We start from the raw sequence: 106,485 nt of genomic DNA, 5'->3' as shown, positions 1-106,485 counted from the left end.
TTCGCGGCGCTGATCGTGCTGCGCCTGACCGGCTTCGAGGAAGCGCTTCGAACCGCCCTGCGAACGGGCCTGGAAGCCCATGGCGACTACGCGAGCCGGCGTGAATTCCAGGCGCCCCTGGCGGCGGCCTGCGCGATCCTGGCGGCGGCGCTCGCCGTGGTGCTGTGGCGTGGACACCCGACGGGGCGCGGCCGTCGCCCCCAGCGGCTGGAGCGCTGGGCACTCTACGGGATGATCGCGATGGTGGAATTGATCTTCCTGCGCATGGTGTCCTTCCACGCGACGGACATGCTGCTCTATCGCGGCCCGCATCTGAACTGGGCCATCGACCTTGGCGCCTCCTTCGTGGTCGGGACGGCAGCCTGGCAACATGCCCGGCTGCTGTCCTCGATCCCTGGCGGCGCCGCGCGGCGGCGGCGCAAAACCTGAGCTATTTTCCAAGGCCCAGCACTTTGCGATAGGCCTCGACAAGCGGGGCCACCTGATGCGACCAACTGAGATCGCTCTCGACCCGCCGGCGCCCGTACCCGCCCATCTCGGCGCGGCGCTGGGGCGCATCCACCAGTTCGAGGATCTTGTCCGCCATGTCGACAGGGTCGTTGGCCCTGGCGTAGAGCGAGGCATCCTGCGCGGAGAAGCGCCCTTCGACGACGTCGAACTGCACGATCGGCTTCTCGAACGCCATGTATTCCATGATCTTGTTCATGGTCGACTTGTCGTTCATCGTGTTGACGCGGTCGGGGTTGACGCCCAGGTCCATCGTCGAGAGCACCTCGAACAGGTCCTGGTCGGGCGCGCGCCCGGTGAACTGGATGAAATCCGCCAGGCCGCGCCGGGCCACTTCCTCCTGGAGGCCGGAAAGGCTGGGGCCGCCGCCGACCAGGCAGAACTGGATGTCGTCGCGGCCCTTGAGGCGCACGATATGGTCGACCGTGTCGATCAGCAGGTCGATGCCTTCCTGCTCGCCCATCACGCCGACGTAGCCGACCAGATAAGGCCGCCCGTTCTTCCATTTCGGATTGGGCGCGACCCGCTTGACGCGGCTGAGGTCGGGCGCGGAACGCACCACGAAGACCTTGTCCGGGTCCATCCCGCCGCGCTCGATGGCGATCTTGCGGTAGCTGTTGTTGGTGGCGATCGAGACGTCGGCGACCTTGAAGGTCAGCTTCTCGAAGAACACCATCAGCTTCCAGAAGAAGCCGCGCTTGTCGAACTTCGCTTCGTAGAGTTCGGGATTGATGTCGTGGTGGTCGAAGATGTACTTCACGCCCAGCAGCTTGAAGGGCAGTGCGACCAGGAAGATGAGATCCGGCGGATTGCACCCCTGGATCACGTCGATCCCGCGCTTGTACCAGATCTTCCACGCAAGCACCGTTTCCCAGAACAGCGCCGCGCCGTATTCGAGGAGGAAGCCCAGCGCTCCGCTCGCTTCGATAGGGAGCGGGTGGCGATAGATTTCGACGCCGTCGATCATCTCGTAGCGCTTTTCGTATCCCTTGCCGGTCGGGCAGATGACCGCGACTTGCGCGCCGGCCGCAACGAGTGCGCGCGATTCCTGCCACACGCGCCGGTCGAAGGGCAGGGGCAGGTTCTCCACGACGATGAGGACCTTCCTGCCTTCCAGCGGACGATCCGCCGCGTCGGGCGCCCGCGCCCAATCGGCCTGAGACACTTCGGCCGTCATGCGATCGCACTCACGTCGATGACGCGCGTGTCGCCCAGGTCCAGGTCGCGCGCCAGGCGATTGGTCGCGATGGCGAGGTCGTATCCGCCGCTTTCCGCTCCGGCCTTGTCGACGAGCAGGGTCTCGATCGAGGGGAGATAGGCGTAGGCGTAACCCAGGTTCTGCCCGACGAGATTCTCGGGCTTGAGCGCGGGGTCGTAGACCTTGAGGGCGTAGCCGGCCTCGAGCAGCTTGCGTGCCATGTCGACCGCCGGGCTTTCGCGCAGGTCGTCGGTGTCGGCCTTGAACGAGAGCCCGATCAGCAGGACGCTGGCGCCGGGCCTGAGGTCGCGGGTGACGCGCAGGAACTGGTGATGCTTGTGGGCCTCGTTGGTCCGCAGCAGCGAGTCGAAGAGGTGCGTGCTCGCCCCGGTGTCGGCCGCGATGTACTGCAGCGCGCGCACGTCCTTGGGCAGGCAGGACCCGCCGAAGGGGCCGCCCGGGCGCGTGTAGTAGGGGGAGATGTTCAGCTTGGTGTCGGAGACGAAGATCTGGTGCACCTGCCGGGCGGAGATGTTCAGGTTCTCGCAGACCCGGCCGACCTCGTTGGCGAAGGCGACCTTCACCGCGTGCCAGGTATTGTCCACGAACTTGGTGATCTCCGCCTCGCGGAATCCGACGTGGAAGATCGGCGCCTCGATACCGGCATGGAGGCCTTCCATGTTGGCCGAAGGCGATCCGTCTTTGGTGCCGATCACGATCTTGGGCGGGTGGAAATAGTCCTCGATCGCAGTGGCCTCGCGCAGGAACTCGGGATTGTAGACCAGTTCCACCAGGGCATCGGCCGATTCGCCGAGCCGGGCCTCGAAGATCGGGCGGATCATCAGGTCGATCGTGCCGGGGCGCATGGTCGAGCGATAGGCGACGGTCAGCGGGCGGGTGCGGCCCGGCTTGATGGCCGCCGCGATCGAGCGCGTCACCTGGACGATGTAGCTCATGTTGTGGGCGCCATCGACGCCGCTGGGCGTTCCCACGCAGACGATGGCGATGTCGGCGTCGTCGAGCTGATCGCCGATTTCCGTGGTGGCGGTGAGCAGGCCGTCTTCATGGGCCTTGGCGACCAGATCGCCCAGTCCAGGTTCCTGGATCGGGCAGCGACCTTCGTTGAGTGCAGCCACTTTCGAAGAACTGACATCCACACCGACGACGACATGTCCCTGGCTGGAAATGCAACCTGCGGCCGTGCAACCGACGTAGCCAAGCCCAAAGATAGCTATTTTCAAGGTCTTTTAGCCCCTAATTCAATTTTCGATAGTAACATGAAGATTAGCAAGAACTGGTTGCAATCGTTGTCGAGAAGGTCTGTTACAAAGTTAGTAAACAGCCAAACTCAATATTAAATCTGCAAATGTCTTTTGTCGGTGTGACGCCAAATACGGTTGCTCTGGCAATATCCGCATGAACACGTAACAGAAATTTGCTGCGATGCAATATGTTCAACCCGGGGGATGTGGAACGCCCGTCGATCACCGGGCCGCTGCGGGTACGGGATTGCTCGGCGCGGTCTGGGCAGTGCCTGCAGGTTTCAGGGGCGGACAGGCTTGAGTATTGGTATCGCTCGCAAATTCCCGCAGATGGACCGCGCGAACTTTCATGCTGCGGTGCGTCGGGGCCTTGAGAAAATGCAGCCAGTCGCGTTCGTGCAGACGGGTGAAGACGCGCGCGCCCCGCGCGATGTCGTACCCGGCGCAGCGGGCCAGCTTCGCACCCAGGATATCGGCGCTGTCCTCGGCCGCCCGGCGCGCGCGCAGCGACATTCCGCTCCCGTCCCGGTTGATGATGTGGCCGAGTTCGTGACCAAGGATGATCGCCAGTTCGTCGTCATTCTGCGCGAATTCCACCAGCGCGAGCGTGATCGCCACATTGTCGGCATCGCTGTAGGCGTCGATGCCGCCGGCGGTCTTGAGCAGGAAGCGGGCGGCGCATCGCGAATCGCGCGGTATGGAAAACTGCAGTGGCTTGCCCTGGCGCAACACGTCCAGAACCACGGGGCGGCCGGCCGGAACCCCGGCGGTGAGTTCCTGGAGATGGTCCGCCAGCAGAGCCGGCGCCGGCGAGCGCTCGGCAAGGGTCCGCCAGTCGACCTGGTCGACCGCGACGATCTCGTCGCCCGGCCGGAGCCCTGCCCGCTCGGCGGGCCCGCCTGCGATGATCGAGGCAACCTGCGGCCGCTCGCCCAGACCCAACATGTCGCTCACCCGGGAGCGCTCCCGGGCCGGGTAGGCGCCGATGTAGTCGAATTCCGCACCGATCGGCGCGGACTGCCTGGGGCACAGGTTCGCGGCCGCGCCGTCGAGGCGCCAGCCGACCTGGGCGATCCGGTCCATCGCAACCTGCAACGGCAAGGCGGTGGGCGTCTGCGCCTGGGCGACCGGGGCAGCGAGCGAGGCGAGGCCTGCGAACCCGGCCCACGCGCCGGCAAGGACGCCGCGGCCTGATCGGCCACCCGAGCGGCTCGATCGCGGGTCGGAACGTCGGGTCAAACGGGGTCCCTTCCAGTGGAGCCCGAATGGGCGAGACGGCATCGCTTACACAGGGCAGCGATGCAGGCAAGGGATCACATGCGTCTGGGTTGGCGCTTCAGGTCGCCGTAACGGGCCCAAAGGCAGGCGAGGGATCGCCGGGACGACGTTTTTTCAGGCCCTGAAGTGATCGAGTATCCGCCTGTCCAGCGGCTCGCGGAAGCAGACGCTGACCTGGCGCGCGTCGTCGCGCCTGGCCTGCGCGGCGAAGGGGCCGACCGCGCCGATCCACAAGAGGACGTCGTCACCCAGCGCGAGCGGCGCCGCGATCGGTTCCAGGTCGCAACCGCCGTCGCCCAGGCCTGAAATGCGCACCGCGGCAGAGCCGTAGGCTCCGACGCACTCGCCGTAGAGAATTGCCGTCATTGTCTTTCAGCCGTCCGGTTTCCCGGCGTCCTCTTGTTGTCTTTTGGTCGGCTGTGCTCGGCAATGCCTCGCCCGGCCGGCGAGGCTGCGCCCCGCACCCACTCCGATAATCGTCGTAAGGGTCAGAACGGTTGCAGGCGAGCAGCAAAATAATGACGAGTGTTGTCAGGAGGGCGATAATCGGGGGGGTGAAAAAGGGATCCGCGCTCAGGCGACCTGCTCGCGCGACAGGGCGCCGTCCTTGTCCTTCGTCCTGTCCTTGCCGATCAGTGCCTGCACGAACTGTTCGCGCCAGTGGATCACGTCCTCCTCCCGCACCGAGGCGAGGAGCTTGGCATGGCGGCGCTTGCGTTCGGGCAGCGGCATGTCGAGCGCGCGCTTGATCGTCTCGGCGACGTGCTCGACCGAGTGCGGGTTGACCAGCAGCGCGTCCTTGAGCTGTAGCGCCGCGCCCGCGAACTGCGAGAGGATCAGCACGCCGGGGTCCTCGGGATCCTGCGCGGCGACATATTCCTTGGCGACGAGGTTCATGCCGTCGCGAAGCGGGGTGACGAGGCCGATGTCGGCGGCGCGGTAGTACCCCGCCAGCATCGCGCGGTCGTAGCCGCGGTTGACGTAGCGGATCGGCACGAAGTTCACGTCGGCGTGGGCGCCGTTGATGTGGCCGGTCTTGCGCTCGAGGTCCTCGCGGATCTGCTGGTAGCTGGCAACGTCGCCCCGGCTCGGCGGGGCGATCTGGAGCAGCACGGCATCCCCGGCCTGCTCGGGATAATCGCTAAGGAACCGCGCGAAGCCCTCGAACCGCTCGCCCAGACCCTTGGAATAGTCGAGCCGATCGACGCCGATCAGGATCTTGCGGCCGCGAACGCTGGACTTCAGTGCCTTGTAGGCATCCTGTGCTTCCTGGCTGGCGGCGGCCTGGGTGAACTCGGCGTAGTCGATGCCGATCGGGAAGGCGCGGGCGACGACCTTGCGGCCCTTGTAGTCGATCGAATTGTCGAGATTGACCTTCAGGCCCATCTCCTTCTGGACGTAGTGCAGGAAGCTCTCCAGCCATTCGACGGTCTGGAAGCCGAGCACGTCGTATTCCAGCATCGAGGCGACCAGCCGCTCATGGAAGGGCAGCGAGGCCAGCAGGCGGGTCGGCGGCCAGGGCGTGTGCAGGAACAGGCCCATGCGGTTCTTCACGCCCTTCCCGCGCAGGATCGAGCCGAGCGGAAGCAGGTGGTAGTCGTGGACCCAGACGAGGTCGTCGGGCTCGATCAGCGGTAGCACCGAATCGGCGAAGCGCTCGTTCACCCGCTCGTAGCCCTCGCCGAAGTTGCGGTCGTATTCGGTGAGGTCGATGCGGTAGTGGAACAGCGGCCAGAGCGTGCGGTTGGCGTAGCCGTTGTAATACTCGTCGATGTCCTGCGGCTCGAGGTCGATCGTCGCGGTGGTGACGTCGTCGTTGCGCTGCATGTCGAGGTGGCCGGTGAACTCGGCGGTTTCCTGGCCCGACCAGCCGAACCAGATGCCCCGGTGCTCGCGCAGCGCGGAGTTGAGCGCCACCGCGAGCCCGCCCTGTGCGCCTGCGGCGCCGGCGGCCTTGGGGACGCTGACGCGGTTGGAGATGACGATCAGACGGCTCATGTTACTTCCTCGGTCGCGCCGCTGCGGCGCATCGTGTTCAGGCGCCGCGATCGGCGCGCTTCTGGGGGGAGGGCCGGCGCGGTCAACGCCAGTCCCGCCACGACCGGGACAGCTGCCCGGCGCAATTGATGATGCCGACCAGCGAGTAGGTCTGCGGGAAGTTGCCCCACAGCTCGCCGGTCTCGAAATCCATGTCCTCCGACAGCAGGCCGGACCTGGTGCGGTGGGCCAGCATCGCCTCGAAGATGCGCCTGGCCTCCTCGTCCTCGCCGCTGCGGTGGAGCGCCTCGATCAGCCAGAAGGTGCAGATGTTGAAGGCGGTCTCGGGCAGGCCGAAGTCGTCCTCGTTGTCGTAGCGCAGCATGTGCTCGCCGCGCCGGAGCGCCTTCTGGACGGCCTTGAGCGTGGCCTTGAACTTGGGGTCGTCGGCCGGGAGATAGCGCAGCTCGACCATCTGCAGCAGGCTGGCGTCGAGCTGGCTGCCGCCGAAGCTGGCGGCGTAGTGCCCGCCCGCCTCGTGGCCCTCGATCGCATGCCAGGCGCCTGCGTCGATGTTGGCGCGCACGGTGTCGGCCCGCTCGCGCCAGAGCACGGCGCGGTCGGTGAGGCCGATGTGTTCGGCGGCGTTGGCGAGGCGGTCGCAGGCGGCCCAGCTCATCACGCTGGAGTAAGTATGGACCGCCGTGCGGGTGCGCAGCTCCCACAGGCCGGCGTCGGGCTGGTCGTGGGTCTTCCACGCCATCTCGCCGACCTGCTCCAGCTCGCGGAAGTCGTGCTCGGTGGCGATGCGCAGCAGGCGCTGGTCCCAGAACGCCTGGATCGAGGGGAGGACGATCTGGCCGTAGCAGTCGTTCTGGACCTGGTAATAGGCAGCATTGCCGATGCGCACCGGGCCGGTGTCGCGGTAGCCGGGAAGGTCGGGGGCCTCCCACTCGATGATCTCCTTGGCCCCGCTCACCGCGTAGAGTGGCTGGATCACGCCTTCCGGCGCGTCGGCGACGATGTTGCGCAGGTACCCGAGGTACTTCTCCAGCACGTCGAGCGCGCCGAGGTGGTTGAGCGCCTGCACGGTGTAGTAGGCATCGCGGATCCAGCAGTAGCGGTAGTCCCAGTTGCGCATCGAGCCCGGCGCCTCGGGGATCGAGGTGGTGAGCGCGGCGACGATCGCACCGGTTTCCTCGTGCTGGCACAGCTTGAGGGTGATGGCGGCGCGGATCACCGCGTCCTGCCAGTCGAGCGGGGTGGCGAGCCCGCGCACCCATGTCCGCCAGTAATCGCCGGTCTGCTGGAGCATCGTCTCGACATCGTGCCCGACATCGCCGGCGAAGGGCTCGTCGGGGCCGAGGAAGAAGTGCAGCGCCTTCTCCAGCCGGAACCATCGCTCGTCGAGCACGTAGCCGACCGGGGCGTCGGTGGTCAGGCGCAGGGTGTTGCGCTCGACGAGGTAGCGGATGTGGTTCGAGCCCTGCGTGATGGGGGCGAGCTTGGCGCCGTAGCCGCTCATCGGCGTGAGGATCGTGCGGATGCGCGGGACGCCCGCCACGGGCCGCACGATGCGCGCGAAGGCGACGGGGCGGTAAGTCCGGCCCGCCCGTTCGAAGCGCGGCGAGAAGTCGAAGATCTCGACCGCGCCGCCGTTCGCGTCCTCCAGCCGGGTGACGAGGATCGGGGTGTTGCGCAAGTAGCGCTGGCTGACGGAGACCTGGTTCTCCAGCTCGAAGCGCCAGGTGCCGGCGTCCTGCCCCTTGTTGCCGCGCAGGAGCGCACAGAAGGTCGGGTCGCCGTCGACGCGCGGGACGCAGCCCCAGACGATCGCGCCCGCCTCGTCGATCAGGCCGCTGACCTGGCAGTTGCCGATCGGCCAGAGCTCGAGCGAGCTGGCATCGGGAGCGGCCCTGGATTCTTGGGGGAGCATGTCGGCGTCGAGTGCGGTCATGGGCGGGTGTTTCCTTCGAGTCCGGCTTTCAGCCATGCATGGACGGCGGCGACGCCGGGCAGGCGCGCCGCCGCGGCGGTGGGCCGCATCGCTCCCACGAGCACGCCCTGTCCGCCGAGGCGGCTGACGGCGTGGAAGGCGTCCTCGTCGGTCACGTCGTCGCCGAGGAACAGCGGGGTGCTGCCGGCGAAGGCGGGCAGGCCCATGAAACGCGCGGCGGCGGTGCCCTTGTCGGAGCCCGGCATCGCCAGTTCGATGACCTGCTTGCCATGCTTCATCGCCAGCCCGGCCGCCGAGGCGAGACCCTGCGCGCAGGTGAGCAGGCCTTCCAGCGCCTCGGGATGGTGGCGGTAGTGGACCGCGACGCTGAACGGCTTGGGCTCCACCAGCAGGCCGCCGTTGGCTGCGGCGAAGTCCTCGAAGGCGGCGACGACTTCATGCGGCAGCGGCTCGGCGAGCGGCTCGATCCCGGCGGCGGCGGCGCGGCGGAACTCGCCCCCGTGCGATCCGGCGACGGCGACTTCGACCGGACCCAGCAGTGCCTCGAGCGCGGCGATGGAGCGGCCGGTGACGATCGCCAGCCGCCCGTCCAGCCGCAGCGACAGCTCGGCCAGCATCGCGGCAAGGTAAGGCGCGACCACGACGTCGCCGGGATGCTCGGCGATTTCGACCAGAGTGCCGTCGAAGTCGAGGAACAGCGCGCTGGCGGCGATGTCGAGCGGCGCGGGCGGGGGCAGGTCGGCGGGCAGGGCGCCGCCCGTTGCCGGCGCGCGCGCGGTCGGGGAAAGCGTGGCTTCAAGATCGGTCATCGTCGTTCGGTCTCGCCCCCGGGAATACGTGAGACTGGCTGGGTGCGCCGCGAAATCACGCGCAAGCATCGACCGGGCGACGCAGTCCGCCGCCCGTCCTGAAAGGACCCAACGACCGGCGCCCCGGGATGTTCCCGCCGACGCTGCCGCGGTGCAACACGCCCGCCATCAAGCGGCGTTATGGAGCAGGGGCACAAGATATTGACCGCAACTTTTTGCATGTGCGAATAAAATCGCAACCATCGTGGAGCCGGACGTCTTTGGCACTTGCCTGATCGTCTGGCACACGCTTTGGATGCAACCGGTGTGCCGCTCGCGGCGCAGGCCGGAACACGCGCGAAAGGCATGGAATGAAGAAAATCGTGGCATTCGACCTCGACGGGACCCTGGCGCTGAGCAAGCAGCCGCTGACCGACGAGATGGCGGACCTCTTCGCGCAGCTCCTGACCGTCGCGCAGGTCGCGGTGATCTCGGGCGGGGACTGGCCGCAGTTCGAAAAGCAGGTCGCCAGCCGCCTGCCGGCGCATGCCGACCTCTCGCGCCTGTGGATGATGCCCACCAGCGGCGCCAAGCTCTACCGGCACGGCGAGGGCGCGTGGCAGCCGATCTACGCCGAACTCTTCACCGAGGCGCAGAAGACCGAAATCCTCGAAGCCTTCGACGCCTCGTTGGCAGCGACCGGCTTCACGCCCGAGGAAGTCTGGGGCGAGCGGATCGAGGATCGCGGCAGCCAGATCACCTTCTCCGCGCTCGGCCAGCAGGCCCCGCTCGAAGCCAAGGAAGTGTGGGACCCCGACTTCGCCAAGCGCAAGGTGATCCAGGCCGACCTCGTCAAGCGCCTGCCCGGCGTCTCGATCAACCTCGGCGGCGCGACTTCGGTCGACGTGACCCAGCCCGGCGTCGACAAGGCCTGGGGCCTGCGCCGCCTGGCCGAGCACAGCGGCGTCGCCGAGGCCGACATCCTGTTCATCGGCGACGCCATCTTCCCCGGCGGCAACGATTATCCGGCGAAAGCCATGGGCCTCGACACCGTCTGCGTGCGCGATCCGGCCGACACCGCCAACGTCATCACCGCCATCGTCGCCTGCCAGAAGGGGTGATTGACGCGGGTGTGCCGAAAGGCCGTCCAGAGGCGGCGCATCTGCCGAAAGACCGTCGTCCCAGCGAAAGCTGGGACCGCTGGCCGGCGTTCGGCGAGCCCTTTCCGACGGCCGCTGCGGCACCGCGCCCCGCCGAAAGCTGGCGCGGCCCGGCCAGCGGTCCCCGGTCGAGCCGGGGACGACGAGGGTTTTACCGCTGATGCCGGCATTCTACCTCACCCTGCTTGCAGTTCTGCTCGCCGGCCTTGGCGCGCGGGACCAAGGCATCGTCGCCGGCCTCGCCTCCCGGCAGGGTCGGCGACCGGCGGTCCTGATCATCGCGATCGCAGCGTCGGTGCTCACCGCGCTCCTCGCCGCCTACGCGGCGCAGTTCATGCTGGAACGCTTGCCGCCGCCGGCGCGGACGATCTTTGCCGCCATCGCGCTGGGACTCGCCGGGCTCGAATCGATGGTGCTGGTCCCGCGCCAGACCCCGCGCGAGCCGACAAATTCGCTCGGGGCGCTGGCGCTGGTGCTGGTGGCCCGGCAGGTCATGGACTCGCCCCGCTTCGTCATCTTCGGCCTCGGCGTGGGCCTTGCCGGGCCGTGGTATGCGGGAGCAGCCGGTGCATTGGGCAGCACGATCCTCGCCGCCTTCGCCTGGGCGCGTCCAGACCTGCTGGCGCTGCCGGCCGCCCGCTGGATCCGCCGCGCCGCCGGGGGAGTGCTCCTGCTGACGGCCACGGCACTGTTCCTTTCGGAATTCGGCATTCTCTGATCGACAATGGCGATCGAACCGGGGCTTCTCTTTCGCGTTTCCGGTTCGTATCACTGTTCACAACACACCGCAGAAGAGGGAATCGACATGACTTCCAAGGACAACTCGAAGGCCGCGCTGATCGACAGCCTCAACGGCCTGCTGGCCGACACCTTCGCGCTCTACGTCAAGACCAAGAACTTCCACTGGCACGTGCGCGGTCCGCAGTTCCACGACCTGCACCTGCTGTTCGACGCGCAGGCGACCGAAGTGTTCGGCCTGACCGACCTCATCGCCGAGCGCGTGCGCAAGCTGGGCGGCACCACGCTGACCTCGATCGGCGCGATCGGCGCCAAGTCGACGATCAAGGACGAGGACGACACCAAGCTCGACGCGATGGCCATGGTCAAGGCCCTGTTCGAGGACAACTCGGCCTATGTCGAGACGCTGAAGGCGACCAAGGAACTGGCCGGCGAAGCGGGCGACAACGCCACCGACGGGATCATCGACGACTGGACCGACCAGGCCGAACAGCGCGCCTGGTTCCTGCGCGAGATCATCGCCTGACGGTTCCGAAACGGGCGGGGGAGTGCTAGGGCCTCCCCCATGCCCGACATAGACCTGATCGAAGGCGCCGACGACGGCGCCATTGCCGCCTGGTTCGCCGCGCGCCTGCGCGCCGCGCTGGCGGTTTCGCCCGAAATCGCCGTGACCGTGCCCGGCGGGTCCACCCCCTTCCCGATCTTCGACCGGCTGGCGCGGGAAGACCTGCCCTGGCCGCGCATCGCGGTGTGGCCGGGCGACGACCGCATCGTTCCCGAGGACCATCCCGCCAGCAACGTCGGCAAGATCCGCGCCCGGCTGGAGCCGGCGGGCGCGCGCATCGTGCCGCTCGCCGAGGACGCGCAGCCGCCGCATTTCGCTGTCGCCTGGCTCGGCATGGGCGGGGACGGGCACGTCGCCTCGCTGTTTCCCAATACCGATCCGCGCACCGATGACCCGCTCGCGGTGCGCCGCCTGACTCCCGATCCGCTCCCGCCCGAAGCGCCGTTCGACCGCCTCAGCCTCACCATCCCGGCGCTGGTCGACAGCGACGAGATCGTCTTCGTGATCCGGGGCGCGGACAAGCGCGCGGTGTTCGACGCGGCAATGCGCGGCGAGCACGACCTGCCCGTCGCCCGCCTGCTGCGCGCGGCGCACCACAAGGTCACCTGCTTCTGCTGAACCCCATCCCGCCGGCGCTGCACCGGGCGCTCTATCGGCTGGCGCACGGGGTGCGGGCGCAGGTCTGGCGGGTGTGGAAGCCCCGGCTCGACGGGGTGCGCGTGCTGGCCATCGACGCCGAGGGGCGCGTGCTGCTGGTGCGCCATTCCTACGGGCCCTCCGCGTGGATGCCGCCCGGTGGCGGCCTGCGCCGCGGGGAGGACCCGCTGCAGGCAGGCCTGCGCGAACTTGCGGAAGAGACCGGGTGCGCCCTGTCGGAGGTCCGGTTGATCGAAACCCGGCCGGAGCCGCTGCACGGGGCGCGCAACCTCGTGCGGATCGTGGCGGGAAGGGCGCAGGGGGAGCCCCGGCCCGACGGGCGCGAAATCGTCGCGGCCTGCTTCTTCGCGCTCGACGCGCTTCCCCCGGACATGCTGCGGGGCCACCGCCGCGCGCTGCCGCTCTGGGTGCGGACCTACCTACTGCTCGGCGATCCGGCCCCGGCAACCCCAGCAGGCGAATAGCGCGGCGACCAGCGAGGCGGGCAGCCCGATTTCCAGCAGGATCGCCCAGACCTTCGGATCGCGAAAGTCGCCGGGCGGATGTCCCTGGATGAACACCCAGAGCGCGATCCCCCACAGGGGCGACGTGGCCGACAGCACGAACACCGCGCGGATGCCGGCCGGGAGCAGGGTATGGACCGCGAAGCGGTTCGCGCCCCCGATCAGGGCGATCCAGACCAGCGGAACCGCCAGAACGATCACGGTTGGAGTGCTCATGCCGGGTGCCATATCATCCGCAGCGGGCCGACGCCACGTCATGCCGGCGCACTAAGTGGGCGCTAAGTGGGCGCTATTGCAGTCACAGCAGCGACAGCTGGCCGTCCTTTGCCGGTCGCCGCGCCTCGTCCTCACCCCGCTCCAGCGCCGAGAGCGTGAGGCCCATCAGGCGGATCGGCTGGGGCAGCGGCAGGTGATCCTCCAGCAGCGCGTGGCCGATGGCCGAGAACTCCGCCTTGTCGGCGACGAAGTGGGGCAGCGACCGGGCGCGGGTAAGTGTTTGAAAATCGGCGTATCTCAGCTTCATCGTCACCGTACGGCCCCGCGTTTGCGCCCGCTCGATCCGCTCCCACACGACATCGACGATGTGGTCCATCGTCTCGCGCAGCGCCTGGGGATCGACGATGTTCTCGAAGAAGGTGCGCTCTCCGCCGACAGACTTGCGCTGCCGGTCCGCCCGCACCTGCCGCAAGTCGACACCCCGAGCGGCACGGAACAGATACTCCGCAAAACTGCCGAAATTGGCGCGCAGAAAGGCGAGATCCTTGGCGGCGAGGTCCGCCCCGGTCTCGATGCCGAGCCGCGCCATCTTCTCGGCGCCACGCGGCCCGACGCCGTGGAAGCGGCGCACCGGCAGCCCCGCCACGAAAGCCGCGCCCTCGCCGGGGCGGATGACGCACAGGCCGTCGGGCTTGTTCTGGTCGCTGGCGAGCTTGGCGATGAACTTGTTGTACGAGACCCCCGCGCTCGCGGTCAGCTGGGTGTCGGCCTTGATGCGGCGGCGGATTTCCTGCGCGATACGGGTGGCCGAGCCGATGCCCTTGAGGTCGGCGGTGACATCGAGGTACGCCTCGTCGAGCGAGAGCGGCTCCACATGCGGGGTGTAGTCGAGAAAGATCGCGCGGATCTGCTGGCTGACCTCGCGGTAGACCTCGAAACGCGGCTTGCGGAATATGAGGTCGGGACACAGCCGCACCGCGCGGGACGAGGGCATCGCCGAGCGTACCCCGAAACGCCGCGCCTCGTAGCTCGCCGCCGCCACCACGCCGCGTCCCGATGAGCCGCCCACTGCCACCGGAAGGCCCCGGATCGAGGGGTCGTCGCGTTGCTCGACGCTTGCATAGAAGGCATCCATGTCGACGTGGATGATCTTGCGCAGGCCCTCGGCCTCGTCCTCTTGCGCGTGGTGTTCATCCTGCGGTGACATGCCGCCGCATATAACGTCTTCTGTCGCGAAAGCGCTATCGTCCGCGCAATTTGGGCTGGCTAACCACGGATAACTGCGGCATGCGCGTGCCCATGCATTCCCCCGATGCCCGTCCGGCCCAGTTCCCCATGAAGGAACTGGAGTTCGTCGCCATGATGGCGTCCCTGCAGGCGTTGCAAGCGCTCGCGATCGACGTCATGCTCCCTGCGCTCGGCGCGATCAGCAAGGATCTGCAGCTGGCCGATCCCAACCAGCGGCAGTTGATCATAGGCGTGTTCCTGATCTGCTCTGGCCTCGGCTCGCTGTTCCCCGGCGCACTGGCGGACCGGTTCGGACGGCGTCCCGTGGTGCTCTGCGCCATCGGCGCCTACGTGCTGCTGTCGCTGCTCTGCGCCATTGCCGGCAGCTTCGAGTTGCTGCTGGCGGCACGCGGGGTGATGGGGCTGGTGACCTCGGCGATGATGGTCATGCCGATGACGATCCTGCGCGACCGTTTCGACGGCGACCGCATGGCGCGCACCCAGTCGCTGATCGCGATGACCTTCATGGTGGTGCCGATGATCGCGCCGATGCTTGGCCAGACGGTACTGCTGTTCGCAGGCTGGCGCTGGATCTTCGGGATCATGGGCGTGCTGGCCACCTGCGTGTTCACCTGGGTTTTCCTACGCCTTCCCGAGACGCTGCATCCCGAATTCCGCCAACCGGTGAAACTCAAGGTCATCGCCGGCAACATGGGCCTCGCCCTGCGCGAACGCGCGGCACTGGGCTACTTCCTCGGCGCGGCGTTCATGCAGGGGGCGATGTTCGGCTACCTCAACAGCGCGCAGCAGCTGGTGGGTGAACATTTCGGTGCCGGCACGCTGTTCCCGGTGCTGTTCGGCGGCATGGCCTTGGTCATGGCCTGCACCAACTTCGCCAACTCGCGCATCGTCGAGCGCTTCGGCGCGCGCCGGGTGTCCCATGCGGCGATGCTGACGTACATCGTCCTCGGTGCGATCCACCTGTTCTTCGCGTTCCGGGGGGAGGGCCTGTGGACTTTCTTGCCGCTGATGACGCTGAGCATGTGCATGATGAGCTTCACCGGCTCGAACTTCCAGGCCATCTCGCTCCAGCCTTTCGCCCGGATTGCAGGGGCGGCGGCGTCGGTCATGTCGTTCGTGCGGGTGGTCTTCGGGGCGATCCTGGGATCGCTGATCGGCCAGGCCTACGACGGCACGGCGCGACCTATTCTGGCAGCGATGGTGTTCTGCGGCCTGAGTGCGCTGATACTGGTGCTCTATTCCGAGCACGGACGGCTGTTCCGCCGGGTCAATCCGCCCGAATATTATCGTAACAAGCCGCCGCTGGTCGAGCCCTGAGCGGCACGCGGCCGCCCAGGGCCTGAAACCTAGACGCCGCGGCGGCCGCGGAACAGCTGCACCAGGCCGACGATGATCGCGAGCACCAGCAGCAGGTGGATCACCGCGCCCGACACCTTGAACACGACCAGCCCCAAAATCCAGAGCACGAAGAGAATGGCGGCGATAGTGAACAGCATGGGGTTTCTCCTGAGGGTTACTCCGAGGCAACGCGCGGAAACGACCAAGGCTCCCACATGTGTTTCTCGAATGTAACGTAAGGGCATCCCCGATCGCGCTTCCCCTTCTGCCGCAACCGGAGGGGCTGCTTCAGATTTTGGGCGGATTCTTTCGCGCCAAAGCTGCGAGTTCGCGGCGGGATAAGGCCGGCTTCGCCGCTTCTTCCGGCTCGTTGCAGGCCTGGGCGAAGGCCTGCGCCACCATCGTCAGCTTCCGGCCCTTGCCGATGACGACGCGGTGGTCCCAGGCGTGGGCGCCGAGGCGCTCGACCTCGCGGGCGATGCCGCCGTAGATGTTGGCGGCGGAGAGCACCGCCCAGCGCTGGCGGAAGGCAAGGCGGGCGGCGCCGATGCGCGCCGAGGCCTCGTACTCCCGCGCCAGCTGGCAGGCGCGGGCGACCTGGGGGACGAGGGCGTGGCGGTAGTGCGGCTTGGTCACTTCGCCGGGCGGGATGTCCGCCTCGGACAGCCATTCGACGGGCAGGTAGCAGCGCCCGTTGGCGTCGTCCTCCCACACGTCGCGCACGATGTTGGCGAGCTGGAAGGCGAGGCCGAGGTCGCAGGCGCGGTCGAGGGTGTTCTCGTCGTCCGCGGCCACGCCCATGACGGCGGCCATCATCACCCCCACAGCTCCGGCCACATGATAGCAGTAGCGCAGCATGTCGGCTTCAGTGCGCGGGCGCCATTCGGCGGCGTCTAGCGCGAAGCCGGCGAGCACGTCCTCGACCATGGCGGGTGTCACCGGGGTCTCGCGCATCAGCTGGCCCAGCGCGTCGAAGGCAAAGGAGCCGGTCGCCTCGCCCGCCATGGCGAGGTCGGTGAGTGCGCGGATGGTGGCGAGGCGCGATTCGGGGTCGAGCCGGGTGCCCGGCGGTCCCGGTTCGGCAGCATGGCCGTGGTCCTGCTCGTCGGCGATGTCGTCGCAGGCGCGGCACCAGGCGTAGAGCAGCCAGACCCGCTCGCGCGTCTCGCGATCGAACAGGCGGCTGGCCGAGGCGAAGCTCTTGGAGCCGAGGCGGATCGATTCGTGCGCGGCGAGGACGAGGGCGGCGCGGCTGCCCGTCATGTCGGCCATGCCGCCATGCCTTCCCTCGTCATTGCGAGCGTAGCGAAGCAATCCAGGGCGGTGCCGCGGCGCCCTGGATTGCCGCGGCCCTGCGGGCCTCGCAATGACGAAAGAGAGAGGTGCGGCAGGGCTTCCGCAATCACAGCGTATTCGGATCCATGTTCACGATCGGCACGATCGGTTGGTGCGCGCGCATGCGGATCAGCAGGGGGTCGAGCTCGGTGTCGTCGAGAATGATGCCCTGGTGCGCGGGGCGCACGAAGCCGACTTCGGCCATGTGGCGGTTGAAGGCGAGCAACCCGTCGTAGAAGCCGAAGGCGTTGAGCACGCCGACTGGCTTGTTGTGGTAGCCGAGCTGCGACCAGCTCACCGCTTCCCACAGCTCGTCCATGGTGCCCACCCCTCCGGGGAGGACGAGGAAGCCGTCGGAGAGGCGAGTGAAGGCGGCCTTGCGCTCGTGCATGTCGGCGACGATGGTGAGTTCGCAGTCGTAGTTGGCGACTTCGCCGCCGCGCCCGTTTCCGCCCACCAGCGCCTCGGGAATGACGCCGAGGACTTCGCCGCCGGCCAGCAGCGCGCCGCCCGCGACGGCGCCCATCAGGCCGAGCCGGCCGCCGCCGTAGACGACGCCGATGCCCTGCTGGGCAAGCGCGGTGCCGACGTCGCGGGCGAGTTCGACGTAGCGGGGGTCGGCGGGGGTGGCGGAACCGCAGTAGACGGCGAGGCGCTTCATTTCAGTCTTCGACTTTCACATTCACGGGCGTGCCGTCCGACAGATCATGAGTCTGGCGGGCGATGTCGCCGGATAGGTAGATGAGATCGACGAGGTCGATCCGGATCAGGTTTTCGTGGGCGTAGTCACCGGCGACCATCGCCTGCGGCCTCAGCGAGTAGACCTCGCCGATGGCGGGCGGGCCGAGCCGGGCGGCGGCGGCATCGACCAGCGCGTCGGCGCGCCAGACGACCTGCACGTCCTCGCGCGCCATGTGGGCGGCGGCGGCGGCCTCGTCCCCCAGCGCCATTACCACGCCGACGTCGGGGTCGAGGTAGTGGAACAGGCCGGCACGGTCGGTGACGAGCATGTGGCCCATGAGGCTATGCGTGATCACCTCGGCGAATTCCACGCCGGTCCAGCCCCAGGCGCTGCGCAGCGCGTGGAGTTCGCGGCTCACCGCAGGTCTTCCAGCATCAGCTTGGCGGTCGCCTTGGCGCTGCCGACGACGCCGGGGATGCCAGCGCCCGGATGGGTGCCCGCGCCGACGAGGTAGAGGTTCTTCAGCTTGTCGTCGCGGTTGTGGCCGCGGAAGAAGGCGCTCTGCGTCAGGATCGGCTCAAGGCTGAAGGCATTGCCCTTGTAGGCGCCGAGGTCCGCCTGGAAATCGGGCGGGGCGTAGTGGAAGCGGGTGACGATGCGGTCCTCGATGTCGGGGATCAGGCGGCGGCCCACTTCGGCGATGACGCGCGCCTCGAGGATCGGCCCGACTTCGTCCCAGTCGATCGGCAGCTTGCCCATGTGGGGGACCGGGACGAGCGCGTAGAACGTGCTCTTGCCGGTCGGCGCCATCGAGGGATCGGTGACGGTCGGGTGGTGGAGGTAGATCGAGAAGTCGCGCGGAAGCACGCCATGCTCGAAGATGTCCTCGAGCAGGCCCTTGTAGCGCGGGCCGAACAGGATGGTGTGGTGCGGGATGCCGGGCCAGGTGCCCTCGAGCCCGAAGTGGACGACGAACAGGCTGGGCGAATAGCGCTTCTTGGCTAGCTTCTTGGCCATCTCCTTGCCGCGCACGGTATCGGCCAGCAGGGTTCCGTAGGTGTGCATGAGATCGCCGTTGGAAGCCACCGCGTCGAAGCGTTCGCGCCAGCCGCTCTCGCACTCGACCTCGGTGACCTGGTCGCCGATGGTGTGGACGCGGGCGACCTTGTCACCGATGCGCAGGGTGCCGCCGAGCCGCTCGAACAGCGCGGCCATGCCCTGCGCCAGCTTGTTGGTGCCGCCCTTGGTCCACCAGACGCCGCCGTCCTTCTCCAGCTTGTGGATCAGGGCGTAGATGGCGCTGGTGGTCATCGGGTTGCCACCGACCAGCAGGGTGTGGAACGAAAGCGCCTGGCGCAGGTGCTCGTCCTTCACGAAGTGCGAGACCATGGAATAGACCGAGCGCCACGCCTGGTAGCGGATCATCGCCGGCGCGGCCTTGATCATGCTGGAGAAGTCGAGGAACGCCTCGTGCCCGAGCTTGACGTAGCCTTCCTGCCAGACCCCGGCGGAATATCTCAGGAAATCCTCGTAGCCGGTGAGGTCGTCGGGGCTGACGCGGGCGATCTCGCGGCGCAGCGCGGCCTCGTCGTTGCCGTAGTCGAAGACGACGCCGTCGGTCCAGTTGAGGCGGTAGAACGGCGAGACCGGCATGAGCGTGACGTCGTCCGCCATGTCGTGCCCCGACAGCGCCCAGAGTTCGCGCAGGCAGTCCGGGTCGGTGACGACGGTGGGGCCGGCGTCGAAGGTGAAGCCATCGCGCTCCCACTGGTAGGCGCGGCCGCCGATCTTGTCGCGCGCCTCGATCAGGGTGGTGGCGATGCCGGCGCTCTGCAGGCGGATGGCGAGCGAGAGGCCGCCGAAGCCGGCGCCGATGACACAGGCGCGTTTCATGCGGTGGTGTTCCCAATGTTGCCGAGGTCGGCGAGCGGCCGGCCATGCCCGGCCAGGCTGGCGATCGCCGCGCCGACCGGCACCGGCGGCTTGCCCGCGAGGATGCGGGCCATGTCGAGCGGGGTCGAACGGCCGGCGTAAAAGCGTTCGATCAGCGCTTCGGGCAGGGTGTAGAAGCGCGCCAGCATGCGCCAGCGGTCAGGCCCGTCCGAGGCGCCGAAAAGCATACGGCTCAACATCCGGTAAAAGCGTCCTTCGCGCCAGTGCTGTGCGGCCCAGTCATGACTGATCGTTCCTAGTCTCTCGCCCGAGAGGTTGTCGAGCGTGGTGAGGTAGAGGGCAAATCTTACCGCATCGGGAATCGAGTAGGATGTTAAAGGATGGCAAAGCGCGGCGCGGGTGCCGGCGCGGGCGAGGTCTCCTCCCAAGGCCCAGAACGCGGGGAAGTTCCCGGTCGCGATGACGGGGAGGACGCCGGTTTCCTCGTAGGCCACGCTCTCGACCTGCCAGCCTGCGCCGGCCGCGTAATCGGCGATGCGCGCGCGCAGGACCGGAAGGTCTAGGGCGGGGGCGTCGGAATAGTAGGTGTCTTCCACGAAGACCTCGGTGTCCGAGAAGGGCAGGCAGTAGACGAAGCGGTAGCCGTCGAGCTGTTCGACGGTGGCATCCATCACAACCGGCTGGGTCAACCCGTGCGGAGCCGCGAGCCGCAGGGTGTGGCCGACGAATTTCTGCCAGCCGCCGGCCATGTGGGGGAGACCGTGTGTACCGCGGGCATCGATCACGCCGCCGGCGGTGAACGTGCGGCCATCGGTGAGGGTGACCCGTGTCGGCGAGGCGCTTGCCACCTCCGCGCCGGTCACGATGCGGTTGGCGGGGAGGGCGGCGCGCACCGCGGCATCAAGGCGCTCGCTGGTGGCGCTGCGGTAGGGGGTGGCGAGACGGCGTTCGGACGCTCCGGGAAAGCGGACGGTATAGCCGTCCCAGCGCGCGGCGATCAGCGGCTCGACGAGGGCCTGTGCCTTGCCGGCCACGTCGCTCGCGAAGAACGACCACACGTGGCGGCCGCCGAGGCGCTCGCCCTGCTCAAACAGCATGACCGAAAGTTCGGGTCGATGCGCGGCCATGGCGAGCGCGATCAACCCGCCGGCGAGCCCGCCGCCGAGGATCGCGAGGTCGCAGGAGACCCGACCGGGAAAGTGGTTTTTCGAGTTATCGCCGGGTGATTGCCGCATGTTCGCCACGCTTAGGGGCTGCGAACGATTGCTGCAACTTGGCAGCTTGTGTGCTTTGTAGCATGCTGGTCATGATGACAGGGGCACTGACCATTTGCGACGCATCGTTGGACGATGCGGCCGCCATCGCCGAGATCTACGCACACTACGTGCTGGAGAGCACTGCGACGTTCGAAACCGTCCCTCCGGACGAGGACGAATCGCGTCGCCGCCTGAGCGAGTTGCTCGACGGCGGCTACCCCTTCCTCGTGACCCGCGACGAGGCGGACCGCGTGCTCGGCTTCGGCTTCGCGCATCGCTATGGGCCGCGCGCCGGGTACCGCTACAGCGTCGAGACGACGATCTACGTGCGCAAGGACAGCGTCGGGCGCGGCATCGGCAGCGCGCTGCTGAGCGAACTCCTGTTCGAATGCGAGAAGCGCGGCTTCCGCCAGGCCTTCGCCGTGATCGCCGCGTCCGAGCCGACCTCGGTCGTGCTCCATGCCCGCGCCGGCTTCTTCCCCGTCGGTACGCTGGCGGCGGCGGGCTGGAAGCACGGGCAGTGGCTGGACGTATTTCTGATGCAGCGCCGCCTCGGCGTGGGGGCCGACACCTTGCCCGAGGACGATTCTGCTGCGATCGCCTGACGCCGTGTATCTTACACCGCTGTGGCCGCATGCCCGCGCTGCGCTCGTCGCAGGGTTGGTGGCGCTGGTGCTGCTCATCGTCGAACTGGCGATGGGCCGTCCCCCGCTCTGCACTTGCGGGATGGTCCGGTTCTGGGCAGGCGAAGTCGCATCGCCGCAGAACAGCCAGCAGGTCGCCGACTGGTACAGCTTCAGCCACGTCATCCACGGACTGCTGTTCTACGCCGCCGCGCATCTGCTGTGGCACCGCCTGGGCCTCGCGCGGCATCTGTCCGTGCGCTGGGCGCTGCCGGTCGCAGTCCTGTTCGAGAGCCTGTGGGAAGTGCTGGAGAACTCCCCGGTCATCATCGACCGTTACCGCGCAGTGACGATAAGCTACGGTTACAGCGGCGATAGCGTGCTGAATTCACTGTCGGACGTGGGCTGGATGACGATCGGCTTCCTGGTCGCCGCGCGCATTCCGGCCTGGGCGAGCGTGGTCATCGCGCTGGCCTTCGAGGCGTTCACGCTCGCGATGATCCGCGACAACCTCGCTCTCAACGTGCTGATGCTGATCTGGCCGCTTGGCGCGGTGCGCGACTGGCAGGGGCTGGGCTGACAATCGAATGCGGGCCTTGTTGCCCGCGCGTGACACTCTTCGCAACCGCACGCGTCTTGGTGCGTTGCGCGCATGATAATATACCAGGGGAATTTCATGAGCCTTCGTTCGACCGCCAAGCTGCTAGCGGCCGCCGCCGCCTTCAACGCCATGCCCGCATTCGCGCAGGAAGCACCCCCGGCACCGGAAGAGAACATCTTCGACGGTAACCACGTCACGCTCGGCGTCGGCGCGGGTTACGTGCCCAGCTATCGCGGTTCGGATGACTACGTGATCAGCCCCGTACCGCTGGTGCGCGGCAAGTACGAGGGCATCGAGTTGAACCCGCGCCTCGGCGGCGTGGCGATCGACGTCATCCCCGATGCCAAGGACGCGAAGCTCGGCTTCACGCTCGGCCCGGTGGGAACGATCTCGTTCAACCGCAAGAACCAGATCAAGGACGACGTGGTCAAGGCGGCCGGCAAGCTCGATACCGCGGTCGAAGTCGGCGTCAGCGGGGGCATCTCGCTGTACCGCCTGCTCAACGACTACGATTCGCTCAACATCACGACCGACGTGAAGTGGGACGTGGCCGGCGCCTATTCGGGCATGACCTATTCGCCGATGGTCAGCTACACTACGCCGCTGAGCCCGGCGGTTCTGACCATTCTCTCGGTCAGCGCCCGCCACGTCGACGACAAGTTCGCGCGCTACTACTACTCGGTCACTCCGGGCCAGAGCGCGTCGAGCGGGCTGCCGACCTACGGCGCCGATGGCGGCTGGGAAAGCGGCAGCCTCACGCTGCTGACCGGCTATTCGCTCGCAGGCGACATGCGCAAGGGCGGCTGGGCGCTGTTCGGCGTCGCCAACTACACGCGCATGTTCAACGACGCCAAGGACAGCCCGTACACGTCGATCCGCGGCGATGCGGACCAGTGGGCCTTCGGCGCGGGCATCGCCTACACTTTCTGACTTCGCTTAGTCCGCCAGGACCTCGCGCACCCGTGCGCGCAGGTCCGGCAGGACTTCGGCTTCGAACCAGGGGTTCCTCGCCATCCACAGTCGGCTGCGCCAGGCGGGATGAGGCAGGGGCAACAGCCCTTCTGGTGCTTCGCGCCACTGCCGCACCGCTTCCGTGAGGTTGGGCGCGAAGGCCTTGGGCAAGTAGCGCTTCTGCGCATGAAGGCCGACCAGCAGCGTCAACTTCCGGCGAGGCAGCTGCGCCAGCACCGGCGGATGCCAGCGCGGCGCGCATTCGGGACGCGGCGGCTTGTCGCCCCCGCTGGCCTTGCCCGGATAGCAGAAACCCGAGGGCATCTGCGCCACTTTCGCGGTGTCGTAGAACGCGGCCTTGTCGAGCCCGAGCCAGCCGCGCAGCCGGTCGCCGCTGTCATCGTCCCAGCCGATCCCGCTCGCATGGACCTTGCTCCCCGGCGCCTGCCCGATGATCAGGAGCCGCGCGCTCGCCTGCGCCGCCACGAACGGCCGCGGTGCGAAACCGAGGTCGTGCTCGCACAGACGGCAAGCGCGGATCTCGCCGAGCAGGGTGTCGAGAGCGGTGGCCATGGCAGAGGCCGAGATGGGTCCGGCGGATGGCAGGCGCAAGGCCGGCTTGTCGTCGTCGCCGTGCAGGCGGGGGCCGCTGGGAATGCTTGAGGAGAGGCTTCCCCGACAGCCAGCCGCAGGATTGCACCGGGCCCAGCCCCCGCGCTGCCTTGCCGGCGGTCCCCAGCCGAGCGAGGGACGACGGCTCACCCCAGGCGCCGCATTTCCATCAGCGAGGACGAGTACGGCACCGCTAGCCCCTTCGCTCGGTCCCACCCGCCGTTTAGCCACAGCGCCCAGGCCGCCGGATCGGGCGGCAGGATCACCGGCATCGTCTCGCGTCCCTCCGCCTTGAGCGCGGCGTTGGCCTCGCAGGCGAGCAGGGCGAAGGAGGGAATCTCGCTGTCTTTCCATACCGCCGCTATCGCGAAGACCGGCTGATCCGCACAGGAGAACCACGACTGGCGGCGCTTGCCATCGGTCGGCGAGGGGCGGCCCCACTCCATGAACATCGTCGCGGGGACGAGGCAGCGGAACTCGCTGTTGCGCAGGTTGCCGATCCAGAACGGGCTGTCGAGGTTGCGCACGCTGAGGATGCCGTGGCGCGGGGCATCGTGGACCGAGGGCGGCGGCGGTACGCCCCAGAGGCGCGGGATCATCCGGCGCGGCGCCCGGCCCTGTGGGCGCGGCCCGGCCATGGCCTCGCGCCCGGCGGTAATGACAGGCGCGAACTGGCCCGGCGCGACGTGACCGCCCGCCCATGGATCGTCGCGCGCCTCGGCCCCGAAAAGGCGGGCCACATCGCGCGCGGCGGCGTCCAGGCGATAGAGCATCGGCATAGATCGCTGCCCCTAGACCGGGGGTCTGCACGCGTCTATCATCGCGGCACCCCGGGGAGCCTAGCAAGGTCCGAATGGACCTTGGGCTGAGAGGTGTGGGTATGCTCCACACGACCCGTCGAACCTGAACCCGTTAATACGGGCGGAGGGAGTGGACGCGGACCGAAGCATATCCAGGGCCCGTAATCCGTCTCTTGTTCCGTCCATGGAAGGAAGAGAGGCATCCATGGCAGATATCAATTCCAAGCTCGAAATCGGCGTCACCACCGGCCCCATTCGCGGATCGAGGAAGATCTACGTCCCCGCCCAGGCCAACCCGCAAGTTCTGGTCGCCATGCGCGAAATATACCTCGAACCCTCGAGCGGCGAGCCACCGGTTCGTGTGTACGACACTTCGGGTCCTTACACCGATGGCAATGCCACGATCGATATTTCCGCCGGCCTCGCTCCCCTGCGCCGCGACTGGCAGCTCGCGCGCGGCGACGTCGAGGAATATGCGCCGCGCGAAGTCAGGCCCGAGGACAACGGCCAGCTTGGCCCCGACCGTTCGGGCGGCGTCCCCCCGTTCCCGACCGCGCTGCGCCGACCGCTGCGCGCCAAGCCAGGCATGAACCTCTCGCAGATGCATTACGCCCGGCGCGGCATCATCACGCCGGAGATGGAATATGTGGCCGAACGCGAAAACCTCGGCCGGGCGCGCCTCAAGGAATACGTGCGTTCGGGCGAGAGCTTCGGCGCCTCGATCCCCGACTACGTGACCGCCGAATTCGTGCGCGACGAAGTGGCGCGCGGGCGGGCGATCATCCCCAGCAACGTCAACCACCCCGAAGCCGAACCGATGGCGATCGGCCGCAACTTCCTGGTCAAGATCAACGCCAACATCGGCAATTCGGCGGTCGCCTCCGACGTGGCGAGCGAGGTCGACAAGATGGTCTGGTCGATCCGCTGGGGCGCCGACACCGTCATGGACCTCTCTACGGGCCGCAACATTCACGACACCCGCGAATGGATCATCCGCAACAGCCCCGTGCCGATCGGCACCGTGCCGATCTACCAAGCACTCGAGAAAGTCGGCGGCATTGCCGAGGACCTGACCTGGGATATCTTCGCCGACACCCTGATCGAACAGGCCGAGCAGGGCGTGGACTACTTCACCATCCACGCCGGCGTGCGCCTGCCCTACGTGCCGCTCGCCGCCAAGCGCATGACCGGGATAGTCAGCCGCGGCGGCTCGATCATGGCCAAGTGGTGCCTTGCCCACCACAAGGAAAGCTTCCTCTACGAGCGCTTCGACGAGATCACCGAGATCATGAAGGCCTACGACGTCGCCTATTCGCTTGGTGACGGCCTGCGCCCCGGCTCGATCTACGACGCCAACGACGAGGCGCAGTTCGCCGAACTCTACACCCTGGGCGAACTCACCAAGCGCGCCTGGGCGCAGGACGTCCAGGTCATGATCGAGGGCCCCGGCCACGTGCCCATGCACAAGATCAAGGAGAACATGGACAAGCAGCTCGAGGCCTGCGGCGAGGCGCCGTTCTACACATTAGGCCCCCTTACCACCGACATAGCGCCGGGTTACGACCACATCACCAGCGGCATAGGCGCCGCCCAGATCGGTTGGTACGGCACTGCGATGCTCTGCTACGTGACCCCCAAGGAGCACCTCGGCCTGCCCGACCGCGACGACGTCAAGGTCGGCGTCGTCACCTACAAGCTGGCCGCCCACGCCGCCGACCTCGCCAAGGGCCACCCGGCGGCGCAGGTCCGCGACGATGCGCTTTCGAAAGCCCGCTTCGAGTTCCGTTGGCGCGACCAGTTCAATCTCAGCCTCGATCCCGACACGGCGGAGAAGTACCACGACCAGACCCTGCCGGCCGAGGGCGCCAAGTCGGCGCACTTCTGCTCGATGTGCGGCCCCAAGTTCTGCTCGATGAAGATCAGCCAGGAAGTGCGCGACTTCGCCGCCAAGCAGAACCAGCCCAGCACGCAGTTCCTTGCCGCCGAGGAGGCGGAAGCGGGGATGCTGGAGATGGCCCAGGTGTTCAAGGACACCGGTAGCGAGCTCTACATGGGGGCAGGAGACCGCGAGCACGATTGAAGCGCACGCCGGCGCGCAGCCTTTCGCGGGCCCGAGGCTTGAACCAACACCGCCGTCGTCCCCCGCGCAGGCGGGGACCCCGCTTCCTTTCTTCTACGCGGCGCGGGAAGAAAAAGCGGGACCGCCGCTTTCGCGGGGGCGACGCGGGGTGTTAGGTTTGGTCAGTAGGCTCTTCGGAGGTTCGATTCATGGCGCGCAGTTCCACCACCGACCTGATGAAGCTGGCCCACGACAGCTACTGGCTCTGGGCCGAATCGATGATGGTCGTGGGCATGCGCACAACCGACATGATGACCGGCCGCGGCAGCGACCGCGAGAACCGGCTGATGGTGTCGGAGAAGCTGCAGGCCGGTGCCGAGCTGGCGACGATGATGGCGACCGGCGGATTGATGACCCCGGAAAAGAGCGCGCAGCGGGCGGTCAGCCACTACCGCAAGCGCGTCACCGCCAACCGTAAACGCCTGTCGAGGAAGACATCGTGAGCGCCAAAGTCCACATCGGCATCGGCGGCTGGAGCTACGAGCCCTGGCAGCAGACCTTCTATCCCAAGGGCCTGCCCCAGGCGCGCCAGCTCGCCTACGTCGGCGAGCACCTGACCGGCACCGAGATCAACGCCACCTTCTACCGCCGCCAAAGCCCCGCCAGCTTCGCCAAGTGGCGCGACGCCGTGCCCGAGCGCTTCCGGTTCGCGCTCAAGGGCTCGCGCTACTGCACCAACCGAAAGGACCTGTCCGAGGCGGGTGAGGGCGTGGAGAACTTCCTCGCGCAGGGCCTCGTCGAGCTGGGCGACAAGCTGGGCCCGATCAACTGGCAGCTCGCCGCCACCAAGAAATTCGAACCCGACGAGATCGGCGCCTTCCTTGCCCTGTTGCCCGCCAGCCACGAGGGTCTGAAACTGCGCCACGCCATCGAGCCGCGCCACGAGAGCTTCGACGATCCCGCCTTCTTCGCCCTCGCCAAGAAAGCGGGCGTGGCCGTGGTCCTCGCCGATTCGCGCAAGTACCCGGCGTTCGAGAAGGCGCTGGACGGCGCTCCGTTCGTCTATGCCCGCCTCCAGAACGCGCAGGCCAAGCTGGAGCAGGGCTACCCCGACGACGAGATCGACCACTGGGCCGGCAGGGTCCGGCAATGGGCAAAGGACGGGAACGAGGTCTTCGCCTTCTTCATCAACGGCGCCAAGGAACGCGCCCCGGCCGCCGCCATGGCCCTCATCGCGAAGCTGGGCGAGGATTGAACATTGGTCGCGCGGGGATTATAACATCCGTATGAACGCGACTCTCAAGATCACCAGGATCGGCAATTCCGCCGGGGTCATCCTCCCCAAGGAGATACTTGCACTGCTTCGCGTCGGGCCTGGCGATACACTGTACCTGACGGAATCGCCCGACGGCGTGCGCCTCACCGCCGGCGATCCGGACTTCGCCGCCAAGATGGAGGCGGCGGAGGCAATCATGCGGGAAGACCGCGACATCCTGCGCGTCCTCGCCAAGTAACGGGCGCGCGGGATGAACGAACGCGCTGAGCCGGTCTGGCTCGAAAGCGCACTGGCGCTCGCCATCCACGACCGGCAACTGGCCGAACACGGCGGCGGCACGGGCATTCGCGATGCCGGCGGCCTGGAAAGCGCGATGGCGCGTCCTCACAATAAGTGGGCGTGCGGCGAGGAAGACCACTGCGTGCTGGCGGCCGCCTATGCCTATGGCATCGCGCGCAATCATCCCTTCAGCGACGGTAATAAGCGCACGGCATGGGTGCTCGCGCGGCTGTTCCTGAAACTCAACGGCTCGGCCGTCGCTTACGCGCCCAAGGAGGCGATCGATATGGTGCTCGCCCTTGCTGCCGGTACTCTATCGGAAGACGAACTGGCGGACTGGTTCCGGGACCATTTGCAGGAGGACTGAACGTCCTCGCAGGCGAGCGGGATGGAACCTGCCGCCGGGCATGCCGTTTCCCATCCCATGAGACAGATCGCTGCGTTCACCGCTCCCGCCCTCATGGCCCTTGCGCTCGCCGCCTGCTCGGGCACGGCGCCTTCCGATGGCGGCTCGACCGCCGCCGTGGAGGAAACCACCGCCGCTTCCGCGTTGGAGGCCGCGCCGAGCGACGCTGCGCCCGTCGCCTCCGCCGCGCCCTCGGCCGAAGTGCTCGGACTTGAGGGTCTGGGCGCCCTGCGCATTGGCCAACCGGTGCCCAAAGGCGGTTCCTGGGCCGAGCGCGGCGCCCAGACCGGCGACGCCTGCCGTACGGTCACCTCGCCGGACTATCCCGGGGTCTACGCCATCGTCGAGAAAGGCGCGGTTCGCCGCATCACTCTCGGCAAGAATTCCAGGGTCAAGCTGGCCGAGGGCATCGGCGTCGGTGCCAGCGAGGCCGAGGTGAAGAAATGGTTCGCCGGCTTCCGCGAGGAGCCGCACAAGTACCAGGACGCCCCCGCCAAGTACCTCACCGCCCCCAACGCAAGGCCCGGCGAATCGGCGCTGCGCTTCGAGATCGACGCGGACGGCAAGGTCGGCCTCATCCATGTTGGAGAAATGCCGACGCTGGCTTACGTCGAAGGCTGCCTCTGAACCTAACGGACTTTCCTACTCGCCCGCATCGCGGCAAGATGCGGGCATGGACCACTACCTTCTCACTTACCACCTCGCGCCCGATTACCTGGAGCGCCGTCCCGTCCACCGCCCCGCGCACCTGGCGCTCGCCTGGGATGCGGCAGCGCGCGGCGAACTCCTGCTCGGCGGCGCGGTCGAGGATCCCGTGGACGCAGCATTGCTGCTGTTCGCAGGGAATGGACCTGACGCGGCCGAGGCCTTTGCGCGCGCCGATCCCTATGTGACCAATGGCCTCGTCGAGCGCTGGAGCGTGCGGCGCTGGAACACCGTCGTCGGCGCCGCCGCGGCCAATCCGGTCCGGCCGTGAGCGCGTCCGCCGAACTTGCCATCCGCGCCCGGCGCGCGGAATTCAACCGCGCCATCGCCGAAGGCGACGCCGGCGCCATCGGATCGCTACTGGCGCGGGACTGCGTGATGGTGACCGGCACCGACAGCGCGGTGATCGCCGGCCGCATGGCGCAAGTGAAGGTCTGGCGGCGGGAGTTCGGTCACCCGCAGCGGCTCGTCTATCTGCGCACCACCGACAGCATCGCGGCGTCCGCGGTCGAGCCCATCGCCATGGAGCAGGGGCGATGGCAGGGCACGGCGGCAGGGGCCGACACGGCGGAGGCCTCGGGCACGTACTTCGCCAAGTGGCGCGATGTCGCGGGCGCGTGGCTGATCGAGGCGGAAGTCTTCGTCACGCTCGCGTGAGGCTCCCGTTTACGTAAAGCTCTTGGGCGGCGCCCCGCGATCGGCTATGGGGCGCCAGCAACCCGGCGCGGGGTCGCGCCGTGGGGCTCTCTTCCCGAGGATTCCCGAGAACGGCCGGTGCCTGCGCACCGCGTGCAATTCCTGCGCGCGGGCAGGGCGCAGGAGCATTTGTCGATGAAGTCCGAGTCAACTGCCACCGACATGTTCTCCGACGCTTCCGGCATTCTCGACGATGCCGGGAAGCTGTGGGTCGAAGCCAATTCGGTGATCGCCCTGCGCACTGCACGCATCGGCCAGGGCGACGCCGGGGCAGGCGACGAGATGGTTCGCATGGTCACCGAAAAGGTCTGGGCTGGCTGGGAGCTGGGCCTTGCGCTGGCGAGCGGCAAGCTCGGCCACGATCCGAGCACCGTCTGCAGCCGCACGCTCCAGCACTACCGCCGCGCCGTGCAGGCCAACATCGAGCGCCTTTCCGCTAACGAACGTTGATCCCGAGTTCTCCCAGCAGCTGACCGGCCTGCGCGGCCGATATCGTCGCGCCGCGCAGCACGCGGGCATCCGCCAGCCTAAGCCCGCCGAGGTCCGCCCCGCGCAGGTCCGCGCCGTCGAAGCGCGCGCCCTCCACGTTGGCCTCGCGCAGGCTGCAATCGGTGAAGCTCGCCTGCCGGAAGTCGCACTTGGCGAGGTCCGCCTGCGAGAAGTCGATCCGCTCCAGCCGCGCCTTGCGGAACGAGTGGCCGACGAGCCGCGCCCCCACCAGCAGCGTCTCGTCGAACACAAGGTCGACCGCGCGGGCCTCGCACAGATCCGCGCCGGTGAGCTTGCCACGGCTGAACCGCGCGTTGTCCAGCGTGGCGCGCCGGAACACCGCATTGTTGAAGTCGCAGGACAGGAACCGCGCCGCCGTCAGGTCGCTCTCCACGAAGTCGGCGAAGGCGCCGCGGCAGGTGTTCCAGGTCGTGTCCTCCAGCCTCGCGCGGCTGAAGTCGGTACGGCGCAGGGCGCAGCGCTCGAAAGTCCAGTTCGACAGGTCGAGGCCCGACAGATCGGCGCCCTCGAGGTCGCAGTCGATCAGGTGGCGCGGGGCCGGGAGCAGGCGCTGAATATCTTCGCGAGCCAGCGCGGCGTTGGCAATGGGGTCGTGCATGGCCGGGGTGGTAGACGTGGCCGGTCGTCGCGGCCAGCGCTAGTGTCCGTTCTGGGCGGCGATGACATCCTGCGCGGCCTCGGCAGCGCTCCTGGCCGCGTCGGCGGCGGCGTCGCCCTGGCGCGAGGCGGGCCGCTCCCGCTCCATCTGCGCGGAAGGGCCGGATTCGTCGGCGTAGCCGTCGAACGCGCGGTAGCCCCGCCGAGGACGGTCGTCGTGGTCCCAGCGGCCGTCTTCGTATCGCCGCGCATCTTCGTCGTCATAGTCGCGATGATCGTAGCCATAGGGCGGCGGGGCCGCTTCCTCGCCTCCCAGGCCGTGCCCGAACGGCCAGGCAGGAGAATCGAGCAGCGAAACGCCCTCGTCCAGCCACGAAGGGGCAGGCGCACGCGCGGCGTAGGGCGCGTTGTCGTCGGCGGCCGGCAGTTCGGCCGTTCGGACCGGCTGGACGGCCACGACCGCTTCACGGTCGCGATAAGGGCGCATCACGCCCGTCGTCATGCCTGCGAACGCCGCACCGGCAAGACCGCCCGCGACAAGCAGCAGGACAAGCTTCCCTGCAGCCATTTCATCTCCGATATCTGACCACCCCGGCGCGGTGCGATAGGCCGGGGCGGCTGTCGGCCCGCTGAACGCAGGCACGGCACGCAAAAAGGGCGCCGTCCCGCACGAGGGGGACGGCGCCCTGTTCGGCGCTGCTTCACCCGGGCATCGGGAGAGAGGAGAGTGCCCGGACGCGCGGCGGCGAGGTCAGTGACCGATTACTGCGCGAGGTTCAGCTTGGCAGCTTCGGTGGTCGTGAACGAGACGTAGCGGCTGTTGTAGGTGCCCGAAACGCGGTCGCCCTTCACGTAGAGGCGGAACGGCACGCCGGAGGAAGTGGCGCCGTCGATCACGGTGACCTTGCCCTTCTGCTGCGTGGTGTAGGCGTAGTTCACGCCTTCGTGCGAGAATTCGCGGGCATCTTCGGCCTGGGCGACGGCCGGAACGGCGAGAAGCGAAAGGGCGGCGGTGGCGAAAACGGTCTTGAACATGGACAAAATCCCTAACTTGGTGAGGCCGGAAAATCGCCTCGTTCATCTGTGGTCTTGTTGCGTTGCAGCAAAACGCCATGTCGTCCTGGGGCGCAATTCCAATTGGGGAACCCGGTGTTGCGAAATCTGCAACAGTCGCGGTTTTTGCCCGTTTTTTGGGCAGCGGGAGAGAACGCCGTGTCCAAAAAAATCCATTCGGGTCGGAGAACGGGCGTCTCGGCGGGGAGAATCGGGAAAATCTTCGTTAACATGCCGGTAGTGATTCGGCCGGTCCGCGGGCTTGTTCGGGTTGCTTCAACTGGAGTAGACGGGGGAATGATCCGCTCGAAACCGTTCCGCTTTGCGATGCCCCTGATCCTGCTCGCTGCTGCAGCATGTCATTCGACGACCGAGCAGATGCCGGGCGACGCCGCAGACCATCACCCATGGAACGGCATCGGCGCGCAGGAGACGGTCCATTTCCTGGGTACGGAGCCGTTCTGGGGCGGCAAGGTCGGCGCCGACCGTCTCACGTACACCACGCCCGAGAACGCCGAGGGCGAAACCGTGGCAGCCACCCGTTTCGCCGGGCGCGGCGGGGTTTCTTACAGCGGCGCCCTGAAGGCAGACGCCGTGACCCTGGCGATCACGCCCGCCGAATGCTCGGACGGCATGTCCGATGCGCGTTATCCCTTCGTCGCCACGCTCCAGATCGGCTCCGAAACCCGTAGCGGCTGCGCGTGGACCGAACGGCGCCCCCGCACCAGGGGCAAGTAGGCGCGCCTAGGAAACCGGGGTCGAACGCGCGTCACTTTCCGTTTCGGCCTGCTGCACCGCCGCGGCGACGTCCTGGGCTGCCGCAGCCTGCTCGTCGGCGGAGGCATCGATGGATGGAGCGGTTTCGGCGGCGGGGTCGTAGCTGACGGCGACCGAGCCGGGATCATACCCCAGGCCGTCATCGTCGTAGGCATAGGGTGCCAGTGGGACAGGCTCGGCGCTCTCCCCGGGGGCGAACGCATCCAGCCACGATGTCGTGGCGAGCGGGGGCGAGAGATCCTGGGGGGCTGGTTCGACGTAGTAGTCCTGCCCATCCATCGTGGGCGGCGCGGCATAGGTATCGCGCCAGTCGGGGGCCGAGGACGATTTCATGTCGGCGGGGATCACGGCGCCCGCCAGCGTTCCCAGGCTGACGGCGCCAAACAGGGCAGCGGCGATCACGGTTCCAGTTGCACGCACGGCGGTTGCTCCGACTGCCCCTCCGCATGCCTGAACACTCCAGCCGTGGCGGCGTTCCCTTCTCAGCGCTTGCGGACGAATTCCGCGCGCAGGACGAGGCCCTTGATGCCGGGGAACTTGCAGTCGATCTCCTGCGGATCGCCGGTGAGGCGGATCGATTTGATCACGGTGCCCTGCTTGAGCGTCTGCCCCGCGCCCTTCACGTCGAGATCCTTGATGAGGGTCACCTGATCTCCGTCGGCTAGGAGGTTGCCCACCGCGTCGCGCACCTCGATGCTGTCGGCGGCGGCGCGGCGCCGGGCGAGTTCGGCGGCGGGCAGCCATTCGCCGCTCTCTTCGTCGTAGACGTAGTCTTCGTCGTCACCGGCCATGGTGGAATCCTCAAAGCAAAAACGGGCGCGGCGAGGGTCGCCGCGCCCATTTGCCTTGGCCGATGCGGCCGATGAAAGCCAGCTTAGCCGGCGAGCGACTTTTCGAGCGTGATCTCGCACTTCAGAAGCTTGGAGATCGGGCAGCCGGCCTTGGCCTCGTCGGCGATGCGGGCGAAGTCCTCGGGCGTGATGCCGGGGATCGAGGCGGTCAGCGTGAGCGCGGACTTTGTTACCGAGAAGCCGTCGCCGTCCTTGTCGAGCGTGACCGTGCACTGGGTGTCGAGCGTGCCCTCGGCATAGCCGGCGGCGGACAGTGCGAAGCTCGTCGCCATCGTGAAGCACGAGGCGTGGGCGGCGGCGATCAGTTCCTCGGGATTGGTGCCGGGCTTGCCTTCGAAGCGGGTGCCGAAGCCATAGGGCTGGTCGCTGAGCACGCCGGACTTCGTGTTGATCGAGCCCTTGCCGTCCTTGCCGAGACCTTCATAGCGGGCGGAGGCGGTGTTGGTGGTCATATTCGGGGCCTTTCTGAATAGGGAATCGCGTGCCGGTCCATCCAACGCGGCCCTCGCGGCAGGGTTCCGATACGACGCCGCAGACCGTTTGCGGGAGACGATTCGGGCCGATTTTCGCCCATCGCCCGCATTTGCGCCTGCAGCATCCGCATAAATCGTCCGGTCCTGCTCCGGCAGCATGACGGGTGCGCATGACGATCGTCTGACGCCGGGCGCAGGCCGCTCGGCCCGCCTTGTCGGCGCTCTTTTGGGGAACGGCGTTTCCAAAACCGCTCCCGATGCTCATCCCGAATGGCCGGACCAGCCGGTACGGCGATCGTTTTGCAGTGCGGAAACCGCAGAAACCCTAAGGTTCCTGAGGATTGTTCGCTTCCGGGAAACCAATGCCGATGATACGAATTGCTTTACCAGATGGCGGGCCCATGTCGGCACCGTCACGGGAGAGGGTGTTTGTCATGAAGCGATTCCTGACAGCATTGCAGGCGGGCCTGGTCCTGTCGGCAATGGCGGTTTCCAGTGCAGGCCACGCTGCCGATACGCATGTCGAAAAGAGCGCCATGACAGGCGCCTACTACATGCGCGACACGCTTGTTCCCCGGACGGACGATCTTGGCCTTATCCAGCGCAAGCCGGCGCTCTACCTTGCCAGTTTCAACGACGGCATGGCGACGGTGGCCTATTCCCTGGAAAACGGCCGGATCGTCTACCGGGTGGTCGAGGGTGAAGTCGGCGAGAACGCCCGTGCCGAAATCGACCGCGCTGTCGCGCGGCTGCAGAAGAAGCTGGCCTGACACGGGGCAAAGCCGGACAGGCGAAGAACAGAACATCGCAGGGAGAATGGCGCGAAGGACCGGCTGGGTCTTTCGCGAGGAGCCAAGGAAGGGGAGAAGCGCAAGGCGCGGCGGAGCCACCACCGCCGCGCCTTCGTTTTTTGCGCGTTGCCGCCGAGGCCCCGCGAATTGCCCGTGTCGGTCCGTGAGCAAGCCTGTATACCGCGTCCAAACGGGAGAGGAATCGCATCCATGGGTCATCCGATCGGGCTCGAACTGCTGACTGTGCTCGGGCTTGGGCCGGTCGAGCATGTGACGCTGGCCGCCGACCTTGGCTGCAAGGCGGTTTCGATGGGGCTGGGACAGCTTCCGGAGCGGTTCAACCCGCACGGCTACCCCGCATGGTCACTGCGCGAGGATGCCGCTCTGCGGCGTGATCTCAAGGCGGCTCTGGCGGACCGGGGCGTGTCGATCTCGATCGCCGAAGGGCTCGGTGTCTCGGCGGACCTCGATGCGGCGGACCGTGCCGCCGACATGGACCTCTTCGCCGAACTCGGCGCGCTGCGCGTGAACGCGGTGGACATGGGCGCCGAACGGGGCCGCGCCCTCGACCAGCTCGCCGTGCTGGCGGGCATGGCGGAGGAACGCGGCATGGAGTTCTCGATCGAATTCTGCCCGATCTTCACCATCCGCTCGCTGCCCGAGGCGCTGGAAGCCGTCCGTCACATCGGCGAGGGCAAGGCGACGGTGCTGATCGATTCGATGCACTTCTTCCGCTCGGGCGGGACGGTGCGGCAGATTGCCGAACTCGACCCGGCGCTGATCGGCCATGTCCAGCTGAGCGATGCCCCGCGCAAGGCGGCGGGCGACTACATGACCGAGGCGATGTCCGGCCGCATGATACCCGGGCAGGGCGAGCTGCCGATGCGCGAATTCGTCGAGGCGCTGCCGAGGGGGCAGGTGCTCGGCCTCGAGGTGCCGCTGATGGCGGCGGCGCAGAGCGGGCGGGCCGCGCGGGACTACGTCGGCGAGATCGTCAAGCGGACGCGGGAACTGCTGGTTTAGGCAAGGCTTGGGGGCATCGCCAGGCCCCGAAGATCCCGCTCCATCCTTATCCGTCGCCCCCGCGAAGGCGGGGGCCCCGCTTCCTTGCGGTGGATTGAGCGGTCGAAGGAACAAGCGGGGTCCCCGCCTACGCGGGGACGACGGGAGTTTGGACGCTATGATTGCTTCCGACTCAGTGGCCTACCGCCTTCCCCGCCGCCAGCACCATCTCGGCACCCTTCTCGGCGATCATCATGGTCGGCGCATTGGTGTTGCCCGAGGTGATCGCCGGCATCACCGAAGCGTCGATGACGCGCAACGCTCCCACGCCGATGACGCGAAGTTCCGCGTCGACCACCGAGCCCATCGCCGCCGTGCCGACGGGGTGGAAGATGGTCGTGCCGATCTCGGCGGCGGCGCGCTGGAGGTCCTCCTCGCTCTGGAAGGCGATGCCGGGGCGTACTTCCTCGGGGTGGTACTTGGCGAGCGCCGGCTCGGCGACGATGCCGCGGGTGATACGGATGGCCTCGGCGGCGACGCGGCGGTCTTCCTCGGCGGAGAGGTAGTTGGGGCGGATCGCGGGCGGCATGGCGGGGTCGGCGGTGGTGATGCGACTGGTGCCCCGGCTCTCGGGCCGCAAATTGCAGACGCTGGCGGTGAAGGCGGGGAAGGGATCCAGCGCCCCGCCGAAAGCCGCGAGGCTCAAGGGCTGGACATGGTATTCCAAGTTGGCGGTGGCGTAGCGGGGGTGGCTGCGGGTGAAGACGCCCAGCTGGCTCGGCGCCATGGCCATCGGCCCGGTGCGGCGCAGCGCGTATTCCATACCGATCAGCGCCTTGCCGAAGAGGTTCGCCGCCCGCGCGTTGAGCGTCGCCACGCCCGAGACGCGCCAGGCGCAGCGCAATTGCAGGTGGTCCTGCAGGTTGCCGCCGACTTCGGGGCGGTCGAGCACGGGCGCGATGCCGAGGCCTGACAGCCGCGCCGCGCTGCCGATGCCGCTGCGCTCGAGGATCGCGGGGGAGCCGATGGCGCCCGCCGACAGGATCACTTCGCCGCCCGCCCGGGCCTCGCGCTTCACGCCGCCAATGGAGTAGGCCACGCCCACCGCGCGGCCCTCCTCGACGATCACCCGGTCGACCAGAGCGCCGGTCTCGACCTTGAGGTTGGCGCGGCTGCGCACGGGCTTCAGGAAGGCGTCGGACGCGCTCCACCGCCAGCCCTTGCGCTGGGTGACCTGGAAGAAGCCCGCGCCCTCGTTGTCGCCGGTGTTGAAGTCGTGGGAGTGCGGGATGCCGTGTTCTCCGCAGGCGTCGCGGAAGGCCTCGAGAATGTCCCAGCGCAGGCGCTGGCGCTCGACCCGGATCTCGCCGCCGCCGCCGTGGAATGCGCTGGCGCCCTCGTAGTGGTCCTCGGCGCGGGTGAAGTAGCGCAGCACCTCGTCCCAGCCCCAGCCGGCATTGCCCGCCTGCCGCCAGCCGTCGTAGTCGGCGGCCTGCCCGCGCATGTAGATCATGCCGTTGATCGACGAGGATCCCCCCAGCACCCGCCCGCGGGGATATTTCAGCGCCCGGCCGCCGAGCCCTTCCTCGGCGTCGGTGGACATGCACCAGTCGGTGCGCGGGTTGCCGATGCAGTAGAGGTAGCCCACCGGCACGCGGATCCAGATGTAGTCGTCCTTGCCGCCCGCCTCGAGCAGCAGGACGCGGCTGCGCGGATCGGCGCTGAGGCGGTTGGCGAGCACGCAGCCGGCGCTGCCTCCGCCGACGATGATGTAGTCGAAGTCTCCCATTCCAAAGGGCTAGGCCGCGCGCCCGGCGCGATCAACTGGACGTTTGGCAGGCGGCGCGCCGGACCGCGTTGGTCGCTGGGGCGATGCCGGGGAGGCCGCGCCGAAAGACCTTGATGGGGCGGGGCGGTGATCGCAGGATCGGCGGCAACAGGGATCGAGGAGAGAGCCATGACCGTGCCCGCCATCGGAAAAGTCGGCCTGTGGTCGCTGGAACTGCGCTTCGGCGACAAGGCCCGGTCGAGCGCGGCGGCAGAGGAACTCGATGCGCTGGGATACGGCGCGCTGTGGATTCCCGGCGGGATCGACGACGGCGCCCCGCCCGAGGTCGAGCGGCTGCTCGGCGCCACATCGCGCATCACCATCGCCACCGGCATCCTCAACATCTGGAAGCACGATCCCGCCGAGCTCGCGGCCTGGTTCGCCAGCCTGCCCGAGGACTGGAAGGCGCGCACGCTGCTGGGCCTGGGCATCAGCCACGGTCCGCTCATCGGCGAGAAGTGGGGCAAGCCGCTCGAAGTGACCTCCGCCTTCCTCGATGGCCTGTTCGCGAACGATATGCCGCGGGACAACCTGTGCCTCGCGGCGCTGGGGCCAAAGATGGTCGCGCTCTCGGGTGAGCGGACCTCGGGCGCGCATCCCTATCTGGTCACACCCGAACACACCGCGCAGGCCCGCGCGATCCTTGGCGCGGGGCCGCTCCTGGCGCCGGAGCAGGGCGTGATTCTCGAGGCTGACGCCACCAGGGCTCGCGAACTGGCGCTCGGAGCGCTGGAGCACTACGCCCGCCTGCCCAACTACCGGAACAACTGGCTGCGTCTCGGCTTCAGCGAAGCCGAAATCGACGCCTGCGACGACCGCCTGCTCGACGCGCTGTTCGCCATCGGCAGCGTGGAGAAGGTGGCCGAGCGGGTGCAGGCGCATCTCGAGGCCGGAGCCGACCACGTCTGCCTGCAGGTGATCGCCGGGCCGCAGGGCGGCGGTTTCGACACGCTGTTGCCACACTGGCGCGATCTGGCCCAGGCCCTGCTGTGAGCGGGGAGCCATCGGCCTATGTGCTGTCCGGCTGCGACGACGTTCCAGGACGGCTGCGGGGTACGTGCATAGGCCACCGGGTCGAAATCGCGGCGCCGCCCGAACTGGTGTGGGACTTCATAGCCGATTTCGAAGGCTGGCAGGGCTGGAACCCGCTCTACATCGAAAGCCGGGGCCGGGCCGAACCGGGCGCTGCGGTGCGCTTCAAGGTCAAGCTGGAAGGCATGAAGCCGCAGGCCGGCACAGCGCGAATTCTCGTGGTGGAGACGAACGAGCGCCTCGAATACGCGATGTCGGGGCTTGGCGGGCTTTTGAAGACCCATCGATTCGTCGAGATCGAGGAACTGTCGCCCACCGCCTGCGCCGTCACCAACGGCGAGATCATGGGCGGCGCGCTGGGCCGGATCGTCTCGCGGGCGCTGGGCGAGAAAGTCGGCAGGGGTCTGGAGGCCATGAACGAGGCGCTGCGCCGCATGGCGGAGCGCAAGTGGCAGGGCCGGGCAGGCTGATCGCGGCCGAAAGCGCGGGAATGTCGCGATTTCTTACATGCTTTTAAGCGGACGAAACAGGCCGGGTTTTCGTGGTTTTCGAGCGCGTTAAGAACTTGGCAATGGTTTGTGGCTAGTTCCTGTCGGCACAGGAGATGGCGACTTTGTCGTCAGATTTGACAGGAGCCGTAGGCAGCGGGATCGGGCCATTCGCCGGGGGGCGAAAGGTACGCAACCGGGTGGGATCGCAGCCGCAAGGGTGCGTTCGGCAACCGCCACGCAAACGGCTCCTGCCAATTTCCTTCCCTGTATTCCCAAACCTTTGAACGGATCAGCTGCCCAGCGCGTGCTGCTCCGCCGTGACGGCCTGACCGCGCGGGGCCTGTTCGTAGAGCGCCCGGGATATCCAGATGGTGGACAACGCCAGGACGGCAAGAATCAGGCTGGCAAGCAGGACATAACGCACGATGTGAGGCGTGCTTCCGCCTCGCGCTTCGTCATCGTGGAGATGAACTTCGTCTCCGACACGTTCCATAACGGCTCTCCCGTCGGCCGGGCGGCGGTCTCGGTGGCCGCACTTTATCCGGGCCGTCTCATACAATGCCAAGGCGCGGAAAAAAGTTCCCGGCCCGGCGAGGCAGGGATTGGGTCTGCGCAGGGCCCAGCAGTTGCAGCGTGCGTTCGTCGCGGCGACCCTGGCAGAAGCCGTCGAGGGCGTGGCTGAACCGTTCTGCCTCGCCGCCGTGCTCCATGGCTGCAAGTTCGAACAGGGTCATCGAACTGCAGAACTTGAGCGCGTCGATCGATCCCAGAATCGCGACGGCGCTGCGCCTGCCGGCCCAGCCGAGCATCAGCTGCGTGCATTCCGCCAGTCTCGGCCCGAGTACCGGATGCGCGAGGTAGCGCCGCGCTTCGCCAAGACCGTCGAGAGCGTAAGCCCGCGCGAGGGGGCTGGTGCCGAGGCCGGCAAGCTGCGGGAAGATGAACCACATCCAGTGGCTCCGCTTGTCGCCGCGCACGAGCTCGGCGCGGACCTGCGGGAAGACCTCGTCCTGCGCCGTAGTGAAACGGGAAAGTTCGGCCATGTCAGGCCCGCTCGAGCTCGGAGGCGCGCTTGAGCACCCGCGATCCGTCGTCCTGCTCGATCAGGTAGGCGGGGTTGTCCGGCGTGCCGTTGCGGACGATGCGCTTGCCCTTGAGCGTACGGCTGACGCGGCGTTCGAAGCGCTCTGCGATCCGGCCGACGGCGGAGCCCTCGCCCCAGTGCCAGCGCACCCTGGCGCCCTTGCCTAAAGTGCCTGGCATCGCCGTCAGTTCTTCTGGCCGGCCTGTTCGGAAACCGCGTTTTCGGTGTCGGTGTGACCACCGGTCTCGGGCGTGGTGAGCGCGCCGGTCATCCAGACCGCGGAGAGCCCGACGATGACCAGCACGAGGCTGATGAGCAGCACATAACGAACCACGCCCGGCGTCTCGCCGCTGCGGGCTTCTTCCTTGTCGAGATGGACTTCCTGGCCTTGCGTTTCCATGGCGTGTCTCCGGTTTCGCGGGCCTTGGACAGACCCTTTGCACCAGACAACACGCCAGGACGGGTAGCGTTCCGCCGCCCGCCCCGCGTGGGACAGCGTCAGTCGCGCAGGAGTTCGTTGATGCCGGTCTTCGAACGGGTCTGCGCGTCGACGGTCTTGACGATCACCGCGCAGTAGAGCGAGGGGCCGGGGGTGCCGTCGGGCAGCGGCTTGCCGGGCAGCGCACCGGGGACGACGACGGCGTAGGGCGGCACGCGGCCGATGTGGACTTCGCCGGTCGCACGGTCGACGATCTTGGTCGAGGCACCGATGAACACGCCCATCGACAGCACCGCGCCTTCACCCACGATCACGCCTTCGGCCACTTCCGAACGCGCGCCGATGAAGGCGCCGTCCTCGATGATGACCGGGCCGGCCTGGAGCGGCTCGAGCACGCCGCCGATGCCGGCGCCGCCCGAAATGTGGACGTTCTTGCCGATCTGGGCGCAGGAGCCGACGGTCGCCCAGGTATCGACCATGGTGCCTTCGCCGATGTGCGCGCCCAGGTTCACGAAGCTGGGCATCAGCACCACGCCCTTGGCGATGTAGGCGCTGCGGCGCACGCAGGCGCCGGGCACCACGCGCGCACCCGCGGCCTTGAAGCGCGCTTCGTCCCAGCCGGCGAACTTGAGCGGAACCTTGTCGAAGGCGGGCGCACCCGCGGCGCCGTAGTCGATCACGGCGTTGTCGGAGAGGCGGAAGCTGAGCAGCACCGCCTTCTTGAGCCACTGGTTGACCTTCCAACCGCCCTGGCCGTCCGGCTCGGCGACGCGGGCCTGACCCGAATCGAGCAGTTCGAGCGCCTCATCGACGATCTTGCGCACATCGTCGCTGGCGGGAGTGACGGTGTCGCGCGCGTCGAAGGCGGCTTCGATCTGGGCTGCGAGGTCGGACATGGGCTTGGTCTCCGAAAGGCTGAAACTGTCGCGGCGCGGCCTAGAGCGAGAAGCTGGCCGGGGCAAGGGTGCGTGGGTCGCCGGACGGGCGCGGTCAGTCTCCCGGCTGCATCAGTTCGCGCACGAAACCGATCAGCCCCGTCTGGCGGGCGCGGCGAAGGCGTTCGGCGGCGAGGATCTTCTTCACCTGCTCGAAGCAGCTTTCGATGTCGTCGTTGACCACCACGTAGTCGTAACCATCCCAGTGGCTGATTTCCGAGCGCGCGCGCTCCATGCGGCCGTGGATGACCTCGGCGCTGTCGGTGCCCCGGCCGGTGAGGCGGCGGCGCAGTTCCTCGATGCTGGGGGGGAGAAGGAACACGCGCACGACGTCGCGTTCGAGCTTCTGGTAGAGTTGCTGGGTGCCCTGCCAGTCGATGTCGAACAGGTAGTCCTGACCATCCTTGAGGCCGGCCTTAACCTGCGCCTTGGGGGTGGCGTAGCTGTACCCGAAGACCGTCGCCCATTCGAGGAAGTCGCCGTCCTCGGCCATGCGGTCGAACTGCTGCTGGGTGACGAAGTGGTAGTCCTTGCCGTCGACCTCGCCGGGGCGGGGCGGGCGCGTGGTGCAGGAGACCGAGTTGCAGATGTGCGGATCGTGCTCCAGCAACATGCGCGAGATGGTCGTCTTCCCCGCGCCCGACGGCGAGGACATGATGAACATCAGGCCGCGCCGGGCCAGCGTGCCGGTCGATTCCGGGGAGGGGTCGATCTGTACCATGGTTCCCGATGCCGAGGGATCGCGCGCAAATCAAGGTGGAGTGGGCCCGGTGCGGGGGAAATCGGGCTGAACAAGGCCATCGAGCCGCGGACGTTCTGAACCGCCACTTACCATCCGTCGTCCCCGCGAAGGCGGGGCCCCCGCTTGTTTTCTTTGTCGCAAGGAAGCGGGGCCCCCGCCTATGCGGGGGCGACGGAGTTAGTGGAGGACAGGATGTTGCTGATCGGGCCGTTGGCAGGCCTGCACCTTCGGCGATCCTGTGTCGTTTCAGGGGAGAAACGGTGTCCGCCTTACTCCGCCGCGCCCTCCACGGCCTGCTCGTGCAGCTCCGCGGCGCCTTCGGCGCGCGCCTGCCGGCTGCGGCTGCGGTCGTAGAGGGTCTTGGCGACGAGCGCGCCGCCGACCACGATGGCCCCCGGGATCGAGCCGAGCGCGACGCGGGCAAGGGCGCCGTGCAGCAGGGTCTCGCTGATGGTGCGGCCCTTAAGGATCGACTTCGCCTTCTTCGGCGAATAGCTGGCGCCCAGCACACCGCGCTCCACCGCGCGGCGGGCGAGGGTGGTACCCGTGCGCAGGACGATGTCGGCAATGACGAGGTTGGTGGCGGGGTTCGGGCTTGGCCCGTGCAGTTCGCCGCCGTTGTCGGCCAGTTTTTTGAGGCCGGCGGGCGCGATCTTGACGGCGCTCGCGGCCTTTTTCGCCTGCTGTTTGAATCTGGTCGCCATCGCCTAGCCCTATCAGCTGCGGGCGAGAGGCCGCCCGATCACTTCTTCTTGCCGAAATCCACCGAGACGACGTTCGAGCCGTCCTCGCTAGGCGTAATGCGCGAGGCGAGATCGCGTTCCGATTCGTCGTTGCCGGCGGAAGCGGAGAGGTCGTCCTCCGCGTCGTCGTCGGCCATGGCCTGGAACTGCAGGCCGAAATCGACGGCGGGATCGACGAAGGCGGTGATCGCCGAGAACGGGATGTCGAGCTTGGTCGGCATCTGGTTGAAGCTGAGGCTCACCGTGAAGCCCTGTTCGCCGACGGCCAGGTCCCAGAACTTGTTCTGGAGCACGATGGTCATCTCGTCCGGGAAGCGCGCGCGCAGGTCTGCGGGAATGCCCACGCCGGGCGCGCCGGTCTTGAAGGTGATGTAGAAGTGGTGGCTACCCGGAAGCACGCCGCCACCGGCTTCGACCTGACCCAGCACGCGGCCGACGACGGCGCGCAGGGCCTCCTGCACGATTTCATCGTAGGGGATCATGCTGTCTGGCGGGGTATCGTTCATCGCGCCCTACGTGCTCATGCTTCTTCGCGTGGTCAACCCGTTACCTTCGTGAAAAATGCCTACTCGCTCCTTTATCCAAGGAAAAGCGCTAAGGAGGGGTGCGTAACATTGGGCCGCGGCCGACCTGCTCGACGATTGATTCTGTCCGCCACGGGTCTATAGGCGCAGCCATGCGCACAGCCTCGATCATCCGCAAGACGCACGAAACCGACATCGAAGTCGAAGTGAACCTCGACGGCACAGGGGCCTACCAGGTCTCGACCGGGATCGGGTTCCTCGACCACATGATCGAGCAGTTCAGCCGCCATTCGCTGATCGACATCACCTGCCGGATCAAGGGCGACCTCCACGTCGACCAGCACCACACGACCGAGGACAGCGCCATCGCGATCGGCCAGGCCATCACTCAGGCCTTGGGCGACAAGGCCGGGATCGGCCGCTACGGCGACGTGAACTCGCCGATGGACGAGGCGCTGAGCCGCGTGTCGCTCGACATTTCGGGCCGCCCCTACCTCGTGTGGAAGGCCGCCTTCACGCAGGAGAAGCTGGGCGAGTTCGACACCGAGATGGTCGAGCACTGGTTCCACTCGATCGCGCAGGCCGTGGGTATCACGCTCCACATCGAACTGCTCTACGGCAGCAACAACCACCACATCTGCGAAGGCATCTTCAAGGGCTTCGCCCGCGCCATGCGGCAGGCGGTGGAACTCGATCCGCGCAAGGGCGGGGCGATCCCGTCGACCAAGGGCATTCTGGGACAGGCGACACTCTGATGGCCAGCTTCATCGTATCCCTCACCTACACCGCTCCCATCGAGAAGGTGGACGCGCTCCTCGACGAACACGTCGCCTGGCTGCGGGCGGGCCATGCGGCCGGACACCTGCTCGGCTGGGGCCGCAAGGTCCCGCGCGAGGGCGGTATCCTGCTCGCCAAGGGCGAGAGCCGCGACGAGATCGCCGCGCTGGCCGCGCAGGACCCCTTCATCACGGGCGGCGTCGCCGAGTTCGAAGTGATCGAATGGGCGGCGGGCTTCCTCGACGACAGCATCGCCGGCCTCAAATGACGCTGGCGCTGATCGACTACGGGGCGGGCAACCTCCACTCGGTCGCCAACGCACTGCGCGCCGCTGGCGCCGAGGACGTGGCGATCACCGCAGATCCCGCGGTCGTGCGCGCCGCCGACCGCATCGTCCTGCCCGGAGTGGGTTCGTTCAAGGCCTGCGCCGCGGGGCTCTGGGGCATTCCCGGCATGGTCGAGGCGATGACCGAGCGCGTTCAGGTCGGCGCCGCGCCGTTCCTCGGCATCTGCGTGGGCATGCAGCTCCTCGCCACGCGCGGGCTCGAGCACGGCGAGACGCCGGGGCTGGACTGGGTCGCCGGGCAGGTTGAGCTGATCGAGCGCACCGATCCGATGATCAAGATCCCACACATGGGCTGGAACGACGTCGCGCTCGGCCGCCACGACCCGGCCAGCGGGCTGATCGAGGCGGGCGAGGCGTATTTCCTGCACTCCTACCACTTCGCGCCCGACGACGGAGCCACGATCGCGGCGATGACCGACCACGGCGGCGGCCTCGTCGCGGCGGTGGCGAAAGACAACGTCGTCGGTGTGCAGTTCCACCCCGAGAAGAGCCAGGGCTTCGGCCTCGCTCTCCTGACCCGATTCCTCGACTGGAAGCCGTGAGCATGATCGTATTCCCCGCCATCGACCTCAAGCAGGGCCAGGTCGTGCGCCTGGCCGAAGGCGACATGGCGCGCGCCACCGTCTACGGGGACGACCCGGCCGCGCAGGCGCTGATGTTCGCCGAGGCCGGCTCGCAGTTCCTCCACGTCGTCGATCTTGACGGTTCGTTCGCAGGGAAGGCCGAGAACCGCGAGGCGGTCGAGGCCATCATCGAGGCGTTCCCGGGCCATGTGCAGCTGGGCGGCGGCATCCGCACCCGCGAGGCGGTGGCCGGCTGGTTCGACCTTGGCGTATCGCGCGTGGTGATGGGTTCGGCGGCGCTCAAGGACCCCGAGTTCGTGCGCGACATGGCAAAGGAATTTCCCGGCGGCATCGTCGTCGCGGTAGACGCGAAGGACGGCATGGTCGCCACCGAAGGCTGGGCCGACGTCTCCGACGTCGCCGTGGTCGATCTGGCGCGCCGCTTCGAGGATGCGGGCGTCGCCAGCCTGCTGTTCACCGACATCGGCCGCGATGGCCTGCTCAAGGGCGTCAACATCGACGCCACGGTCGATCTGGCGCGCCGCGTCGATATCCCGGTGATCGCCAGCGGCGGCGTCAAGGGTCTCGACGATATCCGCCTGCTCGCGCTCCATGCGCGCGACGGGATCGAGGGCGTCATCACCGGCCGCGCGCTCTACGAAGGCCGCCTCGACCTCGCGGCGGCGATCCAGATGGCCGAGCGCGAGGGGTGAACGACAACCGCCTGATCGCGGTGCTGGCGCTCGCCATCTTCGTGCCGGGCGTGCTTTGGGCCGTCCGTGACTACCGCGAGGGCCAGGTCCGCCTGATGCTGTTCAGCCGCCGCCGCTCAACCGTGGCCGTCCGGCGCGAGGACGATCCGCGCAGGTTCCGCCTTTATACCGCGTTCAACTTCGTCCTGTGCGCCGTGGTGGCGGTGTTCGCCGTGCTCTTGTTCTTCAAGCCCGTGGAGTGACCTGAATGACCGTGCGTGTCCGCGTCATCCCCTGCCTCGACGTCCGTGACGGACGGGTGGTGAAGGGCGTCAACTTCGTCGACCTCAAGGACGCCGGCGACCCGGTCGAGCAGGCGCGCGCCTACGACGCTGCCGGGGCGGACGAGCTGTGCTTCCTCGACATTTCCGCCAGCCACGAGGGGCGCGGCACCCTGCTGGACGTGGTGCAACGCACCGCCGAGGTCTGCTTCATGCCACTGACCGTCGGCGGCGGCGTGCGCACGGCCGACGATGCGCGGGCGCTGCTGCTGGCGGGCGCGGACAAAGTGGCGGTCAACTCCGCCGCCGTCTCTCGCCCCGAAGTGGTGGCCGACATCGCCGAGAAGTTCGGCTCGCAGTGCATCGTCGCCTCGGTGGACGCGCGCAAGGTCGCGCCGGGCCGGTGGGAAATCTTCACCCACGGCGGCCGCAAGGCGACCGGGATCGACGCGCTCGACCATGCCGTGAAGCTGGCGGGCTTCGGCGCGGGCGAGTTGCTGGTCACCTCCATGGACGGCGACGGCACCCAGAACGGCTACGACCTCGAGCTGACGCGGATGATCGCGGATGCGGTCTCGGTGCCGGTGATCGCCTCGGGCGGCGTCGGCAACCTGGATCATCTGGTGGCCGGCGTCACGCAGGGCCATGCCAGTGCGGTGCTGGCGGCCTCGATCTTCCACTTCGGCAAGCACTCGATCGGCGAGGCCCACGCGGCCCTTCGCGCGGCGGGACTCCCGGCGCGGGGCTGACTTCGCATCGGCAACCCCTCGTCTCCCAACAGCCCCGTATCGGGACAGCCGCTTAACCGGGCTTGCTGCAATGCAAGAACGCAGCGATCTGCGCCCCCAGTCAGGTTCGACTAGCAGGAATCCCCCCCGTTGAAAATCCTCAGCTACTTGCCAGCGCTCGTGCCGATGTTCGCGGCATCCAGCCCTGCCTACGCGGCGGGCGGCGTTCCGCTTCCCGAACCCAGTAGCATGTTGCTGCTGGGCCTGGGCGTCGCCGGCGTCGCGATCGGCCGCAAGCTCTCGTCCAAGCGCGGCGAGGACTGATCCATCGGGCGCTTGACCGCGCCCGCGCCGCATCGCATTGACCGGCGCATCATGAGCAATCCCGACACTCTCGCCCGCCTCGAGGCGACGATCGCCACGCGTCTCGGCGCCGATCCCGATTCGAGCTATGTTGCCCGCCTCAAGGCCAAGGGGACCGGCAAGATTGCCCAGAAGCTGGGCGAGGAGGCGACCGAGACGGTGATCGCCGCGCTGACCGAAAGCCGCGAGGCGCTGGTCGGAGAGGCGGCGGACCTCGTGTTCCACCTCATGGTCCTGCTGGCCGACCGGGACGTTCCGCTGGCCGACGTCATGGCCGAACTGGACCGCCGCGAAGGCACATCCGGCATCGCCGAGAAGGCCGCGCGCGTAAAAGACTGACCTGCCGACCCACCCGGAGAGACAGATGCCGATCGACCCGAAGCTGCCCTACGACGCCGACAACATCTTCGCGAAGATCCTGCGCGGCGAACTGCCGTGTTCGAAGGTCTACGAGGACGAGCACGCGCTGGCCTTCAACGACATCCGTCCGCAGGCGCCGGTCCACGTCCTCGTGATCCCCAAAGGCGCCTACGTGTCGTGGGACGACTTCACCGCCAAGGCCAGCGACGCCGAGATCGCCGGCTTCATGCGCGCGGTGGGCACTGTCACGCGCCAGCTGGAACTTGACGGGCCGGGCTACCGCCTGATGGTCAACATGGGCACCAACGGCCACCAGGAAGTGCCGCACCTGCACGTGCACATCTTCGGCGGACGCCAGTTCTTCCAGATGATCGGGGACTGAGGGAGGACGCCATAAGGCGCGGGGCTGCATCAACGGACAAACCCCCCGCCTTCGCGGGGGCGACGGATATTTGAAGTCGTGCGCCACCGGCGCGTCAGCGCAAAGGCCCAGAGCCAGTCTGCCCACCAGCGCTTCATTCTTTTTTCACCGCGCAATTCGGCCCGCAAGGCGGCTTCCGCGCCGCTTCGGGGTTGAAGTCGCGACCCCTGCCGTTACACAACCCGCGAGTATGACGGACACCCCCCATTCCTCCCTCACCCCGCAGCCGGGCGTGATCGACGGCAAGGTCCACCGCTATCCGCTACGCGTGTTCTACGAGGACACCGACGCGGGCGGGGTGGTCTACCACGCGAACTATCTGCGCTGGTTCGAGCGCGCGCGCTCGGACCTGCTCGACGTGCTCGGCATCGACCAGCGCGCCGCGCTTGAGGCGGGCACCGGCCTCTACACCGTGGCCGAGGCGAACCTGCGCTACCTTGCGCCCGCGCGGCTGGGCGACGCGGTGGTGATCGAGACCTGGGCCGAGACCGTCGGCCGCGTCTCCGCCACGCTGCGCCAGACCGCCAGATGCGGTTCGGCGCGGCTCTGCGAAGCCACGGTAAAGGTCGGGTTCATCAGTCCTGAAGGACGACCACGCCGACAACCCGAGGCATGGCAGGCCGCCTTCGCCTCGCTCGAACCGATCAAAAACCCCGGCCCAGCCGGACGGGAAGGACAAGAATGACGCTCGACCTGCTCGCCTCCACCATCCACTTCGCCGGAGACACCGGCGGCCTCAACCCGGTCAAGCTGTTCCTCGACGCCGATATCGTCGTGCAGGCGATCATGGTCGGGTTGCTGCTGGCCAGCGTCTGGGTATGGACGATCATCGTCACCTTCACGTTCCGCATGGGCGCGGTCTCGCGCCGCTGCGACGAGTACGAGGAAGGCTTCTGGGAAGCTCAGAACTTCGAGACGTACCAGAAGGAGCGCAAGCGGGGCGACGTGCCGATGGGCAAGGTCGCGGGCGCGGGGCTCGGCGAATTCCGCCGCAACGCCACCGGCAAGGTCGATCCCGAAGGCGCGCGCCAGCGCATCGCTCTCATCATGAACTCGGCCGTGGGCGAGGAGGCGGACACGCTGTCGGACCGCCTGAATTTCCTGGCGACGGTCGGCTCGGTCGCGCCGTTCGTGGGCCTGTTCGGGACCGTCTGGGGCATCATGAAGAGCTTCTTCGACATCGGCGCGCAGCAGAACTCCTCGCTCGCCGTCGTCGCGCCGGGCATTTCGGAGGCGCTGTTCGCCACCGCCATCGGCCTCTTCGCGGCGATTCCGGCGGTCATCGCCTACAACCGCTTCTCGCATAAGGTGAACGGCTTCGAGGCGCGCCTCCAGCGCTTCGCCGACCACCTCCATGCCGCGCTGACCCGCCAGCTGGAGCAGCGCTGATGGCGATGGGAATGTCCGGCGGTGGCGGCAGGCGAGGGCGGCGCCGCGCTCGCGGCCCGATGGCGGAGATCAACGTCACGCCGCTGGTCGATGTGATGCTGGTGCTGCTGATCATCTTCATGGTCACCGCCCCGCTGCTCAAGGCCGCAGTGCCGATCGAACTGCCCGAGACCCGCGCCAAGGCGATGAGCGAGGAGCAGGGCCAGATCGTCATCACCATCAAGAGCGACGGCTCGGTCTACTACGAGGAAACGCAGCTGGCGCCGGGCGAATTGCCCGACCGTCTCGCCGCAACTCCGGCGGGTCCCGACGGCAAGCCGCCGCTCGTCACCCTGCGCGCCGACAAGGCGCTGGACTATGGCCGGGTGATGGAAGTCATGGGTGAACTCAATCGCGCCGGCTTCTCCTCGATCTCACTGGTGACCGATGTCAGCGGCGGTTAAGGCGCGCGGGGTAGAGTTCGCCTGATGGCATCCCGGGGACTGCGAAAAGACGAAGGCATCGGCCTTGGCGTGGCGATCGCGCTGCACGCGGCCGTGCTCTGGGCGATCCTGTATCTCAAGCCCGGCGATCACGACGTGGTCAAGCCGCCGCAGCGCATCGAGGTGACGATCAGCGAGGAGGTAGGCATGACCTCCACCTCGCCGAACCCGAACGCGGCCGCCGCGCCCGACAAGAGCCCCGAACTCGGTGAGCCCGCCCCGGAGGCCGCGCCCGCGCAGCCTGTCGAGCCTGCTCCGGCGCCGCAGCCGGAACCACGGCCTGCGCCCGAGCCGGCGCCGCCTGCCGTAGAGAAGCCACGGCCCGCGCCGCCCAAGCCGCAGCCCAGGCCCCAGCCGCAACCGAAGCCCCAGCCTCCGAGGCCCGCGCCGAAACCGGCCCCGAAGGCGCCGCCGAAGCCGGCCCCGAAGCCGGCTCCCAAGCCCGCGCCAAGGCCGGCCGAGAAGGCGCCGCCGAAGAAGGCGGCCACCCCGCCGGCGCGCCAGTCGAGCCCGATTGACCGCATCGTCAAAACGCCTTCGCAGAGCGCGGGCAAGGCTCCTGCGAAGACCAACGCGCCTCCGGGCAAGACCGCCGGCTCGAGCAAGAGCGCGGCGCCGCCCAAGAAGGCGGGCTCCAGCGCCTTCGACGACGCCTTCAAGCAGGGCACCCCGGGCGCGAAGGCCCCGGCCGGGACCGGCGCGCCCGCCGCCAAGGTGGGGCCGGCGCAGATTTCCGCGCTCAACGCCGCGATCGGCCGGCAGCTGAAACCCCACTGGCGCACGCCTGAGGGGGCGGACGTGGAACTGCTGGTCACCAAGGTCCGCTTCCGCCTGAACCGCGACGGCTCGCTGTCGGGAGAGCCCCAGGTCATCGCCACCACCGGGCAGACCGATGTCAATAAGGCCCAGGTAGCGCGGCATCAGGAGCAGGCTATCCGTGCAGTGAAGCTTGCGGCGCCGTTCAATCTGCCCGAGGACCTCTACGAAGGCTGGAAGGTCGTGACGACCAACTTTGACAGAAGGCTATCGCAATGAAGATAACCCCTATCCTCGCCCTTGGCCTGATGCTTTCGGTGTCGAGCGCCGCATTCGCCCAGACGCCCCCGCCTGCACCCGCGCCCGCCGCCGATGCCGACGCCGGGCTCGAAGTCACCGTGTCGGACGAGAGCGAGTGGCAGGACCTCGGCATCGCGATCACCTCGTTCGCCACCGATGCCGACGTGCCCACCCGCACCAACGCCGGCACCACCGGCGCGCTTGGCCGGGCTCTGTCGCAGGTGGTCGCGGGAGACCTCAAGAACAACGGCCTGTTCAAACCCTCGGGCCCGGACGGACTGCCCCAGCCCGCCTATGCGCAGGTGCAGGCGCCCGACTACGGCACCTGGGCCTCGCGCAGCGCCGACATGCTGGTGCAGGGCTATGTGCGCGCCGGGGCCGACGGCAACCTGACCGTGGGCTGCTACCTTTACGACGTCGCGCTCAAGCAGCAGCTCGTGAAGGGCGGCTGGCAGGTGCCGCCGTCCGACTGGCGCCGCGCCGCGCACAAGTGCGCCGACATGGTCTATTCGCGCCTTTCGGGCGAAAGCCCGTTCTTCGATTCCAAGATCGCCTACATCGCCGAGACCGGCCCCAAGGACCACCGCATGAAGCGGCTGGCGATCATGGATTCGGACGGCGCCAACCACCGCTACCTCACCAGCGGGCAGGCGATGGCGCTGACCCCGCGCTATTCGCCTGACTATTCCAAGATCCTCTACCTGTCGTACCTCAACGGCCAGCCGAGCATCTATGCCTACGACCTCGCCACCGACCGGCAGACGCTCGTCGCGCGCACCGGCGCGCCCACGCTGGCGCCGCGCTGGTCGCCCGACGGCAAGTGGGTGCTCTATTCGATGGCCAAGAGCGGCACGACCGACATCTACCGCATTTCGTCGGCGGGCGGCGGCACGCCGCAGAAGCTGACCAACGGCCCCGGCATCAACATCGGCGGATCCTACTCGCCAGACGGCAGCCAGATCGTGTTCGAGAGCGACCGTTCGGGCAGCCAGCAGGTCTACGTGATGGGCGCCGACGGTTCGAACCAGCGCCGCATCAGCTTCTTCGGCGGCCGCGCCGCGACGCCTGAGTGGAGCCCGCGCGGCGACCAGATCGCCTTCACGCACATCGCCGGGAACCTGCGCGTCGCCGTCATGAGCCCGAGCGGCGGCGGCATGCGCCACCTCACCGACAACTGGCAGGACGAGGCTCCGACATGGTCGCCGAACGGGCGCATCGTGCAGTTCTTCCGCACCGCCAAGACCAGCGGCACCGCCTCGATCTGGCAGGTCGACCTGACCGGCCGCAACGAGCGCAAGCTGCCTACTCCTGTGGGCGCCTCCGACCCCGCTTGGGGTCCCGTGCGCCCCTGACCGACACGCTTCCGGACGACCGCTGCCGATTCGTTGGCGGTCGTTCAGGTTGGCTGTGTTAAATATTGAACGGAACTTCAGAACATGCCGGCCATTCACAAAGGCTGAGCAGCATAGGAGATTGCCCGATGCCTACCTCCCACTCCCTCTCGCGAACCACCCGCGTCGGCGCGACGATGCTCATCGTCGCGGGCGCACTGGCGATCTCGGCCTGCAGCAAGAAGGCCCCCGCGCAGCTTCCGCCCGAGCCCGGCCCGGCCACCAGCACCGATACCGGCGGCGGGATGGGCGTTGCCACCCCGGGCAGCCAGGCGGACTTCGTCGCCAAGATGATGGGTTCGGATACGATCTACTTCGCGCTCGACAAGTACGACGTCGATGCCGAGGACCAGCAGGCGCTGTCCAGGCAGGCGCAGTGGCTGATGCAGTATCCCGCCAAGCGCGCGACGATCGAAGGCCACGCCGACGAGCGCGGAACCCGCGAATACAACCTCGCGCTGGGCGAACGCCGCGCCAACTCGGCCAAGAACTACCTCATCAGCCTCGGCGTCGAACCCGACCGCCTCAGCACGATCAGCTACGGCAAGGAGCGCCCGATCGCGCTCGGCTCCGACGAGCAGTCCTGGGCGCAGAACCGCCGCGCCGTGACCGTGACCATCGACTGAAGACCTTCCTCTCCCAAACGGGGGAGGGGGACTATGCGAAGCATGGTGGAGGGCTGCCTCGGCTTACCGGACTTTAGTAAGCCGAGGTGCCCTGCCGCCACCTGTGGGTGGTTCCTCCATCCATGCCGGCGGGAGGAACCTGCCCGCCAAATCGTACCAATCCGCATCAAGGCTTGCATCGCCTTCGAGTCCCGGCTTATCGCGCTTCGGATGAGCCGCGTACGCCGATCATCCGACTGGGGGTTCCCGCGCTGGCGCGGCTACGGCAGCTCGCGCGAAGCGGCGCAGGTTCGTCTGTGCGACCGGCACGGCTGCACCGACCCGGGCGACTGCCCCGCGCCCAAGAGCCCGAACAACCCCGACCGCTGGTATTTCTGCCAGAAGCACGCCGCCGAATACAATTCGGGATGGGACTACTTCGCCGGCCTCGACGCCGAGGAAGCCGCGATGCGCGAGGCGCAGGAGCGCTCCGACAACGGCGGTTTCAAGGAATCGGCCCACTACGGCTGGGCCGGATCGGGCGACGGCACCCGCAGCGGCGATGAACTGCGCGCGCTGGAGGCACTGGGGCTCGATCCCGACGCCGATTTCGACGCGGTGAAGAAGGCCTGGCGCAGCCGCGCCAAGGAAGTCCACCCCGACGTCCGCCCCGGCGACGAGGAGGCCGCCAAGGCCTTCCAGATCTATCAGGTCGCCTACGAAGTCCTGCGCGCGGCCGAAGATCGCCGCGAGTGGCGCGGCTGACAACGCAGCGCCCGGCTGCCCTGCGCTGTAATCGCGGGGCCGAGTGGCCCGGCAAGTCAGCGCGGGAACAACGAGGCATCACCGCGCCGGACCTGCTGATGATTCCGGAGGGCTGCAATCCCCAAACGACAAAGGGCGCGGCCATCGGCCACGCCCTCGCGTATGCGTCGATTCTGCGATGCGCGCCTTACTTGGGCGAGAGCACCATCAGCATCTGGCGACCTTCCATGCGGGGATAGGCCTCGATCTTGGCGATTTCCTCGCAGTCGGTCTGGACGCGGCGCAGCAGGTCCATGCCCAGCTGCTGATGCGAAAGCTCGCGACCGCGGAAGCGCAGGGTGACCTTCACCTTGTCGCCGTCTTCGATGAAGCGATGGATGTTGCGCATCTTCACGTCATAGTCGTGGTCGTCGATGTTCGGACGCATCTTGATCTCCTTGATCTCCTGCGTCTTCTGGGTCTTGCGCGCGGCATTGGCCTTTTTCTGGGCCTCGTACCGGTACTTGCCCACATCGAGGAACTTGCACACCGGCGGATCGGCGTTCGGCGAGACTTCAACGAGGTCGAGACCGACCTCGGCTGCCTGCTCGATCGCCTGGCGCGTGTACATGACGCCGAGGTTCTCGCCGTCCTGGTCGATGACCCGGACCTTGTCGGACTGGATCATGTTATTGAAACGCGGTCCGCTCTTGACCGGTGGCGTCATCATACGCCGGGGAGGGGGTGCTATAGACGTTCTCCTGAATCGTTACTGTCGCGTGTTCGAATCGGGCGTCATTAATGCGATTCGTACGCCCACGCAAAGCGGGAATCGTAGAACACGGAATGAATGCCCGCAGCGGCCGTTCGGTCGCTTGCGGGATATGGGTATTCAGGCGGCTTTTCGCCAGAGCGGATAGCGGACCATGCGGCCCTGCGCGGGCACCAGCGCCTCGATCGCGTCGGCGGGCTGGAGCGCGGAGAGGATCGCCGGGTCGGCCGCGTTCATGCCCCCGGTCAGCGCCCCGAACGCGGGCAGGATCAGGCGCTTCTCGCTCACCACCGCGCAGGGCCGGGCGATCCGCCGCCCGCGCGCCTGGACCACCAGCCGCGGATGGAAATGGCCCGAGACTTCCGCCTCGCGCGTCCCCGGCAGCGCCTGGTGGCGCAGCGCCAGGCCGCCGAGCATCAGTTCCTCGACGCGGGTGCCGCCCGCCTCGGCGCCGAGGTGGGGGTCGTGGTTGCCGGTGATCCACACCCAGTCGAGCGCGCGGGTGAGCGCGGCGAGCATTCCCGCCGCGTGCGCCTCGAGCCGGCCCGGCCCGGCGCTGTCGTGGAAGTTGTCGCCCAGCGCGAAGACCCGCCGCGCGCCGGTGACGCGCACCGCCACGGCCAGCCGCTCCAGCGTCTCGCGGCTGTCGTAGGGGGGGAGCATCTGCCCAGTGCGCGCGAAGAAGCTCGCCTTCTCGAGGTGCAGGTCGGCGACCAGCAGCGCCTGTTCACGCGGCCAATACAGCGCGGACGCGCGGCCCACGCCGGTGGCCGGGGCGCCGCCATCGACGAGGAGCATCTCGTCGTTTTGGAACGAAAAGGGAACCATGGCTTTCCCTTGCCGCAGCCCCCGCGATTTGGCAAGCGCCCATCATGACCGACTGGACCCCTTTCACCGCCCGCGCCAGCGACTGGTTCCGCTCTTTGCGTGATGCGATCTGCGCCGAATTCGAAGCGATCGAGCGCGAGGCAGGCTCCGACGCGTCGTTCGACTACACCCCCTGGCAGCGCGCGGCGGTCGAAGGCGGCGAAGACGAGACCGGGGGCGGCACCCGCGGGCTCATGAAGGGGCGCGTGTTCGAGAAGGTGGGCGTCAACATCTCCACCGTCTCGGGCGGGCTGGCGAAGGATTTCGCCGCCACCATCAATGGCGCCTCGGCCGAGCAGAACGCCTTTTCCGCGACCGGCATCAGCCTCGTCGCGCACATGGCGAACCCCCACGTCCCCGCCGTCCATATGAACACGCGGTTCCTGACGACCACCAAGGCCTGGTTCGGCGGCGGTGCCGACCTGAACCCGCCGATCCCGTACGACGAGGACACCGCCGAGTTCCACGCGGCCTTCAAGGCTGCCTGCGACGCGCACGGCGAGGGCTACTACGAGCGCTACAAGGCCTGGGCGGACGAGTACTTCTACATCCCCCACCGCAAGGTCCACCGCGGTGTCGGCGGGATCTTCTACGACCATCTGGAATGCGGCGACGAAGCCGCGTGGGAAGCCAACTTCGCCTTCACCCGCGCGGTGGGCGAGGCGTTCCTGGCGGTCTTCCCGCGCCTCGTGCGCCGGCGGCTGGGCATGGCGTTCACGCCTGCCGACAAGGCCGTCCAGCTCGAATGGCGCGGGCGCTATGCCGAGTTCAACCTCGTCTACGACCGGGGCACGCTGTTCGGCCTCAAGACCGGCGGCAACATCGACGCCATCCTCATGAGCCTGCCGCCCGAGGCGACCTGGAGCTGAGCGGGGCGGCCGTGGAATGCCTTTTGCGCCTGGGTTGAATTAACAAGTCCCGTCGTCCCCGCGAAAGCGGGGCCCCGCTTACTTGCGGTTGACGTTGAGGCCGAAGAACAAGCGGGGCCCCCGCCTTCGCGGGGACGACGGGGGCTTTTGCGCGAAGTCGAGGCGGTTGCTCCCGCACCATACCCCAGTTACGCTCCCCCGATGACATCGCCCCAACCGCTCGACCGCCGCTCGCTTGCACTTGCCGCGCTGTCGACGGTGGTGGAATGGTACGACTTCACCCTGTTCCTCTACCTCGCCACGGTGCTGTCGCGGGTGTTCTTCGCCGGCCACGGCGGGGTGCTGACCACCTTGGCGGGCTTCGCGGTCGCTTACCTGATGCGGCCGGTGGGTGCGATGGTGTTCGGCCACTTCGGCGACCGGCGCGGACGGCGCGCGACGCTGCTCGCCTCGATGGCGCTGATGACGGCGGCGATGCTGCTGACCGCGATGCTGCCCACCGCCGCGCAGGTCGGGCCGCTCGCGGGTGTGCTCCTGCTGCTACTGCGCTGCGTGATGGGCTTCGCGGTGGGGGGCGAGTACACCGGCGTCGTCGCCTACCTGCTCGAAGGCGCGCCGGCGCATCGCCGGGGCCTCGTCACCTCGCTGGCGGCGGCGACGAGCGAGATCGGCGGGCTGCTGGCGGCGGGCATCGCGGCGCTGACCGTCAGTCTGATGCCTGCGCCGGAACTGGACAGTTGGGGCTGGCGCCTGCCGTTCCTGTTCGGCGCGGCGCTGGCCGCCAGCATCCTGTTCGCCCGCGCCGCCATGCAGGAATCGCCCGAGTTCGAAACCCACCGTGAGGCCGGGACGCTCGAGCGCCGCCCGCTTGCCCATGCCCTTTCGCGCCACCGCGCCGGCATCCTGCGGGGCTTCGCGATCTCGGCGCTGGGCTCGATCACCTATTACGTCGGGATCACTTATGTGCCGGTCTACCTGACCTCCGCCGGCAGCCTCAGCGAGGCACAGGCGCTGCAACTGGCGACGCTCGCCGCGCTGGCGGTAATCGTGGTCACGCCCTTCGTCGGCCTGCTGTCCGACCGGGTGGGGCGGCGGCCGGTGCTGGTCGGCCTCGCGGTCCTGTGCGCGGCGATGCCATACCTGCTGTTCCGCCTGCTCGCCGGAGCTTCGCCGGGCGCGGCGCTGCTCGGCGCGGTGGTGCTGGCGATGCTCGCCGGCGGGGTGAGCGCGGTGGGCGCCGTGGCAACCGCCGAGCAGGTGCCCGCGCAGGGCCGCCTCAGCGGGCTCGCGCTCGGTGCCACCACCGCGACCGCGCTGTTCGGCGGACTGACGCCGTGGCTCGCCCAGTTCCTGACGACGCGGACCGGTTCTCCCACCGCGCCGGGCGTGATGATCGCCGCAGTGGCGCTGGGGGTGCTGCCGGTGCTGTTGATGCTGCCCGAGACACGGCCCGGCCGGGCGCCGGGCTGATGGGTCTTGAGCGCGGCGCGCGACGGCGGTAAGAAAGGACGCCCGATTATCGAATGGACCAGAACGACGATGTGATTTGACCTGACCGCAATTCAGACCCGTCTTGCTGCCAGGAAACACACGCATGTCCGCCTCGATAACGACGTTCGACCTCGGTTGGTCGACACCGGAAGGCCAGTCGGTCTTCGCTAATCTCAACCTTGCCTTCAACGCCGAGCGCGTCGGCATCGTCGGTCGCAACGGCGTGGGCAAGACGAGCCTGCTCAAGGTGCTATCCGGCGAACTTGAACCCACTTCGGGCAAGGTCGTGGGCAGCGGCAGCATCGCCGTCCTGCGCCAGATCGTGCAGGTCGCGCCGGGGGAGACCATCGCCGACCTGTTCGGCATCGCCGCCGACCTTGCCGTGCTGCGCAAGGCCGAGGCCGGGCTGGCCACCATGGAGGAACTCGCCGAAGTCGACTGGACGCTGGAATCCCGCGCCATGTCGGCGTTCGGGCGGGTGGGCCTCGACGCCGCGCCCGGCACCCTGCTGACGAAACTTTCGGGCGGGCAGCGAACCCGTGCGGCCATGGCCGGCGTCCTGCTCGCCGAGCCGGACTTCCTGATGCTCGACGAGCCCTCGAACAACCTCGACCGCGAGGGGCGGGCGGCGCTGCTCGACCTGCTCGCGTCGTGGCGGGCCGGGGCGATCATCGTCAGCCACGACCGCGAACTGCTGGAGACGATGGATGCCATCGTCGAGATGACCTCGCTGGGCGCGACCCGCTACGGCGGCAACTGGACGCACTACCGCGAACGCAAGGCGATCGAACTGGCGGCGGCGCACCACGACCTCGAAGTGGCCGAGCGGCAGATGACGGAGATCGCGCGCAAGGCGCAGGTCGCGGTGGAGCGCAAGCAGCGGCGCGACGCGGCCGGCAGCCGCAAGGGCGCGCGCGGCGACATGCCGCGGATCGTCGCTGGTGCCCGCAAGCAGCGCGCCGAGAACACCGGGGGAGAGAACGTCCGCCTCGCGCAGCGCCAGCGTGCCGAAGCCTCCGCGGCGGCGATCGCCGCGCGCGAACAGATCGAAATGCTCGAAACGATGGCGGTCGCGCTGGCCCCGACGGGACTGCCCGCAGGCAAGATCGTCCTTGCGCTCCGGAAGGTATCCGGCGGCTACGATCCTTCGGCGCCGCTGCTGCGCGATGTCTCGTTCACCCTGACCGGGCCGGAGCGGTTGGCGCTGGCGGGGCCGAACGGCGCCGGAAAGACCACGCTGCTGGCCCTCGTCACCGGGCGGCTCGCGCCGTTCTCGGGCACGATCCTGCGCGGCTCACGCATGGCGATGCTGGACCAGACCGCCGGCATCCTCGATCCGTCGCTGTCGATCGCCGAGAATTTCCAGGCGCTCAATCCCGGCACGGACGACTTCACCTGTCGCTCGGCACTGGCGAAGTTCCAGTTCCGGGCGGATGCGTCGCTGCAGAAGGTCGCCACGCTCAGCGGCGGGCAGGTGCTCCGGGCCGGCCTCGCCTGCATCCTCGGGAGCCCGACGCCGCCGGAGCTTCTCATCCTCGACGAGCCGACCAACCACCTCGATCTCGATTCGATCGCCGCGATCGAGGCCGGGCTCGCCGCGTTCGACGGCGCCCTCCTGGTCGTCAGCCACGACGAGGCTTTCCTCGATGCGATCGGGGTGTCGCGGCGCATCGCGCTTGGCGGGACGCAGGCCGGGTAGGGGGGCTCAGGCCACCCCGGCGCGGCTTTTCATCAGCGGCTGGATGCGGGTGCCGAAGTTCTCGACGCCTTCCACGAAGTCATCGAACGTCAGCAGCACGCCGCCGGTGCCGGGGACTTCGGCCATCTCGTCGAGCATCTTCGCCACCGTTTCGTAGCTGCCGACGAGAGTGCCCATGTTGATGTTCACGGCGCCCTCCGGGGCGGCGAGCTGGCGGACGTTGGTGTCGGTGTTGACGGTGTCCTTGGCGCCCTGGTCGGCGAGCCAGGCGATCGCCTCGATGTCGACGCCGTCGTTGTAGAGCTGCCACTTGGCCTGCGCCTCGGCGTCGGTCTCGGCGGCGATGATCATGACGAGGACGAAGACCTGCACGTCGCGCCCGGTCTCGGCGGTGAACTTCGCGAGGCGCGCGTTGTTCGAGGCGAAGGCGGTGGGCGTGTTGACGCCGACGCCGAGGCAGAAGGCATAGTCCGCCCACTTGGCCGAGAAGGCCAGTCCCGCATCGGACGAGCCGGCGCAGATGATCTTCATGTCGCCGGTAGGCGTGGGACGCACGAGGCAGTCGTCCATCTGGTAGTGCTCGCCCTTGAAGTCGGAGCGGCCGGTTTCCCACAGCTCGCGCAGGATATGGGCGTATTCGTCGAGCACCTGGTAGCGGTTGCGGAAATGCTCCTCGCCCGGCCAGAGACCCATCTGGGTGTACTCGGGCGGCTGCCAGCCGGTGATGAGGTTGAGCCCGAAGCGGCCGTGGCTGATCGAATCGATGGTGTTGCACATCCGCGCGGCGAAGGCGGGGGGGATGATGAGGGTGGGACAGGTGGCGTAGATCTTGATCTTCTCGGTCACGGCGGCGAGGCCGGACATGAGGGTGAAGCTCTCCAGCCCGTATTCCCAGAACTCCGACTTGCCGCCGAAGCCGCGCAGCTTGATCATCGAGAGCAGGAAATCGAGCCCGTGCTTCTCGGCCCGCAGCGCGATCTCCTTGTTGAGGTCGAACGTGGGCATGTACTGCGGCGAGGTCGTGCTGATCAGCCAGCCGTTGTTGTTGATGGGAACGAAGACGCCGACTTGCATGGACTAGCTCCCGAGAAAGCCGAGGACGAGGCGGTTGAAGCCCTTGGGATCGGTGACGTTGCAGGCGTGGCCGCCCCAGCCGAAGGTGGCGATGTCGGCGCCGGGGATCGGCCCGGCAAGGTCGAGCGAGGCGGCCTGCGGCACCAGGAAATCGTCGCGCGTGGCGATGACGAGGACGTCGCGCAGGCGCGCCAGCCGCTCGGGCGTGGGGGCGAAGGTGGCGACGGCGGCGATGCGCTTTTCCATGGTCTCGGCGCCGGGGAAGGCGGCGAGGTGGTGGGCGAGTTCGGCCTCCAGATCGGCGTCGTGGGCGGCGATCCAGTCGGGCGGGTAGAGGAACAGCGGCTGCGCGCGCAGGAACGGCTCCACCCCGGCGCTGCGCAGGATGGCGAGGCGCGCCTCGAAGCAGCGGTGGGTGTGGGGGGACAGGGTGCGCCAGCCGTTGACGACGACCAGCCGGTCGATCCGGCCCGAGAGCAGCGAGGTCTCGATGCCGATCATGCCGCCGAGCGCGTGGCCGACGAAGTGCGCGGTCTCGATATCGAGCGCGTCCATCAGCGCGACGACGTCCTGCGCCATGGCCTCGATCGAGGTGGCGTCGGGCAGGGCGCGATCGCTGCGGCCGGTGCCGCGCTGGTCGTAGGTGAGGACGCGGTGGTTTTCAGACAGGGCGGCGAGGTTGGGCGCCCAGTACCCGCCAGCGCCGCCGAGGCCGCTCGACAGGATGAGTACAGGCGCGCCCCCGGGCCCGTGGAACTCGTAGTGGAGGCCGGTGGCCTCAGCCAAGATGGGCGACCGAGGCGATCTCGACCAGGCAGTCAGGCTTCACGAGGTCGGTCTTGATGCAGTAGCGCGCCGGTTTGTTGCCGGGAAAGTATTCGGCGTAGACTTGGTTGAACGCGGCGTAGTCGGCCATGTCCTTGAGGAAGATGTGGTTCATCGCGACGTCGGCCATGGTGCCGCCTGCGGCCTCGACGGTGATTTTGATCGATTCCAGCACATGACGGGTCTGCGCTGCCGCATCACCGGGATAGAGCACGAGCCCGCCCTGGCCGAGCGCCAGCATGCCCGAGACATAGAGCGTGTTCCCGGCCTTCGCGCCGGCGGAGTAGGGCGCGATCGGGGCAGGGAACTGCGGCGGGTTGATGGCTTCGAAGGGCATTGTCACTCCTTGGGCGGAAGCTGGCTCACGGCGGTCCGGAAATCGGCGACGGTGCTGACCCAGCCGAAGAACTTCTCCACGTTGTAGACCGTGGCCTCCATGATGAAGTCCGGGCCGAGGTGGTGGGTGGCGTCCTCCAGCAGCACGCCGAAGTATTCGAGGTGGAAGCCGTCGCGCAGGGTGGATTCGACGCAGACGTTGGTGGCGATGCCGGTGAACACCAGCGTGCGGATGCCGCGTGCGCGCAGGACGGAATCGAGCTGCGAGTTGAAGAAGGCGGAATAGCGCGGCTTGTGGACGCGCAGGTCGCCATCCTGCGGTGTCAGCGCGTCGACCAGCTCATAATCCCAGCCGCCGCGCGCCAGGAACCTGCCGGAGAGTTCGGGCCGCGCCCGCATGGTCTTGAGCGCGTTCGACTTGTGCCAGTTGGGCGAGAGCGGTGTTCCCGCCTCGACATAGCCGGAATCCCAGCCGTTCTGCAGGAACACCACGGTCATCCCGGCGGTGCGCGCGGTGCCTAGCACTTCGCCGATCCGGCCGATCACCGCGGCGGCTGGGCCGACATCGAAGCCGGCCTCGTCCACGTAGCCGCCCTTCGTGGCATAGGCGTTCTGCATGTCCACGACGATGACGGCGGTGGTCGCCGGATCGAGCCGGATGGGCTCGGGCCGCGCCGGCAGCACGGCGCAGGGGGCGGAAGCGGCGGGGTTGGGGTCGACCACGGTCTCGTTCACCCCCGCACTATTGTGCAGGGGCGAAACGCGGTCAAGCCGGGTCGCGGGTCAGCAGGGCCGCAGGCCCGACGAGGTGCGCTCTTGATGCGGCTTGACCCCCAGCAGCCGTTCGAGTGCGGCGGCGAAACCCGCGTTGCGGCGGCGGCCCGAGGGCTGCACCTGCGACAGATCGACCCCGCCGGTGAGCTGGATGCCGAACTCGCCGTCACCCACCCAGCGCACTTCCGCCTTCAGGTCTCCCTGTCCTGGCAGCGCCACGTGCAGTGTCTCGCCGCAGTCGGGCAGCAGGGTGCGCGAGGCGATGCACATGCCGCCCGGCGACACATTGCGCACGATCACGTCCTGTCCGGCGCGGCCCTCGCCGCCGATCACGGCGCGGATCAGCGTGCGTACGCGCGGCGAGCGTTCCGGATGCCGGTCCGCCGGCGCGGTATGAGCCGACAGGACCTGCGGCAGGGAAAGCGAAGCCGTCGTCAGCCAATGCGGCTCGTCGCTCGCGAAACTGTCGTGGTCTGCCATGGCGTCTGGGTGCCTCCTCGAATCTCGCGCTCCCGGAAGGGCCGCGTGTTGCGGCTCCATGGAGCTGATAGGTTCGAACCGGAGCCGCGCCGTGGCGGGGGGGAGAGCGGCGGCTACCGCTCCGGTCCGACCACCGTTATGCGTGCGGAGCGTTCCCCTATGGTTAACAAAATACTTCCGTATATTAACTATGAAATCGATTGAATATGGCCGCTTGCCGGTTTTCGGCCAGTCTGCAACACCGATGAATAAGACCGGGCGGAGGCATTCCGGATTGATCCAGGAGGTCGAGTGCTGCGTTGCAAAATATGCACTCCGATGCATCTCCCCTTGTCGCGCTGCAATAAATCCTGACATGACAGGGTGACATGCTCCGCCAGTACGAACTCGTCGAACGCGTCAAGGAATACGCACCGGAGGCCGATGAGGCCCTGCTCAACCGCGCCTATGTCTATACCGTGCAGAAGCACGGCAGCCAGAAGCGCGCCAGCGGCGACCCCTATTTCAGCCACCCGGTCGAAGTCGCCGGCCTGATGACCGAGCTCAAGCTCGACCAGCAGACGATCATGACCGCGCTGCTCCACGACACGGTGGAGGACACGCTGGCGACGATCGAGGAGATCGAGAAGCTGTTCGGCTCCGAGGTCGCGCGGCTGGTCGACGGCGTCACCAAGCTCTCCAAGATCGAGGCGATGACGGAGAGCGAGCGCGCGGCGGAGAACCTGCGCAAGTTCCTCCTGGCGATGAGCGAGGACCTGCGCGTCCTGCTCGTCAAGCTGGCCGACCGGCTGCACAACATGCGCACGCTCCACTTCATCAAGAAGCCGGAGAAACGCCAGCGCATCGCCCGCGAGACCATGGATATCTACGCGCCGCTGGCCGAGCGCGTGGGCATGTACGAATACATGCGCGAGATGCAATTGCTCGCCTTCGAGCAGCTCGAGCCCGAGGCCTACGCCACCATCGCCGGCCGTCTGACGCAGATCCGCAGCCAGGAAGGCGGGCAGGTCGACGCCATCGCGCTGTCGATCAAGCAGGCGCTGGCCGAAGCGGGCCTCAACGTCGAGGTTTCGGGCCGCGAGAAGCATCCCTATTCGATCTGGCGCAAGATGGCCGAGCGCCACGTGACGTTCGAGCAGATCACCGACATCATGGCCTTCCGCGTGCTGACGGACTCGGTGGACGACACCTACAAGGCGCTGGGCGTGCTCCACCAGGCCTGGCAGATGATCCCGGGCCGCTTCAAGGACTACATCTCCACCCCCAAGTCCAACGGCTACCAGTCGCTGCACACCGCGCTGATCTTCGAAGGCTCGATGCGCATGGAAGTGCAGATCCGCACGCAGGACATGCACCGGCTCAACGAATTCGGCCTCGCCGCGCACTGGGCCTACAAGCAGGGCGGCGTCCGGCCCGACGGCCAGGTCGGCTGGCTGCGCGACCTCATCGAGATCGTCGATGCCAGCCACGATGCCGAGGAACTGCTCGAGCATACCAAGCTGGCGATCTACCAGGACCGCATCTTCGCCTTCACTCCCAAGGGTTCGCTGTTCCAGCTGCCCAAGGGGTCGACGGCGGTGGACTTCGCCTACACCGTCCACACCAAGCTGGGCAATGCGGCAGTCGGCGCCAAGATCAACGGCCGCCACGTCCCGCTGCGCACCCAGCTGGTCAACGGCGACGTGGTGGAGATCATCAAGAGCCCGACGTCGGAGCCGCAACTGTCGTGGCTCGGCTTCGTCGTCACCGGCAAGGCGCGCGCCGCCATCCGCCGCGCCGTGCGCGCCAAGGAGCGCGCCGAAGTCGCCGAGATCGGCTCCAAGCTCTACGACGAGATTTCCGGCCGCCTGCCCCAGCGCATCGGCAAGAAGGCGCTCTCGGGCGCGATCAGCCGGCTCGGCCTGCGCGACGAGGAGGACCTGATGTTCTCGATCGGATCGGCGCGCTTCACCGACCGCCAGGTCATGGAGGCACTGGTCCCCGGCAGCACCGCCGAGATGCCCGACGAGCCCCAGTGGACCAATTCGGAGCGCGCGATCTCGATCCGCGGGTTGACGCCGGGCATGGGCTTCGAGCTGGCGCAGTGCTGCCACCCGGTCCCCGGCGACCGCATCGTCGGCCTGCGCCGCCCCGACCACAAGGTCGAGGTCCACACGATCGACTGCATGACGCTGGCCAGCGGCGGCGACGCCGACTGGCTCGACCTCTCGTGGGGCGAGCGCACCACCGGCGCGGTCGGCCGCCTGCGGCTGGTGCTCTACAACCGCCCCGGCACCCTGGCCGAAGTGACCCAGATCTTCGCCAGCAACCGCGCCAACGTCGCCAACCTCCAGATGGTCCAGCGCGACGAGCCTTTCGGCACCTACGAGGTGGACCTCGAGGTCTCGGACCTCGCCCACCTGACGCGCATTTCCGGTGCGCTCAGGGCCAGCGAGGCGGTGGCGGACGCGGAGCGGATCTGAGGGGGGCGTTTCCCAGCCCCCTTCCATCGAACCCGAACCCGTCGTCCCCGCGTGGGCGGGGACAGAGTGTTCGAAGACCGGCGGCCTCGATTACACGCCCGTCATCAGTATTCCAGCGAGACCTCGACCTCGTCGCCTTCGCCGATCCCCTCGGCCTTCCGTACCAAGGCCTTGACCGGCAGGATCCAGCCTCCATCCGCCTTGCTTGGAAACACCGAGGTAGCGAACCTCGTCGCGCCGATCCGCGCCGCAACCTTGAGAGAGCCGAAGCCGCGCGAATGACCTTCCAGCCGCCGCATCAGCGCAGTGCCGGAAAGCGCCTCGCCCGCCTCGCCGCCGATGGTCAGGAAATGCCAGGTCCCGTTGTTGGCGCCGCCGGTCCAGCGCCAGAGCGTGCCGACGTAGGTGAGATGCTCGCTCATCACGCCGGTTATTTCTTCACCTCGCGGATCGGCACCGGCACGTTGCACACATCCACCCCGCCGGCGGGGGTGATGTAGAACTCGTCCTTCCGGTTCGCCCGCTTGTCGGCATAGGCCGCGAAGCTGGCGCTTTCGGTGGAAAGGTATTCGTAGGCCGGCAGGTCCGGCACTTCGTTCCCCATCCGCACCGAGACGATCGGCGTGCGCTCCTCAGGCGTTTCGTAGAACCCCAGCGGCCCCGTCCCGCGCGGCAGCGAAGACAGGTGCTCCATCCCGGCAATGATCCGCCCGACCAGCGCGATATTGCGGTCGAGCTGGCGCGGCGCCTGCCCGATGACGGTGTAAAGCTCCGTCCCGGTGCCGGTGTCAGGCGACAGATCGCGGCCGACGCCGACCATGCCGTAGCAGTGGACGGGCCACGCCCGATTGCCGTCGGCGGCCATCGGCCACCCCGCCTCGAAGCCGTTCACGAGAGAATAAGGATCGCGGCCCCGCAGCTTGGCGGGGTCGACGGTATTCGCATTGTTCATTTGTGCGAGCAAACCCGCGACGGTCTGTAAATCGGTCAACTGGCTCTGGAAACTGGCAGCGCGCAGCGAACGAACTGGCGCGGTGTAGTCTACCTCGCCCATGCTCGAGAGACCCTTGGGCAGCGCCTTGGCCTTCCCCGGCGTCTCGCCCTCAGGATCGCCCCACTGCACGACGTAGTTGTCCTGGACCCGCACCACCGCGATCCCGTCGAACCAGCGCGCGGCGACCAGCTTGCGGATGTTCCCGGTCCATCCTTGCGAGAACGGCGCCGGGACCAGCTGGATGACCACCCGCCGCGCCCGCCCCTTCGCGTCCGGCGCCAGGTCCATCACGGCAAGGTCGGAAGCCGCGATCCGAGTCCAGTCGGCGGCCGGTGCAGCCTCGACGACGTCGTTCGGCGTCCTGCCCGCCGGGGCATCGGCCGCGGCCAGAGGCGAGGCGGAAAGGGCGGTAACGGCGAGGGCGTTCAGAAATCTGCGCATGAGGGCTTCATGCCACCACTGCGGCGCTTGCGAAACCCCGTGGCCCGCGCTAGGGGCCAGCGCCTATCCAGTGCATGCGGAGCGGTGGCCGAGTGGTCGAAGGCGCTCGCCTGGAAAGTGAGTATACGCCAAAAGCGTATCGAGGGTTCGAATCCCTCCCGCTCCGCCATTTCCCGATCATTGTAGTGCTCCCGGCCTTTGGGGCGCATGGGATGGCTGCGCGCGGGTTCGATGCGCTCGACGATGAGCGTGTTTCATCGCTGCATGCAATCTCCGTGGCCTGACCAACGCGCGGTGGACGGCCCATCTCGCGGGTGCAACATTCGCGGCGCAGTGCGGCCGTGGCACGATCGATGGAGACGAACATGGAAAAGCGTAAACTCGGCGCAGGCGGCCTCGAGGTTTCGGCGATCGGGCTCGGGTGCATGGGGCTCAGCTTCGGGTACGGGCCCGCCGTATCCGACGACGACGGGGTAGCACTCATCCGCGCCGCCTACGACCAGGGCGTGACCTTCTTCGACACCGCAGAGGCTTATGGCCCCGGCGCGAACGAGGAACTGGTGGGCAAGGCGCTGGCGCCGATCCGCGACGAAGTGGTCATCGCCACCAAGTTCGGTTTCGCCAACGGTCGCCCGGGCGACGGCGTCGACAGCCGTCCAGAGCGCATTCGGCAGGTCGCCGAGGAATCGCTCCGGCGCCTCGGCACAGACCGCATCGACCTGTTCTACCAGCACCGGGTCGACCCGGCCGTGCCGATCGAGGACGTGGCGGGCACGGTCCGCGACCTCGTCGCCGAAGGTAAGGTGAAGCACTTCGGCATGTCCGAGGCCGGCGTCGATTCGCTGCGCCGCGCCCATGCGGTGCTGCCGGTGGCGGCGCTGCAGAGCGAGTATTCGCTGTGGTGGCGCGAGCCTGAGGCGCAAATCCTGCCGGCGTGCGAGGAACTGGGCATCGGCTTCGTGCCGTTCAGCCCGCTCGGCAAGGGCTTCCTGACCGGCGCGATCACCACCGACACCCGGTTCACGGATGGTGATTTCCGCAACATCGTGCCGCGTTTCGAAGAGGAGAACCGCAAGCTCAACGAAGCGCTCGTCGAGAAACTCAAGGCACTCGCGGCCTCCCACGACGCCACGCCGGCGCAGATCGCCATCGCCTGGCTGCTGGCGCAGAAGCCGTGGATCGTCCCTATCCCGGGCACTACCAAGCTGCACCGCCTGACCGAGAACCTGGCCGTCGCCGCGATCGACCTTGGCGCGTCCGAACTGGCCGAGATCGGCGCCGCGCTCGCCGCGATTGAAGTGCAGGGCACTCGTTATCCAGCTGCCATGGCGGCCCTCGCCGGCCGCTGAACGCCTTTTTCGATACCTCAAGCCAAGGACAATTCATGCAAGTCAAAGCTTACGGCGTCCAGACCGCCGACCGCCCGCTCGAGCCCATGCAGATCGAGCGCCGGCAGCCGGGTCCGCGCGACGTCGAGATCGAGATCGCCTACTGCGGCGTCTGCCATTCCGACCTTCACACCGCCCGCGCCGAGTGGGGCGGCACGCTCTACCCCTGCGTCCCGGGGCACGAGATCATCGGCACGGTCCGCAGCGTCGGTGCAGACGTGAGCCGCTTCCAGGTCGGCCAGACGGTCGGCGTCGGTTGCCTCGTCGACAGCTGCGGGCACTGCGGTTCGTGCAAGGAAGATCTCGAGAACTACTGCGAGAACGGCTGGACCGGCACGTACAATGCCCCGAGTGCCGACGCACCCGGCCATACTCTGGGCGGCTACTCGCAGGCGATCGTGGTCGACCAGCACTTCGTCCTGGAGATCCGGCATCCGCAGGAGCAGCTTGCCGCCGTCGCGCCGCTGCTCTGCGCCGGCATCACGACCTACTCGCCGCTGCGCCACTGGAACGCCGGGCCGGGCAAGAAGGTCGGCGTGGTCGGCATCGGCGGGCTTGGCCACATGGCGATCAAGATCGCGCATGCCATGGGCGCGCATGTCGTCGCCTTCACCTCGACCCCGGCGAAGCGCGCAGACGCTCTGGCGCTCGGTGCCGACGAGGCGGTGGTGTCGCGCGAGCCCGAGGAAGTCTCGGCCCATGCCGGCAGCTTCGACCTCATCATCGATACCGTGGCCGCCAGCCACGATCTCGACACTTACGTCAACCTGCTGCACCGCGACGGCACGCTGGTGCTGCTCGGCGTTCCTGACCAGCCGCATCCGACCCCCAACGTCGCCGGGCTGATCTTCGGCCGCAAGACGATTGCCGGTTCGCTGATCGGCGGCATCGCCGAGACGCAGGAGATGCTCGACTTCTGCGCCGAGCACGGGATCGTCTCGGACATCGAGATGATCGAGATGCAGCAGATCGACGAGGCCTACGACCGCATGGTGCGCAGCGACGTGCGCTACCGGTTCGTGATCGACAATGCCTCGATCGGCAAGGCCGGCTGAGCTAGTCGATGAAATGCCCCCGCGCGGCGCCTTCCGTGAAGGGCCGCGCGGGTGTGCCGGAACGATGATGGAAAGCACCGGCGCCCAGGCAGCAGCGACCGGTCAGGTGAGAATGCGGTCTGTCGTCGCCGCTTGACCACTCCCCCGTCGCTCTCGCGCAGGCGGGGATGACGGGTGTGGTGCCAAGATGGTTTGGGAGCCATCGGATTTAGGCTACAATCGGCGCCATTGCAGCCGTTTTGCGCCCTCGCAGGCTCAGCAGGAACGCCGTGCCCGACAGCGCGAGCACGCCGTCCACCGTCCACGCGGCCAGGTCCGGCCCGTCGGCTACCAGCGCATGGACCGCTGCGGTGAGGAGCAGCAGCACGCCGGTCAGCCCGCGTCCCGCCCTGGCGATGGACCTCACCGGCAACCGCACCGCGCTTGCCAGCACGACGAGCGTGGCCGCGCCCCAGACCGCCAGCGGCGGCGCCGTTCCCCCGGCAGGGGCGAGCACGGCGGCCAGCGCCGCCCCCGTCAGCGCCACTGGTTGGCCCCACAGCGTTGCCGCCCAGAGCCGCTCGAGGCCCGGCGCGGGTCTGCGCTTGTCGCGCCGTCGCGCGAGCCAGATCGTCACGCCGCCAGCTGCGAGATAGGTGAGCCCAAGCCCCAGCAGGGCATAGGCGATCTTCACCGGGCCGCCGCCGAACCAACCGAAATGGAGCTTGCCAATCGAACCGAGGATGCTTTCCCCGAGGTTGTTCCCGGCCGCGCGCTTGGAATGGTACAGCCGTCCGCTGCGTTCGAAGGCGAAGGAATCGGTGTCGGCGAGCTTGCGGCTGCCGCGCTCGACGTTGAACAGCGCGGCGCCGCCCCTCTCGGTTGGGTGTTCGAGCACGACGAGGCTGACGCGGCCGCCGGGCGCGAGGCGCTTCACTTGCGCGAACATCGGCGCGAGGTCGATGACAGGGGCGGGCCGGGGGTCCTCCTTCGGCTCGGCGGCGATGAACAGCGCGTAGACCTTGGCGGTGTCGCCCTGGAACAGCGCCATGCCCAGCACGCCGACGATCAGCGTCGTCAGCCCGAGCACCGCGCCGGTCAGCGAAAGCAGGATATGGAAGGGCAGGCCCCACACGCCGATGCGGTTGTGCAGGTCCGCCTCCTGCAGTCGCCGCGAGCCGCCGAGCCGCAGGTGGAACGCATCGCGCAGGATGCGCGGGTGCGCCAGGACGCCCGAGATGACCGAAGACAGCAGCGCCACGCCGGTCAGGCCGACGATGAACAGGCCCCAGGCCTGCGGCAGGTGCAGGTTGATGTGCAGGCGGGTGAGGAACTCGGTCCAGGGCGCCTTGCCGCTGGCGACGAGGCGGCCTTCGCGGTCCGCGAGCCACGAAGCCTTGCCCCCCTCGCTTTCGACGAAGACGGTCGCCAGCGGCAGGTCGGCGGCGGGCGGGGTGATGTAGACGTGCTCCACCCCGGCGCCGCCCCGGACGACGGCTTCTCCGAGCGCGCGCTGGACCGCCTCGGGCGAGAGCGTGTCGACGCGGGGGCCGCGCCCCAGTTCCCAGCGCTGGAATTCATGCGCGAAGACCGCGAGGCTGCCGGTCAGGCAGACGAGGTAGATGGCGGCGGCGAACGCGAGGCCCAGCGCGCTGTGGCCCTTGAGCACGGCGCGCACGAAGTCCGCGGGCACGCGCGCCAGCAGGGCCTTTCGGGGCGCCTTCTTCGGTGCGGTCATGCAAAGCCCCTGAGGATGGAGATGCCGAAACCGGCCAGCGCGGTGCCCGTCAGCACCGCCGCCGCGCGCAGGATGCGGGCGTCGGCGAGCGTCCAGGCCATCGCGCCGCCCCATACGGCGGGCACGATCAGCGCGCCGATGATGAGCCGGGTCTGGGGCTCCCCCGGCACCCAGACCGCATAGCAGATGCCCACGGCCATCGCCGCGATCATGCCGATCGGGCCAGCCAGCAGCCAGCGCAGCGTGGTGCGCCAGCGCGTCGTCGGCCGTTCGACCGGTTCTGGCGCGAGGCTGTCCCCGCCGCCGCGTCCGGCCCTGGCCGCGCGCACGCGGGCGCCGGTCGCGACGACCACGAGCGCGGCGAGCGAAAGTAGCGTGACGGCGGCGAACGGACCGCGCACCGGGCCCATGACCCATGCGGGCCACACCAGCGTGGCGCCGATCGCCGTCCAGCCCAGCGCCCGCCAGCGCGGCTTGTCGGCGGCCTTGGCCTGCCACGCGCGGCGCAGCGCCCAGCTTCCGGCTAGGCCGCCCGCGAAGATGAGGGACATGGTGAGCAGGTCGGTCATGGCGCTCAGGGACGCAGGCCCGGCACGCGGGCAACGAGAATGGTCAAGCGCATGGTGTTCCCCCAGTCGGCATCGGCCTATGCAAGAGACTATTGCGAGTCAATATCAACATTCTGATCGATGCGCTTGAGCTCCGCGCCCGCAGGACGCATATGAGGACAACCAATAAGAGCCTCGGTGCGTTTGCTGCTAGCCAGCCCCTGCCACCTCCACGGGAATGCCAGCCTCCATGACCAGCCGCAATGCCGCACAGGACCTGCCGATCGCGATCGTCGGCGGGGGTTTCAGCGGGACGCTCCTGGCCATCAACCTGCTGCGCTACGGCGTGAAGGTGGCGCTGATCGAGAAAAGCTCGGCGCAGCTCGCCAAGGGCGTGGCCTTCGGCACCCGGCGGCCCGAGCACCTGCTCAACGTGCGCGCCTCCAACATGAGCGCCTTTCCCGACGATGCCGGGCATTTCCTGCGCTGGATGAACTTTTCCGCAACCGACGAGGCCAATCGCTTCGTGCCGCGCCTGACTTACGGCGTGTACTTGCGCGACGTGCTGGTGGAGGCGCTCGGCAAGGCGGGCGGCAACGCGCAGGTCATCAACGGCGAGGCGATCTCGGTGGACTTCGCCGAGGACTCCGCGCGCCTGCACCTGGCCGGCGGGGACGTGCTGGAATGCCGTTCGGTGGCGCTGGCACTCGGCAATTTTCCGCCGGCTCCGCATCCGGTGCTGGAGGCGCTGCCGCACGCGCTCTACCGCCCGGACCCGTGGGACGCGGCGGCGGTCGAAGGCCTGGCAGGGCTCGACCATGTGCTTGTCGTCGGCAGCGGCCTGACGGCGGCGGACGTGGTGCTCTCACTGGAAAGCGCGGGCTTCGCGGGCAGGCTGACGGTACTGTCGCGCCGGGGCCTGAGGCCGCTCAGCCATGCGCCGAGCGGGCCGGCCGTGACGCCGATCTCGGACCCCGACAAGCGCGGCTCGGCGCTGGTGCGCGAAGTGCGCAGGGCGGCAGACGAGGTCGGCTGGCGCGCGGCGGTGGATGCGCTGCGACCGCATACGCAGAACATCTGGCGCCGCCATTCGGTGACCGCGCAGGCCAGCTTCCTGCGCCACCTTCGGCCCTACTGGGACATCCACCGCCACCGCCTCGCGCCGTCGGTCGCCGAGCGGCTGGAGGCGCTGGAGGCGAGTGGACGGCTGCGCTACGTGGCGGGCAGGCTGGGCCGCGCCGAAGTGCTCGAGGGCCGGGCGCTGGTGTCTTATCGGCCACGCGGCGAAGACGGCATGGCGCTGCTCGAGGTCGACCGGGTCTACAACTGTGCCGGGCCGGACTGCGATCTCACCCGCGTCGATGCGCCGATCGTGCAGGACCTCTTGGCGCAGGGCCTCATCCGCAGCGATGCCCATGCGCTCGGGCTGGACGTCGACCACCTCGGCCGGGTGCGCGATGCGGCGGGCGCAGTGCAGGACCGCCTGCTCGCGGTTGGCCCGATCACCAAGGGCGAGGCATGGGAAACCGTCGCGGTGCCCGATATCCGCCGCCAGGTCTGGGGCCTCGCCCGCTTCCTCGCCGACGCCCACTGGGTCGGCGGCGAGGGGTTGTGAGGGGCTGAACGAAGCTTGTGAGAAATACGACGACCTAGACTGCGGCGCCAGCCACCTTGCGCACCGGCTGCGGCAGCACGGCGAGGATCGCTCCGCTCTCGGTGCGCGCCAGCCAGTCCGGGCTGACGTCGAGGAAGCGGACCCGCGCATCCTCGTCCAGCACCAGAACGGCGGGCTTGTCGATCTCGTAGCTGTCGGTGCCGAGGGTCGCGCCGATCCAGCTCTGGCCGGGGGCGACCTCGGGCCGGTCCTCGGGGAGGAAAGTGATGCCGAGCGCGCGCGCCAGCGCGTAGCCGGGATCGCCCGCCACCGTGAAGCCGAGGTTGTGCCGCGCGACCAGTTCGCGGTCCACCGGCACTTGCGCGCTCACCGCGACCAGCCGCACGCCGCGCTGGGTGAGGGCAGGCAGCAGCGTCTCGTTGTAATAGGGCAGCGCGATGTTGCAGGCCGGGCATCCGCCAAAGCGGAAGAACACCAGCACTGCCGGGCCGTCCGCGAGTATCGCGTCGCGCGTGAGCTCGCGTCCGTCCTCATCGACGAGCGTGAACGGCGCCACCGTGTCGCCGATGCGGGGAAGGGCGGCCGCGTCCTGCCGTTCGACGAGCAAGCGGCGCTGGGCGGCGTTGCGCTCCAGCTGATCGGGGCTCCAGGTGCGCTCGCGCTCGGCCTGCAGGGCGGCGAAACGGTCGGTCAGGGTCTGGGTCATCTCTCGGTCCTCGTCCATGCGTATGATGGTCGAGGCTATGGGGCGGCCGGACTGGCGACCAACGAGAAGCCCTCGAAAAGCCTTGAGATTATCGAATAAGTGCGGTCAGCCGGGCAGTCCCGCGACCACCTCGCGGGCGAGCGCGGCGAGCTGGCTGGTCGGACCGTCGAGGCCCGGCGCGGTATGGAGGATGCACGAGACGTGCGGCAGGTCGGGCAGAAGGCCACTCTCGATCGGCTCGTCGCGCAGGAACAGGCCGGTGCGGCAGGTCAGGCCCAGCCCGGCATCGACCGCCGCGCGCAGCGTCGTCAGGTTGGGCGTCTCGACGGTGATGCGGTAGGACCGCCCGGCGTCCTCCAGAGCGCGGATCGCGGCCTCGCGGAAGCGGCAGGGGGTTTCAAGCACCGCCAGCGGCACGGTGTCGAGCCGGGCGAGGTCCTCCTTGCCGAACCACGCCATCGGCGCGGTCGCCACCGCCGCGCGGTCGTTGGCGGCGGCGAAGCCGAGCACGATGTCGAGCTGGCGGCGCTCGAGCAGGTCCATCAGCTCCGCGGTGCCGGCGACGCGCGAATAAAGTTCGGCCTCGGGGTGAAGTTCGGCGAACTGGGACAGCAGCCCGGTGAGCAGCAGTTCCGCGAAGTCCTGCACCATGCCGATCCGCGCGGGCCCGGCGAACTGGCCGTTGGTCACCGCCGCCACCGCCTCGTCGTGAAGGTCGAGCACCTTGCGTGCGTATTCCAGCATGAGGTCGCCGTGCGCGGTCAGCGCGAGGCGCCGCCCCTCGCGGTGGAACAGCGACTGCTGGAGCAGCTCCTCCAGCCGCTTGATCTGCAGGCTCAGCGCCGACTGGCTGACGAAGACCCGCTCGGAGGCATGGAGCATCGAGCCGGTATCGACGATCGCCACGAAGCTGCGCAGGAGGTTCGTCGGAAGATTTACGGGCATCAGGGGACTTTCACCGGAGGAACTGCGTCGGCACGTGCCATGAACCATGAGATATTCTCAATCAAAATAGTAGACATTTGAGGCCGACAAGCAATTCTGTTGCGGTGCGAGAACGACTTGCGCGGGTCGGCAACCGCCCCATTTCCGGCACCTACTGGCGTCACATGAGCGGGGGGCATGGTCAGTATAAGCATCGCGAATAGCCCGTCCAAACCTTCTCAATTGAATTAGTAGAGATTCGAGCGCCAGTTTCCGGTCATCGGCAAACGAGGTTCCCGAATGTCCCGACTGAAGCACCCGACCAAACCCTTGAAGGACGCCCGCTGGCTGTCGCCGCTGCTGCTGCTGGCGGTTCTGGAAGCGGGTTCGCGCAGCGGGCTGATCCCCGAACGCACGCTCGCCGCGCCGTCCAGGGTGCTGGCGACGCTCTACGGCATGGTCGTCTCGGGTGAGCTGGCGGACAACCTGTGGGTCTCGTTCCTGCGCATCGCGGCGGGGTTGGCGATCGGCGTGACCACCGGTGTGGTGCTGGCGCTTGTCGCCGGGCTGTCGCGTCGGGGCGAGGTCACTGTCGACCCGCTCATGCAGATCAAGCGCACGATCCCGACCCTGGCGCTGACCCCGCTGTTCATCGTCTGGTTCGGCATCGGCGAGACCCCCAAGATTGCGCTGATCGCCTTCGCCTCGATCTTCCCGGTCTACCTCAACCTCTACAGTGGTATCCGGGGCACCGACCTGCGCCTGCTCGAAAGCGCGCGCAGCCTCGGCCTCAGCCGGGCCGAGCAGGTCTGGCACGTCATCCTGCCGGGCGCGCTGCCCTCGCTGCTGGTGGGCCTTCGCTATTCATTGTCGATCTCGGTTTTGGTGCTGGTCGTGGCCGAGCAGATCAATGCCTCGGCAGGGCTGGGCTACCTCATCAACAACGCCCGCGACTTCATGCGCACGGACATCATCCTGGTGTGCCTCATGATCTACGCCGCGCTCGGCCTCGCCGCCGATGGGCTGGTGCGCGCGATCGAACGCCGCGCGCTGGTCTGGCGCCCCGAGATCGTGACAGCCTGAGCCCATGTCCCACCGCCCCGATCCCGTTTTCGAATTCATTGAAACGTCAACAGAAGGACGCGACCCCATGGACGCCCGACTGACCCAGTTTACCACCATCCCCTCGGCCCCCGCCAAACCTCAAGCCGTCGTGCGGCTGCGCGATTTCACCCGCACGTTCGGCGCCAACACCATCATCGCCGGCCTCGACCTCGAGATCGCCGCCGGTGAGTTCGTGGTGCTGCTCGGCCGCTCGGGCTCGGGCAAGACGACGCTGCTGCGCACGCTCGCCGGGCTGGACGAGGTGAAGGGGCAGGACGTGACGGTGCCGCAGTCGCGCGCCGTGGTGTTCCAGGACGCGCGGCTGCTGCCGTGGAAGAAGGTCTGGCGCAACGTCGCGCTCGGCCTGAAGAAGCGCGAGGCCCGCGCGGCGGCCGAGGACGCACTGCAGGAAGTCGGGCTGGGCCACCGTCTGGAAGCGTGGCCGCTGACACTTTCGGGCGGCGAGGCGCAGCGCGTGGCGCTCGCCCGCGCGCTGGTGCGCGAGCCCCAGCTACTTCTGCTCGACGAGCCTTTCGCCGCGCTCGACGCGCTGACCCGCCTCAGGATGCACGAACTGGTGCTGTCGCTGTGGCGCCGACACCGCCCGGCGGTGATGATGGTGACCCACGATGTCGACGAGGCGATCGCGCTGGCCGACCGGGTGATCCTGCTCGACCACGGCCGCATCGTCGCGCAGGAGCGCATCACGGCCGCGCGTGGGTCCGAGCGCGCCGGGGTGGCCGCCGGCCTGCGCCAGCGCCTGCTGGATGCGCTGGGCGGGACGCTGGCAGAGGACCACGCAGCGCACGTTGTCGCGCTCCACGCCGGGGCGCGCCCATGAACGCCCCGACGATTTTTCCCGGCACGGCCAGCGTGGTCGACACCGCGCCCCTGCGCCGCTTCGTCGGTGAGTTCGCCGCCCTGCTGGACCAGACCGGCGACCTCGATGTGATCCTCGAACGCGGCGGCGCGCTGCTCGCGCGGCTGGTCGCGCGCGACACTTGGCTGCCCGAGGAATACGCCCAGCCGCACCCCGAGCGCTATCAGCAGTACCTCCTCCACTGCGACAGCGCCGAGCGCTTCAGCGTGGTCTCCTTCGTCTGGGGACCGGGGCAGGCGACGCCGGTCCACGACCACCGCGTCTGGGGCCTCGTCGGCGTCCTGCGCGGCGCCGAGAAGGTGCAGAGCTTCGGTTTCCGGGACTACGACGGCGCCCTCGTCCAGCAGGGCGCCACGCGCGACCTGCTCGAAACCGAGGTCGAGGCGATCGACCCGCGCGAGGGCGACATCCACCGCGTCGAGAACGCGCATTCTGACCGCATCTCGATCTCCATCCACGTCTACGGCGCCAACATCGGCGCGGTCGAGCGCGCCACCTACCGCCCCAGCGGCGAGGAGCGGCCCTTCGTCTCGGGCTACGCCAACACCACCGTGCCCAACATCTGGGACGCATCGAGGAACGCATGAGCATCACCCCCCAACATGTCCGCAGCGCGTTGCTGGCCCGCCGCGAAATCGCGCTTATCGACGTGCGCGACGAGGCCGCCTTCGCCGGTGGCCACCCGCTGTTCGCCGCCCAGATCCCGCTTCCCCGCATCGCCGCCGAGGCCGCCTGGCGCATCCCCCGCAAGGACGTCGAGGTCGTGGTCTACGACGACGGCGAAGGCCTGGCCGCCTTCGCGGTGGAGGAGCTGCGCGGGCTCGGATTCAGCCATGTCGATGTGCTGCAAGGTGGCCTTAAGGGCTGGTTAGCAGCCGGTTACGAGCTGTTCGAGGACGTCAACAGCTACTCCAAGGCGTTCGGCGAACTGGTCGAGCACCGGCGCGGCACGCCCTCGCTGCCCGCGCCCGACGTGCAGGCGCTGATCGACGAGAAGGCCGACATCGCCATCCTCGACGCCCGCCGTTTCGAGGAATACGCGACGATGAGCATCCCCACCGGCCGCAGCGTGCCGGGCGCGGAACTCGTCCTGCGCGCGCCCGCCGCCGCGCCCGACCCCGACACCACGATCATCGTCAACTGCGCGGGCCGCACCCGCTCGATCATCGGCGCGCAGTCGCTTATCAACGCCGGGCTGCCCAACCGCGTCTTCGCGCTGCGCAACGGCACGATCGGCTGGACGCTTGCCGGACAGACGCTCGAACAGGGCCGGCAGGAAAGCGTCGAGCTTCCCGGCGACGCCGACGAAGCGCGCATTCGCGCCCGCGATGTGGCCTACCGCGCCGGCGTGCGCCGCATCGACGCCGCCGCGCTCGCCGTCCTCGCGGCCGAGACCCAGCGCACCCTTTACCGCTTCGACGTGCGCCAGCCCGAAGCCTACGCAGCGGGCCACCTGCCGGGCTTCCGCAGCGCGCCGGGCGGCCAGCTGGTGCAGGAAACCGACCACTTCGCGCCCGTGCGCGGCGCCCGCATCGTGCTCGCCGACGACCTCGGCCCGCGCGCCGACATGACCGCTTCGTGGCTCGCGCAGCTGGGCTGGGAAGTGCTGGTGCTCGAAGGCTTCGACGGTCCGACCGAAACCGGCCCCGACGGCGCCCCGCCGCCGCGCGGGCCCGATGGCCGCTACAAGCGCCCCTACGAGGGCACCGACAATCCGCAGGCCGCGATGCAGGCCTACCTCGACTGGGAATACGGCCTCGTCGCGCAGCTCGCGCGCGACGGCACCCACGGCTTCTTCGTCATCTGATCCCCCTCCCACGGAGTATCCCGCAATGACCGTCAAGTTCATCGGCTACATCGGCTTCAACGACACCTCGGAAATCCACAACGCCGCCCGCTCACGCGCGCTCGACCGCGCCTATGTCGATGCCGCCGCGATCGCGCAGGAACAGGGCGGGTTCGACCGCGTGCTGATCCCGTTCGGCTCGGCCTCGCCTGAAAGCCAGATCGTCGCGGCCCATGCGGCGGCGATCACCAGCAAGCTCGGTTTCCTCGTCGCGCACCGCCCCGGCTTCACCCAGCCCACGCTGGCGGCGCGGCAGCTGGCGACGCTCGACCAGCTTTCTGGCGGGCGCGTGGCGGTCCACATCATCACCGGCGGCGCGGACGAGGAAATGGCGCGCGACGGCGACGTCCACACGCTCAAGGCCGAACGCTACCTGCGCTCCGACGAGTACATCGAAGTCCTGCGCCGCGAGTGGAGCGAGGCCCAGCCCTTCGACCACTCCGGCCGCTTCTATGAGGCGCGCGGCGCCTTCAGCGCGATCAAGCCCGACAACCTGCCCGTGTTCTTCGGCGGCTCCTCGCCCGAGGCGATCGAGGTCGCCGGCCGCCATGCCGACGTCTACGCGCTCTGGGGCGAGACGCTGGAGCAGGTCGGTGAGGCGGTGCGCACCGTGCGCCACGCCGCCGCGCAGCATGGCCGCAGCCCCGGCTTCTCGCTCTCGCTGCGCCCGGTGATCGCCGACACCGAGGAAGCCGCCTGGAAGAAGGCCGACGCCATCGTCGAGCAGGTCCGCGCCAACCGCGAGGCCGCCGGCCTGCCGATCACCGGCCACCGCCCGCCCAACGCCGGCTCGCTGCGCCTGCTGGAGACCGCGCAGTCGCAGCGCCGCGACACGCGCCTGTGGACCGGCGTCGCGCAGCTTACGGGCGCGGCGGGCAACTCCACCGGTCTTGTCGGCACCCCCGAGCAGGTCGCCGACGCGCTGCTGGAATATTATGACATCGGCATCGACCACTTCCTCATCCGCGGCTTCGAGCCGCTCGCCGACGCCATCGACTACGGCCGCGACCTGATCCCGCTGGTGCGCGAGAAGGTGGCGCAGCGCGGGGAGCGCAAGGTCGCGCTGGCGAGCTGATCGCGCACCGTTCCTGCTTTCGTCATTCCCGCGAAGGCGCGAACCCAGCTGATGTCCTTTCCTGTTGAAGCGTCATCAGATGGGTCCCCGCCTTCGCGGGGATGACGGGTGTGGGTGGGGGAGGGTCGGAAATCCCGACCAACCCATTGGCAGAACTCACCTTTCCATCACTCCTTCGCATTGGTTGACCGCTTCGCCCGCACCTAGACTGGGGGCTCCAGAGAAGAGAGGAACACAGCAATGGCCACGTCCGCCACCACGTTCGACCTTTCCACCACCGGCCTGGTGATCCGCCCCGTCCAGCCCTCGCACGGCGCCGAGATCGAGGGGGTCGACCTGTCTAAACCGCTCACCGACGAACTGCGCGCGGCGATCCGCGCGGCGGTGCTCCGGTACAAGGTCGTGTTCTTCCGCGACCAGTCGCTCGACGATGCCAGCCAGGCCGCGTTCGCCGCCAACTTCGGCCCGCTCTACACCCACCCCACCACGCGGCACGACGCGGCGCACAAGGAAGTCCACGCGATCGCCGCGCAGTACGACCGCGAGTACGAGAAGAAGCTCGGCCGCAAGCTGAAAGCCGGCGACGCCTACCACACCGACACCAGCTGGCGCCTGGTGCCGACCTGGGGCGCGGTGCTGCGCGACGTGAACCTGCCCGAAGTGGGCGGGGACACCATCTGGGTCGATGCGAACCTCGCCTACGAGACGCTCTCGGACGAGCTGAAGCAGCGGCTCGAGGGCAAGTACGTGACGCATGACTTCACGGATTCACTGGAGCTGTCGGGCCACGAATACCCGATAGTGGCGCACAAGGTCGTGCGCACCCACCGCGAGACGGGGCAGAAGATCCTCTGGGTCAATTTCCAGCAGCAGCCGCAGATCCTGGGGCTCGAACTGGCCGAAAGCCGCGAACTGCTCGACGAAGTGCTGCGCCAGTACAAACGGCCCGACGTGCAGGCGCGGTTCTCCTGGCGGCCGGGCACGGTGGCGTTCTGGGACAACCGGGCGGCGGTGCACTATGCCGTGCGCAACTACGGCGATTTCCCGCGCGAGCTGCACCGTATCCTGATCGCCGACGAACCCCTGTGGACGGACCTCTGATTGATGATTGCAAGACGTAACCTGCTTGCCGGCTTGACCACGACCCTTGCGCTCGCCGCCTGCGGCGGGGGCAAGGGCGGGGACGCGAAGGTCCTGCGCGTCGGCAGCCAGAAGGGTGGCACCAAGTCGCTGATGCTGGCCTCCGGTGCGCTCGACGGCGCGCCCTATACGGTCGAATGGTCGGAGTTTCCGGCGGCGCAGAACCTGCTGGAGGCTCTCGGCAGCGGGGCGATCGACACCGGCATCGCCGGCGACGCGCCGTTCCAGTTCGCCTATCAGGCCGGAAGCCCGATCAAGGCGATCGGCGCGCAGGCCCCGCAAGAGCGCGAGCCCGGCGCCATTGCGCTGGTGGTGCCCGCGGCCTCGTCCATCCATGACGCCAAGGGCCTCAAGGGCCGCCGCATCGCCACCACGCGCGGGAGCGTCGGCCACTACCTGCTGCTGCGCGCGCTGCTTTCGGCGGGGCTGGGCGCGAAGGACGTGACCACCGTGTTCCTCTCGCCCAGCGACGCGCGCGCGGCGCTGCAGACCGGCGCGGTCGACGGCTGGTCGACCTGGCAGCCCTACGTCGCCGCCGCGCAGGCCGAGGGCGACCGCATCGCCGTTGATGGACGCGGCCTTGCGCAGGGCTACGGCTTCGACATCGCCCACGACAGCGCCATTGCCAGCAAGCGGCCACTGCTGGACGACTTCCTCAGGCGCGAGGCCAGGGCGCTGGAATGGGCCAACGCGCACATCGAGGCATTTTCCAAGGTCCTCGCCCACGAAACCGGCCTGCCGCTGCCCATCGCGCGCGAGTTCGCCGGGCGCGGTGGCCGCGTGCCAGTGCCGATCGACGCGGCGCTGGTCGCGCGCCAGCAGGTGGTGCTCGACACCTTCCGCCAGTTCGGCGAGGTGAAGGCGGACCGGCCGCTCAAGGACGCCTTCGTCCTGACTTGACCGTGGTCCCCGGCCTGACCGGGGACGATGGGCCCTTGGCCGCGCGCTACGGCTTGACGCCCGTCACCGGGAACGTCCCGAAGGGCCCGTTGGCATTGTCCCCCACCAGCTCGCCGCCGCGCACGGTGACGTCGTAGCTGACGGTGATCGGCATGGGCATCGAGGCCTTGCCCTGGAAGTTCGCGCGCCCGTCCTTGACCGCGCCCGCGACGTCCACGCTGCCCTGCTCGGCGACGACCTTGCCGGTCACCACGTTGCCCACGACCTTCAGGTCCATCACCGCCTTCTGCGCGCCGACCGGCGACTGGATAGTGATGTTCCACTTGCCGGCGAAGTCCTGCGGCCTGGCATTACTGGCTTTCGCCGCCTTCGCCTTGTCGATCAGCGCCTGCGCCTCGGCAGGGGCGGCCTGGGCGCGGGCGCGCAGGTAGAACCGCATGGTTTCCAGCTCTTCGTCGGTGAAGGCCGGGAAGGGCGGCATGCCGTTCATCTTGAGGCCGCCGTCCTTGACGATCGCCTTGAAGGTCGCGGCGTCGGTGATCACCGGCGAATAGCGCAGGTCCGGCGCAGCGCCGCCACCGACCGCGTTCCAGCCGTGGCAGACCAGGCAGGCGCGGGTGCCGAACAGCATGGCGCCGGCCTGGGCGCGGGGAAGGTCGGGCTTGAAGTCCGGGTCCGCAGGCGGCGTGAGAGCGGGCATCTCGTAGGGCGGGATGGTGTCCTTGCCGTCCAGCGCGAAAGTCAGCACCCGGCGCGGCAGGCGGTAGTCGGTGCGGAAGGCGGCGAGGCCGGGCGAGTTGATCCCCGCGCCGTTGCCGCCGTTGCCGGTGATGACGGTCACGTACTGCCTGCCGTTCACGCGGTAGGTGATCGGCGCGCCGACGATCGGGCTTTCGGTCTTGAAGGACCACAGTTCCTTGCCGGTCTTGGCGTCACGCGCCACGAATTTGCCGTCGACCTGTCCCTGGAAGACGAGCCCGCCGGCGCTGGCCATGACGCCGCCGGGCCAGTTGCCGGGCAGGTCGACGCGCCAGGCCTCGGTCTGGGTGACCGGATTCCAGGCCTTGAGGTAGCTCCTGTGGCTGCCGGGCAGTTCCACTTCGGGCAGCAGGGTCACGCCCATGCCCGCGGTGATCTCGCCGCCGCCCTTCTGGCCGTCCCCGATGAGGGCGCCATTGTCGAGCACGGGGATGTAGACGAGGCCGGTGAGCGGGCTGTACGCCTGCGGCATCCACGAATGCGCGCCGGTCGGCCCGGGCCAGAGTTCGAACAGGCCCGGCTTGCCGTTGTAGCGGATGCCGGGGTTCTCGACCGGGCGGCCGGTCTTTTTGTCGATATGGTCGGCCCAGGTGACCTTGGCGATCTTCTCGGCCGAGATGAATTGGCCGGTCGCGCGGTCGAGCACGTAGAAGAAGCCGTTCTTGGGCGCCTGCATCAGCACCTTGCGCTCCTTGCCCTCGATCTCGAGCGTGGCGAGCGTCATGTCGGTGGTGGCGGTGCAGTCCCACTGCTCGGCGGGGCAGATCTGGTAGTGCCATTTGTATTCGCCGGTATCGACGTTGACCGCGACGATCGAGGCGATGAACAGGTTGTCGCCGCCGCCGGGGCTGCGCTTCTGCTGGTTGTAGGGGAAGCCGTTGCCGAGGCCGAGGTAGACGAGGCGCAGCTCGGGATCGTAGCTGAAGGCGTTCCACGCGGTTGCGCCGCCGCCGCGGCGGGTGCCGTCGGGATTGTTCCACCCGCTCGGCCAGGTCTTGCGCATCACGGCCTCGGCCTTTTCGTTAGCCTTGGTCACCGGGTCGCCCGGCGTGGTGTAGAAGCGCCAGGCGAGCTTGCCGGTTTTCGCATCGTAGGCAGAGACGAAGCCGCGCGCCGGGCTGATGTCGGCGCCCCCGAAGCCGACGATGACCTTGCCGCCGAACACGCGCGGGGCGCCGTTGGAGTTGCGCGGTGACGGGTCGGGATAGTCGTAGGTCTTCCACGCTTCCTTGCCGGTCTTGGCGTCGAGCGAAATCACGTAGCCATCGGTGGTGACCAAGAAGACATGGCCCGCATCATAGGCTATACCCTTGTTTCCCCACGACATCTGGAGCGCCGAGGTGGCGCGCTCGCGGGTGCCGCCGTCGTATTCCCACAGCTGCTCCCCGGTCACCGCGTCGAGCGCACGGATGTGCGAGTGGCCGCTGGTGAGGAAGACCTTGCCTTCGGCCATGAGCGGGGTGGAGGCGGTGTAGCCGGGCTCGAGGTCGAAGTGCCAGGCGAGCTTGAGGTTGGCGACGTTGCCGGTGTTGATCTCATCGAGCGGGGAATAATGGGTCTCGCTGCCGGTGCGGCCCCAGCTGGGCCACTCATCGGGATCGGCGACCATGGCCTCCTCGATCGGCTGGGCGGGGCGGTTGCAGGCCGCAAGGCCGAGGGACAGCGGCACCAGCGCGGCCAGCGCCAGGCGCAGCGCCGCCTTCCGGTAATGTGCGACCACGTGTCTTCCCCTCGCTCAGCTTCTTTTCGGCGCTGGCGTAACATTCGGGCAAGGGCTTGGGAAGAGATGCTGGCTATGGTGTATCATATAAAGCGAGGCATCGCGGCAGGGATGGACACGAAAACCCCGGCCTCCCGCAAAGGTGGCCGGGGTCCCGGGAAGCCATCCGCCTTGGCGGACTGCTCCTGATCAGGTCAGTTGGCGCCGACGCCCATCGGGATCGGCGTGCCTTCCTTGAGGTACACGCGGTTGTCCTCGATCTTGTCGACATTCTCGAAGGCGATGTAGTGGTGGGCGCCATCAGCGCTGTCGGTGCGGGTCAGCTTGATCTGATCGTCCTTGACGTCATCGACCGTGCCGACATGCTGGCCGGTGCTGGTGGTGACTTCCATGTGCTCGCGGATGCGCAGTTTCTCGAACATGATGTGCTCCAGTCAATTGGGGGGGTATGATGGTGTAACGGCGGCCGGAGCGCTTTCGTTCCTGCGTTCGTCCCGTTTGCGCATCGCTTCGTGGAGACGGTGCGATCAGGGCTGCGCGCCTAGACCGAACGTGGCATCGCCGCGGCCCTGCAGGAGCACGGCGCCGTCGCTGACGCCGTCGATCTGGGTGATGAGGATGAACGAATCGCGTTTGCCCTCCGCGTGCTCGGCGAGCAGGACTTCCTCGCCCTCGATGCCGGCCACCGTGCCGAGCACGGTGCCATCGGTGTCGATCACCTTCATGCCCTTGCGGATCGTGCCGACCTGCGTCGTCCAGGCGGTTTCGGAATCGTTCGGTTGCGTGGATGGGCTGGTCACGGGAATACTCCGGTCTCGATGGGGGCGCAGCCTTGCGGCCCTTCGCATGCAACAATGCCCCGCCGGGCCGGGCGGTTCCTGCCGAGGACGGGGCTTCAGGGGAGAGCGAGACATGGCTTCCACGGACTATCGCCGCGTGGTGGCTGGCATCGGCGCGGACGGGCGCAGCTGCGTCGTCTCGGACACCGGGGCGCAGGTGCTGGGCCTCGGCAGCATGACGATCGCGCAGATGTGGACCGGGCGGCTTGATGCGCAGGCCAACAGCGCCGCCTCGATCGAGGCCTCGACCGGGCCGTTCCGCTTCGAGCAGCTGGCCGAGCCGGCCTATGCCTTCATGGTCGCCGAATACGGACCGGGCCTTGGCCGCGACGATCCGGGGATGCATTTCACGGATACCGCCGACCACTTCCATGTCGTCTCGGGCGAGGTGGTGCTGGTGCTGGAAGCGGAGGAAGTGGTCCTCAAGGCAGGCGATTCCGGGGTCTGCCGGGGCGTCGTCCACGGCTGGCGCAACGACGGCGAGACGGCAGCCAAGGTCGTGACGTTCGTCCTGCCGTCGACGCGGGCGGGCTCCGCGGGAACATAGCGGGACCGGCACAAGGGGTTGGGGCTGCGCGTTTTTCCTTGCCCCCACATACAGCTGTGTAAAAGTGATTCTTGCCCTCCCATTTGGGCAAATCTTGACTATCTCTGGTGTCTCCGCCTGAGCACGCGCCGGATCACGGAGCCGCTCGGGCGACACCAGATTCCCGCCGAAACTCGCACCGACCCCATGGGCCGGGCCGAGTCGCCGGCAGCGTCGTAGATCGAATCACCGGAGCTAAGCGCCTCATGCCCCTTCTCGAAGCCCGCAAGACCTACAAGCCCTTCGAATATCCCTGGGCCTACGACTTCTGGAAGATCCAGCAGCAGGTCCACTGGCTGCCCGAGGAAGTGCCGCTGGGCGAGGACTGCCGCGATTGGGCGCAGAACATCTCGGAGCACGAGCGCAACCTGCTCACGCAGATCTTCCGCTTCTTCACCCAGGCCGACGTCGAGGTGCAGGACTGCTACCACGAGAAGTACTCGCGGGTGTTCAAGCCGACCGAGATCAAGATGATGCTGGCCGCCTTCTCCAACATGGAGACGGTCCACATCGCCGCCTACTCGCACCTGCTCGACACCATCGGCATGCCCGAGAGCACCTACGGCGCCTTCCTCGAGTATTCCGAGCTGAAGGACAAGCACGACTACCTGCAGAAGTTCGGCGTCGACAACGACGAGGACATCGCCCGCACCCTGGCGATGTTCGGCGGCTTCACCGAGGGCGTGCAGCTGTTCGCCAGCTTCGCGATGCTGATGAACTTCCCGCGCTTCAACAAGATGAAGGGCATGGGCCAGATCGTCTCGTGGTCGGTCCGCGACGAATCGCTGCACTGCGAAGGCATCATCCAGCTGTTCCACACCTTCTGCGCCGAGCGCGGCTGCCTGACCAAGGCGGTCAAGGACGACATCGCCGACCAGTGCCAGACGACGATCCGCCTGGAAGACAACTTCATCGACCTCGCCTTCGAGCTGGGCCCGGTCAACGGCATGACCGCCAAGGACATCAAGCGCTACATCCGCTACATCGCCGACTGGCGCATGACTCAGCTCGGCCTCAAGCCGATCTACCTGATCGAGGACCACCCGCTGCCGTGGCTCCAGCCGCTGCTCAACGGCGTCGAGCATGCGAACTTCTTCGAAACCCGCGCGACGGAATACTCGAAGGGCGCCACCCGCGGCGACTGGAACACCGTGTGGACCAACTTCGATTCGCGCCGCAAGGTGACCAAGGCCAACGACGAAAGCCCGATCGACGACGGCAGCGAGCCTGGCCTGTTCGGCGAAGGCGTGGCGGCCGAGTGACGCCGCCGCCGCCGTCCCCGCCCGCGCGGGGATGGCGGCCTATATTGTCTCGTCGCCGCCAGCGGGCGGTTCGTCGACTCCGGGAAACGGTGTTCGGGCGTTCAGCAACCGGACACCGTCGCCACGCATTCTCCCGTGGATATCGAATTCACCGGAGAGCAGGCGATGAACCATACGATCCTTCTGCTGAGCGCCCTTGCCGCCTTCGGCGCAGGCCAGCCGGCGCTCGCGCAGGAGGCCCAAGTGGCCGCAGGTACGCCCGCCGCGGCGCGGGCCATGGCCAATCCCGACGTCGTGACCGTGCGCAACGTCACCCGCACCGAACTGGTGGCAGGCCTGCCGATCCTCGAGGATGGGGGCGCGACGATCGGCACCGTGGCGCGGCTCGCCGGCAACGACGTGATCCTGAGCTCCGGCGAGAACGAGTACCGCCTGCCGATCACGCAGGTCTTCGCCTATACCCAGGACGGCGTCGATCGCTTCGCCAGCCGCACACCCCGGTCCGCGCTGAAGCCCGAGGCGGGCGCTGCCGTCGCGGTGAACGGCAACCGCTGACCTCGCTCTGCGGGATCGTCACGGCTTGCGGAGGGCGCGGGGGCGGGGCATCCTGCGCGCACGATAAGGGGAAAGCACCAAGATGACGACCAACCCGACGCTCATATTCCTGCCGATGCTCGTCATCGTCGGGCTGACTTTCGTCGCTTTCCTCAAGATGGGCATGGCCCGCGGCGCGGCGGTGAAGGGCGGGCATGACCCGGCCTATTACCGCGCCCACCTCGGCGATCCCGAACCCGAGGCGACCCGCGCGGCGGTGCGCCACTACGACAACCTCTTCGAACTGCCGACGCTGTTCTACGCCGCCTGCCTCACCGCCTTCGCGATCGGTACGGTGAGCAAGCTGACGCTGATCTTCGCCTGGGGCTTCGTGGCGGCGCGAGCGGTGCAGAGCCTCGTCCACATCACTTACAACAACCCCGCGCACCGGGGCGGGGCCTTCGTGGTGGGCATCGTCTTCATGCTGGCGCTGTGGATCAACCTCGCGCTGGCGATCCTCGCCCGCGTATGATCCCACAGGAACTGGGCATCGCCGCGCTGGCGGTGCTCAACTTCGCGACGTTCCTCGCCTTCGCGATCGACAAGGCGAAGGCGAGGGCCGGTACGCGCAGGATCGCGGAATCGACGCTGCTGATGCTGGCGCTCTTCGGCGGAAGCCCTGGCGCCTATGCGGGCCGGCATGCCTTCCGCCACAAGACCCGCAAGCAGCCTTTCGTCGGCCAGCTCCATGCAATCGCGGCGTTGCAGGTGGCGGGACTGGGGGCCGCGGTCTACCTGCTGCGCTAGCGGTTCAGACCAGCCAGCTGCCGGGATTGGGCATGGGCGCGTGCTTCTGGGCGTTGAGCAGGCTCATCACGCAGCGCACGATCACCAGCACAGCGACCGCCGGCAGGATCAGGAACCCGACCAGCGCGAGAATGAGGATGCCGCCCACGACCGTCCCGATCAGGAAGATCCAGAAGGTCTTTATCGCGTACTCATAGTGCGAGACTTCCCAAGCCGCCTTGGGCTCGCCGCGCCAGACGTAGGCGAGCACGACGCCGACGATCCCGGTTATCCCGGTGATGTACGAGGCGAGGTAGAGCAGGTTGATGATCGTCGGATTGTTGAACTCGAACCCCGAGGCCGGGCTCGAGGTCGGGGCGGTCTCGGTGGGCTTGGGATCGAAGTCGTTCATCGCGGCCTCCACTTTGCCTGAGGCGGATGCTGCCCGCTTTGCCCTGCCGAGGCAAGCGCGCCGGTTTATGGCTTCCGCGCCTTGATCCCCCGGATCTGCGCGAGGTCGCCTTCGAGGATGGCGAAGGCATCGCGCTCCTTCTGCGTCAGCGTGCCGGTGTCGAAATGCGCCATCAGCACTTCGAGCGCGTCGCCGATGCGGCCGATCTGGCGGCCGTAGCTGCCGACCTCGTCGAGGATCGCGCGCTCGGTCTCTGGGTGCCTGGTCTCGCCGATGTTGACGTTGACGAGGCCGAGCTGGCTGCCCTCGACGTTCCAGGTCCATGGGTTGATTGCCTGCCACAGCTTCTCGGGCGCAAGGCTGAACTGGAAGGGCTGGAGGGACATGTCGGCCATGATCGTCATCCTGTTCGGGCGAAGGGGTTTCCGTAGACGGTGTAGGCGAGCCAGGTGAAGTCGCTCTCGCTCTGGCAGGCCTTGCGCGCCGCCTTGACCGCATCGACCAGCCGCTCGCCGGCCAGCAGCTGCGTGTAGAAGGTATCCGCGAAGGTCCGCGCCAGCGTGTCGCCGACCGACCACAGGGTGCCGACGAAGACCGCCGCGCCGCCTTCCGTGGTGGGACGCAGGAAGGCGTCGGCGAAGCCCGAGACCCCCGATATCCCCTCGCCCGCGCGGCCGGTCTGGCAGGCGTTGACGAAGACCACGCCCGAGGGATCGGCGCCCTTGGCATGGAACACCGCCCGGCGCTTGACCGCGCTGCACGGGAGCAGGTCGTTCGCGATCGTGCCGTTCTCGGTGACTTCGCCCGAGAGCACGAGGTCGGAATTGAGCACCGCCATCTGCTGCGCCTCGCCGTGGCAGGCGAAGTGGAGCAGGTCGCAGTCGCTCGCGTTCTTCGACAGGAAACGGTTGACGCTCTCGCTCTGCGTCTCGCCGTCGAAGCGCTCGACCGGCGCGGCCTTGCCGCCGAACAGCGCGCCCAGCATGTCGCGCTCCTGCGTGGCCTGGGGGAGCCGGTCCCTGACGTTCAGATAGTCGGGGATGACGTAGCGCACGCGGTCGGGGCGCAGGCTCAGCGTGTCGGACGGCCAGACCGCGTTGTACATCCAGCGCACCAGCCCCCATTCGGCGAGGAAGCCCCGGTTCTGTTCACCGCCGCCTTCCGGATCGTCGATATAGAGCAGTTCCCAGGGCATGTAGGGGCTGTCGGCGACGACCTGGATCGCGTCGATGCGGTCGCGGTGCTCCCACAAGGCGCGGCGCACGTCCTCGGGCACGAGCTGGTTGGTGGCGTCGATCGCGAAGTCGGTGATGCGGCTGAGGAACAGCTTGTACTCGGTCCTGCTCTGCCGATACGCGGCGTCGAGCTTGGCGAGGAACTGGCCGACGAACGTTTCCATGCTGAAGCTGGCGGGGAGCACCATGTCCCAGGCCTCGGCCAGGCCCTTGCCCGACAGGTCGTAGCGGATGAGCAGGGTGCCGTCCTGCTGGCGCAGTTCGTAGATGCGCAGCACCGCCGCGCTGCCGGCGGCGCCGCGATCGGGCACGGCGGCGACTTCGGCGCGGATCTTGGCGCCGGTGCCGGGCAGGAACACCGGTTCGAGCAGCAGCGAGGCGAGCGGCAGCCCGTCCTGCTGGATTTCCACCTGCACTTTGGCGAGGCCGGGCGCGAAGCCCTGCACTTCGAAGCGGGCGGCGGCGGAATCGGCTGGCACCGTGAGCAGCTTCACCGCCTCGCCGACGACCGCGCAGTTGGCGAGACCGGTCACCGTGACGGTGATCGGCTGCGAGGTGGAGACGGCGACCAGCGCGTCGGTGGCGGCGGCATGAGGGCCGGACACCGCGATCCGCTCGCGCGAGATGGTCACGAACAGCGGCACCGGCCGGGCGACGACGGGGGCCGAATCCATCTCCGCGGCGAAGAAGCAGGCGGCCTGCGCGGACGCGGGCGGCGGCGCGGCTGCATGGATCGGCGCGAGGATCGGCGCGAGGCTGGGCGCGGCGGCGGCAGGCGCCTCCAGTTCGTCTGCCGCCATGTCGGGCGAGGCGCCGAACGTATCCAGCGATGCGGCGGCGGTGTCCTCCTCGGGCACGTCGGGGAATGGTTCGGGCGGGGCGGAGCGGGTGCGGCGCGGTTCCGCAGGCGCGGACGGTGGTGGCGGCGCGGAGAGGTATACGTCGCCGATCAGCCATGCCAGCAGCGCTTCCGCGACCGCCGGCGTGGCAAAGTAGATGACATGGTACACCGCGTCCACCGCGGGCAACCGGCGCAGTTCGGGATCGACGGGCGCGGGCGCGGCACTGCCGAAGTCGGTCATCGAGGGGGTGTCGACGACGAGGTCGTTGGCGATGTCGCGGAAAAACTGGTCCACCACCCGGTCCGCGAGGAACTTCGCCAGTTCCCCGGTGATGCCTTTGCCCGCGTCGAAGCGGGGCTCGAAATCCGAGGCGACGACGTGGACCGGCCCGGCGCCGCCCAGCGCATCGGCGGCCGCGAGGCGCTGGATGACATCACTGCCCGGCCGCATTGCGGCGAGACCGGGGACCTTGCCTTCGTCCACGCCGATCTGCGGCAGCGCTTTCACGAAGCCGGCGACCAGCCTGATCGCCTGTTCGGTCACGACGCCCACCAGCGGCACCGTCGCCGCGCCGAGCAGCTTGCTGCCTGCGACGAGGATGCTGGTGTAGAGATCCACCAGCGTGCGCCAGTTGTCAGGTTCGGCGAGGTGGGTGCCGGCATTGGTGCAGCCCACGAAGACCAGCTTGCCGAAGCTGAGGCGGTGCCCGAGACGCTCGATCACGGCGCGCAGGACGAGCCCGCCCCGGCTGAAGCCGATCGCGTCCACTTCTGCGCCGTCCGGCAGGAAGGCGAGCGCGTCCTCGAACAGGGCGGCGTTGGTGTCGGGATCGGCGGCGAGGGTGCGGTGATCGACGCCGAGCAGGAGGTCGTATTTCTTGCGGGCCAGGTCGAGGAAGTACCGGCCCTCGAACGTCTGCTCGAGCGCCCCGAAGCTGCCGCGCACGGTGGAGAAGGTGCCGTGGACGAACAGCAGCACGCGCGGGGGGCGGCCCAGCCGTGCCAGCGATGGCGGCGCGGCGAGCGTCGGTCCGGTGGCGATCCAGCCCAGCGCCGGGCCGTCCATGACGATCGGCCCCTCGACGATGTCGCCTTCGATCTTGCCGACAAGCAGGTCGATCGCCTGGCCGGCGGCGAAGCGGGCGATGCGCACGCGCACGGGCTTGATGAGCCACTCCGCGATGGCGCCGCCCAATCCGCGCCGGTCCGGCCCGAAGTCGGCCGCGCCGCCGTCATCCGGCGATGCGCCGCCAGGGCTCGCGCCATCGCCGCGGCCGAGCGTGAAGATGAGCGTGCCGGGTCCGGTGGCGGCCTCGCCGCCGGATGTCGTCGAGGTGGCTTCGCCGCGACTGCGCCTGCCATCGTCCGTCACCTTCCGGTCGTCCGGCAAGACCCAGGAGAAGACGCCGCCCTCGCTTTCGAGCAGGACGACGGCGGATTCGTCCGGTCCGACATCCACCTCGACCCGTGGCGGCGGGAGCGGTTCGAGCCCGGCCGCCCCGCCCCGGTCGCGGCGGGGATCGTCGCTTGCCGCAGGCGCCGCCGCGACGACCATGTCGGCCACCACCTCCATCTCCGCTCCCGAGAGCGCGGCGGCAAGGATGGCGTCGGTGGCCTCGTGCGGTTCCGGCGTATCGGTGCTGACCGCCGAGCCATCGCCGGCCGGCGTGCGCGAGCGGCGCAGGGCAGGGCCGGCGTCGATACCGACCAGCCCTACGAAGCGGACGCCTGCGGCGGGTGTCTGGACCATGTCTTATCCCCCGGCTGCGGACTCGCCCGCACCTTGCTGCTCATTGCTGCTTGCGACAATGCCGCAATCGGGGCGCCTTGTTCATGACGATTTCCGTCATGCCTGCCGGGTCAGAGGCGTTGGCGCATGCCCTCTGCCATGCCCGTCAGCGCCTCGCGGCGGTGCAGGCTGCGCAAGTGGTCGAACATGGCGCGGTAATGGGCGTGGGGCACGAAGGTCGGACCCTCGCGCAGGTTGTCGAGCGCGAGCCCGGCGACCTCGGCCGCGCTCTGGAGATTGGCGAGGCCTTCCAGTCCGGCGGTGGCTTCCGATTCGGTGGCGCCGGGGCACAGCGTCAGCACGTCGACCCCGGTGCCGATCATCTCGCCCCAGAGCGCTTCGCCCAGCGCCACGACCAGGGCCTTCGACGCCGAATAGGCGGCGGAATAGGGGCAGCCGATCAGCCCCTCGACCGAGGCGGTGAACACGATGCCGCCGCGCCCCCGCGCCTTGAGCCTCGGGATCAGGCCATGGGCGAGCTGCATCGGCGCGTGGCAGTTTACCATGAGCATCCGCGCCATGGCGGCGGCGTCTGTGCTCTCGAAGGCGCCTTTGACGTTGAAGCCGGCATTGCTGACGACGAGGCCGATGTCGGTCCCTTCCGTCGCCGCGACGATGCGGGCGGGGGCGTCGGGATCGGCGAGGTCGCAGCCCAGCACGGTGGTGCGGGTGGCGTGCGAGGACAGCAGCCGCTCGGCCAGTGCGTCGAGCCGGTCGGTGCGCCGAGCGGGGAGTACGAGGTCGAAGCCGCGCATCGCCAGTTCCTCGGCGAAGGCGAGGCCGATGCCCGAGGAGGCCCCGGTGACCAGCGCCACCGGCCCGTAGGTGTCGCGGAATTGCTCGGGCATCGTGCGCTCTCCTTAAACTGGTGCCGGCATGCCCGCAGCAGAGCGGCCGCCGCCCCGCCTGTCCAGACGCCGCCGGGCAAGATCGCCCCGACGGGCCGGTTCAGAACGCCGTCAGGAACAGCCCCGCCAGCGCCGCGCTCATCAGGTTGGAGAGGCTGCCGGCAGCGAGCGCGCGCAGGCCCAGCCTGGCGATGATCGGCCGCTGGTTGGGCGCGAGGCCGCCGGTGACCGCCATCTGGATCGCGATCGAGGAGAAGTTGGCGAAGCCGCAGAGCGCGAAAGTCACCACCGCGACGGTGCGCGGGGAAAGCAGGCCGTCCTTGCCCAGTTCGATGAACGAGACGAATTCGTTGAGCACGATCTTGGTGCCGAACAACCCGCCCGCGTGCATCGCCTCGGTCCAGTCGGGGGTGGCGAGCAGGTAGAAGATCGGCGCGAAGAGATAGCCCAGCAGCGACTGGAAGGTCACGCCCGAGAACCCGAACAGCCCCGCGAACCAGCCGACGAAGCCGTTGGCCAGCGCGATCAGCGCGACGAAGGCGAGCACCATCGCGCCCACCGCCACCGCCAGCTTCACGCCGGTCTGCGCGCCCTGCGAGGCGGCCATGATGATGTTGGCGGGCTTTTCCTCCTCATGCTCCACCGCTTCGGGCTCGTCGATGTGGACGCCCGGCTGGTGGGTCACGTCCTCGCGGTTGAGCGCGGCGGCGGCCATGCCGGCGGGCGGGGCGGTGCCTTCGTGCACGTCGCCCTCCAGGGTGAGCGGGAGGCGCGGGTCGGGCATGATCATCTTCGCCATGAAGATGCCGCCCGGCGCCGACATGAAGGCGGCGGCGACGAGGTAGTCGATGCGGATGCCCATCGAGGCATAGGCGGCGAGGATCGTCCCCGCCACGCCCGCCAGGCCCACGGTCATCACGCAGAACAGCTGCGAGGGGTTGAGCGAGGCAAGGTAGGGGCGGATCACCAGTGGCGCCTCGCTCTGGCCGACGAAGATGTTCGAGGCCGCGCAGAGACTTTCGACCTTGCTGATCCCGGTCACTTTCTCGAGCGCGCCGCCGAGCCAGCGGACCACCAGCGGCATGATCCTGAGGTAGTAGAGGATCGAGATCAGCGAGGCGAAGAAGATGATCACCGGCAGCGCCGCGATGGCGAAGCTGGTGCCGCCGATCTCGGGCGAGGCAAGCGGGCCGAACAGGAAGTCGACGCCGGCATGGGCATAGCCGAGCAGGCTTTCCACGCCGCTCGCCGCGCCGCGCAGCAGGCGGTTGCCGAACGGCACGTAGAGCACCAGCGCAGCGAGGCCGGCCTGCAGCGCGAAGGCCGCGCCGACCACGCGCAGGCGGATCGCCCGGCGGTCGGTGGAGAGCAGGAACGCTGCCGCCATGATGAGAACGATGCCGATCAGGCTGTAGGCGACATGCATCGAGGCGGGTGGCTCCGGAAGGAAAGCGTTGAGAACAGGGGCGGACCCTACTGGTGCAGGGGCGGCAGGGCTAGAGCCTTTTCAGCGCGCCGAACCGGCGCAAGGCGACACAGGTTTACACGGTTTACACGGTCCTGGGGCAAAACGGTCGTCCCGGGCCCGGAATCTGTCGCCTTGCGGATGACGGTGTCGCCTTGGGCGCAAACCTGTCCGTGCGATGAGAGGGGCGATGTCGGTGCGGCCATGCGATGCAGGGTACGCGCCGGGGGCGGTGTAGGACGGCGTGCCTGTTTTCGCGCCGCAAGCTCGCGAAAGCGCGATCATCGACCCGGTGTGCGCCGCAGCATGGCATGCGGGCTGCCGTGATTTTCAGAAATATCTTATATATCAATGTAAAAATGATCGTTTTTATATTCAGCAGTCAAATCAAGATCATGTAATTAATGCGCCGCAGCGGGATATCCGCAGTGACGGATCCAGCATACAATGGACTGAGAATCACCTTGCGGAAGCACACGATGGATATGGATGTGTCTACTCTTGAGCTTGCGCTCGCGGTATCGAACTACATAACCGAGCAACTCGCCCAGAGTGACGCCAACGTCATCTCCATGCCAAGGGAAATTGCCGAGCTGGCGGTCGCTTTCGCCAAGGCCGCGATCGAGAGCCTGCAGGGCCCCTCATGCGACCCGGGCCGGCTGCTGAACTAGGTCCCCGCGCCGCTTTTTCGATTTTGTCCGCGCGCTCTGGTGCGATCGGGCGCCGCGCATTATGAGCATGGCGGATGAATCGACCCGCTCCCGTTATCACCCGCTCGCTGTTCGTCTTTTCGCTGCTCTACGGCGGGCTCGTCGTCCTCGCGGGGGTGCTGGGCACCAAGCTGGCCTCGCTCGGGCACTGGCCGGTGCTGGGCGACCTCGCGGTGGAATCGGGCATCTTCGCCTTCCTGCTGCTGGTCGTGCTGTCGAGCGCGGTGGCCGAACTGCACGGCAAGGAATGCGCGAACCGGCTGGTGCGCTACGGCTTCATCCCGCTGATCGTCTCGATGCTGCTGCTGACCTTCGTGATCCACGTGGTGCCGCCCGCCGCGTTCTGGGGTGACCAGGAAGCCTATGCCCGGCTGCTGGGCCAGGGCGCGCGGATGCAGTTCGCGGGGCTGATCTCCTACGGGGTGTCGCAGACTCTCAACGTCTACCTGTTCTCGCGCATGTCGGAGGGCAAGGGCAGGCTGCTGCTGGTGCGCGCCTGGGTCGCCTCGATGCTCTCGCAGGTGATCGACACGGTGCTGTTCATCACCATCTCGTTCGTCGGCACCGGCCTGCCGCTGCTGTCGATCATGGAGGGGCAGATCATCTCGAAGCTGGTGCTCTCGACGATCATGGTGCCGCCGTTCATCTTCTTCTTCGTGAAGCTGGGCCGCAAGCTGGACGCCTGACGCTTCCAGGCAGCAGATCGCCATAAAAAATAGCGCAAAACGGGTTCAAAATCGCGCGTACACGGGTAAAGCCCGTTTCATGTCGAATCCCCACGATCCCGCCTTCCTGGTCAAGGCCGAAACCCTCGTCGACGCGCTGCCCTACATGCAGCGCTACGCCGGGCGCACGTTCGTCGTGAAGTACGGCGGCCACGCCATGGGCGATCCCGAGAAGGCGCACGACTTCGCCGAGGACGTGGTGCTGCTGAAAGCGGTCGGCATCAACCCGGTGGTTGTCCACGGCGGCGGCCCGCAGATCGGCGCCATGCTCAAGACCATGGGCGTGGAAAGCCGCTTCGTCGACGGCTTGCGCATCACCGACGAGGCCACCGCCAAGGTCGCCGAGATGGTGCTCTCGGGCGCGATCAACAAGGAGATCGTCGGCTGGATCGCCAAGGCCGGCGGCAAGGCCATGGGCGTTTCCGGCAAGGACGGCGGCATGGTCACCGCGCGCAAGGTCGAGCGTACCCGCAAGGATCCCGACAGCCTGATCGAGCAGGTGGTCGACCTCGGCTTTGTGGGCGAGCCGGAGACGATCGACACCTCCGTCATCGAAACCATTTCCGCTGCCGGCATGATCCCGGTGATCGCCCCGATCGCGCCGGGGCCGGACGGCAAGACCTACAACGTCAACGCCGACACGATGGCCGGCGCCATCGCCGCCGCGCTCGGCGCCTCGCGGCTGTTCCTGCTGACCGACGTGGCCGGCGTGCTCGACAAGCAGGGCGAGCTGCTGACCGACCTCACCCCCGCCGACATAGAGAAGCTGAAGGCCGACGGCACCATCACCGGCGGCATGATTCCGAAGCTCGAAACCTGCATCCACGCGGTCGAAGCGGGCTGCGAGGCGGCGGTCGTGCTTGACGGACGGGTATCGCATGCCATGTTGCTGGAAATATTCACGCAGGAAGGTGCGGGCACCCTGATCCGGGCTGGCTGAAATCTTCCGCGGGCCACATGTTCCTCGGGGGGGAACCTGCCAACTGAAAGGCACTTTCAAGCACATGCGTATCACAGCCGCACTCGCAATCGCTCTCTCCGGGTCGGCGCTCCTGCTCGCCGCCTGCGACAGGACGCCGGGCGCACCTAGCGGCGGAGCGAGCGCGGACGCGGCGGCCGAGGCCAGCGGCGCGGTGCTCGATGACACGCCGGGCGGCGACGCGACCGGCGTTCCTGCTGCGGCCTCCACGCTCGACATGGCCGCGCTGGGCGAGCGCCGCGATCCCGAACGCTTGCTGCGCTACTACGTCAGCGCTATCCGCAACGGCGACTGGGCCAGCGGCGCCAGGGCGTGGAGCCTCGATGCGCAGATGACCCCGGCCAAGCTGGAAGCCGAGTTCGGCGGCCGCGGCCCCAAGCTCGCGGTCGGCAAGGGCGACATGGAAGGCGCGGCCGGCTCGCTTTACTACGAAGCGCCGCTGGTGGTGGACTTCGGCGACGGCAAGCCCTCCAAGCGCGGCACCATCGTCCTGCGCCGCGTCAACGACGTGCCGGGCGCCAGCGAGGAACAGCTGAACTGGCGCATCGAGCGGACGTCCACGCTCACGCAGTGACGGGGCGGGCCGGCGATTTCGCCCAAAGGCTCAGTCCTTGCCCGCGCGGGCAGAAACCCAGCTCCAAAGCTCTGTCATTCCCGCGAAGGCGGGAACCCAACTGATGCCGTTTCCTATTGCATCTACAGGAGATGGGTCCCCGCCTTCGCGGGGATGACGAGGTAGGGGTAGGAGACGCCGAGCCGGACCGGCCGCGCCCATGAAGGCGTCACACCTCTCGTTTTCGTCGATCCCGATGCATCCCCGGTGGACGCGCCCTTGCCGGAATGCCGCCCGCTCGGCTATCAGCGCGACCTAGACGCGTGTCCCGCGCACCAAAGGAGCCGACGTTGCTGTTCGTCACCCTCTACCAGATCGTCGATTACCTCATAAACATCATCGTTTTCGTGGTCATCGTGCAGTTCGTGCTCGGCCTGCTGATCGCGTTCAACGTGGTCAACATGCACAACCAGTTCGTCTCCGCCGTCTACACGGCGCTCAACGCGATCCTCGAGCCCATGCTCCGGCCGATCCGCAAGATCATGCCGAACACCGGCGCGATCGACTTTTCGCCGATGGTCCTGATCATCGGGCTGACGATCCTGCAGATCATCCTCGGCAACCTCGCGCGGGCCTACGGCTGATGAGCGCGGCAGTGATCAACGGCAAGGCCTTCGCCGAGACCCTGCGCGCCCGCGTCGCCGAAGTGGCCGCGGGCTTCCTTGAAAAGGCGCACCGCAAGGCCGGCCTCGCGGTCGTCCTCGTGGGCGAGGACCCGGCGAGCCAGGTCTATGTGCGCAACAAGGGCAGGCAGACCGTGGCCTGCGGGATGGAGAGCTTCGAGCACAAGCTGCCCGCAGATACCTCCGAAGCGGACCTGCTCGCGGTGGTCGAGCAGTTGAATGACGACCCGGAGGTGGACGGCATCCTCGTCCAGCTGCCGCTGCCCGCGCACATCGACGAGGCGAAGGTCATCGCCGCCATCAATCCGGACAAGGACGTCGATGGGTTCCATGTCGTCAATGTCGGCCGCCTCGCCACGGGCCTGCCGGGCTTCGTGCCCTGCACGCCGCTCGGCTGCGTGATGCTGCTCAAGGACCGGCTGGGCTCGCTTTCCGGCCTTAACGCGGTGGTGATCGGGCGCTCGAACATCGTCGGCAAGCCGATGGCCCAGCTCCTGCTCGCCGAAAGCTGCACCGTCACCGTTGCGCACAGCCGCACGATAGACCTGCCCGAAGTGGTGCGCCGCGCCGACATCGTCGTCGCCGCCGTCGGCCGCCCGGAGATGGTCAAGGGCGACTGGCTCAAGCCCGGCGCCACCGTCATCGACGTGGGCATCAACCGCGTCCCCGGCGCGGAAGAGGGCAAGACGAAGCTGGTCGGCGACGTCGATTTCGCGTCTGCCTCCGAAGTCGCGGGCGCGATCACGCCGGTGCCGGGCGGGGTCGGTCCGATGACCATCGCCGTGCTCCTGCGCAACACGATCGTCGCCGCGCATCGCAACATGGGCCTCGAGATCGACGAGAGCGTCCTTTGAAGCGCCTCGTGCCCGCCCTGGCGCTTCTCGCGCTGGTGGGTGCGACCGCTTCTCTCGCCGGAGCCGAGCGGCGCCGCATGCCGCCGCCGGGCACCGGCACCGCCAACCCCAGCGCGCTCGTCGCCGCCGAGATCGCCTTCGCCCGCACCGCGCGCGAGAAGGGGCAGTGGACGGCCTTCCGCGAATACGCGGATGACGACGCGGTGATGTTCACCCCGCGCGCCGTCTACGCGAAGGCGTGGCTCAGCGGGCGCAAGGACCCCGCCGCGCCCGTCCAGTGGCAGGCGCATCAGGTCTGGATGAGCTGCGACGGCACCCTCGGCGTCACCAGGGGCGCATGGCAGCAGCCCGACGGCTCGACCGGCTATTTCACCACGATCTGGAAGCAGGTCAAAAAGGGCAAGTACCGCTGGGTGCTGGACCAGGGCGACGCGCTGTCAGAACCTTTGAAGGAGCCCGACATGCTCTCCGCCTCGGTTGCCGACTGCACCGAGCGCCCCGGCGCGCCGCTGCCGGAAGGCGCCATCGTCGTCCAGCAGAAGTCGGGCCTCGCGGCGCAGCAGGGCTTCGGTCGCTCCGACGACGGGACGTTGAGCTGGTCCTACGATGTCGCGCCCGATGACAGCCGCACGGTCTCGGTGTCGCTGCGCAAGGGCGGCGCAATGCGGCAGGTGCTCTCGCTCGACGTTGCCGCCAGCAAGCCCGTGGAATAAAGCATGTACGAACTCTTCATCAGCGCCTTCATAACCCTGTTCGTGGTGATCGACCCGCCCGGCTGCGCACCGATCTATGCGGGGCTTTCGGCGGGAGCGAGCCGGCGGCAGGCGATCGCCATGGCGGCCCGCGCATGTCTCATCGCCAGCGCCATCCTCATCGTCTTCGGCCTGTTCGGCGAGCGGCTGCTCGGCGCGCTGCACATCGAACTCGACGCCTTCCGCATCGCGGGCGGCATAATGCTGTTCATGATCGCCGTCGACATGGTGTTCGAAAAGCGCACCCAGCGCCGTGAGGAGCGGGCCGAGAAGCTGATGGGCACCCCCGAGGTGGAGGACGTCTCGGTCTTCCCGATGGCGATGCCGATGCTGGCCGGACCGGGCTCGATCGCGACGATGATGCTGCTCACCTCGCGCGCCAAGGGCGACATGCAGACGCTGGTCATCCTGGGCGCGATGCTCACCGTCATGGCGCTGAGCTTCGCCGCGCTCGCCGCCGCCGGCCCGCTGATGCGCGTGCTGGGCGACAAGGTGGAGGCGGTGATCAGCCGCCTGCTCGGCGTGCTGCTGGCCGCGCTGGCGGCGCAGTATGTGATCGACGGGGTCAAGGCCACGCTGCTGCCGGGATGACCCAGGCCCCATGATCCAGACAGGCGCGATCTACTTCTGCGCCGCGCTGGCCGAGATCGGCGGCTGCTTCGCGTTCTGGGCGTGGCTGCGGCTGTCTAAGAGCGTGTGGTGGCTGGTTCCGGGGTGCGCCTCGCTGGTGCTGTTCGCCTGGCTGCTGACGCGGGTCGATACCTCGCAGGCGGGCCGGGCCTATGCGGCCTATGGCGGGATCTACATCACCTCCGCGCTGCTCTGGCTGTGGCTCGCCGAGGGCGTGCGGCCCGATAGCTGGGATGTGGGTGGGGCGGCGCTGTGCCTCATGGGCGCGGGCGTGATCCTGCTTGCGCCACATCGGGCATGACGGGTGTTCCTCCCCGTTTCGCGGAGGAACTTACTGCAGCGTCGCGCCGTCCTCGTCGTCGTCGTTGGTGCGGCCGAAGAACTGCATCAGCTGGACCAGCAGCTCGCAGCGGTCGCCCAGCCCCGATGCTTCCAGCAGCGCCTGCTTGGCGGCGGGATCGAACGGGGCGATCTGCGAGACGCCGTTGATCAGCGAGAGGTCATCCAGCCGGCCGACCTGTTCCCAGTCCACCACGTAGCCCTGCGCATCGGCGAAGCGCCGCGCCTCGCGTTCGAAGCTGGCGCGCTCGATCGGGGCGAGCACTTCGTCGCCGCGTTCCATCAGCAGTTCGGCTTCGACCTGCCGGAACGGGGTCGCGACGTCGAGTTCGCGCACGACGCGAAAGCGGGCCTCTCCGGTCAGGATGATGTTGAAACGCCCGTCCTCCAGCGCCTCGACGTCGCCGATGCGGCCCAGGCAGCCGACCGAGTAGAGCGGCGAGCCCTCCACGGCGCGCTGCGGCTGGATCATGCCGATCAGGCGGTCGCGGGCGAGCGCGTCGCTCACCATCGCGCGGTAGCGCGGCTCGAAGATGTGGAGCGGCAGCTGCAATCCCGGATAGAGCACCGCGCCGGGGAGAGGGAAGATGGTGACCCGCGCCAAGGGTCAGCCGAACAGCACGGTGGAGAGCTTGCGCCGAGTCGCCGAGACCCAGGGGTCTTCCAGACCGACCGCCTCGAAGATCTGGAGGAGCTTGGCGCGCGCGGCGCCTTCGTTCCATTCGCGGTCGGCGGCGACCATGCGCAGCAGCGTGGCGGCCGCATCGTCGCGCTCGCCGGCCGCGAAGGCGGCGGCGGCGAAGGCGAGCTGGGCGTCCATGTCGGCCGGGCGTTCGGCGGCAGCGGCGCGCAGGGTAGCCAGCGCACTGTCGTCGGGCCTGTCCTGGACGAGGGTCAGCGCCTTGCGGGCGCGCTCGATGTGCGGGTCGGCGGTCAGCGGCTCGCCCAGCGAATCGAGGACCTGCGCGGCTTCCTCAAGCCGGTCTGCGGCGATGAAGGAGCGCACGAGGCCGGCGATGACCTCGCCGTTGTCGGGCGCGACTTCGAGGATCTGCATGAAGATGCTGGCGGCGCGTTCGCCGTCGCCTTCTGCCAGCGCGTCCTCGCCCATGGCGATCAGCGGCACGAGGTCGACCTGCGGTTCGGTCCCGGCGGGCTGCACCGGCAGCTTTTCGAGCAGCTGATCGAGCATCGTCTTGAGCTGCGATTCGCTGCGGGCATTGGTGAGGTCGGCGACCGGCTGGCCCTGGAAGATCGCGTAGACCGTCGGGATCGAGCGAACCTGGAACTGCGAGGCGATGAACGCCTCCTCGTCGACGTTGACCTTGGCGAGGATCACGCCCTTGTCGGCATAGTCCGCCGCGACCTTTTCCAGCACCGGGGTCAGCGCCTTGCACGGGCCGCACCATTCCGCCCAGAAGTCGAGGATGACGAGCTGGGTCATCGAAGGCTCGGCCACCGCTGCGCGGAACCGATCGACGGCCTTCTGCTCGTCGAGATTGAGACCCATGCTGGCCAAGGTACGCGCTCCCATATGCAAATTACGTCGGACGAAGGCCATAGATTGGCCTTCCGGGTCGATTTGTGAAGGGCGAATGCATCCGCGAAGCGCCCCGATGCCGCCGTCGCGGGGCGATTTCAGAATTCTTGCAGTTCCCTCTTGCAGCCCCCGCCGACCGCTGCTAGTGGCGCGCCTCCACACCGGAAGCCGCTCAGGCCGACCGGTTCGTGAAGCGCCAGAGCGGGCGTAGCTCAGTGGTAGAGCACAACCTTGCCAAGGTTGGGGTCGAGGGTTCGAATCCCTTCGCCCGCTCCAGTTTCCCCAGATCATCGACGCATTTCCGACCTCATACTTTCCGGTATGGGTCAGGTTCGATTTGTATCTGCTGCGGCGCAGCACGATAGTGGTCCCATGCAGAACATCTTCCGAATCGGCTTCTGGCTCGCGCTCGTCTTTGCGGTCGTCATGGCCGTGCTCCCCCACCCCCCGCAGCTGCCCGGAGAGCCAAGCGACAAGTTCCAGCACATGCTCGCCTTCGCCACGCTCGCGGTGTTGGCGGTGCTAGGCTATCCCGCCGTTTCGAAGCTGAGGATCGCGGGCGGGCTGGTCCTGCTGGGCGCCGGGATCGAGGTGGCGCAGATGATCCCCTCGCTCCACCGCGATGCCGAATGGCTGGACCTGGCGGCCGACAGCCTGGCCGTGCTGGTGATGCTCGCGCTGGCGACGCTGGCACTCAACAGGCGCCGCCGGACGCGCTGATCGCCCGCCCTTGAGCCATTTGCGCCAAGAGCGCATCAGCCCCCTTGCAGAGGGCGTGAACCGCTGCTAGTGGCCCCTCCACCCGAGGCGGCGCGCTGATGCGAAGCCCTTCGGAAACGCCAGAGCGGGCGTAGCTCAGTGGTAGAGCACAACCTTGCCAAGGTTGGGGTCGAGGGTTCGAATCCCTTCGCCCGCTCCAGTTTCCCCAGATCATCGACGTGATGGCGACCCGATCCCGGGACCGGGCCGCCCTGCGCGCGCCTCAGTCGCCGGCGACGGTCATCCCGTCCACGCGCACCGTCGGCACGTTGATCGCGCGGTACCATTCGAGGTCGCTGGCGGCCGTCATCCGCGCGAACATCGCGAGCAGGTTGCCGGCGATGGTGAATTCGGCGACCGGCCCGGCCAGTTCGCCGCCGACGATACGGAAGCCGGCGGCGCCGCGGCTGTAGTCGCCGGTGACGCCGTTGACGCCCTGGCCGATCAGTTCGGTCACATAGACCCCGTCGGCGATGTCGGCCATGAGTTCTGCCGGTGAGAGTTCGCCCGCGCCGAGGTGGACGTTGCCGACCGACACGCTGGGCGCTCCGCCGCCGCTACGCGTCGCATGACCGGTGGGGGCGAGCCCCAGCTGGCGCGCCGACGCTGAATCGAGCAGCCAGCCGGTCACCCGCCCATCCTCGACGATGTTGCGCGCGCGGGTCGGCAGGCCCTCGCCGTCGAACGGACGTGCGCGCAGGCCCCGGCGGACGTGGGGGTCCTCGGCGATCACGGTGCCGGGCGCGAAGATCTGTTCGCCCAGCTTGTCGAGCAGGAAGCTGGAGCGCCGGGCGATCGAACTGCCCGCGATCGCGCCGAGCAGGTGCCCGACCAGTGAACTCGATACGCGCGGGTCGAATACCACGGGCATCGCTCCACTCTTCATCTTGCCCGAATCGAGCTTGGCGACGGTCCGCGTCCCCGCGAGCCGGCCGATCTCGGCGGGCGAGGGCAGGTCGGCGCCGTAGTGCGCGGTGCGCCAGGCATTGTCGCGCTGCTTGCCGGACCCTTCGCCGCCGACGACCGAGGCGCTGACCGAATGGTTGGTCGAGCCATAGGCGCCGGAAAAGCCGTGGCTGGTCGCCAGCGCGAAGACGCCAAGCCCGGCGCTGGCGGTGGCGCCGTCCGAATTAGTGACGCCGGCCACCGAACGCGCGGCGTCCTCCGCCTCCTCGGCCATGGCACGCAGCGCGGCGGGGCTCGGTTCGGCCGGGTCGATGAGGTCGAGTTCGGGCCAGGGGCCCTGCGCCAGCAGCTCCTGCGGGGCGAGGCCGGCATAGGCGTCCTCAGGAGCGAGCCGGGCCATGGCGATCGCCCGCGCCGCCAGCTCGTCGAGCGCGGCGCCCGAGAGGTCGGAGGAGCCGATGCTGGCCGAGCGGGTGCCCGAGAACACGCGCAGCGCGATGTGCTCGCCCTCGGAGCGCTCGACGTCCTCGAGCTTGCCGAGGCGGACCTGGATGCCTTCGGAGGAGTTGGCGCCGTAGACCGCGTCGGCGGCATCGGCCCCGGCGCGGCGGGCGCGCTCCACCAGGTCGAGCGCGCGGTCCCTAGCCTGATCCGGACTGAGCATCGTGCCTAAAAACTCCCGACTGCGAAATGCGTGCGCCCGCCCTAGTCGCCGCGCGGGACGAGGGCAAACGGGAGTTTCAAAGGACGATCGGGTTCATTCCCGTGGCGGACTCCCTTCCCGAACCGAGAGGCGGGCGGAGTTTAGTGGCGGCTTTCAGGCGAATGCCAGCGCAAGGCCCTTGAACAGCGCCGTCAGCGCAAATGGCAGGCCGATGGCGAGGGCCCAGAGCGCAAGGCGGTCGCGCCTGTAGTAGGGGGCCAGCGACGGATCATGCGCCTGCTCGTCGGTCAGGCGGTTCCAGCGCGATTCGAAGCGGCGGCAGGCGGGGATGATCGCGACCACCAGCATGACGAGGGCGAAGTAGGGCAGCAGCGAGCCGCCGCCCGATTTCAGCGCGCCGACCGTCACGAAAATCTGCAACGCGGTGTAGACCAGCAGGGCATAGGCGATGTGGTCGCTCATCTTGCGGCGCCAGTCGATCATGGAGGCGGCCCGGCTCGCAAACGAGGGTGTGGTGCCCGAAGCGCCCGGCTGCGGCGGGGCAGGCTGGGCCGAACTGGAACTGAGCGCCGACTGGTGCGCTGCATGGTCCGATATTCTGTCCATCGGGCGACTCCTCGTCTTTTTTGGGAGTACAACATCTTATGATGTTCAGATCAAGTTCAGTTCCCTTTTTTGCAAGTGCGAAGGGCGCCGCATGGCCGCCGGCCAACATGCACGAAACCTGCCAATTGCACCGATTAAGAGGAAATGCCGGCTTGCGGTGCCCCGCCTGCCTGCGTTAAGTCCCGCGCGATGACTGCCAGCACCGATCTCACGCAGGACCAAGGCGCCGCTCCCTCCGTGGAGAAGAACGCCATCGACGCCCAGCTTCTCGCCGAGAACGGCGGGCTGGAGGTCATCTCGATCGCCAAGAGCTACGACAAGCGCGCGGTTCTGACCGACATTTCGCTGTCGGTCGCCAAGGGCGAAGTGCTGGGCCTGCTCGGGCCGAACGGCGCGGGCAAGACCACCTGTTTCTATTCGATCATGGGCCTGGTTCGGCCGGACTCGGGCCGGATCCTGATGGACGGCGTCGACGTGACCCGCCTGCCGATGTACCGCCGCGCGATCCTCGGCCTCGGCTACCTGCCGCAGGAAACCTCGATTTTCCGGGGCCTCACGGTGGAGCAGAACATCGCCGCCGTGCTCGAACTGAACGAGCCCGACCGCGACGTGCGCCAGGCCGAGCTTGACCGCCTGCTCGACGAATTCGGCCTCACCCGCCTGCGCACCAGCCCGGCGATGGCGCTTTCCGGCGGTGAACGTCGCCGCTGCGAGATTGCCCGCGCGCTCGCTGCCAAGCCCTCGATCATGCTGCTCGACGAGCCGTTCGCCGGCATCGACCCGCTTTCGATCTCGGACATCCGCGACCTCGTGCGCGACCTCAAGACGCGCGGCATCGGCGTGCTCATCACCGACCACAACGTGCGCGAGACGCTAGACATCGTCGACCGCGCCTGCATCATCTACGGCGGCCAGGTGCTGTTCGCCGGCAGCCCCGAAGCGCTGGTCGCGGACGAGAACGTGCGCCGCCTGTACTTGGGTGAAGGCTTCACGCTGTGAGGCCACGCACCCCGGAGGCCTGATCCATGGCGCTGGGGCCGCGCCTCGATCTCAGGCAAAGCCAGTCGCTTGTGATGACGCCGCAGCTGCAG

General features: G+C 68.1%; 128 protein-coding genes, 3 tRNA genes and 1 riboswitch (2 of these 132 cut by a window edge). Of the genes, 74 read left to right on the top strand and 57 right to left on the bottom strand.

The window, feature by feature from the left end:
- Positions 1–429 carry the 3' portion of a hypothetical protein gene (locus AC07M9_RS12890; RefSeq protein WP_494884153.1) on the top strand. Its footprint begins 129 nt before the window's first position, so 429 of the gene's 558 nt are visible here — the last part of the coding sequence; the start codon falls outside the window, past its left edge; the stop codon is at positions 427–429.
- 1 nt (position 430) lies between these two features.
- On the opposite strand, the gene AC07M9_RS12885 is transcribed toward AC07M9_RS12890, so the two are convergent.
- The 7 genes from AC07M9_RS12885 to otsB form a co-directional block, all read right to left on the bottom strand.
- Complete coding sequence (locus AC07M9_RS12885) at positions 431–1,684, bottom strand: glycosyltransferase family 4 protein (RefSeq protein ID WP_494884152.1); 1,254 nt, start codon at positions 1,682–1,684, stop codon at positions 431–433.
- Complete coding sequence (locus tag AC07M9_RS12880) at positions 1,681–2,946, bottom strand: nucleotide sugar dehydrogenase (protein ID WP_494884151.1); 1,266 nt, start codon at positions 2,944–2,946, stop codon at positions 1,681–1,683. The genes AC07M9_RS12885 and AC07M9_RS12880 overlap by 4 nt, the downstream gene beginning before the upstream one ends.
- A 243-nt stretch (positions 2,947–3,189) precedes the next feature.
- Positions 3,190–4,050, bottom strand: coding sequence for a M48 family metalloprotease (locus AC07M9_RS12875; protein WP_494884150.1), 861 nt, complete (start codon positions 4,048–4,050; stop codon positions 3,190–3,192).
- Between the two features lie 309 nt (positions 4,051–4,359).
- Positions 4,360–4,611, bottom strand: a complete 252-nt coding sequence (locus AC07M9_RS12870; protein WP_494884149.1) for a hypothetical protein — start codon at positions 4,609–4,611, stop codon at positions 4,360–4,362.
- Positions 4,612–4,818: 207 nt separating this feature from the next.
- The gene (gene otsA / locus AC07M9_RS12865; protein WP_494884148.1) at positions 4,819–6,243 is read right to left on the bottom strand and encodes an alpha,alpha-trehalose-phosphate synthase (UDP-forming); all 1,425 of its coding nucleotides are present in this window, start codon (positions 6,241–6,243) and stop codon (positions 4,819–4,821) included.
- Between the two features lie 82 nt (positions 6,244–6,325).
- The gene (locus AC07M9_RS12860) at positions 6,326–8,179 is read right to left on the bottom strand and encodes a glycoside hydrolase family 15 protein (protein WP_494884147.1); all 1,854 of its coding nucleotides are present in this window, start codon (positions 8,177–8,179) and stop codon (positions 6,326–6,328) included.
- On the bottom strand, positions 8,176–8,988 hold the full coding sequence (gene otsB / locus AC07M9_RS12855; protein WP_494884146.1) for a trehalose-phosphatase: 813 nt from the start codon (positions 8,986–8,988) through the stop codon (positions 8,176–8,178). Before otsB ends, AC07M9_RS12860 begins: the two co-directional genes overlap by 4 nt.
- Positions 8,989–9,338: 350 nt before the next feature.
- On the opposite strand from otsB, the gene AC07M9_RS12850 reads away from it, so the two are divergent.
- The 5 genes from AC07M9_RS12850 to AC07M9_RS12830 all read left to right on the top strand — a co-directional run bounded on the left by AC07M9_RS12850 (position 9,339) and on the right by AC07M9_RS12830 (position 12,551).
- On the top strand, positions 9,339–10,088 hold the full coding sequence (locus tag AC07M9_RS12850; protein ID WP_494884145.1) for an HAD-IIB family hydrolase: 750 nt from the start codon (positions 9,339–9,341) through the stop codon (positions 10,086–10,088).
- A gap of 199 nt (positions 10,089–10,287) precedes the next feature.
- Positions 10,288–10,845, top strand: coding sequence for a TMEM165/GDT1 family protein (locus tag AC07M9_RS12845; RefSeq protein ID WP_494884144.1), 558 nt, complete (start codon positions 10,288–10,290; stop codon positions 10,843–10,845).
- An 87-nt stretch (positions 10,846–10,932) separates the two neighbouring features.
- Complete coding sequence (locus AC07M9_RS12840) at positions 10,933–11,391, top strand: Dps family protein (RefSeq protein WP_494884143.1); 459 nt, start codon at positions 10,933–10,935, stop codon at positions 11,389–11,391.
- Between the two features lie 39 nt (positions 11,392–11,430).
- Complete coding sequence (locus tag AC07M9_RS12835) at positions 11,431–12,048, top strand: 6-phosphogluconolactonase (protein ID WP_494884142.1); 618 nt, start codon at positions 11,431–11,433, stop codon at positions 12,046–12,048.
- A gap of 50 nt (positions 12,049–12,098) precedes the next feature.
- On the top strand, positions 12,099–12,551 hold the full coding sequence (locus AC07M9_RS12830) for an NUDIX domain-containing protein (RefSeq protein ID WP_494884141.1): 453 nt from the start codon (positions 12,099–12,101) through the stop codon (positions 12,549–12,551).
- On the opposite strand, the gene AC07M9_RS12825 is transcribed toward AC07M9_RS12830, so the two are convergent.
- Both AC07M9_RS12825 and dinB read right to left on the bottom strand, forming a co-directional pair.
- Positions 12,507–12,806, bottom strand: coding sequence for a hypothetical protein (locus tag AC07M9_RS12825; RefSeq protein WP_494884140.1), 300 nt, complete (start codon positions 12,804–12,806; stop codon positions 12,507–12,509). The two genes, AC07M9_RS12830 and AC07M9_RS12825, sit on opposite strands and share 45 nt — an antisense overlap.
- A gap of 82 nt (positions 12,807–12,888) precedes the next feature.
- On the bottom strand, positions 12,889–14,013 hold the full coding sequence (gene dinB, locus AC07M9_RS12820) for a DNA polymerase IV (RefSeq protein ID WP_494884139.1): 1,125 nt from the start codon (positions 14,011–14,013) through the stop codon (positions 12,889–12,891).
- 80 nt (positions 14,014–14,093) lie between these two features.
- Between dinB and AC07M9_RS12815 the strand changes: the two genes are divergently transcribed.
- Positions 14,094–15,371, top strand: coding sequence for a multidrug effflux MFS transporter (locus AC07M9_RS12815; protein WP_494884138.1), 1,278 nt, complete (start codon positions 14,094–14,096; stop codon positions 15,369–15,371).
- A gap of 29 nt (positions 15,372–15,400) precedes the next feature.
- Here the strand turns inward: AC07M9_RS12815 and AC07M9_RS12810 are convergent, their stop codons facing one another.
- The 6 genes from AC07M9_RS12810 to crtY all read right to left on the bottom strand — a co-directional run bounded on the left by AC07M9_RS12810 (position 15,401) and on the right by crtY (position 20,537).
- Entirely contained in the window at positions 15,401–15,550 is a 150-nt protein-coding gene (locus tag AC07M9_RS12810; RefSeq protein WP_494884137.1) for a lmo0937 family membrane protein, read from the bottom strand.
- 130 nt (positions 15,551–15,680) lie between these two features.
- Complete coding sequence (locus AC07M9_RS12805; protein ID WP_494884520.1) at positions 15,681–16,655, bottom strand: phytoene/squalene synthase family protein; 975 nt, start codon at positions 16,653–16,655, stop codon at positions 15,681–15,683.
- Between the two features lie 139 nt (positions 16,656–16,794).
- The gene (locus tag AC07M9_RS12800) at positions 16,795–17,388 is read right to left on the bottom strand and encodes an LOG family protein (RefSeq protein ID WP_494884136.1); all 594 of its coding nucleotides are present in this window, start codon (positions 17,386–17,388) and stop codon (positions 16,795–16,797) included.
- A 1-nt stretch (position 17,389) separates the two neighbouring features.
- Positions 17,390–17,827, bottom strand: coding sequence for a hypothetical protein (locus AC07M9_RS12795; RefSeq protein ID WP_494884135.1), 438 nt, complete (start codon positions 17,825–17,827; stop codon positions 17,390–17,392).
- Complete coding sequence (locus tag AC07M9_RS12790) at positions 17,824–19,302, bottom strand: phytoene desaturase (RefSeq protein WP_494884134.1); 1,479 nt, start codon at positions 19,300–19,302, stop codon at positions 17,824–17,826. Before AC07M9_RS12790 ends, AC07M9_RS12795 begins: the two co-directional genes overlap by 4 nt.
- Entirely contained in the window at positions 19,299–20,537 is a 1,239-nt protein-coding gene (crtY, locus tag AC07M9_RS12785; RefSeq protein ID WP_494884133.1) for a lycopene beta-cyclase CrtY, read from the bottom strand. Before crtY ends, AC07M9_RS12790 begins: the two co-directional genes overlap by 4 nt.
- Before the next feature lie 71 nt (positions 20,538–20,608).
- Between crtY and AC07M9_RS12780 the strand changes: the two genes are divergently transcribed.
- The 3 genes from AC07M9_RS12780 to AC07M9_RS12770 all read left to right on the top strand — a co-directional run bounded on the left by AC07M9_RS12780 (position 20,609) and on the right by AC07M9_RS12770 (position 22,712).
- Positions 20,609–21,163, top strand: coding sequence for a GNAT family N-acetyltransferase (locus AC07M9_RS12780; RefSeq protein ID WP_494884132.1), 555 nt, complete (start codon positions 20,609–20,611; stop codon positions 21,161–21,163).
- A 4-nt stretch (positions 21,164–21,167) separates the two neighbouring features.
- Complete coding sequence (locus tag AC07M9_RS12775; protein WP_494884131.1) at positions 21,168–21,761, top strand: DUF2585 family protein; 594 nt, start codon at positions 21,168–21,170, stop codon at positions 21,759–21,761.
- Positions 21,762–21,857: 96 nt separating this feature from the next.
- Complete coding sequence (locus AC07M9_RS12770) at positions 21,858–22,712, top strand: MipA/OmpV family protein (protein ID WP_494884130.1); 855 nt, start codon at positions 21,858–21,860, stop codon at positions 22,710–22,712.
- A 6-nt stretch (positions 22,713–22,718) separates the two neighbouring features.
- On the opposite strand, the gene AC07M9_RS12765 is transcribed toward AC07M9_RS12770, so the two are convergent.
- Entirely contained in the window at positions 22,719–23,306 is a 588-nt protein-coding gene (locus tag AC07M9_RS12765; RefSeq protein ID WP_494884129.1) for a uracil-DNA glycosylase family protein, read from the bottom strand.
- Between the two features lie 185 nt (positions 23,307–23,491).
- Positions 23,492–24,124: an SOS response-associated peptidase family protein gene (locus AC07M9_RS12760; protein ID WP_494884128.1), complete on the bottom strand. Its 633-nt coding sequence runs from the start codon at positions 24,122–24,124 to the stop codon at positions 23,492–23,494.
- A 42-nt stretch (positions 24,125–24,166) separates the two neighbouring features.
- A riboswitch (TPP riboswitch) is annotated at positions 24,167–24,292 on the top strand.
- A gap of 58 nt (positions 24,293–24,350) precedes the next feature.
- On the opposite strand from AC07M9_RS12760, the gene thiC reads away from it, so the two are divergent.
- From thiC to AC07M9_RS12715, 9 genes are all read left to right on the top strand, one after another.
- Entirely contained in the window at positions 24,351–26,225 is a 1,875-nt protein-coding gene (gene thiC, locus AC07M9_RS12755) for a phosphomethylpyrimidine synthase ThiC (protein ID WP_494884127.1), read from the top strand.
- Between the two features lie 188 nt (positions 26,226–26,413).
- A complete protein-coding gene (locus AC07M9_RS12750; RefSeq protein WP_494884126.1) occupies positions 26,414–26,707 on the top strand; it encodes a hypothetical protein in 294 nt (97 codons plus the stop codon).
- The gene (locus tag AC07M9_RS12745) at positions 26,704–27,459 is read left to right on the top strand and encodes a DUF72 domain-containing protein (protein WP_494884125.1); all 756 of its coding nucleotides are present in this window, start codon (positions 26,704–26,706) and stop codon (positions 27,457–27,459) included. Before AC07M9_RS12750 ends, AC07M9_RS12745 begins: the two co-directional genes overlap by 4 nt.
- A gap of 31 nt (positions 27,460–27,490) precedes the next feature.
- The gene (locus tag AC07M9_RS12740) at positions 27,491–27,718 is read left to right on the top strand and encodes an AbrB/MazE/SpoVT family DNA-binding domain-containing protein (RefSeq protein ID WP_494884124.1); all 228 of its coding nucleotides are present in this window, start codon (positions 27,491–27,493) and stop codon (positions 27,716–27,718) included.
- A 12-nt stretch (positions 27,719–27,730) separates the two neighbouring features.
- Positions 27,731–28,126 (top strand): type II toxin-antitoxin system death-on-curing family toxin, encoded by a 396-nt coding sequence (locus AC07M9_RS12735; RefSeq protein WP_494884123.1) that lies wholly within the window; start codon positions 27,731–27,733, stop codon positions 28,124–28,126.
- A gap of 57 nt (positions 28,127–28,183) precedes the next feature.
- Positions 28,184–28,792 (top strand): hypothetical protein, encoded by a 609-nt coding sequence (locus AC07M9_RS12730; RefSeq protein ID WP_494884122.1) that lies wholly within the window; start codon positions 28,184–28,186, stop codon positions 28,790–28,792.
- Between the two features lie 46 nt (positions 28,793–28,838).
- Positions 28,839–29,141, top strand: a complete 303-nt coding sequence (locus tag AC07M9_RS12725) for a YciI-like protein (protein WP_494884121.1) — start codon at positions 28,839–28,841, stop codon at positions 29,139–29,141.
- Positions 29,138–29,527 carry a DUF4440 domain-containing protein gene (locus tag AC07M9_RS12720; RefSeq protein ID WP_494884120.1) on the top strand — a complete coding sequence of 130 codons (390 nt, stop codon included), beginning with the start codon at positions 29,138–29,140 and terminating at the stop codon, positions 29,525–29,527. The genes AC07M9_RS12725 and AC07M9_RS12720 overlap by 4 nt, the downstream gene beginning before the upstream one ends.
- A 174-nt stretch (positions 29,528–29,701) precedes the next feature.
- Positions 29,702–30,016 carry a hypothetical protein gene (locus AC07M9_RS12715; RefSeq protein ID WP_494884119.1) on the top strand — a complete coding sequence of 105 codons (315 nt, stop codon included), beginning with the start codon at positions 29,702–29,704 and terminating at the stop codon, positions 30,014–30,016.
- Here the strand turns inward: AC07M9_RS12715 and AC07M9_RS12710 are convergent.
- The 3 genes from AC07M9_RS12710 to AC07M9_RS12700 form a co-directional block, all read right to left on the bottom strand.
- Complete coding sequence (locus tag AC07M9_RS12710; RefSeq protein WP_494884118.1) at positions 30,003–30,674, bottom strand: pentapeptide repeat-containing protein; 672 nt, start codon at positions 30,672–30,674, stop codon at positions 30,003–30,005. The two genes, AC07M9_RS12715 and AC07M9_RS12710, sit on opposite strands and share 14 nt — an antisense overlap.
- A gap of 39 nt (positions 30,675–30,713) precedes the next feature.
- Positions 30,714–31,241, bottom strand: coding sequence for a hypothetical protein (locus tag AC07M9_RS12705; RefSeq protein ID WP_494884117.1), 528 nt, complete (start codon positions 31,239–31,241; stop codon positions 30,714–30,716).
- A 194-nt stretch (positions 31,242–31,435) separates the two neighbouring features.
- The gene (locus AC07M9_RS12700) at positions 31,436–31,708 is read right to left on the bottom strand and encodes a hypothetical protein (RefSeq protein WP_494884116.1); all 273 of its coding nucleotides are present in this window, start codon (positions 31,706–31,708) and stop codon (positions 31,436–31,438) included.
- A 315-nt stretch (positions 31,709–32,023) separates the two neighbouring features.
- Between AC07M9_RS12700 and AC07M9_RS12695 the strand changes: the two genes are divergently transcribed.
- Complete coding sequence (locus tag AC07M9_RS12695) at positions 32,024–32,464, top strand: COG3650 family protein (RefSeq protein ID WP_494884115.1); 441 nt, start codon at positions 32,024–32,026, stop codon at positions 32,462–32,464.
- Positions 32,465–32,470: 6 nt separating this feature from the next.
- Here AC07M9_RS12695 and AC07M9_RS12690 read toward each other — a convergent pair whose 3' ends face one another.
- The 3 genes from AC07M9_RS12690 to AC07M9_RS12680 all read right to left on the bottom strand — a co-directional run bounded on the left by AC07M9_RS12690 (position 32,471) and on the right by AC07M9_RS12680 (position 33,806).
- Positions 32,471–32,923, bottom strand: a complete 453-nt coding sequence (locus tag AC07M9_RS12690; protein WP_494884114.1) for a hypothetical protein — start codon at positions 32,921–32,923, stop codon at positions 32,471–32,473.
- A gap of 62 nt (positions 32,924–32,985) precedes the next feature.
- The gene (locus AC07M9_RS12685; RefSeq protein WP_494884113.1) at positions 32,986–33,294 is read right to left on the bottom strand and encodes an alkylphosphonate utilization protein; all 309 of its coding nucleotides are present in this window, start codon (positions 33,292–33,294) and stop codon (positions 32,986–32,988) included.
- 83 nt (positions 33,295–33,377) lie between these two features.
- On the bottom strand, positions 33,378–33,806 hold the full coding sequence (locus AC07M9_RS12680) for an OsmC family protein (protein WP_494884112.1): 429 nt from the start codon (positions 33,804–33,806) through the stop codon (positions 33,378–33,380).
- A gap of 455 nt (positions 33,807–34,261) precedes the next feature.
- On the opposite strand from AC07M9_RS12680, the gene AC07M9_RS12675 reads away from it, so the two are divergent.
- The gene (locus AC07M9_RS12675; protein WP_494884111.1) at positions 34,262–34,597 is read left to right on the top strand and encodes a hypothetical protein; all 336 of its coding nucleotides are present in this window, start codon (positions 34,262–34,264) and stop codon (positions 34,595–34,597) included.
- A gap of 231 nt (positions 34,598–34,828) precedes the next feature.
- Entirely contained in the window at positions 34,829–35,641 is an 813-nt protein-coding gene (locus AC07M9_RS12670) for a sugar phosphate isomerase/epimerase family protein (protein WP_494884110.1), read from the top strand.
- Positions 35,642–35,813: 172 nt separating this feature from the next.
- Here AC07M9_RS12670 and AC07M9_RS12665 read toward each other — a convergent pair whose 3' ends face one another.
- A complete protein-coding gene (locus tag AC07M9_RS12665; RefSeq protein ID WP_494884109.1) occupies positions 35,814–37,409 on the bottom strand; it encodes a GMC family oxidoreductase in 1,596 nt (531 codons plus the stop codon).
- A 168-nt stretch (positions 37,410–37,577) separates the two neighbouring features.
- Here AC07M9_RS12665 and AC07M9_RS12660 point away from each other — a divergent pair, with 168 nt between their 5' ends.
- Positions 37,578–38,441, top strand: coding sequence for a TIGR03620 family F420-dependent LLM class oxidoreductase (locus tag AC07M9_RS12660; protein ID WP_494884108.1), 864 nt, complete (start codon positions 37,578–37,580; stop codon positions 38,439–38,441).
- Complete coding sequence (locus AC07M9_RS12655; RefSeq protein WP_494884107.1) at positions 38,438–38,950, top strand: SRPBCC family protein; 513 nt, start codon at positions 38,438–38,440, stop codon at positions 38,948–38,950. The genes AC07M9_RS12660 and AC07M9_RS12655 overlap by 4 nt, the downstream gene beginning before the upstream one ends.
- A 310-nt stretch (positions 38,951–39,260) precedes the next feature.
- Here AC07M9_RS12655 and AC07M9_RS12650 read toward each other — a convergent pair whose 3' ends face one another.
- From AC07M9_RS12650 to AC07M9_RS12615, 8 genes are all read right to left on the bottom strand, one after another.
- Positions 39,261–39,464, bottom strand: a complete 204-nt coding sequence (locus AC07M9_RS12650) for a hypothetical protein (protein ID WP_494884106.1) — start codon at positions 39,462–39,464, stop codon at positions 39,261–39,263.
- A 58-nt stretch (positions 39,465–39,522) separates the two neighbouring features.
- Entirely contained in the window at positions 39,523–40,014 is a 492-nt protein-coding gene (locus AC07M9_RS12645; RefSeq protein WP_494884105.1) for a DUF1810 domain-containing protein, read from the bottom strand.
- A 1-nt stretch (position 40,015) separates the two neighbouring features.
- Entirely contained in the window at positions 40,016–40,234 is a 219-nt protein-coding gene (locus AC07M9_RS12640) for a hypervirulence associated TUDOR domain-containing protein (protein WP_494884104.1), read from the bottom strand.
- Between the two features lie 5 nt (positions 40,235–40,239).
- Positions 40,240–40,455 (bottom strand): hypothetical protein, encoded by a 216-nt coding sequence (locus AC07M9_RS12635; protein ID WP_494884103.1) that lies wholly within the window; start codon positions 40,453–40,455, stop codon positions 40,240–40,242.
- 98 nt (positions 40,456–40,553) lie between these two features.
- Positions 40,554–41,390 (bottom strand): 2,3,4,5-tetrahydropyridine-2,6-dicarboxylate N-succinyltransferase, encoded by an 837-nt coding sequence (gene dapD, locus AC07M9_RS12630; protein WP_494884102.1) that lies wholly within the window; start codon positions 41,388–41,390, stop codon positions 40,554–40,556.
- 94 nt (positions 41,391–41,484) lie between these two features.
- Complete coding sequence (gene gmk, locus AC07M9_RS12625) at positions 41,485–42,150, bottom strand: guanylate kinase (RefSeq protein ID WP_494884101.1); 666 nt, start codon at positions 42,148–42,150, stop codon at positions 41,485–41,487.
- A 290-nt stretch (positions 42,151–42,440) separates the two neighbouring features.
- Positions 42,441–42,875 carry a hypothetical protein gene (locus AC07M9_RS12620; RefSeq protein WP_494884100.1) on the bottom strand — a complete coding sequence of 145 codons (435 nt, stop codon included), beginning with the start codon at positions 42,873–42,875 and terminating at the stop codon, positions 42,441–42,443.
- Between the two features lie 38 nt (positions 42,876–42,913).
- Positions 42,914–43,420 (bottom strand): SspB family protein, encoded by a 507-nt coding sequence (locus AC07M9_RS12615; RefSeq protein WP_494884099.1) that lies wholly within the window; start codon positions 43,418–43,420, stop codon positions 42,914–42,916.
- Between the two features lie 170 nt (positions 43,421–43,590).
- On the opposite strand from AC07M9_RS12615, the gene hisB reads away from it, so the two are divergent.
- The 16 genes from hisB to AC07M9_RS12535 all read left to right on the top strand — a co-directional run bounded on the left by hisB (position 43,591) and on the right by AC07M9_RS12535 (position 53,657).
- On the top strand, positions 43,591–44,193 hold the full coding sequence (gene hisB, locus AC07M9_RS12610; RefSeq protein ID WP_494884098.1) for an imidazoleglycerol-phosphate dehydratase HisB: 603 nt from the start codon (positions 43,591–43,593) through the stop codon (positions 44,191–44,193).
- On the top strand, positions 44,193–44,483 hold the full coding sequence (locus tag AC07M9_RS12605; protein ID WP_494884097.1) for a YciI family protein: 291 nt from the start codon (positions 44,193–44,195) through the stop codon (positions 44,481–44,483). Before hisB ends, AC07M9_RS12605 begins: the two co-directional genes overlap by 1 nt.
- Complete coding sequence (gene hisH / locus AC07M9_RS12600) at positions 44,480–45,103, top strand: imidazole glycerol phosphate synthase subunit HisH (RefSeq protein ID WP_494884096.1); 624 nt, start codon at positions 44,480–44,482, stop codon at positions 45,101–45,103. The genes AC07M9_RS12605 and hisH overlap by 4 nt, the downstream gene beginning before the upstream one ends.
- 2 nt (positions 45,104–45,105) lie before the next feature.
- Entirely contained in the window at positions 45,106–45,837 is a 732-nt protein-coding gene (gene hisA / locus AC07M9_RS12595) for a 1-(5-phosphoribosyl)-5-[(5-phosphoribosylamino)methylideneamino]imidazole-4-carboxamide isomerase (RefSeq protein WP_494884095.1), read from the top strand.
- Positions 45,834–46,079, top strand: coding sequence for a hypothetical protein (locus tag AC07M9_RS12590; RefSeq protein WP_007685634.1), 246 nt, complete (start codon positions 45,834–45,836; stop codon positions 46,077–46,079). The genes hisA and AC07M9_RS12590 overlap by 4 nt, the downstream gene beginning before the upstream one ends.
- 5 nt (positions 46,080–46,084) lie before the next feature.
- Entirely contained in the window at positions 46,085–46,846 is a 762-nt protein-coding gene (gene hisF / locus AC07M9_RS12585) for an imidazole glycerol phosphate synthase subunit HisF (RefSeq protein WP_494884094.1), read from the top strand.
- A gap of 129 nt (positions 46,847–46,975) precedes the next feature.
- On the top strand, positions 46,976–47,149 hold the full coding sequence (locus tag AC07M9_RS12580) for a PEP-CTERM sorting domain-containing protein (protein WP_494884093.1): 174 nt from the start codon (positions 46,976–46,978) through the stop codon (positions 47,147–47,149).
- 51 nt (positions 47,150–47,200) lie between these two features.
- Positions 47,201–47,527 (top strand): phosphoribosyl-ATP diphosphatase, encoded by a 327-nt coding sequence (locus AC07M9_RS12575; RefSeq protein WP_494884092.1) that lies wholly within the window; start codon positions 47,201–47,203, stop codon positions 47,525–47,527.
- Between the two features lie 25 nt (positions 47,528–47,552).
- The gene (locus AC07M9_RS12570) at positions 47,553–47,930 is read left to right on the top strand and encodes a histidine triad nucleotide-binding protein (protein ID WP_494884091.1); all 378 of its coding nucleotides are present in this window, start codon (positions 47,553–47,555) and stop codon (positions 47,928–47,930) included.
- Positions 47,931–48,159: 229 nt separating this feature from the next.
- A complete protein-coding gene (locus AC07M9_RS12565; RefSeq protein WP_494884090.1) occupies positions 48,160–48,654 on the top strand; it encodes a YbgC/FadM family acyl-CoA thioesterase in 495 nt (164 codons plus the stop codon).
- Positions 48,651–49,358 (top strand): protein TolQ, encoded by a 708-nt coding sequence (gene tolQ, locus AC07M9_RS12560; protein ID WP_494884089.1) that lies wholly within the window; start codon positions 48,651–48,653, stop codon positions 49,356–49,358. Before AC07M9_RS12565 ends, tolQ begins: the two co-directional genes overlap by 4 nt.
- A complete protein-coding gene (locus tag AC07M9_RS12555; RefSeq protein ID WP_494884088.1) occupies positions 49,358–49,801 on the top strand; it encodes an ExbD/TolR family protein in 444 nt (147 codons plus the stop codon). Before tolQ ends, AC07M9_RS12555 begins: the two co-directional genes overlap by 1 nt.
- A gap of 24 nt (positions 49,802–49,825) precedes the next feature.
- The gene (gene tolA, locus AC07M9_RS12550) at positions 49,826–50,875 is read left to right on the top strand and encodes a cell envelope integrity protein TolA (RefSeq protein ID WP_494884087.1); all 1,050 of its coding nucleotides are present in this window, start codon (positions 49,826–49,828) and stop codon (positions 50,873–50,875) included.
- Positions 50,872–52,248, top strand: a complete 1,377-nt coding sequence (tolB, locus tag AC07M9_RS12545; RefSeq protein ID WP_494884086.1) for a Tol-Pal system beta propeller repeat protein TolB — start codon at positions 50,872–50,874, stop codon at positions 52,246–52,248. The genes tolA and tolB overlap by 4 nt, the downstream gene beginning before the upstream one ends.
- Positions 52,249–52,376: 128 nt before the next feature.
- A complete protein-coding gene (pal, locus tag AC07M9_RS12540; protein WP_494884085.1) occupies positions 52,377–52,913 on the top strand; it encodes a peptidoglycan-associated lipoprotein Pal in 537 nt (178 codons plus the stop codon).
- A gap of 210 nt (positions 52,914–53,123) precedes the next feature.
- A complete protein-coding gene (locus AC07M9_RS12535) occupies positions 53,124–53,657 on the top strand; it encodes a J domain-containing protein (protein ID WP_494884084.1) in 534 nt (177 codons plus the stop codon).
- 187 nt (positions 53,658–53,844) lie between these two features.
- On the opposite strand, the gene infC is transcribed toward AC07M9_RS12535, so the two are convergent.
- On the bottom strand, positions 53,845–54,366 hold the full coding sequence (gene infC / locus AC07M9_RS12530; RefSeq protein WP_404480091.1) for a translation initiation factor IF-3: 522 nt from the start codon (positions 54,364–54,366) through the stop codon (positions 53,845–53,847).
- A 162-nt stretch (positions 54,367–54,528) separates the two neighbouring features.
- Positions 54,529–55,236: a ligase-associated DNA damage response endonuclease PdeM gene (gene pdeM / locus AC07M9_RS12525; RefSeq protein WP_494884083.1), complete on the bottom strand. Its 708-nt coding sequence runs from the start codon at positions 55,234–55,236 to the stop codon at positions 54,529–54,531.
- Positions 55,237–55,280: 44 nt separating this feature from the next.
- Here pdeM and hemF point away from each other — a divergent pair, with 44 nt between their 5' ends.
- From hemF to AC07M9_RS12510, 3 genes are all read left to right on the top strand, one after another.
- Positions 55,281–56,144: an oxygen-dependent coproporphyrinogen oxidase gene (gene hemF, locus AC07M9_RS12520; protein WP_494884082.1), complete on the top strand. Its 864-nt coding sequence runs from the start codon at positions 55,281–55,283 to the stop codon at positions 56,142–56,144.
- A 201-nt stretch (positions 56,145–56,345) separates the two neighbouring features.
- The gene (locus AC07M9_RS12515; RefSeq protein ID WP_494884081.1) at positions 56,346–57,614 is read left to right on the top strand and encodes an MFS transporter; all 1,269 of its coding nucleotides are present in this window, start codon (positions 56,346–56,348) and stop codon (positions 57,612–57,614) included.
- Between the two features lie 124 nt (positions 57,615–57,738).
- Positions 57,739–59,334 carry an ABC-F family ATP-binding cassette domain-containing protein gene (locus AC07M9_RS12510; RefSeq protein ID WP_494884080.1) on the top strand — a complete coding sequence of 532 codons (1,596 nt, stop codon included), beginning with the start codon at positions 57,739–57,741 and terminating at the stop codon, positions 59,332–59,334.
- A gap of 6 nt (positions 59,335–59,340) precedes the next feature.
- Here the strand turns inward: AC07M9_RS12510 and rutA are convergent, their stop codons facing one another.
- From rutA to AC07M9_RS12485, 5 genes are read right to left on the bottom strand one after another with little or no spacing between them, the layout of a single operon-like run.
- The gene (rutA, locus tag AC07M9_RS12505) at positions 59,341–60,408 is read right to left on the bottom strand and encodes a pyrimidine utilization protein A (protein WP_494884079.1); all 1,068 of its coding nucleotides are present in this window, start codon (positions 60,406–60,408) and stop codon (positions 59,341–59,343) included.
- Between the two features lie 3 nt (positions 60,409–60,411).
- Positions 60,412–61,194 carry a pyrimidine utilization protein D gene (rutD, locus tag AC07M9_RS12500; RefSeq protein WP_494884078.1) on the bottom strand — a complete coding sequence of 261 codons (783 nt, stop codon included), beginning with the start codon at positions 61,192–61,194 and terminating at the stop codon, positions 60,412–60,414.
- Positions 61,187–61,570, bottom strand: a complete 384-nt coding sequence (gene rutC, locus AC07M9_RS12495) for a pyrimidine utilization protein C (RefSeq protein WP_494884077.1) — start codon at positions 61,568–61,570, stop codon at positions 61,187–61,189. The genes rutD and rutC overlap by 8 nt, the downstream gene beginning before the upstream one ends.
- Positions 61,571–61,572: 2 nt before the next feature.
- Positions 61,573–62,304: a pyrimidine utilization protein B gene (rutB, locus tag AC07M9_RS12490; protein ID WP_494884076.1), complete on the bottom strand. Its 732-nt coding sequence runs from the start codon at positions 62,302–62,304 to the stop codon at positions 61,573–61,575.
- Between the two features lie 48 nt (positions 62,305–62,352).
- Positions 62,353–62,823, bottom strand: a complete 471-nt coding sequence (locus AC07M9_RS12485; protein ID WP_494884075.1) for a PilZ domain-containing protein — start codon at positions 62,821–62,823, stop codon at positions 62,353–62,355.
- A gap of 368 nt (positions 62,824–63,191) precedes the next feature.
- On the opposite strand from AC07M9_RS12485, the gene AC07M9_RS12480 reads away from it, so the two are divergent.
- Complete coding sequence (locus AC07M9_RS12480) at positions 63,192–65,285, top strand: RelA/SpoT family protein (RefSeq protein ID WP_494884074.1); 2,094 nt, start codon at positions 63,192–63,194, stop codon at positions 65,283–65,285.
- A gap of 104 nt (positions 65,286–65,389) precedes the next feature.
- Here AC07M9_RS12480 and AC07M9_RS12475 read toward each other — a convergent pair whose 3' ends face one another.
- Together AC07M9_RS12475 and AC07M9_RS12470 are read right to left on the bottom strand one after the other, a co-directional pair.
- Positions 65,390–65,707, bottom strand: coding sequence for a DUF1905 domain-containing protein (locus AC07M9_RS12475; protein WP_494884073.1), 318 nt, complete (start codon positions 65,705–65,707; stop codon positions 65,390–65,392).
- An 8-nt stretch (positions 65,708–65,715) separates the two neighbouring features.
- Positions 65,716–66,720, bottom strand: a complete 1,005-nt coding sequence (locus AC07M9_RS12470; RefSeq protein WP_494884072.1) for a peptidylprolyl isomerase — start codon at positions 66,718–66,720, stop codon at positions 65,716–65,718.
- Between the two features lie 78 nt (positions 66,721–66,798).
- Here AC07M9_RS12470 and AC07M9_RS12465 point away from each other — a divergent pair.
- The 3 genes from AC07M9_RS12465 (at position 66,799) to AC07M9_RS12455 (ending at position 69,163) form a co-directional block, all read left to right on the top strand.
- Positions 66,799–66,889: transfer RNA gene (locus AC07M9_RS12465), tRNA-Ser, on the top strand.
- A gap of 196 nt (positions 66,890–67,085) precedes the next feature.
- Positions 67,086–68,069, top strand: a complete 984-nt coding sequence (locus AC07M9_RS12460) for an aldo/keto reductase (RefSeq protein ID WP_494884071.1) — start codon at positions 67,086–67,088, stop codon at positions 68,067–68,069.
- Positions 68,070–68,104: 35 nt separating this feature from the next.
- Positions 68,105–69,163 (top strand): NAD(P)-dependent alcohol dehydrogenase, encoded by a 1,059-nt coding sequence (locus AC07M9_RS12455; RefSeq protein ID WP_494884070.1) that lies wholly within the window; start codon positions 68,105–68,107, stop codon positions 69,161–69,163.
- Between the two features lie 208 nt (positions 69,164–69,371).
- On the opposite strand, the gene AC07M9_RS12450 is transcribed toward AC07M9_RS12455, so the two are convergent.
- A complete protein-coding gene (locus AC07M9_RS12450; protein ID WP_494884069.1) occupies positions 69,372–70,880 on the bottom strand; it encodes a PepSY-associated TM helix domain-containing protein in 1,509 nt (502 codons plus the stop codon).
- Positions 70,877–71,449, bottom strand: coding sequence for a hypothetical protein (locus AC07M9_RS12445; protein WP_494884068.1), 573 nt, complete (start codon positions 71,447–71,449; stop codon positions 70,877–70,879). The genes AC07M9_RS12450 and AC07M9_RS12445 overlap by 4 nt, the downstream gene beginning before the upstream one ends.
- Positions 71,450–71,678: 229 nt before the next feature.
- Here AC07M9_RS12445 and AC07M9_RS12440 point away from each other — a divergent pair, with 229 nt between their 5' ends.
- Positions 71,679–73,043 (top strand): FAD/NAD(P)-binding protein, encoded by a 1,365-nt coding sequence (locus tag AC07M9_RS12440; RefSeq protein ID WP_494884067.1) that lies wholly within the window; start codon positions 71,679–71,681, stop codon positions 73,041–73,043.
- 34 nt (positions 73,044–73,077) lie between these two features.
- Here AC07M9_RS12440 and AC07M9_RS12435 read toward each other — a convergent pair whose 3' ends face one another.
- Positions 73,078–73,749 carry a peroxiredoxin-like family protein gene (locus AC07M9_RS12435; protein ID WP_494884066.1) on the bottom strand — a complete coding sequence of 224 codons (672 nt, stop codon included), beginning with the start codon at positions 73,747–73,749 and terminating at the stop codon, positions 73,078–73,080.
- Between the two features lie 105 nt (positions 73,750–73,854).
- Positions 73,855–74,694 (bottom strand): LysR substrate-binding domain-containing protein, encoded by an 840-nt coding sequence (locus AC07M9_RS12430; RefSeq protein WP_494884065.1) that lies wholly within the window; start codon positions 74,692–74,694, stop codon positions 73,855–73,857.
- Between the two features lie 279 nt (positions 74,695–74,973).
- Between AC07M9_RS12430 and AC07M9_RS12425 the strand changes: the two genes are divergently transcribed.
- The 7 genes from AC07M9_RS12425 (at position 74,974) to AC07M9_RS12395 (ending at position 81,618) form a co-directional block, all read left to right on the top strand.
- Entirely contained in the window at positions 74,974–75,756 is a 783-nt protein-coding gene (locus AC07M9_RS12425; protein WP_494884064.1) for an ABC transporter permease, read from the top strand.
- A gap of 67 nt (positions 75,757–75,823) precedes the next feature.
- Positions 75,824–76,618, top strand: coding sequence for an ABC transporter ATP-binding protein (locus AC07M9_RS12420; RefSeq protein WP_494884063.1), 795 nt, complete (start codon positions 75,824–75,826; stop codon positions 76,616–76,618).
- Positions 76,615–77,244: a cysteine dioxygenase family protein gene (locus tag AC07M9_RS12415; RefSeq protein WP_494884062.1), complete on the top strand. Its 630-nt coding sequence runs from the start codon at positions 76,615–76,617 to the stop codon at positions 77,242–77,244. Before AC07M9_RS12420 ends, AC07M9_RS12415 begins: the two co-directional genes overlap by 4 nt.
- A complete protein-coding gene (locus tag AC07M9_RS12410; RefSeq protein WP_494884061.1) occupies positions 77,241–78,464 on the top strand; it encodes a rhodanese-like domain-containing protein in 1,224 nt (407 codons plus the stop codon). Before AC07M9_RS12415 ends, AC07M9_RS12410 begins: the two co-directional genes overlap by 4 nt.
- A 25-nt stretch (positions 78,465–78,489) precedes the next feature.
- On the top strand, positions 78,490–79,578 hold the full coding sequence (locus tag AC07M9_RS12405; RefSeq protein WP_494884060.1) for an LLM class flavin-dependent oxidoreductase: 1,089 nt from the start codon (positions 78,490–78,492) through the stop codon (positions 79,576–79,578).
- A gap of 240 nt (positions 79,579–79,818) precedes the next feature.
- Positions 79,819–80,679, top strand: coding sequence for a TauD/TfdA dioxygenase family protein (locus AC07M9_RS12400; RefSeq protein ID WP_494884059.1), 861 nt, complete (start codon positions 79,819–79,821; stop codon positions 80,677–80,679).
- 3 nt (positions 80,680–80,682) lie between these two features.
- Entirely contained in the window at positions 80,683–81,618 is a 936-nt protein-coding gene (locus tag AC07M9_RS12395; protein ID WP_494884058.1) for an ABC transporter substrate-binding protein, read from the top strand.
- A gap of 46 nt (positions 81,619–81,664) precedes the next feature.
- On the opposite strand, the gene AC07M9_RS12390 is transcribed toward AC07M9_RS12395, so the two are convergent.
- From AC07M9_RS12390 to AC07M9_RS12380, 3 genes are all read right to left on the bottom strand, one after another.
- Positions 81,665–84,097 (bottom strand): PQQ-dependent dehydrogenase, methanol/ethanol family, encoded by a 2,433-nt coding sequence (locus tag AC07M9_RS12390; RefSeq protein ID WP_494884057.1) that lies wholly within the window; start codon positions 84,095–84,097, stop codon positions 81,665–81,667.
- Positions 84,098–84,291: 194 nt separating this feature from the next.
- Complete coding sequence (locus AC07M9_RS12385; RefSeq protein ID WP_494884056.1) at positions 84,292–84,519, bottom strand: DUF2171 domain-containing protein; 228 nt, start codon at positions 84,517–84,519, stop codon at positions 84,292–84,294.
- Between the two features lie 105 nt (positions 84,520–84,624).
- Positions 84,625–84,897: a DUF2171 domain-containing protein gene (locus AC07M9_RS12380; RefSeq protein WP_494884055.1), complete on the bottom strand. Its 273-nt coding sequence runs from the start codon at positions 84,895–84,897 to the stop codon at positions 84,625–84,627.
- 112 nt (positions 84,898–85,009) lie between these two features.
- Here AC07M9_RS12380 and AC07M9_RS12375 point away from each other — a divergent pair, with 112 nt between their 5' ends.
- The 5 genes from AC07M9_RS12375 (at position 85,010) to AC07M9_RS12355 (ending at position 88,125) form a co-directional block, all read left to right on the top strand.
- On the top strand, positions 85,010–85,483 hold the full coding sequence (locus tag AC07M9_RS12375) for a cupin domain-containing protein (protein ID WP_494884054.1): 474 nt from the start codon (positions 85,010–85,012) through the stop codon (positions 85,481–85,483).
- A 245-nt stretch (positions 85,484–85,728) separates the two neighbouring features.
- On the top strand, positions 85,729–86,784 hold the full coding sequence (locus AC07M9_RS12370; RefSeq protein WP_494884053.1) for a ribonucleotide-diphosphate reductase subunit beta: 1,056 nt from the start codon (positions 85,729–85,731) through the stop codon (positions 86,782–86,784).
- A gap of 165 nt (positions 86,785–86,949) precedes the next feature.
- Positions 86,950–87,339, top strand: coding sequence for a hypothetical protein (locus tag AC07M9_RS12365; RefSeq protein WP_494884052.1), 390 nt, complete (start codon positions 86,950–86,952; stop codon positions 87,337–87,339).
- A gap of 82 nt (positions 87,340–87,421) precedes the next feature.
- Entirely contained in the window at positions 87,422–87,850 is a 429-nt protein-coding gene (locus AC07M9_RS12360; protein WP_494884051.1) for an MAPEG family protein, read from the top strand.
- Positions 87,847–88,125 carry a DUF1294 domain-containing protein gene (locus AC07M9_RS12355; protein WP_494884050.1) on the top strand — a complete coding sequence of 93 codons (279 nt, stop codon included), beginning with the start codon at positions 87,847–87,849 and terminating at the stop codon, positions 88,123–88,125. The genes AC07M9_RS12360 and AC07M9_RS12355 overlap by 4 nt, the downstream gene beginning before the upstream one ends.
- 4 nt (positions 88,126–88,129) lie before the next feature.
- Here the strand turns inward: AC07M9_RS12355 and AC07M9_RS12350 are convergent, their stop codons facing one another.
- From AC07M9_RS12350 to AC07M9_RS12330, 5 genes are all read right to left on the bottom strand, one after another.
- Positions 88,130–88,516: a DUF4870 family protein gene (locus AC07M9_RS12350; protein WP_494884049.1), complete on the bottom strand. Its 387-nt coding sequence runs from the start codon at positions 88,514–88,516 to the stop codon at positions 88,130–88,132.
- Positions 88,517–88,581: 65 nt separating this feature from the next.
- The gene (locus AC07M9_RS12345; protein WP_494884048.1) at positions 88,582–88,911 is read right to left on the bottom strand and encodes a hypothetical protein; all 330 of its coding nucleotides are present in this window, start codon (positions 88,909–88,911) and stop codon (positions 88,582–88,584) included.
- A 5-nt stretch (positions 88,912–88,916) separates the two neighbouring features.
- Positions 88,917–92,342: a DUF7379 domain-containing protein gene (locus tag AC07M9_RS12340; RefSeq protein ID WP_494884047.1), complete on the bottom strand. Its 3,426-nt coding sequence runs from the start codon at positions 92,340–92,342 to the stop codon at positions 88,917–88,919.
- 110 nt (positions 92,343–92,452) lie between these two features.
- Positions 92,453–93,229 carry an SDR family NAD(P)-dependent oxidoreductase gene (locus tag AC07M9_RS12335; RefSeq protein WP_494884046.1) on the bottom strand — a complete coding sequence of 259 codons (777 nt, stop codon included), beginning with the start codon at positions 93,227–93,229 and terminating at the stop codon, positions 92,453–92,455.
- Positions 93,230–93,329: 100 nt separating this feature from the next.
- Positions 93,330–94,655: a NupC/NupG family nucleoside CNT transporter gene (locus tag AC07M9_RS12330; RefSeq protein WP_494884045.1), complete on the bottom strand. Its 1,326-nt coding sequence runs from the start codon at positions 94,653–94,655 to the stop codon at positions 93,330–93,332.
- Positions 94,656–95,173: 518 nt separating this feature from the next.
- On the opposite strand from AC07M9_RS12330, the gene AC07M9_RS12325 reads away from it, so the two are divergent.
- The 9 genes from AC07M9_RS12325 (at position 95,174) to AC07M9_RS12285 (ending at position 100,881) form a co-directional block, all read left to right on the top strand.
- The gene (locus AC07M9_RS12325) at positions 95,174–95,365 is read left to right on the top strand and encodes a hypothetical protein (protein ID WP_494884044.1); all 192 of its coding nucleotides are present in this window, start codon (positions 95,174–95,176) and stop codon (positions 95,363–95,365) included.
- Between the two features lie 74 nt (positions 95,366–95,439).
- Positions 95,440–96,090: a queuosine precursor transporter gene (locus AC07M9_RS12320; protein ID WP_494884043.1), complete on the top strand. Its 651-nt coding sequence runs from the start codon at positions 95,440–95,442 to the stop codon at positions 96,088–96,090.
- 79 nt (positions 96,091–96,169) lie between these two features.
- Positions 96,170–97,069 (top strand): acetylglutamate kinase, encoded by a 900-nt coding sequence (argB, locus tag AC07M9_RS12315; protein ID WP_494884042.1) that lies wholly within the window; start codon positions 96,170–96,172, stop codon positions 97,067–97,069.
- A gap of 64 nt (positions 97,070–97,133) precedes the next feature.
- On the top strand, positions 97,134–97,682 hold the full coding sequence (locus AC07M9_RS12310; protein ID WP_494884041.1) for a hypothetical protein: 549 nt from the start codon (positions 97,134–97,136) through the stop codon (positions 97,680–97,682).
- A gap of 329 nt (positions 97,683–98,011) precedes the next feature.
- The gene (locus AC07M9_RS12305; protein WP_494884040.1) at positions 98,012–98,305 is read left to right on the top strand and encodes a YggT family protein; all 294 of its coding nucleotides are present in this window, start codon (positions 98,012–98,014) and stop codon (positions 98,303–98,305) included.
- Positions 98,305–99,198: a bifunctional methylenetetrahydrofolate dehydrogenase/methenyltetrahydrofolate cyclohydrolase FolD gene (gene folD, locus AC07M9_RS12300; RefSeq protein ID WP_494884039.1), complete on the top strand. Its 894-nt coding sequence runs from the start codon at positions 98,305–98,307 to the stop codon at positions 99,196–99,198. The genes AC07M9_RS12305 and folD overlap by 1 nt, the downstream gene beginning before the upstream one ends.
- Complete coding sequence (locus AC07M9_RS12295) at positions 99,195–99,911, top strand: Cif family virulence factor (RefSeq protein WP_494884038.1); 717 nt, start codon at positions 99,195–99,197, stop codon at positions 99,909–99,911. Before folD ends, AC07M9_RS12295 begins: the two co-directional genes overlap by 4 nt.
- 3 nt (positions 99,912–99,914) lie before the next feature.
- A complete protein-coding gene (locus tag AC07M9_RS12290) occupies positions 99,915–100,541 on the top strand; it encodes a MarC family protein (RefSeq protein WP_494884037.1) in 627 nt (208 codons plus the stop codon).
- Positions 100,542–100,551: 10 nt separating this feature from the next.
- Complete coding sequence (locus AC07M9_RS12285; RefSeq protein WP_494884036.1) at positions 100,552–100,881, top strand: YnfA family protein; 330 nt, start codon at positions 100,552–100,554, stop codon at positions 100,879–100,881.
- A gap of 30 nt (positions 100,882–100,911) precedes the next feature.
- Here the strand turns inward: AC07M9_RS12285 and AC07M9_RS12280 are convergent, their stop codons facing one another.
- Entirely contained in the window at positions 100,912–101,523 is a 612-nt protein-coding gene (locus AC07M9_RS12280) for an LON peptidase substrate-binding domain-containing protein (protein WP_494884035.1), read from the bottom strand.
- 3 nt (positions 101,524–101,526) lie between these two features.
- A complete protein-coding gene (locus AC07M9_RS12275) occupies positions 101,527–102,429 on the bottom strand; it encodes a tetratricopeptide repeat protein (RefSeq protein WP_494884518.1) in 903 nt (300 codons plus the stop codon).
- A 231-nt stretch (positions 102,430–102,660) separates the two neighbouring features.
- Between AC07M9_RS12275 and AC07M9_RS12270 the strand changes: the two genes are divergently transcribed.
- The 3 genes from AC07M9_RS12270 (at position 102,661) to AC07M9_RS12260 (ending at position 103,378) form a co-directional block, all read left to right on the top strand.
- Positions 102,661–102,735, top strand: a tRNA-Gly gene (locus AC07M9_RS12270).
- Between the two features lie 96 nt (positions 102,736–102,831).
- The gene (locus AC07M9_RS12265) at positions 102,832–103,179 is read left to right on the top strand and encodes a VanZ family protein (protein WP_494884034.1); all 348 of its coding nucleotides are present in this window, start codon (positions 102,832–102,834) and stop codon (positions 103,177–103,179) included.
- Between the two features lie 124 nt (positions 103,180–103,303).
- Positions 103,304–103,378, top strand: a tRNA-Gly gene (locus tag AC07M9_RS12260).
- Positions 103,379–103,441: 63 nt separating this feature from the next.
- Here the strand turns inward: AC07M9_RS12260 and AC07M9_RS12255 are convergent.
- Together AC07M9_RS12255 and AC07M9_RS12250 are read right to left on the bottom strand one after the other, a co-directional pair.
- The gene (locus tag AC07M9_RS12255) at positions 103,442–104,788 is read right to left on the bottom strand and encodes a TldD/PmbA family protein (RefSeq protein ID WP_494884033.1); all 1,347 of its coding nucleotides are present in this window, start codon (positions 104,786–104,788) and stop codon (positions 103,442–103,444) included.
- A gap of 153 nt (positions 104,789–104,941) precedes the next feature.
- Positions 104,942–105,394 carry a hypothetical protein gene (locus tag AC07M9_RS12250; protein WP_494884032.1) on the bottom strand — a complete coding sequence of 151 codons (453 nt, stop codon included), beginning with the start codon at positions 105,392–105,394 and terminating at the stop codon, positions 104,942–104,944.
- Positions 105,395–105,583: 189 nt separating this feature from the next.
- Here AC07M9_RS12250 and lptB point away from each other — a divergent pair, with 189 nt between their 5' ends.
- Positions 105,584–106,393, top strand: coding sequence for an LPS export ABC transporter ATP-binding protein (gene lptB, locus AC07M9_RS12245; RefSeq protein WP_494884031.1), 810 nt, complete (start codon positions 105,584–105,586; stop codon positions 106,391–106,393).
- Positions 106,394–106,419: 26 nt separating this feature from the next.
- Positions 106,420–106,485, top strand: partial view of an RNA polymerase factor sigma-54 gene (rpoN, locus tag AC07M9_RS12240; protein WP_494884030.1) — the 5' portion only. Its footprint extends 1,446 nt past the window's final position; the window shows 66 of its 1,512 coding nt (coding positions 1–66); it begins with the start codon at positions 106,420–106,422; its stop codon lies beyond the right edge, outside the window.

Source organism: Novosphingobium sp. GW821-FHT09E05 (assembly GCF_059416165.1).
Note: the sequence above shows the minus strand (reverse complement) of the source record. Positions and strands in the feature narration are given on the sequence as shown.

Bases quoted from the DNA above. Each gene is read 5' to 3' on its own strand.
- AC07M9_RS12885 (WP_494884152.1), bottom strand. From the start codon at position 1,684: ATGACGGCCGAAGTGTCTCAGGCCGATTGGGCGCGGGCGCCCGACGCG.
- AC07M9_RS12875 (WP_494884150.1), bottom strand. From the start codon at position 4,050: ATGGACCGGATCGCCCAGGTCGGCTGGCGCCTCGACGGCGCGGCCGCG.
- AC07M9_RS12870 (WP_494884149.1), bottom strand. From the start codon at position 4,611: ATGACGGCAATTCTCTACGGCGAGTGCGTCGGAGCCTACGGCTCTGCC.
- otsA (WP_494884148.1), bottom strand. From the start codon at position 6,243: ATGAGCCGTCTGATCGTCATCTCCAACCGCGTCAGCGTCCCCAAGGCC.
- AC07M9_RS12860 (WP_494884147.1), bottom strand. From the start codon at position 8,179: ATGACCGCACTCGACGCCGACATGCTCCCCCAAGAATCCAGGGCCGCT.
- otsB (WP_494884146.1), bottom strand. From the start codon at position 8,988: ATGACCGATCTTGAAGCCACGCTTTCCCCGACCGCGCGCGCGCCGGCA.
- AC07M9_RS12850 (WP_494884145.1), top strand. From the start codon at position 9,339: ATGAAGAAAATCGTGGCATTCGACCTCGACGGGACCCTGGCGCTGAGC.
- AC07M9_RS12845 (WP_494884144.1), top strand. From the start codon at position 10,288: ATGCCGGCATTCTACCTCACCCTGCTTGCAGTTCTGCTCGCCGGCCTT.
- AC07M9_RS12840 (WP_494884143.1), top strand. From the start codon at position 10,933: ATGACTTCCAAGGACAACTCGAAGGCCGCGCTGATCGACAGCCTCAAC.
- AC07M9_RS12835 (WP_494884142.1), top strand. From the start codon at position 11,431: ATGCCCGACATAGACCTGATCGAAGGCGCCGACGACGGCGCCATTGCC.
- AC07M9_RS12825 (WP_494884140.1), bottom strand. From the start codon at position 12,806: ATGAGCACTCCAACCGTGATCGTTCTGGCGGTTCCGCTGGTCTGGATC.
- dinB (WP_494884139.1), bottom strand. From the start codon at position 14,013: ATGTCACCGCAGGATGAACACCACGCGCAAGAGGACGAGGCCGAGGGC.
- AC07M9_RS12815 (WP_494884138.1), top strand. From the start codon at position 14,094: ATGCGCGTGCCCATGCATTCCCCCGATGCCCGTCCGGCCCAGTTCCCC.
- AC07M9_RS12810 (WP_494884137.1), bottom strand. From the start codon at position 15,550: ATGCTGTTCACTATCGCCGCCATTCTCTTCGTGCTCTGGATTTTGGGG.
- AC07M9_RS12805 (WP_494884520.1), bottom strand. From the start codon at position 16,655: ATGACGGGCAGCCGCGCCGCCCTCGTCCTCGCCGCGCACGAATCGATC.
- AC07M9_RS12800 (WP_494884136.1), bottom strand. From the start codon at position 17,388: ATGAAGCGCCTCGCCGTCTACTGCGGTTCCGCCACCCCCGCCGACCCC.
- AC07M9_RS12790 (WP_494884134.1), bottom strand. From the start codon at position 19,302: ATGAAACGCGCCTGTGTCATCGGCGCCGGCTTCGGCGGCCTCTCGCTC.
- crtY (WP_494884133.1), bottom strand. From the start codon at position 20,537: ATGCGGCAATCACCCGGCGATAACTCGAAAAACCACTTTCCCGGTCGG.
- AC07M9_RS12780 (WP_494884132.1), top strand. From the start codon at position 20,609: ATGATGACAGGGGCACTGACCATTTGCGACGCATCGTTGGACGATGCG.
- AC07M9_RS12770 (WP_494884130.1), top strand. From the start codon at position 21,858: ATGAGCCTTCGTTCGACCGCCAAGCTGCTAGCGGCCGCCGCCGCCTTC.
- AC07M9_RS12765 (WP_494884129.1), bottom strand. From the start codon at position 23,306: ATGGCCACCGCTCTCGACACCCTGCTCGGCGAGATCCGCGCTTGCCGT.
- AC07M9_RS12760 (WP_494884128.1), bottom strand. From the start codon at position 24,124: ATGCCGATGCTCTATCGCCTGGACGCCGCCGCGCGCGATGTGGCCCGC.
- thiC (WP_494884127.1), top strand. From the start codon at position 24,351: ATGGCAGATATCAATTCCAAGCTCGAAATCGGCGTCACCACCGGCCCC.
- AC07M9_RS12750 (WP_494884126.1), top strand. From the start codon at position 26,414: ATGGCGCGCAGTTCCACCACCGACCTGATGAAGCTGGCCCACGACAGC.
- AC07M9_RS12740 (WP_494884124.1), top strand. From the start codon at position 27,491: ATGAACGCGACTCTCAAGATCACCAGGATCGGCAATTCCGCCGGGGTC.
- AC07M9_RS12735 (WP_494884123.1), top strand. From the start codon at position 27,731: ATGAACGAACGCGCTGAGCCGGTCTGGCTCGAAAGCGCACTGGCGCTC.
- AC07M9_RS12730 (WP_494884122.1), top strand. From the start codon at position 28,184: ATGAGACAGATCGCTGCGTTCACCGCTCCCGCCCTCATGGCCCTTGCG.
- AC07M9_RS12725 (WP_494884121.1), top strand. From the start codon at position 28,839: ATGGACCACTACCTTCTCACTTACCACCTCGCGCCCGATTACCTGGAG.
- AC07M9_RS12715 (WP_494884119.1), top strand. From the start codon at position 29,702: ATGAAGTCCGAGTCAACTGCCACCGACATGTTCTCCGACGCTTCCGGC.
- AC07M9_RS12710 (WP_494884118.1), bottom strand. From the start codon at position 30,674: ATGCACGACCCCATTGCCAACGCCGCGCTGGCTCGCGAAGATATTCAG.
- AC07M9_RS12705 (WP_494884117.1), bottom strand. From the start codon at position 31,241: ATGGCTGCAGGGAAGCTTGTCCTGCTGCTTGTCGCGGGCGGTCTTGCC.
- AC07M9_RS12700 (WP_494884116.1), bottom strand. From the start codon at position 31,708: ATGTTCAAGACCGTTTTCGCCACCGCCGCCCTTTCGCTTCTCGCCGTT.
- AC07M9_RS12695 (WP_494884115.1), top strand. From the start codon at position 32,024: ATGATCCGCTCGAAACCGTTCCGCTTTGCGATGCCCCTGATCCTGCTC.
- AC07M9_RS12685 (WP_494884113.1), bottom strand. From the start codon at position 33,294: ATGGCCGGTGACGACGAAGACTACGTCTACGACGAAGAGAGCGGCGAA.
- AC07M9_RS12680 (WP_494884112.1), bottom strand. From the start codon at position 33,806: ATGACCACCAACACCGCCTCCGCCCGCTATGAAGGTCTCGGCAAGGAC.
- AC07M9_RS12675 (WP_494884111.1), top strand. From the start codon at position 34,262: ATGAAGCGATTCCTGACAGCATTGCAGGCGGGCCTGGTCCTGTCGGCA.
- AC07M9_RS12670 (WP_494884110.1), top strand. From the start codon at position 34,829: ATGGGTCATCCGATCGGGCTCGAACTGCTGACTGTGCTCGGGCTTGGG.
- AC07M9_RS12665 (WP_494884109.1), bottom strand. From the start codon at position 37,409: ATGGGAGACTTCGACTACATCATCGTCGGCGGAGGCAGCGCCGGCTGC.
- AC07M9_RS12660 (WP_494884108.1), top strand. From the start codon at position 37,578: ATGACCGTGCCCGCCATCGGAAAAGTCGGCCTGTGGTCGCTGGAACTG.
- AC07M9_RS12650 (WP_494884106.1), bottom strand. From the start codon at position 39,464: ATGGAACGTGTCGGAGACGAAGTTCATCTCCACGATGACGAAGCGCGA.
- AC07M9_RS12645 (WP_494884105.1), bottom strand. From the start codon at position 40,014: ATGGCCGAACTTTCCCGTTTCACTACGGCGCAGGACGAGGTCTTCCCG.
- AC07M9_RS12640 (WP_494884104.1), bottom strand. From the start codon at position 40,234: ATGCCAGGCACTTTAGGCAAGGGCGCCAGGGTGCGCTGGCACTGGGGC.
- AC07M9_RS12635 (WP_494884103.1), bottom strand. From the start codon at position 40,455: ATGGAAACGCAAGGCCAGGAAGTCCATCTCGACAAGGAAGAAGCCCGC.
- dapD (WP_494884102.1), bottom strand. From the start codon at position 41,390: ATGTCCGACCTCGCAGCCCAGATCGAAGCCGCCTTCGACGCGCGCGAC.
- gmk (WP_494884101.1), bottom strand. From the start codon at position 42,150: ATGGTACAGATCGACCCCTCCCCGGAATCGACCGGCACGCTGGCCCGG.
- AC07M9_RS12620 (WP_494884100.1), bottom strand. From the start codon at position 42,875: ATGGCGACCAGATTCAAACAGCAGGCGAAAAAGGCCGCGAGCGCCGTC.
- AC07M9_RS12615 (WP_494884099.1), bottom strand. From the start codon at position 43,420: ATGAACGATACCCCGCCAGACAGCATGATCCCCTACGATGAAATCGTG.
- hisB (WP_494884098.1), top strand. From the start codon at position 43,591: ATGCGCACAGCCTCGATCATCCGCAAGACGCACGAAACCGACATCGAA.
- AC07M9_RS12605 (WP_494884097.1), top strand. From the start codon at position 44,193: ATGGCCAGCTTCATCGTATCCCTCACCTACACCGCTCCCATCGAGAAG.
- hisH (WP_494884096.1), top strand. From the start codon at position 44,480: ATGACGCTGGCGCTGATCGACTACGGGGCGGGCAACCTCCACTCGGTC.
- hisA (WP_494884095.1), top strand. From the start codon at position 45,106: ATGATCGTATTCCCCGCCATCGACCTCAAGCAGGGCCAGGTCGTGCGC.
- hisF (WP_494884094.1), top strand. From the start codon at position 46,085: ATGACCGTGCGTGTCCGCGTCATCCCCTGCCTCGACGTCCGTGACGGA.
- AC07M9_RS12575 (WP_494884092.1), top strand. From the start codon at position 47,201: ATGAGCAATCCCGACACTCTCGCCCGCCTCGAGGCGACGATCGCCACG.
- AC07M9_RS12570 (WP_494884091.1), top strand. From the start codon at position 47,553: ATGCCGATCGACCCGAAGCTGCCCTACGACGCCGACAACATCTTCGCG.
- AC07M9_RS12565 (WP_494884090.1), top strand. From the start codon at position 48,160: ATGACGGACACCCCCCATTCCTCCCTCACCCCGCAGCCGGGCGTGATC.
- tolQ (WP_494884089.1), top strand. From the start codon at position 48,651: ATGACGCTCGACCTGCTCGCCTCCACCATCCACTTCGCCGGAGACACC.
- AC07M9_RS12555 (WP_494884088.1), top strand. From the start codon at position 49,358: ATGGCGATGGGAATGTCCGGCGGTGGCGGCAGGCGAGGGCGGCGCCGC.
- tolA (WP_494884087.1), top strand. From the start codon at position 49,826: ATGGCATCCCGGGGACTGCGAAAAGACGAAGGCATCGGCCTTGGCGTG.
- tolB (WP_494884086.1), top strand. From the start codon at position 50,872: ATGAAGATAACCCCTATCCTCGCCCTTGGCCTGATGCTTTCGGTGTCG.
- pal (WP_494884085.1), top strand. From the start codon at position 52,377: ATGCCTACCTCCCACTCCCTCTCGCGAACCACCCGCGTCGGCGCGACG.
- AC07M9_RS12535 (WP_494884084.1), top strand. From the start codon at position 53,124: ATGAGCCGCGTACGCCGATCATCCGACTGGGGGTTCCCGCGCTGGCGC.
- infC (WP_404480091.1), bottom strand. From the start codon at position 54,366: ATGATGACGCCACCGGTCAAGAGCGGACCGCGTTTCAATAACATGATC.
- pdeM (WP_494884083.1), bottom strand. From the start codon at position 55,236: ATGGTTCCCTTTTCGTTCCAAAACGACGAGATGCTCCTCGTCGATGGC.
- hemF (WP_494884082.1), top strand. From the start codon at position 55,281: ATGACCGACTGGACCCCTTTCACCGCCCGCGCCAGCGACTGGTTCCGC.
- AC07M9_RS12515 (WP_494884081.1), top strand. From the start codon at position 56,346: ATGACATCGCCCCAACCGCTCGACCGCCGCTCGCTTGCACTTGCCGCG.
- AC07M9_RS12510 (WP_494884080.1), top strand. From the start codon at position 57,739: ATGTCCGCCTCGATAACGACGTTCGACCTCGGTTGGTCGACACCGGAA.
- rutA (WP_494884079.1), bottom strand. From the start codon at position 60,408: ATGCAAGTCGGCGTCTTCGTTCCCATCAACAACAACGGCTGGCTGATC.
- rutC (WP_494884077.1), bottom strand. From the start codon at position 61,570: ATGCCCTTCGAAGCCATCAACCCGCCGCAGTTCCCTGCCCCGATCGCG.
- AC07M9_RS12485 (WP_494884075.1), bottom strand. From the start codon at position 62,823: ATGGCAGACCACGACAGTTTCGCGAGCGACGAGCCGCATTGGCTGACG.
- AC07M9_RS12480 (WP_494884074.1), top strand. From the start codon at position 63,192: ATGCTCCGCCAGTACGAACTCGTCGAACGCGTCAAGGAATACGCACCG.
- AC07M9_RS12475 (WP_494884073.1), bottom strand. From the start codon at position 65,707: ATGAGCGAGCATCTCACCTACGTCGGCACGCTCTGGCGCTGGACCGGC.
- AC07M9_RS12470 (WP_494884072.1), bottom strand. From the start codon at position 66,720: ATGCGCAGATTTCTGAACGCCCTCGCCGTTACCGCCCTTTCCGCCTCG.
- AC07M9_RS12460 (WP_494884071.1), top strand. From the start codon at position 67,086: ATGGAAAAGCGTAAACTCGGCGCAGGCGGCCTCGAGGTTTCGGCGATC.
- AC07M9_RS12455 (WP_494884070.1), top strand. From the start codon at position 68,105: ATGCAAGTCAAAGCTTACGGCGTCCAGACCGCCGACCGCCCGCTCGAG.
- AC07M9_RS12450 (WP_494884069.1), bottom strand. From the start codon at position 70,880: ATGACCGCACCGAAGAAGGCGCCCCGAAAGGCCCTGCTGGCGCGCGTG.
- AC07M9_RS12445 (WP_494884068.1), bottom strand. From the start codon at position 71,449: ATGACCGACCTGCTCACCATGTCCCTCATCTTCGCGGGCGGCCTAGCC.
- AC07M9_RS12440 (WP_494884067.1), top strand. From the start codon at position 71,679: ATGACCAGCCGCAATGCCGCACAGGACCTGCCGATCGCGATCGTCGGC.
- AC07M9_RS12435 (WP_494884066.1), bottom strand. From the start codon at position 73,749: ATGACCCAGACCCTGACCGACCGTTTCGCCGCCCTGCAGGCCGAGCGC.
- AC07M9_RS12430 (WP_494884065.1), bottom strand. From the start codon at position 74,694: ATGCCCGTAAATCTTCCGACGAACCTCCTGCGCAGCTTCGTGGCGATC.
- AC07M9_RS12425 (WP_494884064.1), top strand. From the start codon at position 74,974: ATGTCCCGACTGAAGCACCCGACCAAACCCTTGAAGGACGCCCGCTGG.
- AC07M9_RS12420 (WP_494884063.1), top strand. From the start codon at position 75,824: ATGGACGCCCGACTGACCCAGTTTACCACCATCCCCTCGGCCCCCGCC.
- AC07M9_RS12415 (WP_494884062.1), top strand. From the start codon at position 76,615: ATGAACGCCCCGACGATTTTTCCCGGCACGGCCAGCGTGGTCGACACC.
- AC07M9_RS12410 (WP_494884061.1), top strand. From the start codon at position 77,241: ATGAGCATCACCCCCCAACATGTCCGCAGCGCGTTGCTGGCCCGCCGC.
- AC07M9_RS12405 (WP_494884060.1), top strand. From the start codon at position 78,490: ATGACCGTCAAGTTCATCGGCTACATCGGCTTCAACGACACCTCGGAA.
- AC07M9_RS12400 (WP_494884059.1), top strand. From the start codon at position 79,819: ATGGCCACGTCCGCCACCACGTTCGACCTTTCCACCACCGGCCTGGTG.
- AC07M9_RS12395 (WP_494884058.1), top strand. From the start codon at position 80,683: ATGATTGCAAGACGTAACCTGCTTGCCGGCTTGACCACGACCCTTGCG.
- AC07M9_RS12385 (WP_494884056.1), bottom strand. From the start codon at position 84,519: ATGTTCGAGAAACTGCGCATCCGCGAGCACATGGAAGTCACCACCAGC.
- AC07M9_RS12375 (WP_494884054.1), top strand. From the start codon at position 85,010: ATGGCTTCCACGGACTATCGCCGCGTGGTGGCTGGCATCGGCGCGGAC.
- AC07M9_RS12370 (WP_494884053.1), top strand. From the start codon at position 85,729: ATGCCCCTTCTCGAAGCCCGCAAGACCTACAAGCCCTTCGAATATCCC.
- AC07M9_RS12365 (WP_494884052.1), top strand. From the start codon at position 86,950: ATGAACCATACGATCCTTCTGCTGAGCGCCCTTGCCGCCTTCGGCGCA.
- AC07M9_RS12360 (WP_494884051.1), top strand. From the start codon at position 87,422: ATGACGACCAACCCGACGCTCATATTCCTGCCGATGCTCGTCATCGTC.
- AC07M9_RS12355 (WP_494884050.1), top strand. From the start codon at position 87,847: ATGATCCCACAGGAACTGGGCATCGCCGCGCTGGCGGTGCTCAACTTC.
- AC07M9_RS12350 (WP_494884049.1), bottom strand. From the start codon at position 88,516: ATGAACGACTTCGATCCCAAGCCCACCGAGACCGCCCCGACCTCGAGC.
- AC07M9_RS12345 (WP_494884048.1), bottom strand. From the start codon at position 88,911: ATGGCCGACATGTCCCTCCAGCCCTTCCAGTTCAGCCTTGCGCCCGAG.
- AC07M9_RS12340 (WP_494884047.1), bottom strand. From the start codon at position 92,342: ATGGTCCAGACACCCGCCGCAGGCGTCCGCTTCGTAGGGCTGGTCGGT.
- AC07M9_RS12335 (WP_494884046.1), bottom strand. From the start codon at position 93,229: ATGCCCGAGCAATTCCGCGACACCTACGGGCCGGTGGCGCTGGTCACC.
- AC07M9_RS12330 (WP_494884045.1), bottom strand. From the start codon at position 94,655: ATGCATGTCGCCTACAGCCTGATCGGCATCGTTCTCATCATGGCGGCA.
- AC07M9_RS12325 (WP_494884044.1), top strand. From the start codon at position 95,174: ATGGATATGGATGTGTCTACTCTTGAGCTTGCGCTCGCGGTATCGAAC.
- AC07M9_RS12320 (WP_494884043.1), top strand. From the start codon at position 95,440: ATGAATCGACCCGCTCCCGTTATCACCCGCTCGCTGTTCGTCTTTTCG.
- argB (WP_494884042.1), top strand. From the start codon at position 96,170: ATGTCGAATCCCCACGATCCCGCCTTCCTGGTCAAGGCCGAAACCCTC.
- AC07M9_RS12310 (WP_494884041.1), top strand. From the start codon at position 97,134: ATGCGTATCACAGCCGCACTCGCAATCGCTCTCTCCGGGTCGGCGCTC.
- folD (WP_494884039.1), top strand. From the start codon at position 98,305: ATGAGCGCGGCAGTGATCAACGGCAAGGCCTTCGCCGAGACCCTGCGC.
- AC07M9_RS12290 (WP_494884037.1), top strand. From the start codon at position 99,915: ATGTACGAACTCTTCATCAGCGCCTTCATAACCCTGTTCGTGGTGATC.
- AC07M9_RS12285 (WP_494884036.1), top strand. From the start codon at position 100,552: ATGATCCAGACAGGCGCGATCTACTTCTGCGCCGCGCTGGCCGAGATC.
- AC07M9_RS12275 (WP_494884518.1), bottom strand. From the start codon at position 102,429: ATGGGTCTCAATCTCGACGAGCAGAAGGCCGTCGATCGGTTCCGCGCA.
- AC07M9_RS12265 (WP_494884034.1), top strand. From the start codon at position 102,832: ATGCAGAACATCTTCCGAATCGGCTTCTGGCTCGCGCTCGTCTTTGCG.
- AC07M9_RS12255 (WP_494884033.1), bottom strand. From the start codon at position 104,788: ATGCTCAGTCCGGATCAGGCTAGGGACCGCGCGCTCGACCTGGTGGAG.
- AC07M9_RS12250 (WP_494884032.1), bottom strand. From the start codon at position 105,394: ATGGACAGAATATCGGACCATGCAGCGCACCAGTCGGCGCTCAGTTCC.
- lptB (WP_494884031.1), top strand. From the start codon at position 105,584: ATGACTGCCAGCACCGATCTCACGCAGGACCAAGGCGCCGCTCCCTCC.